Origin of the sequence: Pseudoalteromonas sp. T1lg23B (assembly GCF_002964665.1) — a bacterium.
GTDB lineage: Bacteria > Pseudomonadota > Gammaproteobacteria > Enterobacterales > Alteromonadaceae > Pseudoalteromonas.
Genome location: NZ_PQBZ01000034.1, coordinates 1,442,215 through 1,536,961, shown reverse-complemented (window position 1 = coordinate 1,536,961; position 94,747 = coordinate 1,442,215). Strand labels below are relative to the sequence as shown.

84 protein-coding genes, 2 tRNA genes, 1 other RNA gene and 2 pseudogenes (1 of these 89 cut by a window edge) are annotated in these 94,747 nt (G+C 43.2%); 57 read left to right on the top strand and 32 right to left on the bottom strand.

Annotation, left to right across the window (positions count from 1 at the left end; genetic code table 11):
• The 8 genes from ftsY to C2M32_RS15425 form a co-directional block, all read left to right on the top strand.
• The coding region (gene ftsY, locus C2M32_RS15460) for a signal recognition particle-docking protein FtsY (protein WP_234401308.1) at positions 1-1,210 on the top strand (1,210 nt) is incomplete at its 5' end.
• Positions 1,211-1,276: 66 nt separating this feature from the next.
• Positions 1,277-1,954 carry a cell division ATP-binding protein FtsE gene (gene ftsE / locus C2M32_RS15455; RefSeq protein ID WP_070993420.1) on the top strand — a complete coding sequence of 226 codons (678 nt, stop codon included), beginning with the start codon at positions 1,277-1,279 and terminating at the stop codon, positions 1,952-1,954.
• Positions 1,951-2,937: a permease-like cell division protein FtsX gene (ftsX, locus tag C2M32_RS15450; protein WP_105169189.1), complete on the top strand. Its 987-nt coding sequence runs from the start codon at positions 1,951-1,953 to the stop codon at positions 2,935-2,937. Before ftsE ends, ftsX begins: the two co-directional genes overlap by 4 nt.
• A 277-nt stretch (positions 2,938-3,214) precedes the next feature.
• Positions 3,215-4,078 carry an RNA polymerase sigma factor RpoH gene (rpoH, locus tag C2M32_RS15445; protein ID WP_105169188.1) on the top strand — a complete coding sequence of 288 codons (864 nt, stop codon included), beginning with the start codon at positions 3,215-3,217 and terminating at the stop codon, positions 4,076-4,078.
• A gap of 138 nt (positions 4,079-4,216) precedes the next feature.
• The gene (locus C2M32_RS15440; RefSeq protein WP_199886163.1) at positions 4,217-4,954 is read left to right on the top strand and encodes a 1-acylglycerol-3-phosphate O-acyltransferase; all 738 of its coding nucleotides are present in this window, start codon (positions 4,217-4,219) and stop codon (positions 4,952-4,954) included.
• Complete coding sequence (rraB, locus tag C2M32_RS15435; RefSeq protein ID WP_070993416.1) at positions 4,929-5,264, top strand: ribonuclease E inhibitor RraB; 336 nt, start codon at positions 4,929-4,931, stop codon at positions 5,262-5,264. The genes C2M32_RS15440 and rraB overlap by 26 nt, the downstream gene beginning before the upstream one ends.
• Positions 5,265-5,455: 191 nt before the next feature.
• On the top strand, positions 5,456-6,745 hold the full coding sequence (locus C2M32_RS15430) for an HD-GYP domain-containing protein (RefSeq protein WP_105169187.1): 1,290 nt from the start codon (positions 5,456-5,458) through the stop codon (positions 6,743-6,745).
• A 523-nt stretch (positions 6,746-7,268) separates the two neighbouring features.
• On the top strand, positions 7,269-8,534 hold the full coding sequence (locus C2M32_RS15425) for an outer membrane protein transport protein (RefSeq protein ID WP_105169186.1): 1,266 nt from the start codon (positions 7,269-7,271) through the stop codon (positions 8,532-8,534).
• Positions 8,535-8,578: 44 nt separating this feature from the next.
• On the opposite strand, the gene C2M32_RS15420 is transcribed toward C2M32_RS15425, so the two are convergent.
• The 4 genes from C2M32_RS15420 to pepA all read right to left on the bottom strand — a co-directional run bounded on the left by C2M32_RS15420 (position 8,579) and on the right by pepA (position 14,059).
• Positions 8,579-9,016 carry a hypothetical protein gene (locus tag C2M32_RS15420; protein WP_105169185.1) on the bottom strand — a complete coding sequence of 146 codons (438 nt, stop codon included), beginning with the start codon at positions 9,014-9,016 and terminating at the stop codon, positions 8,579-8,581.
• 103 nt (positions 9,017-9,119) lie between these two features.
• Positions 9,120-11,966, bottom strand: a complete 2,847-nt coding sequence (locus C2M32_RS15415; RefSeq protein WP_105169184.1) for a valine--tRNA ligase — start codon at positions 11,964-11,966, stop codon at positions 9,120-9,122.
• Between the two features lie 23 nt (positions 11,967-11,989).
• The gene (locus C2M32_RS15410) at positions 11,990-12,436 is read right to left on the bottom strand and encodes a DNA polymerase III subunit chi (protein ID WP_105169183.1); all 447 of its coding nucleotides are present in this window, start codon (positions 12,434-12,436) and stop codon (positions 11,990-11,992) included.
• A 114-nt stretch (positions 12,437-12,550) separates the two neighbouring features.
• Positions 12,551-14,059: a leucyl aminopeptidase gene (gene pepA, locus C2M32_RS15405; protein WP_105169182.1), complete on the bottom strand. Its 1,509-nt coding sequence runs from the start codon at positions 14,057-14,059 to the stop codon at positions 12,551-12,553.
• A 197-nt stretch (positions 14,060-14,256) separates the two neighbouring features.
• On the opposite strand from pepA, the gene lptF reads away from it, so the two are divergent.
• On the top strand, positions 14,257-15,369 hold the full coding sequence (gene lptF, locus C2M32_RS15400) for an LPS export ABC transporter permease LptF (RefSeq protein WP_105169181.1): 1,113 nt from the start codon (positions 14,257-14,259) through the stop codon (positions 15,367-15,369).
• Positions 15,366-16,433, top strand: coding sequence for an LPS export ABC transporter permease LptG (gene lptG, locus C2M32_RS15395; protein ID WP_105169180.1), 1,068 nt, complete (start codon positions 15,366-15,368; stop codon positions 16,431-16,433). Before lptF ends, lptG begins: the two co-directional genes overlap by 4 nt.
• A 36-nt stretch (positions 16,434-16,469) precedes the next feature.
• On the opposite strand, the gene C2M32_RS15390 is transcribed toward lptG, so the two are convergent.
• Positions 16,470-16,967 (bottom strand): RDD family protein, encoded by a 498-nt coding sequence (locus C2M32_RS15390; RefSeq protein WP_105169179.1) that lies wholly within the window; start codon positions 16,965-16,967, stop codon positions 16,470-16,472.
• A gap of 270 nt (positions 16,968-17,237) precedes the next feature.
• On the opposite strand from C2M32_RS15390, the gene C2M32_RS15385 reads away from it, so the two are divergent.
• Positions 17,238-17,322: transfer RNA gene (locus tag C2M32_RS15385), tRNA-Leu, on the top strand.
• Positions 17,323-17,479: 157 nt separating this feature from the next.
• The gene (locus C2M32_RS15380; protein WP_105169178.1) at positions 17,480-18,172 is read left to right on the top strand and encodes a zeta toxin family protein; all 693 of its coding nucleotides are present in this window, start codon (positions 17,480-17,482) and stop codon (positions 18,170-18,172) included.
• Between the two features lie 9 nt (positions 18,173-18,181).
• On the opposite strand, the gene C2M32_RS15375 is transcribed toward C2M32_RS15380, so the two are convergent.
• Entirely contained in the window at positions 18,182-18,541 is a 360-nt protein-coding gene (locus tag C2M32_RS15375) for a hypothetical protein (protein ID WP_105169177.1), read from the bottom strand.
• 302 nt (positions 18,542-18,843) lie between these two features.
• Between C2M32_RS15375 and C2M32_RS15370 the strand changes: the two genes are divergently transcribed.
• Complete coding sequence (locus C2M32_RS15370) at positions 18,844-19,404, top strand: phosphoribosyltransferase (protein ID WP_105169176.1); 561 nt, start codon at positions 18,844-18,846, stop codon at positions 19,402-19,404.
• Between the two features lie 44 nt (positions 19,405-19,448).
• On the opposite strand, the gene C2M32_RS15365 is transcribed toward C2M32_RS15370, so the two are convergent.
• Positions 19,449-20,105, bottom strand: coding sequence for a Crp/Fnr family transcriptional regulator (locus C2M32_RS15365; protein WP_105169175.1), 657 nt, complete (start codon positions 20,103-20,105; stop codon positions 19,449-19,451).
• 246 nt (positions 20,106-20,351) lie between these two features.
• On the opposite strand from C2M32_RS15365, the gene C2M32_RS15360 reads away from it, so the two are divergent.
• A complete protein-coding gene (locus tag C2M32_RS15360) occupies positions 20,352-20,567 on the top strand; it encodes a YgjV family protein (protein ID WP_105169174.1) in 216 nt (71 codons plus the stop codon).
• Positions 20,568-20,586: 19 nt separating this feature from the next.
• Here C2M32_RS15360 and C2M32_RS15355 read toward each other — a convergent pair whose 3' ends face one another.
• Entirely contained in the window at positions 20,587-22,227 is a 1,641-nt protein-coding gene (locus C2M32_RS15355; protein WP_105169173.1) for an amidohydrolase, read from the bottom strand.
• 108 nt (positions 22,228-22,335) lie between these two features.
• Here C2M32_RS15355 and C2M32_RS15350 point away from each other — a divergent pair, with 108 nt between their 5' ends.
• A complete protein-coding gene (locus tag C2M32_RS15350; RefSeq protein ID WP_105169172.1) occupies positions 22,336-22,836 on the top strand; it encodes a DUF1543 domain-containing protein in 501 nt (166 codons plus the stop codon).
• 3 nt (positions 22,837-22,839) lie between these two features.
• On the opposite strand, the gene C2M32_RS15345 is transcribed toward C2M32_RS15350, so the two are convergent.
• A complete protein-coding gene (locus C2M32_RS15345; protein WP_105169171.1) occupies positions 22,840-23,055 on the bottom strand; it encodes a hypothetical protein in 216 nt (71 codons plus the stop codon).
• A gap of 208 nt (positions 23,056-23,263) precedes the next feature.
• Between C2M32_RS15345 and proB the strand changes: the two genes are divergently transcribed.
• From proB to C2M32_RS15315, 6 genes are all read left to right on the top strand, one after another.
• Positions 23,264-24,367, top strand: coding sequence for a glutamate 5-kinase (gene proB, locus C2M32_RS15340; RefSeq protein WP_199886175.1), 1,104 nt, complete (start codon positions 23,264-23,266; stop codon positions 24,365-24,367).
• Positions 24,368-24,444: 77 nt separating this feature from the next.
• Complete coding sequence (locus C2M32_RS15335; protein ID WP_105169169.1) at positions 24,445-25,440, top strand: GGDEF domain-containing protein; 996 nt, start codon at positions 24,445-24,447, stop codon at positions 25,438-25,440.
• A gap of 46 nt (positions 25,441-25,486) precedes the next feature.
• A complete protein-coding gene (locus tag C2M32_RS15330) occupies positions 25,487-25,852 on the top strand; it encodes a glutaredoxin family protein (protein ID WP_105169168.1) in 366 nt (121 codons plus the stop codon).
• A 97-nt stretch (positions 25,853-25,949) separates the two neighbouring features.
• Positions 25,950-27,434: a glutamate--tRNA ligase gene (gene gltX, locus C2M32_RS15325; RefSeq protein ID WP_105169167.1), complete on the top strand. Its 1,485-nt coding sequence runs from the start codon at positions 25,950-25,952 to the stop codon at positions 27,432-27,434.
• A gap of 143 nt (positions 27,435-27,577) precedes the next feature.
• Positions 27,578-28,270, top strand: a complete 693-nt coding sequence (locus C2M32_RS15320) for a DUF3581 family protein (protein ID WP_105169166.1) — start codon at positions 27,578-27,580, stop codon at positions 28,268-28,270.
• Positions 28,271-28,347: 77 nt separating this feature from the next.
• Positions 28,348-29,577: a DEAD/DEAH box helicase gene (locus C2M32_RS15315; RefSeq protein ID WP_105169322.1), complete on the top strand. Its 1,230-nt coding sequence runs from the start codon at positions 28,348-28,350 to the stop codon at positions 29,575-29,577.
• 53 nt (positions 29,578-29,630) lie between these two features.
• Here C2M32_RS15315 and C2M32_RS15310 read toward each other — a convergent pair.
• A pseudogene (locus tag C2M32_RS15310) lies at positions 29,631-30,586 on the bottom strand (methylenetetrahydrofolate reductase).
• Between the two features lie 268 nt (positions 30,587-30,854).
• Here C2M32_RS15310 and C2M32_RS15305 point away from each other — a divergent pair.
• The 3 genes from C2M32_RS15305 to C2M32_RS15295 all read left to right on the top strand — a co-directional run bounded on the left by C2M32_RS15305 (position 30,855) and on the right by C2M32_RS15295 (position 35,402).
• Positions 30,855-33,722 (top strand): M16 family metallopeptidase, encoded by a 2,868-nt coding sequence (locus C2M32_RS15305; RefSeq protein ID WP_105169165.1) that lies wholly within the window; start codon positions 30,855-30,857, stop codon positions 33,720-33,722.
• A gap of 194 nt (positions 33,723-33,916) precedes the next feature.
• Entirely contained in the window at positions 33,917-34,738 is an 822-nt protein-coding gene (cysE, locus tag C2M32_RS15300; RefSeq protein WP_105169164.1) for a serine O-acetyltransferase, read from the top strand.
• A 10-nt stretch (positions 34,739-34,748) separates the two neighbouring features.
• Entirely contained in the window at positions 34,749-35,402 is a 654-nt protein-coding gene (locus C2M32_RS15295; protein WP_105169163.1) for a hypothetical protein, read from the top strand.
• On the opposite strand, the gene xseA is transcribed toward C2M32_RS15295, so the two are convergent.
• Positions 35,399-36,754 (bottom strand): exodeoxyribonuclease VII large subunit, encoded by a 1,356-nt coding sequence (gene xseA, locus C2M32_RS15290; RefSeq protein ID WP_105169162.1) that lies wholly within the window; start codon positions 36,752-36,754, stop codon positions 35,399-35,401. The genes C2M32_RS15295 and xseA overlap by 4 nt on opposite strands.
• Before the next feature lie 132 nt (positions 36,755-36,886).
• Here xseA and guaB point away from each other — a divergent pair, with 132 nt between their 5' ends.
• The 5 genes from guaB (at position 36,887) to rimI (ending at position 41,074) form a co-directional block, all read left to right on the top strand.
• A complete protein-coding gene (gene guaB / locus C2M32_RS15285) occupies positions 36,887-38,356 on the top strand; it encodes an IMP dehydrogenase (RefSeq protein ID WP_105169161.1) in 1,470 nt (489 codons plus the stop codon).
• A 104-nt stretch (positions 38,357-38,460) separates the two neighbouring features.
• Positions 38,461-40,035 (top strand): glutamine-hydrolyzing GMP synthase, encoded by a 1,575-nt coding sequence (gene guaA, locus C2M32_RS15280; protein WP_105169160.1) that lies wholly within the window; start codon positions 38,461-38,463, stop codon positions 40,033-40,035.
• A gap of 143 nt (positions 40,036-40,178) precedes the next feature.
• Positions 40,179-40,255: transfer RNA gene (locus C2M32_RS15275), tRNA-Trp, on the top strand.
• Positions 40,256-40,332: 77 nt separating this feature from the next.
• Entirely contained in the window at positions 40,333-40,608 is a 276-nt protein-coding gene (locus tag C2M32_RS15270) for a hypothetical protein (RefSeq protein ID WP_105169159.1), read from the top strand.
• Between the two features lie 46 nt (positions 40,609-40,654).
• Entirely contained in the window at positions 40,655-41,074 is a 420-nt protein-coding gene (gene rimI, locus C2M32_RS15265; protein ID WP_105169321.1) for a ribosomal protein S18-alanine N-acetyltransferase, read from the top strand.
• Here the strand turns inward: rimI and C2M32_RS15260 are convergent.
• Entirely contained in the window at positions 41,046-43,736 is a 2,691-nt protein-coding gene (locus C2M32_RS15260; RefSeq protein WP_105169158.1) for a hybrid sensor histidine kinase/response regulator, read from the bottom strand. The genes rimI and C2M32_RS15260 overlap by 29 nt on opposite strands.
• Before the next feature lie 468 nt (positions 43,737-44,204).
• On the opposite strand from C2M32_RS15260, the gene prfC reads away from it, so the two are divergent.
• From prfC to C2M32_RS15245, 3 genes are all read left to right on the top strand, one after another.
• Positions 44,205-45,788, top strand: coding sequence for a peptide chain release factor 3 (gene prfC, locus C2M32_RS15255; protein WP_105169157.1), 1,584 nt, complete (start codon positions 44,205-44,207; stop codon positions 45,786-45,788).
• Positions 45,789-45,968: 180 nt separating this feature from the next.
• Positions 45,969-46,610 carry a pyridoxamine 5'-phosphate oxidase gene (gene pdxH, locus C2M32_RS15250; RefSeq protein WP_199886174.1) on the top strand — a complete coding sequence of 214 codons (642 nt, stop codon included), beginning with the start codon at positions 45,969-45,971 and terminating at the stop codon, positions 46,608-46,610.
• 85 nt (positions 46,611-46,695) lie between these two features.
• Positions 46,696-47,460: a TatD family hydrolase gene (locus C2M32_RS15245; protein ID WP_105169155.1), complete on the top strand. Its 765-nt coding sequence runs from the start codon at positions 46,696-46,698 to the stop codon at positions 47,458-47,460.
• Here C2M32_RS15245 and C2M32_RS15240 read toward each other — a convergent pair.
• On the bottom strand, positions 47,427-48,044 hold the full coding sequence (locus C2M32_RS15240) for an AhpA/YtjB family protein (protein ID WP_105169154.1): 618 nt from the start codon (positions 48,042-48,044) through the stop codon (positions 47,427-47,429). The two genes, C2M32_RS15245 and C2M32_RS15240, sit on opposite strands and share 34 nt — an antisense overlap.
• A 75-nt stretch (positions 48,045-48,119) precedes the next feature.
• Between C2M32_RS15240 and serB the strand changes: the two genes are divergently transcribed.
• Positions 48,120-49,142 carry a phosphoserine phosphatase SerB gene (gene serB / locus C2M32_RS15235; protein ID WP_105169153.1) on the top strand — a complete coding sequence of 341 codons (1,023 nt, stop codon included), beginning with the start codon at positions 48,120-48,122 and terminating at the stop codon, positions 49,140-49,142.
• A 140-nt stretch (positions 49,143-49,282) separates the two neighbouring features.
• A complete protein-coding gene (locus tag C2M32_RS15230; RefSeq protein ID WP_105169152.1) occupies positions 49,283-50,020 on the top strand; it encodes a hypothetical protein in 738 nt (245 codons plus the stop codon).
• A gap of 30 nt (positions 50,021-50,050) precedes the next feature.
• Here the strand turns inward: C2M32_RS15230 and C2M32_RS15225 are convergent, their stop codons facing one another.
• The gene (locus tag C2M32_RS15225) at positions 50,051-51,409 is read right to left on the bottom strand and encodes a hypothetical protein (RefSeq protein ID WP_105169151.1); all 1,359 of its coding nucleotides are present in this window, start codon (positions 51,407-51,409) and stop codon (positions 50,051-50,053) included.
• 560 nt (positions 51,410-51,969) lie between these two features.
• Here C2M32_RS15225 and pdhR point away from each other — a divergent pair.
• From pdhR to C2M32_RS15195, 6 genes are all read left to right on the top strand, one after another.
• On the top strand, positions 51,970-52,719 hold the full coding sequence (gene pdhR, locus C2M32_RS15220; protein WP_105169150.1) for a pyruvate dehydrogenase complex transcriptional repressor PdhR: 750 nt from the start codon (positions 51,970-51,972) through the stop codon (positions 52,717-52,719).
• A 62-nt stretch (positions 52,720-52,781) separates the two neighbouring features.
• Entirely contained in the window at positions 52,782-55,448 is a 2,667-nt protein-coding gene (aceE, locus tag C2M32_RS15215; protein ID WP_105169149.1) for a pyruvate dehydrogenase (acetyl-transferring), homodimeric type, read from the top strand.
• 12 nt (positions 55,449-55,460) lie between these two features.
• Positions 55,461-57,347: a pyruvate dehydrogenase complex dihydrolipoyllysine-residue acetyltransferase gene (aceF, locus tag C2M32_RS15210; RefSeq protein WP_105169148.1), complete on the top strand. Its 1,887-nt coding sequence runs from the start codon at positions 55,461-55,463 to the stop codon at positions 57,345-57,347.
• Between the two features lie 173 nt (positions 57,348-57,520).
• The gene (lpdA, locus tag C2M32_RS15205) at positions 57,521-58,945 is read left to right on the top strand and encodes a dihydrolipoyl dehydrogenase (RefSeq protein WP_105169147.1); all 1,425 of its coding nucleotides are present in this window, start codon (positions 57,521-57,523) and stop codon (positions 58,943-58,945) included.
• 200 nt (positions 58,946-59,145) lie between these two features.
• Positions 59,146-60,555 (top strand): mannose-1-phosphate guanylyltransferase/mannose-6-phosphate isomerase, encoded by a 1,410-nt coding sequence (locus C2M32_RS15200; RefSeq protein ID WP_105169146.1) that lies wholly within the window; start codon positions 59,146-59,148, stop codon positions 60,553-60,555.
• Positions 60,533-61,969: a phosphomannomutase gene (locus C2M32_RS15195; protein ID WP_325047876.1), complete on the top strand. Its 1,437-nt coding sequence runs from the start codon at positions 60,533-60,535 to the stop codon at positions 61,967-61,969. Before C2M32_RS15200 ends, C2M32_RS15195 begins: the two co-directional genes overlap by 23 nt.
• A 30-nt stretch (positions 61,970-61,999) precedes the next feature.
• Here the strand turns inward: C2M32_RS15195 and C2M32_RS15190 are convergent.
• Positions 62,000-62,928 (bottom strand): annotated as a pseudogene (locus C2M32_RS15190) (sodium-dependent bicarbonate transport family permease).
• 130 nt (positions 62,929-63,058) lie between these two features.
• Here C2M32_RS15190 and C2M32_RS15185 point away from each other — a divergent pair.
• Complete coding sequence (locus C2M32_RS15185; RefSeq protein ID WP_105169145.1) at positions 63,059-64,015, top strand: LysR family transcriptional regulator; 957 nt, start codon at positions 63,059-63,061, stop codon at positions 64,013-64,015.
• Between the two features lie 24 nt (positions 64,016-64,039).
• Here C2M32_RS15185 and C2M32_RS15180 read toward each other — a convergent pair whose 3' ends face one another.
• Entirely contained in the window at positions 64,040-64,429 is a 390-nt protein-coding gene (locus tag C2M32_RS15180; protein WP_105169144.1) for a DUF2750 domain-containing protein, read from the bottom strand.
• 45 nt (positions 64,430-64,474) lie between these two features.
• The gene (locus tag C2M32_RS15175; protein ID WP_105169143.1) at positions 64,475-65,014 is read right to left on the bottom strand and encodes a GNAT family N-acetyltransferase; all 540 of its coding nucleotides are present in this window, start codon (positions 65,012-65,014) and stop codon (positions 64,475-64,477) included.
• Positions 65,015-65,082: 68 nt separating this feature from the next.
• On the opposite strand from C2M32_RS15175, the gene C2M32_RS15170 reads away from it, so the two are divergent.
• From C2M32_RS15170 to C2M32_RS15150, 5 genes are all read left to right on the top strand, one after another.
• Positions 65,083-65,751: a tRNA-uridine aminocarboxypropyltransferase gene (locus C2M32_RS15170; protein WP_105169142.1), complete on the top strand. Its 669-nt coding sequence runs from the start codon at positions 65,083-65,085 to the stop codon at positions 65,749-65,751.
• Between the two features lie 904 nt (positions 65,752-66,655).
• Entirely contained in the window at positions 66,656-67,660 is a 1,005-nt protein-coding gene (locus C2M32_RS15165) for a Fe(3+) ABC transporter substrate-binding protein (protein WP_105169141.1), read from the top strand.
• Positions 67,661-67,676: 16 nt separating this feature from the next.
• A complete protein-coding gene (locus tag C2M32_RS15160; protein WP_105169140.1) occupies positions 67,677-69,293 on the top strand; it encodes an ABC transporter permease in 1,617 nt (538 codons plus the stop codon).
• Positions 69,290-70,321, top strand: coding sequence for an ABC transporter ATP-binding protein (locus C2M32_RS15155; protein ID WP_105169139.1), 1,032 nt, complete (start codon positions 69,290-69,292; stop codon positions 70,319-70,321). Before C2M32_RS15160 ends, C2M32_RS15155 begins: the two co-directional genes overlap by 4 nt.
• A gap of 25 nt (positions 70,322-70,346) precedes the next feature.
• Positions 70,347-71,264 carry a Dyp-type peroxidase gene (locus C2M32_RS15150; RefSeq protein WP_105169138.1) on the top strand — a complete coding sequence of 306 codons (918 nt, stop codon included), beginning with the start codon at positions 70,347-70,349 and terminating at the stop codon, positions 71,262-71,264.
• A 32-nt stretch (positions 71,265-71,296) separates the two neighbouring features.
• On the opposite strand, the gene argR is transcribed toward C2M32_RS15150, so the two are convergent.
• Positions 71,297-71,764: a transcriptional regulator ArgR gene (argR, locus tag C2M32_RS15145; protein WP_070985708.1), complete on the bottom strand. Its 468-nt coding sequence runs from the start codon at positions 71,762-71,764 to the stop codon at positions 71,297-71,299.
• 254 nt (positions 71,765-72,018) lie between these two features.
• Between argR and mdh the strand changes: the two genes are divergently transcribed.
• Positions 72,019-72,957 (top strand): malate dehydrogenase, encoded by a 939-nt coding sequence (gene mdh, locus C2M32_RS15140; protein WP_105169137.1) that lies wholly within the window; start codon positions 72,019-72,021, stop codon positions 72,955-72,957.
• A gap of 81 nt (positions 72,958-73,038) precedes the next feature.
• On the opposite strand, the gene C2M32_RS15135 is transcribed toward mdh, so the two are convergent.
• From C2M32_RS15135 to C2M32_RS15125, 3 genes are all read right to left on the bottom strand, one after another.
• Positions 73,039-73,539 carry a DinB family protein gene (locus tag C2M32_RS15135; protein ID WP_199886162.1) on the bottom strand — a complete coding sequence of 167 codons (501 nt, stop codon included), beginning with the start codon at positions 73,537-73,539 and terminating at the stop codon, positions 73,039-73,041.
• Between the two features lie 33 nt (positions 73,540-73,572).
• Positions 73,573-74,178, bottom strand: coding sequence for a class I SAM-dependent DNA methyltransferase (locus C2M32_RS15130; RefSeq protein ID WP_105169135.1), 606 nt, complete (start codon positions 74,176-74,178; stop codon positions 73,573-73,575).
• Between the two features lie 329 nt (positions 74,179-74,507).
• Positions 74,508-75,833, bottom strand: a complete 1,326-nt coding sequence (locus C2M32_RS15125) for a peptidoglycan DD-metalloendopeptidase family protein (RefSeq protein ID WP_105169134.1) — start codon at positions 75,831-75,833, stop codon at positions 74,508-74,510.
• A 148-nt stretch (positions 75,834-75,981) separates the two neighbouring features.
• On the opposite strand from C2M32_RS15125, the gene tyrS reads away from it, so the two are divergent.
• Positions 75,982-77,181: a tyrosine--tRNA ligase gene (tyrS, locus tag C2M32_RS15120; RefSeq protein WP_105169319.1), complete on the top strand. Its 1,200-nt coding sequence runs from the start codon at positions 75,982-75,984 to the stop codon at positions 77,179-77,181.
• Positions 77,182-77,251: 70 nt separating this feature from the next.
• On the opposite strand, the gene C2M32_RS15115 is transcribed toward tyrS, so the two are convergent.
• From C2M32_RS15115 to folE2, 4 genes are all read right to left on the bottom strand, one after another.
• Positions 77,252-78,214 (bottom strand): cobalamin biosynthesis protein CobD/CbiB, encoded by a 963-nt coding sequence (locus C2M32_RS15115; RefSeq protein WP_105169133.1) that lies wholly within the window; start codon positions 78,212-78,214, stop codon positions 77,252-77,254.
• A 1-nt stretch (position 78,215) separates the two neighbouring features.
• Entirely contained in the window at positions 78,216-78,923 is a 708-nt protein-coding gene (gene mtnN, locus C2M32_RS15110) for a 5'-methylthioadenosine/S-adenosylhomocysteine nucleosidase (protein WP_105169132.1), read from the bottom strand.
• Between the two features lie 125 nt (positions 78,924-79,048).
• A complete protein-coding gene (locus tag C2M32_RS15105) occupies positions 79,049-79,639 on the bottom strand; it encodes a DUF2726 domain-containing protein (protein WP_105169131.1) in 591 nt (196 codons plus the stop codon).
• 86 nt (positions 79,640-79,725) lie between these two features.
• On the bottom strand, positions 79,726-80,646 hold the full coding sequence (gene folE2, locus C2M32_RS15100) for a GTP cyclohydrolase FolE2 (protein ID WP_105169130.1): 921 nt from the start codon (positions 80,644-80,646) through the stop codon (positions 79,726-79,728).
• Positions 80,647-80,857: 211 nt separating this feature from the next.
• On the opposite strand from folE2, the gene arcB reads away from it, so the two are divergent.
• Entirely contained in the window at positions 80,858-83,191 is a 2,334-nt protein-coding gene (arcB, locus tag C2M32_RS15095) for an aerobic respiration two-component sensor histidine kinase ArcB (RefSeq protein WP_105169318.1), read from the top strand.
• Between the two features lie 62 nt (positions 83,192-83,253).
• Here arcB and arcA read toward each other — a convergent pair whose 3' ends face one another.
• From arcA to trmB, 5 genes are all read right to left on the bottom strand, one after another.
• Positions 83,254-83,970 carry a two-component system response regulator ArcA gene (arcA, locus tag C2M32_RS15090; RefSeq protein WP_105169129.1) on the bottom strand — a complete coding sequence of 239 codons (717 nt, stop codon included), beginning with the start codon at positions 83,968-83,970 and terminating at the stop codon, positions 83,254-83,256.
• A gap of 107 nt (positions 83,971-84,077) precedes the next feature.
• Positions 84,078-84,593: a YfiR family protein gene (locus C2M32_RS15085; protein WP_105169128.1), complete on the bottom strand. Its 516-nt coding sequence runs from the start codon at positions 84,591-84,593 to the stop codon at positions 84,078-84,080.
• Positions 84,593-86,212, bottom strand: a complete 1,620-nt coding sequence (locus tag C2M32_RS15080; protein WP_105169127.1) for an ATP-binding protein — start codon at positions 86,210-86,212, stop codon at positions 84,593-84,595. The genes C2M32_RS15085 and C2M32_RS15080 overlap by 1 nt, the downstream gene beginning before the upstream one ends.
• A gap of 242 nt (positions 86,213-86,454) precedes the next feature.
• The gene (locus C2M32_RS15075) at positions 86,455-87,489 is read right to left on the bottom strand and encodes a methyltransferase (protein WP_105169126.1); all 1,035 of its coding nucleotides are present in this window, start codon (positions 87,487-87,489) and stop codon (positions 86,455-86,457) included.
• A gap of 57 nt (positions 87,490-87,546) precedes the next feature.
• Positions 87,547-88,272 carry a tRNA (guanosine(46)-N7)-methyltransferase TrmB gene (trmB, locus tag C2M32_RS15070; protein WP_105169317.1) on the bottom strand — a complete coding sequence of 242 codons (726 nt, stop codon included), beginning with the start codon at positions 88,270-88,272 and terminating at the stop codon, positions 87,547-87,549.
• Positions 88,273-88,401: 129 nt separating this feature from the next.
• Between trmB and mutY the strand changes: the two genes are divergently transcribed.
• Together mutY and C2M32_RS15060 are read left to right on the top strand one after the other, a co-directional pair.
• Positions 88,402-89,460, top strand: a complete 1,059-nt coding sequence (gene mutY / locus C2M32_RS15065) for an A/G-specific adenine glycosylase (protein ID WP_105169125.1) — start codon at positions 88,402-88,404, stop codon at positions 89,458-89,460.
• Positions 89,461-89,498: 38 nt separating this feature from the next.
• Positions 89,499-89,774: an oxidative damage protection protein gene (locus tag C2M32_RS15060; RefSeq protein WP_070985695.1), complete on the top strand. Its 276-nt coding sequence runs from the start codon at positions 89,499-89,501 to the stop codon at positions 89,772-89,774.
• A 68-nt stretch (positions 89,775-89,842) separates the two neighbouring features.
• Here C2M32_RS15060 and ispB read toward each other — a convergent pair whose 3' ends face one another.
• Entirely contained in the window at positions 89,843-90,814 is a 972-nt protein-coding gene (gene ispB / locus C2M32_RS15055; protein WP_105169124.1) for an octaprenyl diphosphate synthase, read from the bottom strand.
• Between the two features lie 367 nt (positions 90,815-91,181).
• On the opposite strand from ispB, the gene rplU reads away from it, so the two are divergent.
• The 5 genes from rplU (at position 91,182) to C2M32_RS15030 (ending at position 94,112) form a co-directional block, all read left to right on the top strand.
• On the top strand, positions 91,182-91,493 hold the full coding sequence (gene rplU / locus C2M32_RS15050; RefSeq protein ID WP_070985693.1) for a 50S ribosomal protein L21: 312 nt from the start codon (positions 91,182-91,184) through the stop codon (positions 91,491-91,493).
• Between the two features lie 17 nt (positions 91,494-91,510).
• Complete coding sequence (gene rpmA, locus C2M32_RS15045; protein ID WP_105169123.1) at positions 91,511-91,768, top strand: 50S ribosomal protein L27; 258 nt, start codon at positions 91,511-91,513, stop codon at positions 91,766-91,768.
• A gap of 170 nt (positions 91,769-91,938) precedes the next feature.
• Complete coding sequence (gene cgtA / locus C2M32_RS15040; protein ID WP_105169122.1) at positions 91,939-93,096, top strand: Obg family GTPase CgtA; 1,158 nt, start codon at positions 91,939-91,941, stop codon at positions 93,094-93,096.
• A gap of 70 nt (positions 93,097-93,166) precedes the next feature.
• Positions 93,167-93,658 (top strand): type 3 dihydrofolate reductase, encoded by a 492-nt coding sequence (gene folA, locus C2M32_RS15035; RefSeq protein WP_105169121.1) that lies wholly within the window; start codon positions 93,167-93,169, stop codon positions 93,656-93,658.
• 79 nt (positions 93,659-93,737) lie between these two features.
• Complete coding sequence (locus C2M32_RS15030; RefSeq protein WP_105169120.1) at positions 93,738-94,112, top strand: DUF3718 domain-containing protein; 375 nt, start codon at positions 93,738-93,740, stop codon at positions 94,110-94,112.
• A gap of 143 nt (positions 94,113-94,255) precedes the next feature.
• On the opposite strand, the gene ssrS is transcribed toward C2M32_RS15030, so the two are convergent.
• A non-coding RNA gene (ssrS, locus tag C2M32_RS15025) (6S RNA) lies at positions 94,256-94,438 on the bottom strand.
• Between the two features lie 185 nt (positions 94,439-94,623).
• Here ssrS and C2M32_RS15020 point away from each other — a divergent pair.
• Positions 94,624-94,747: the beginning of a UPF0149 family protein gene (locus tag C2M32_RS15020; protein WP_105169316.1), read on the top strand. It continues 434 nt past the right edge of the window; 124 of the gene's 558 nt are visible here — the first part of the coding sequence; its start codon is at positions 94,624-94,626; the stop codon falls past the right edge of the window.

The following is a 94,747-nucleotide window of genomic DNA, read 5'->3' as shown; positions in this document are numbered from 1 at the left end:
AGAAGCCGAGGCGAAAGCACAAGCGGAGCAAGCCGCCGCAGAAGAGGCCGAGCGTCAACGTTTAGCTGCAGAAGCCGAGGCGAAAGCACAGGCAGAGCAAGCCGCTGCAGAAGAGGCCGAGCGTCAACGTTTAGCTGCAGAAGCCGAGGCGAAAGCACAGGCAGAGCAAGCCGTCGCAGAAGAGGCCGAGCGTCAACGATTAGCCGCAGAAGCCGAGGCGAAAGCACAAGCAGAGCAAGCCGCAGCAGAAGCCCAAGCCAAAGATGCCGAAGATAAACCGAAGAAAGAAGGCTTCTTCACCAGATTGAAAAAAGGCTTGCTTAAAACCAAAGTAAATTTAGGTTCTGGCATAGCGTCAATCTTTAAGGGCAAAAAGATTGATGATGAGTTATTCGAAGAGCTTGAAACTCAGCTATTAACAGCCGATTTAGGCGTTGATACCACCATGAAGTTAATTGATAGCTTGACAGATGCGGCGGATCGTAAGCAGTTAAAAGATGGTGATGCACTTTACGAGCTAATGAAGCAAGAAATGGCTGAGATGCTCAAAGAAGCAGAACAGCCACTTGAGATCCCAAAAGACAAAAAGCCATTTGTGATCCTGATGGTTGGCGTTAATGGAGTAGGTAAAACTACCACCATAGGTAAAATGGCCAAGCAATTTCAACAGCAAGGGAAGTCTGTTATGTTGGCGGCGGGTGACACTTTCCGAGCAGCAGCCGTGGAGCAGTTACAGGTTTGGGGAGAGCGTAACGATATCCCCGTGGTTGCACAACATACCGGTGCTGACAGTGCGTCGGTAGTTTTTGATGCATTTCAAGCTGCGAAAGCGCGTAATATCGATGTATTGATAGCCGATACAGCTGGTCGCTTACAGAACAAAGATAATCTGATGCAAGAGCTGGAAAAAATCGCTCGTGTTATGAAAAAACTGGACCCAGATGCACCTCATGAAGTCATGCTGACAATCGATGCAGGAACGGGTCAAAATGCTATCAGCCAAGTTAACCTATTCAATCAGGCCGTTGGCCTAACGGGTATTTCTTTGACTAAGCTAGATGGTACAGCAAAAGGTGGCGTCATCTTTGCTGTCGCAGATAAATTCCAGATACCAATTCGTTATATCGGTGTAGGTGAAGGGATTGACGATTTACGCACCTTTAAAAGTGATGATTTTATCGAAGCGTTATTTAGCAACGATGACGCGTAAAATAATAAGTGGGAGACAAAGTGCTCCCTTTCTTTGGTCTAAAACACAATTATAAGCAGGCCTAACATGATCAAATTTGACCAAGTCAGTAAAACGTATCCGGGTGGCCACCGAGCTTTAGAAAAAGTCAGTTTTGAGCTAGGTAATGGTGAATTGGCTTTTTTGACAGGTCACAGTGGTGCGGGTAAGAGTACCTTATTAAAGTTGATCAGCGTTATGGAACGCCCCTCAGCAGGGCGTGTATTTATTAATGGTGTCGATTTAAACGGGGTAAGTAATCGCCAGATCCCCTTTGTACGTCGGGATATTGGTATCATTTTTCAAAACCATCGTTTACTTGAACGCTACAATGTATTTGATAATGTTGCGCTGCCGCTAGTCATAGAAGGCATGCATCACAAGCATATTGCCAAACGGGTCCATGCTGCATTAGATAAGGTAGGACTGTTAGATAAAGTACGATGTCAGCCAAGCACTTTGTCTGGTGGTGAGCAACAACGTGTTGGTATTGCTCGCGCTATCGTAAATTCTCCACCATTGCTTTTGGCAGATGAACCGACTGGTAACTTAGACCCTGAGCTATCAATGGAGATCCTGCGTTTATTCGAAGACTTTAATCGTCATGGTACTGCAGTGTTAATTGCCACTCATGATTTAGGTCTGATTGCGCGTATGAAATACCGTAGTCTGACTCTAAATCATGGTCGCTTAAGCCAAGACCCATTGATGGAGGGACAGCTATGAGTTTACTTTTCAAAGGCCGTGACGCACAAACTAGCAGTCTTGATAAATCTTGGATTATGGGGTGCTACTTTTTCGTATTGACGGTATTTCGCCAAGGAGTTAATTCTCTAGGAGAAATGTGGCGTACACCGATGGCTTCATTGATGACTATTTTAGTACTAGGGTTAAGCCTCACACTGCCAGCAACTTTGTATATCGTGGTTAAAAATGTGCAGCAGGTCAGCAGTGGCTTTAGTGATGCCGCTGAGATTTCTTTATTTGTAAAAGACTCCATGACAGAGCAACAAACTCAGACCTTAGTTAAACGCTTGGCATTGTATCCGGAGGTTGAAGACGTCAAGCTGATCTCCAAAACAAAAGCATTGGAAGAGTTTAAGCGAGTGTCGGGGTTTGGGCAGGCGTTGGATTATCTTGAGGAAAACCCCTTGCCTAATGTGGTTCTGGTCACACCAACCAGCAGATATCGAAAACCACAAGCAGCGCAGCAACTACTGGATAAACTAGAAGATGAAAGAGAAGTTGAATTTGGTAAGCTGGATATAGAGTGGTTAGAGCGTCTAAATGCCTTATTGAGCCTACTGAAAGAAAGTGTTGTAACAATTGCGCTATTGTTACTGAGCGCCGTGATCCTAATTATTGGTAATACGATACGCCTCTCTATCATGGATAAGAAAGAAGAGATCCAAGTACTGAAACTTGTTGGAGCAACCAATACCTTTATTCATACACCATTTATATGGACTGGGATATGGTATGGCATTGTAGGTGGCTTAGTTGCTTTTATGAGTGTAGCCATGATGCTATGGTGGTTGGAATCTGCTGTCTCTATGGTCGCTGGTGTATACCAAAGTTCATTTGTTCTGCAAGGACTCAATGGCAATGAGCTAATCACCTTACTATTGTTGGCGGTAATGTTAGGCTTTGGTGGGTCATTTCTGTCGGTGCACCGCTATATTAAAGATATTGAGCCTGACAAGGTATAGAGTGCTAAATTAAGCACTTGGGCGTTGCTATAATGTCGTTTAAGTGCTTGTGTTTAGTCATAATTAGTTCACAAAAGGTAGGTACGCTGCTAGTAGGTAAGCGAACCTATCGTCCTAGCACGATTCTTTTATCCTATTTAAATCAATTGTTTATTTGCTTTTTAAAAAGAAGAAAGAAAACACTTGCATTTTCTTTGGAAAAAGTATTATATACGCATTAGCACTCTTGCTCAAAGAGTGCTAAAATGGACTGAAATATTTATCACTGAGGTGAAAAATGAGTAAAGATATATATGCATTAGCACTAACAGCTGGACAACAAAGCGCAAGCTTAGACGGTTACTTACAAACTGTGAGTGCCATTCCTATGCTTGATGCTGAGCAAGAAAAAGCGTTGGCCACTCGCCTTCAACAAGAAGGTGATCTGGAAGCTGCTAAAAAGCTTATCGTTTCTCACCTTCGCTTTGTTGCCCATATTGCAAAAAGCTACGCGGGTTATGGCCTGCCTCAAGCAGACCTTATCCAAGAAGGTAACATAGGTCTGATGAAGGCTGTTAAACGTTTTAATCCTGATGTTGGCGTAAGACTTGTTTCATTTGCAGTGCATTGGATCAAAGCTGAAATTCATGAGTATGTGCTGAAAAACTGGCGCATAGTTAAAGTTGCTACGACCAAAGCACAACGTAAATTGTTTTTCAATCTTCGCAAGAACAAAAAACGTCTAGGTTGGTTTAACCAAGACGAGGTGACGACAGTGGCCAATGAGTTAGGAGTCAGTGAAAAAGAAGTCCGTGAAATGGAATCTCGCATGAGTGGGCAAGATATGGGCTTTGACCTAACTCAAGATGATAATGATGATTCTCCAGCAAGTAGTTACTCTCCTGTTCAGTATCTAACGGATGCAAACAGTGACTTAGCTGAAGTCATTGAGCAAGAGCAATGGCAGGAGCAATCAGAGAATCGTTTGTTCTCAGCGTTGAAGACCTTGGATGAGCGCTCTCAGGATATTGTCAGTGCACGTTGGTTAGCTGATGAAAAAGCCACATTGCAAGACTTGGCTGAGAAGTACAACGTATCTGCTGAGCGTGTACGTCAGCTAGAAAAATCGGCAATGAAAAAGCTGCAACTTGCGATGAGCTGATAATTTATTGAATTTAAAAAGAAGCCGCTACATGTTAGCGGCTTTTTTGTTTTTGTGGATAAAGTAATGGGATATTTGAGCTTACAAGTGTTCGCTATTTTGATTATAATGCGCCTTCGAAAATGAGGAGACATAATTTTGTTGGCAGTATTACGTATCGCAGCGATGGCGTTGTTTATTATTTTTAGCTGTATACTTGGGCTATTACTATGCACCGTACGTCCATTTCATCCCAATAACGTGCACACGATAGCTAGTTGGTTCGGCAAAATGTCAAAGGTGATAGGGGTTAAGTTGGCCGTATCTCGTCACCCTGACAGTGTAAACTTAGGGCCTGCGGTATATGTAGCTAACCATCAAAATAACTATGATCTTTTTACTTTAACAGCCGTGGTTCCAGAAAAAACCGTGAGTATGGGTAAGAAGAGTTTAAAGTGGATCCCATTCTTCGGCCAACTATATTGGTTATCTGGCAATATTCTTATCAATCGTAGCAACCGCTCTAAAGCGGTAGGTACTTTGGGTAAGTCAGCCGCCAAGATAAAAAGTAAGGGTCTGTCTCTGTGGATGTTTCCAGAAGGAACAAGAAGTTATGGACGAGGCTTGTTGCCATTTAAAACCGGAGCATTTCATACCGCGTTAAATGCTCAGGTGCCGGTTGTGCCTGTGTGTATGAACAGTACACACAATAGTATTAAGCTAAATCGTTGGGACAATGGTACAATCTATATCGATATTTTAGCGCCGGTTTATTTAGATGAACAAATCAGCGCTCGTGAACATGCTCAGGCAGTACATGCACTAATGGCACAGCGTATTGCCTTGCTTGATGAAAAAGTGAGAGAGAATAATGGAAAACTGGCGCGAAATAAGTGAAGACATTGTTGATTCGCTTTTAGAAGATGGTTCCGCGACTGATAAGTTGTATGAAGTAGAGCATCACTTTGTATGTGAAGACTTCAAAAAACTGGAAAATGCTGCGTTGGCTGCATTTAGACTTGGGTATGATGTTGAAGACCCCGCTGAGCTTGAGTTAGAAGATGGCAGTAAAATCTGGGGATTCGATATTGTAGTCGAGGTTGAGCTAGACGCAGACGTGATTATGGAAGATGTAGACAAGCTGGTTGCGCTCGCTCAAGAACACAATGTTGAATATGACGGTTGGGGAACTTATTTTCAAGAGTAAGTAACTTTATGAGCTGTTCTTAAGCGATTTAGGTGCCAAACGCAGTTGGCACCTACCAAACTTCTGTTTTACCACCTTTCTGTTGCCAAATTCTAATAGTTAATTCTTATTTAACGAATGTAATATAGACTCTTTATACCGAAAAGTGCTATTAATCGTACTTGATGTCTTTATCTTGATTGAATCCAGCTATGCGAGTCACACTGCCAATTTCGGAACTCAAACCAGGCATGTTTGTGGATAGTGTTCACAAACAGCGTGCTGATGCGGGTGTGAAAATCAAATCGCGGGGCTTAGTTCGGGATCAAGGGATCATCAGTCGCTTGCATGATGAAGGTGTGTTAGAGCTGAATATCGACTTTGCACTGAGTGAGATAGCAATCCCACAAAAATACCAAGTGAGTGAAGAAACACTTGAGCGTAATACACCTGAATCTGAGTTTATAGAAGCTAAGCAAAGAAGAAGGCGTAGAGGACAACAACAGGAAGAGTCACAAACACGTTCTCGTAAAAAGCAAGAACAGGACAGCACCGCAAACTCTCTCGAAAAAGAGTTCTTGATCGCAAGTCAGGCCTTTGAGATGCATAACCGTAAGATACAAGTTCTATACGGTGATATTACCTCAGGTATGAAGGCTGACGTCAGTTTAATCAACCAAATTAGCAAAGAGATTGTTGAGTCAGTACTGCGTAACAGCAATGCAATGGCAATATTGACACGTCTACAAGATAGAGAAGGGTATAATTGGCGTCATATGATTAACTGCGCCATTTTGATCAGTGTATTTGCAAAGTACTTGGGGGTTAAGCAGCCGACGATCGAGCAATTGGCGATGGGCGCAATGCTACACGATGTGGGTCACGCACGATTGCCACAGGGTCTAGTTAATAAACGAGACAAACTCAACGAGATGGAGTTCAAAGCGGTTAAAAAGCATGTGGTACACTCGTTGGGTCTGGTCAAGGGCGAGCAAGGGATCACACCGCTTATTATGGATATGATAGTGAACCATCACGAGCGAGCGGACGGTTCAGGATATCCACGAGGTTTACAGGGCGATAAAATAAGCAAAGCAGCGCGCATGATGGCCATTGTTGACGTTTATGATGCAATGACCTCGGAACGACCCTACCAACAGGGAGAAGAGCCTGTCCATGCGCTCAGATATTTACTGTCGAACAAAGAGCAATTTGACCCTGAGTTAGTCCAACGTTTTATCAAATGTTTAGGCGTTCATCCTGTGGGTTCAATTGTAAAACTTACCAATGAGCGTTTGGCTTTAGTGTTGGAAGGTAATCAGCATGCCCCTACAGCACCCATAGTGAGAGTGTTTTACAACACTAAGCATATGCATCATATCACCGCTAAGGAACTGGATTTAAGCTCGCCAGATCACGATATTAAAGTTATTGCCAGTATTAGACCGTTAGACTATCAAATCAACTTATCTCGTTTGTTAAAAGATCACCTCCTAGCTTAGTGTTATTATAGCGCGCTGGCTTTGATAACTTTTCAAACAGTGCCGCACCCATGAGCCAACCCGTCGTTAATATCAACCACAACATTGTTCCTTTGTTGCTATGTAGAGCTGAGCAGCAAAATACTAAAGAGCATGCTGAAAGAGTGATACAGCCAAGCCAATAGAGGCTAATGGGATTGTTGCACTGTCCAGCGTGGTGACAAGCGCAATAACTTGCTCTACACCAACAATAAACACTTACCCCTGAAAAAATCAACGCGCATAGAATGAGTAGCAGCATACCCTTTATTCCTTAATTTACAGCACAGAGATGAGTGTAAGTAATTTTATTAATTACGTCAATGTAAATAGGAATCAATATCATTTACTGGGTGAGGGGGGAAAGAGTAGCGGCTGAAAAGTGAACGTTGATGTAAAATTGTTCGTTTGATTAGAGTATTGTCTCGAAAATGCAGCTTTTTTTCTGAGATTTAGGTAGTGTGTCAGCGTTTTAAAAATGTGAATGTACACGTGGGATTTAAAAATGTCTTTATTTAAAAAAACCGTATTAGCATCAAGTTTGATGTGTATTTCTTCTGGGGCGTTTGCTGCTGCATTTCAACTTGCTGAGCAGAGTGTATCGGGTCTTGGTCGCGCATATGCTGGTGAAGCTTCTGTGGCTGACGATGCATCGGTGGTGGCGCGTAACCCAGCGTTAATGAGTCAGTTTGATAGTGCGCAACTTTCAGTCGCTGCAATGTTTGTCGAGCCAGATGTTAGCCTCACAGGAACTTTTACCAATAATGGTACAGACGCGGCGCTGCTAGATGAGAGCAGTATCGCGCCAAGTGCGGTCGTGCCAGCAGCTTACTACCTACAACCTATTACTCAAGACTGGTTTGTAGGGATGGGAGTGTACTCTCAGTTTGGACTTGCAACCGAATTTGCGGCGGACTATGCCGCGGGGCAGTTAGCGGGTGAAACTGAGATTGTCACCGTTAATACTAATGTGAGTGCAGCTTACAAGGTATCTCCTGAGCTCACTTTGGCATTTGGGATTAATCATGTATATGCCGATGCAAAGGTCATTCGTCATTTCGGTACATCAATGTTACCCGTTCCAGCACAAACACAAGCTGTTCATTTAGAGGGTGATGATCAGGGTTATGGCTGGAATGTTGGACTGAGCTATCAGCTTGATGCTAATAGTCGATTTGGTTTTAACTATCGTAGTGAAACCGAGATTGTATTTGATGGCGAATTTAGCAATCAGCTTCCTGCTGGAGCGCCTTTCTATGGCACGGCTGGCGCTTCACTGCCTGGCGCATTAGAGTTAACATTACCTGCTGTTGCCGAATTTTCTGGTAGTCACCAGATAAGCGAACAAAGTGCGCTTCATTACAGTGTATTGTGGACTGGTTGGAATAGTTTTAAAACGCTAGAGGCTCAGGTAGAAGGGCGTGGCGTGGTATTTAGCAAAGATGAGAACTTCTCAAATTCATTGCGTTACTCGGTCGGTGCACAGCATCAGTATAGTGAAATGTTAAAGCTGCGCGTGGGTATCGCTTACGATGAATCACCGGCAGATCCGTACCATATGTCGATCTCAATTCCAGACACGGATAGACTTTGGTACTCATTTGGTGCTGAATATCAGCTATCAAAAACCAGCTCAGTTGACGTTGGAGTGAGTATCTTACGCGGTAAAACACAGAACTTCGTAGAGATGGATAACTTAGGGCAGGCGTGGGGTTTTGAATCTAAAGGCCATGCGACAGTCGTTGGTGTGCAGTACAACAGGGGCTTCTAAGTTAAGGCTCCAAACGGATAGGGCATATAATGCCCTATCTAACACTAGAATTTATAGCCGATATGAATTCCCGCAGCTCCTTCGAGAGAGTTGGTATCTTCTTTTGGACATAGTACTAAACAGTCACCATCATCTTCTTTCATGCCGATACTCGCGCCTATGACTAAACCAGAGTTGTCGAAGCCGTTGAAATGGTAGTTCAACTTTGTGGCAAAATATCCATCTTCAGCATATCCAACTTGTTGGCCAAGTGTTGCGCCTATACTAAGTTTTTCGCTGAGTTTGTACTCATAACCTAATGCATAACCTATTACACCAAACGAAGCTGAAGCAAAGTGGTTACCACTTAATTGCACCTGATATTTGGCGCCAATGTGGCCTCCGTATTCAAATAAACCAGCTCCCGCTGACCAGTTATTTTGTGCAGCAGCGTTGTGTGAAGCAAACAACAATGCAGCTAAGAGAACATAACGAGTATTCATATGATTTCGATTTCCTTTGAAAATCAGAATGCTATCAAGTTTACCCTGTTTTAGAAACAAAAAACGCGGGCAATGCCCGCGTTTTAAATCTCTGCAAAGGGTATTAAAGACTTTCGATCTTCGCTTTTTGCTCTAGCAATTTGGCTTTTGCATCTGAGAATTCAGCTAACTTTTCTTTCTCTTTTGCTAATACGGCCTCAGGCGCATTATTGACAAACTTTTCGTTAGCGAGTTTTTTCTCAACTTGCTCTAGACCTTTCTGGGCTTTGTCAAGTTGCTTGGCGATACGTGCAAGCTCAGCGTCAACATCAATTAGCCCCGCCATTGGGATTAAGATTTCTAAGTTCCCGATAAACGCAGTTGCTGATGCTGGTGCTTCATCAGCATTTTTAAGCACGGTGAACGTTTCCAACTTAGCTAATGAACTTAAGAACGCTTTGTTGTCTTCTAGACGACGTAAGTCTTGCTCGCTGGCTTTTGCTAGCAATACATTCAGTGGTTTGTTTGGACTAATATCCATCTCACCACGAATGTTTCGGATTGCTAGGATAAACTGTTTTACCCATTCAAGATCAGCCATCGCAGTTTCATCAACCTGACTTTGATCAAAAGTTGGGAAACTCTCTAGCATGATAGTTTTTGCATCAATCCCCGCCAGTGGCGCAACACGACGCCAGATGGTTTCTGTGATGTATGGCATTAATGGGTGCATTAGACGTAATAAGCCTTCCAACACCGTGATGAGCGTGTGGCGAGTACCACGTTGTTGTGCGTCATTGCCTTTAAACAGAATCGGTTTAGTCAGCTCCAAGTACCAATCACAGAATTGGTTCCAAGTGAATTCATAAATCGTATTGGCAGCAAGATCAAAACGATAGTTATCAAGGTGCTCTGTAAATACTTTAACGGTATTTTGGAATTGTCCTAAAATCCAGCGATCAGCGAGTGAATAGACTTTTTCTGCGTCATTGAAGCCACAGTCTTGTTCTTCTGTGTTCATTAACACATAGCGACTTGCGTTCCAAAGCTTGTTACAGAAGTTGCGATAGCCTTCTAGGCGATTCATATCCCAGTTAATATCACGACCAGTGGAAGCCATGGCTGCAAGGGTAAATCGCGACGCATCTGTACCGTGAGGTTCAATACCTTCAGCAAATGTTTTACGGGTGTTCTTTTCAATCTTCTTTGCAAGCTGAGGTTGCATCATATTGCCGGTACGTTTTTCAACTAGACTCTCAAGGTCGATACCATCGATCATATCAAGAGGGTCTAGTACGTTACCTTTGGACTTTGACATTTTATCGCCGTTTTCGTCACGGATTAGGCCAGTAACATAAACGGTTTTAAATGGTACTTGTGGTTTACCATTCTCATCTTTTATGAAGTGCATAGTCATCATGATCATACGCGCTACCCAGAAGAAAATGATATCAAAACCCGTAACCAGCGTATCAGAAGGGTGGAATACGCGTAAATCATCGGTGTTTTGTGGCCAACCTTGTGTCGAGAAAGTCCATAGTGCCGATGAGAACCAAGTATCAAGCACATCTTCATCTTGCGTAAGCGGTACGTCCTCAGCAATATTGTTTTCGCGGCGTACTTCAGCTTCATCACGGCCAACAAACACGTTACCTTGTTCGTCGTACCATGCTGGAATACGGTGTCCCCACCAAAGCTGGCGAGAAATACACCAATCTTGCACGTCGCGCATCCAAGAGAAATACATGTTTTCGTATTGCTTAGGAACGAATTGAATTTCACCGTTTTCAACCGCTTCGGTCGCAACTTTGGCCAGTGGCGCTACACGAACATACCATTGATCAGTAAGTAATGGTTCAATCACAACGCCCGAACGGTCGCCATAAGGAACGGTTAGGCTATGATCGTCAATCTTTTCTAGTAAGCCAGCTTGTTCGAATTCATCCACTACCAACTTGCGCGCATCAAAACGATCCAAACCGTGGAAACGCTCTGGAATTGGGGCGTCTAACTCAAGCTCTTTGCCGTCAAAGCTATAGGTTTCACCAGTTGCTAATATTGCCGCGTCTTTGTTAAACACATTGATCATCGGTAACTGGTGGCGTTTACCAACTTCGTTATCGTTAAAGTCGTGGGCCGGTGTTATTTTCACACAACCAGTCCCTTTTTCCATGTCTGCGTGTTCATCTGCAACGATAGGAATACGGCGATTAACGATTGGTAAAATAATTTCTTTACCTACTAAGTTTTTGTAGCGCTCATCTTCTGGGTTTACCGCAACGCCGGTGTCTCCAAGCATCGTTTCAGGACGAGTTGTAGCAACAACAATATAATCTTTACCATCATGTGTTTTCACACCATCCGCAAGCGGGTAGCGCAGATTCCACATATGGCCTTGTTTGTCTTTATTTTCTACTTCAAGATCTGAGATGGCAGTGTGTAGCTTAGGATCCCAGTTAACTAGTCGCTTACCGCGATAAATGAGGTCTTCTTTGTGCAGACGGACAAACACTTCTTTTACCGCCTCAGAAAGGCCTTCATCCATAGTAAAACGTTCACGGTCCCAATCTACTGACGCACCTAAACGGCGAAGCTGTTTTGTGATCGTGCCGCCAGATTGAGCTTTCCACTGCCAAATCTTGTCGATAAAGGCATCACGGCCCAAGTCATGACGTGTTTTGCCTTCTTCTGCAGCGAGCTTTCGCTCAACAACCATTTGTGTTGCTATACCGGCGTGGTCTGTACCTACTTGCCATAAGGTATTGTTACCTTGCATACGTTTATAGCGAGTCAAAGTATCCATGATGGTATCTTGGAAAGCATGGCCCATATGCAGGCTACCTGTGACATTGGGCGGCGGGATCATTATCGAATATGCATCGCCTTTACCTGATGGCTTAAAATAGCCATTTTCTTCCCAGTCTTGATATAAAGACTGTTCTATATCTTGTGGATTATAGGTTTTATCCATTTCACAGAACCTTAATAAATACTTTAATTTTCAATTTCTTTGGTTGAAATACTGGCGCCAAGTTGACGTAAGTGCTTAAACCGTTCTCGTGCCGCTTGTGTTGCTTGTGGTTCAGCAGGTACAAAATCATATACCTGAGCAAAGCGACGAATAAAGTCGGGTAACTTTGTTGCCAGATTGATCAATACAGTACGGCGTCCAACCGGCGGTGTTTGCCCAATCTCAACGGGGGCGCCCCCTTTTGGGCCTTCCCCTTGCAAATTGTGAGGCACAAAGCTGTCAGCTTCGAAACACCACAGGTGTTCATCGATCGCATGGGCATCTTCAACAGAATCAACATAAATAAATATGCGTTGACCCGCTCTATATTGTTTGGCTGCCGCGCGAGCGGCTAGATCAAAATGAGCCGGTAGATTAGCGTCCGGCTCATTATCATGCTTTAACACATAAAAGCGTGCATTGATGGTCATGGCATCGACTTCATTATGGGCGGTTATTCTGTATTTCTACAGGCAAAACTCAGCGTTCAAAATAAAGCCGCATTTTGACACAGAAACCCCATGCCATCAATCGCTGAGGTAGGGTTAATCTTGCTGTATGTCGGTAGCGTTTACTCGGTTTAGCAAGTATTGCATTAACATTGGAACGGGTCTGCCTGTTGCTCCTTTGTTTTTGCCACTACGCCAAGCGGTACCTGCGATATCTAAATGTGCCCAGTTATACTTCTTAGTAAACTTAGATAAGAAGCAAGCAGCCGTAATTGTGCCTGCTGAGCGGCCCCCTAAATTGCTAAAATCCGCAAACGGACTTTCAAGTTGCTCTTGGTAATCATCCCATAATGGCAATTGCCATGCGCGATCGCCACTTTGTTCGCCGGCTTTTAACAGATCGTGAGCTAGCGGATTGTGAGTGGACAATAAACCGGTGGCGTGTGCTCCAAGAGCGATTATACAAGCGCCTGTTAATGTCGCTACATCAATCACAGTCTCTGGATCGAATGCTTCTACGTAAGTGAGCGCGTCACATAAAACCAGACGGCCTTCTGCATCGGTATTAAGTACTTCAACCGTTTGACCTGACATGGTAGTTAGAATATCGCCGGGACGATAGGCATTTGAACCTGGCATATTTTCACAGCCAGCTAGTACACCTATGACATTGATTGGTAGTTGCATCTCAACTAGAGCGCGCATTAAGCCCAGTACGCCAGCAGCACCACCCATGTCATATTTCATTTCATCCATGCCTTCGCCGGGTTTCAGCGAAATACCGCCCGAATCAAACGTTAGGCCTTTGCCCACAAATACGATAGGCGCCTGATCTTCTGCGCCACCGTTATAGTGAATAACCGACATCATAGATTCATTTGCACTACCTCGGCCAACGGCGAGATAGGAATGCATACCCAGTTCTTCCATTTCTTGCTCACCAACTAAATTCACAGAGACGTTGGCAAATTCTTCTAGAGATTTGGCTTGTTCACCCAAGTATCGAGGGTTGCAAATATTTGGTGGCATATTCGCCACGTCTTTACATAGTTTGGCACCAGAGGCTATTGCTAAGCCATGCTCGATAGCGGTTTCGCCGATAGTAAGTTCACGTCTTGTGGGGACGTTGAAAACGATTTTACGCAGTGGACGACGAGGATCGACCTTTTTGCTTTTAAGCTGATTAAATGTGTATAAACAGTCTTGAGTGGTTTCAACGGCTTGGCGCACTTTCCAATAAGTGTCGCGCCCTTTCACATGTTGTTCAGTGAGGAAACATACAGCTTCCATTGAGCCGGTATCATTTAATGTGTTGATTGTTTTTGAAATAATTTGTTTATATTGCTTGTCGTCCAGCTCTCGCTCTTTACCACAGCCGACTAATAATACGCGCTCACTGAGTACGTTTGGTACATGATGCAATAGTAATACTTGCCCGGGCTTGCCTTCTAAATCACCACGACGCAATAAATTTGAGATGTAACCATCACTGATTTTATCCAGCTGTTCACCGATTGGAGATAAACGACGAGGTTCGTATACACCAACGACGATGCAGGCACTGCGCTGTTTCTCTGGGCTGCCACTTTTTACGCTGAATTCCATTGCGACTCCTGAGTCTAAAGTTATGTCTTTTTGAACTTTATGCCAATGTTATTATCCATACCATAAATGCGTGATTATCTCTGGCGTGTTGGTATGATAATTTAATTTGATGGCATATAATAAACTGACTAAAATAACCAGTTTACTCAAAATCTCCCACTATTCCAGTGAAACACGAAGTTTTATAGGGGCAAACATTGCTAATTTTTCGTTATTTAACTGCTGAGGTATTAAAATCGCAGATCGCCGTGTTTCTCACGTTGATGACGATTTTCCTGTCACAAAAGTTTGTTCGGATCTTAAGTGACGCATCAGACGGCGACCTTCCAGCAAAATTAGTGGCTTCCGTATTAATGCTCAAATTGCCTCAGTTGGCGGTCTACATTCTACCTTTGAGTTTGTTTTTAGGCATTATTTTGGCTTACAGCCGAGTGTATGCTGATAGCGAAATGACCGTACTCAGGGCCTGCGGGGTCAGTGAGTGGTATGTGGTAAGAGTAACGTTAGTCTCAAGCGTGTGTTTTGCGATTTTGGCAGGGGTAGTGAGTCTTTACATTTCGCCTTGGGCGTCGGAAAAAGAGTATCAACTTAAAGAACAGGCCGAAGCCGAATCGGGACTGTCAACGCTCAGAGCGGGACGATTCCAACAAACCGGCAATGAAAAGGCGGTGGTGTTTGTGCATAACATTGTTGATCAGGGTAAAGAGTTGGATAAAGTGTTTGTCGCCCAGCTACCGAATAAAGATTCTAATCAAGCCGCACGTATTGTTTATGCGCAAAAAGGGCGCGTGTTGGAACAAGAAAGCGGTGAACAACAGCTCGTACTTAACGATGGTAAGCGCTATGAAACAGATGGTCTGAGTCAGGCTTTGAACAAGACCGAATTTGCGAGCTATCAGGTACAAATTCGTGAACAAGTGATCGAGCATCAGCGTCGCAAATTAGAAGCGATTCCAACATTACAGCTGTTGGAAATGGATACACCGCAAGCCGCAGCGCAGTTTCAATTACGTTTGTCGGTACCTATCTCAATTATACTGCTCACCTTATTGGCGGTACCGCTCAGTGTGGTCAATCCGCGACAAGGCAAATTTGCCAAATTAGTGCCCGCCATTAGTTTGTATTTGGGATATTTTATCTTATTGAATGCCGGTAAATTTTTGGTAGCCGAAGGTAAGATTCCAGCAGCGGTTGGCTTGTGGTGGATCCACTTAAGTGTATTATTTATTGGCGCATATTTAATTGCTAAAGGGCGTCCATTTGGTGTTTGGGTGCGCTCAATCTTAACTAAGCGAGCGTCAGTTGCATGATGAAAACATTAGATTGGTATTTGGGTCGCAGTATTATGCAAACCACGGGGTTTGCCCTGTTGGTGTTCGTGGGCATCAACACGCTTATTAAATACATTGAGCAGTTAAAGTCCGTTGGCCGCGGTAGCTACGATATGCTGGATGCGATGCTGTATACCGTTTACAGCATGCCAGGAGACATTGTGGTATTTTTCCCAATGGCTGCGCTGATTGGTGGCTTAACTGGATTGGGTGCTTTGGCCTCAAGTAGTGAATTAGTCGTGATGCAGGCCGCGGGTATGTCACGCTTGCAAATAATTGGTTCGGTAATGAAAACGGCCATTGTGCTGGCGTTATGTATGATGGCGCTGGGAGAGTGGGGCGTGCCACAAGCTGAAAAGGCTGCCAAACAGTTGCGCAATAACGCCATTTTTGGTGGTGAGGTGTTCAATGCGCAAAAGGGCGTGTGGGCCAAAGATGGCAATAATTTTATTAATATCGGCAATATCGAGCAGTCGGGTGATCTCAAAGATGTAAATATTTACTATTTCAATGATGCCCTAGAATTAGAGAAAGTGATGCGTGTTGAACGCGGACGAAGTGTACCCCAAGGTTGGATATTTAGTGGTATTGAAGAAGTAACTATTAGCGAAGACAAAATCAATACATACTATCGCGAATCGCAAATTTATAATTCTCAATTAACAGCAGAAAAACTGGATGTGGTGTCTATTGACCCAGAGTCTTTATCATTCCGAGGCATATGGTCATATTTGTCGTATTTAGAACAAAATGATCAAGACACCAGCAGTTACGATTTAGCTCTGTGGCGTAAAGTCATGCAGCCATTAACCATAGCGGTGATGTTACTGGTTGCATTGTCATTTATTTTTGGTCCATTACGATCTGTGAGTATGGGGGCAAGAATAATCATGGGAGTAATAACGGGGTTAGCCTTTCATCTAAGTAATGAGATATTTGGCCCTATCGTGATGGTCTATGATGTGCCCGCCGTGATGGGGGCGATGATGCCAAGCGTATTATTTATTGGTATCGCCAGTTATCTTCTGAAACGCCAGCAGTAGAGATTAACAGCCCAGAGGGCTCTGGGCTGTATGCTATTAATCTAGGCTGTTATACACCTTTTTGTTTTCTTCTTTGCTCAATACCACGACCTGTGTTTTACAGATAAGGTCCTGTAAGGCGCGTTTGTGTTTAAAATCCACTAATACCAGTAAGTTTCCTAAACCACACAAGGCACATAGACTACGGGATATTGCTACCGGCCAAGACAGGAGTTTTCCAGCAGGAGTTTCTACACGTAAACGCCAAGCTCTCATACCAATTGTCTGTCCGCTTTTAGTCCAAAAATAAGCAAAAAATAGCACACTAACTAGGATCAGCAGCGCAGCTCTGATGCCGTATAACAAAGGTGAAGCTTGAATATATGCCGACACATCGGGGTGTTCTCCTAAAGAAAGTAAATCGGCCGATATAAATCCTTGCACAATGAGCAAGTAAACAACCGTTGTTAGCATCGCAAATGCAATCACCACCAAACCATCATAAATTAAGGACGCCAATCGACGAAAAAAACCAGCTTTGGGGAACTCAGACATGGGCAGACTCTTAGTTAAGTTAAATACAATTACTTGTGCTGTATTTTACACAAAGGCAGCAGTAATGGCGAAATCATTATAAATGCTAGTTTTCTATCCGCTTTGTACAAATACCAAGCAGTTAACATAGGTAAATAAAAAAACTACTTGCCGAGTTAAGCGATGTTTGTATAATGCAATGCATAGAGACGAGGGCAATATAAACAAAGCCTAAGCTCAAAGTGGTTTTTCTTTATTTTCTCTTGTTTTAGAAGATGAAAGAAAAATTATGCCAGTGTGATGGAATTGGTAGACATGACGGATTCAAAATCCGTTGCCTTCGGGCGTGGCGGTTCAAGTCCGCCCACTGGTACCACTTTTTATAACCCCAGCCGTTTGGTTGGGGTTTTTTTATGCCTGAAATTTAGAGTGACGCTTGGGGCAATATTGCTCGCTAGTTCTAGCACCGTGCTGTTTCAACCATATTGTTTGTGCTACATTGGCAAACAGTAATTAAAGGATAGAGGCATAAAATGCTTGAGATCAACGATGTTGTTTATAGTGTCACTGGCTATCAATATAACGAGATGGCGAAGGTATTTACACACCTTGCTATTGACGAATTAGACTGGTCACATGCACAAGCTCAAGCGGAGTTTGAGACGCTCATTACGGCAAAGCTAGCTAACCAAAGTAGACAAATATCGCCTGTATTCGAGGTTGTGTCTGGCATTCCTTTTTCAGGAAAAAGTTCGTTTATTAAAAGCAAAAAACGTGAGTTTGAGGGCTACTTGTTTATCTCGTTTGATGCCCTAATGAAAGAACTCTCTTTTTACCAGCGGCTGATGGAACTAGATAGTAAGCTGGCCTTCAACAAGTGTGAACTGGTGGCAAGGATCATTGGCTATGAATTACTACAAAGAGCCGTAGATTTAGGTTGTCATATTGTTTTTGAACATAGTTCAACACCAAAGCAACACTTAGCACTTTACGAGGTTATTGAGAAGGAATATGGATATAAATTGGTTATTAACTATATTCAATGTCCCTTGGCGTTGGCAAAGCAGCGAGCTGAGCAAAACAACTCCTCACTCAGAGATGGTGGCAGATACACGCCGGTTACATACATTGATGAGCGGTTTCATGCATTGCAGGCGATGATGGGCCACTACAAACAGCACTTTCTAGTAAAGGAAGTGGAACAAAGTGAATTCGCTCCACATTAAGGATGAGGGTTAGCTGCACAGCAAATAGAGCCAAGCGATTGATAGAATGATAGGTAAACCAAACGCATTGAGTCTACCTAAATACTTAGCCCAGCCACTGGCTCCAAAATCGATTACTTGCTGAGGTTGCTGCTTTTTACGTTCAATACCAATGCTCAGATATGCGGCTGAGACGCCTGATAAAGTCAGCAGAGCACTTGCAAGGCCGACAGCAGGCAAGACCATTGCAAGCTTAGCGTCCAAAGCTAAACTTCCAGCAAACACTTTAGAATAAGAAGCAAATAAAAAGCCTTGGAAAGCAAGCATCCAACCAAGCCGTCTATGGATCAATTCTTCTTCATGTACGATCCTATCCTTTAATTCAGCCATATTAGTTCCTTAAATAACAATAAAATAATCAGAAAATGCTGCTGTGTCACGCTGATTACAGTCATATGTTTGTACTCAAACACTTTGTTTAACTCACAGAGCAATCTTTATACTTTACTAAGGCTAGGAATAAAGCTAAATAGATCTTTTTATTTGCTCACACATCAGCGCAAGCATTTTCTATTTAACTGCGCTAAAATATGCGGTTATTACTTAAGCTGCGTTAGTTAATTTTACTTTCGGTTGAATCACTAACAGCAGATAACACACGATTTTTATTCGGTTCTCACGGGGTTTTTTGTATGTCAGATAAGTGCTACATCACCGCACAGCAACTACTGGAAGATTCATTTCGCGTTGCAGCGCAAGTCTATGAAGATGGTTTTCGTCCTGATTTTATTATTGGTATTTGGCGTGGTGGTGCCCCCATTGGCATAGCGGTACAAGAGTATTACGATTACAAAGGCATAGAAACCGATCATATTGCGGTACGTACCTCGTCTTACTATGGTATTGGCAAACAGTCGAAAGAAATCAAGGTACATGGACTGCATTACATCATTGAAAACGCCAATGCGGGTGATTCCTTGTTGATTGTGGATGATGTTTTTGACTCTGGCCGCAGCATCTACGCGCTAAAAGAAAAGCTGGCGGAGTTGATGCGTCTTAATTTACCAAAAGATATTCGCGTTGCTTGTCCATACTACAAGCCAAAAAACACTAAGGTACCAATGAAACCAGATTACTTTATCCATGAGTCGGATGAGTGGTTGGTGTTTCCACACGAGCTCTCTGGTCTGACACCTGATGAGATCATTGCAGGCAAGTCAGACTTAAGCAAAATTCAAGATTTGTTTAAATAAGCTTGAGAAAGGCTGGTCTAAAAGGCCAGCCACTGGGTAGCCCCTTAAATTTGTGCAAAGCTATCCACAAACTCTTCCAACGCATCCAAGTCTACGGGCTTTAGGCCTTCACTGCTTCGAACTATTAGCCCTTTATCTACTAATTCAGTCACCACTCGTCGATAGGCCCGCTCCGTGGTAGCAAAACGTTCCGCTTCAGCATTGACCGTTGGATATGCACGAAGTAATGTCGGGTTGTTATTTTCTGCGCGTAATAAACAGTCTTTAGCAATGTTGTAGCTAAGCGGAAGCAGTAATTTGTCGAGATTGATTTTTTGGTTCTCAGCAAATTTAGCTGCAATGGTTTGTGCGGTATATAAACTTAATTCGGGTTTATCAAGTAACAGTTGGCGCCAATGTTTAAGTTCAATAAGATTATATTGCACATCGCTCAAACACGTGACCGTATAGATACAAGGCTGGTTGTTTAGCGCTTCAATTTCACCGATCAACGTATTATTACAATCTAGCTGCCCCAATAGCAACCGACGACCATTTCCCACATCATAACTAAATGATACGGTGCCACTTCTAACTAGAATGAGCTTAGTTAAAGGTTCGTCTTGATGGATTAATACGTCTTTTTTATTGTGTACAAAAGCGTTGCCCGCAAAGCTAAGCAATTGTTCCACTAAGTTCGTTGAAAAATGATATTGAAACATCTAGATGGCTCTTCGGACATTTGTCCTATTTATTAATATTGAATAAAGATAGCATGAAGATATTGCTTTTACGCTAACTCACACTTGCTATTGAGGTTTTCCTCGTTTAGCCCCCATCCCGTGTTAGAGCTTACTAGGGTACTAATTCAAGGGGTTTGTGGGTTAGCTTTTTTCTTCTAGGCTTAATCTTACACACATTGTTACTACGCGACCCACTATGCTAACTCAACTGACCGGAGAGAACAAATGACTTGGGAATATTTAGGCTATATTGCTTCGGTTTTTTTGGTTATCTCGTTGATGATGAGTAACGTGGTTAAACTACGTTGGTTCAACCTAACCGGCTGCGTGTGTTTTACCATTTATGGTGTGATGATTGAGGCATGGCCCGTTGCGTTTACAAATGGTCTACTCGCTTTGGTAAATCTATATCACTTGTATAAGTTGCATCGGGCGCGTTAGCCCGATGCCATGTTTTTGCTTAGTTTTGGTAGACTAGATTACCAGCAAGCCAAGTCTGCTGAACCTTAATATCGTCTATTTGTGATACAGGTACTTGAAAATAATCTTGATCAAGTATGATAAAATCTGCCCACTTACCGTGCTCTAAGCTCCCCAGTTTATGTTCTTGAAATGCTGAGTAAGCCGCATCAAGTGTGAAGGCCCGCAGTGCCTGCTCTCTATTTAGCCGCTCTTGAGCACGCCATCCACCTTCGGGTTGATCATTGCGAGACATGCGCGTGATTGCCGCATGAAGGCCATGAAATGGATTGGCAAGTTCGACCGGAAAATCTGACCCTGCAGCTATTTTACTGCCTTGCTTTATAAATGTTTGCCACGCATAAGCACCGCGCAATTGCTGTTTATCCAAACGTTGCTCAGCCATATGCATATCGGAGGTGGCGTGAATAGGCTGCATTGAAGGAATAATGGCGAGACTTTTAAAACGAGGAATGTCGTCAGGGTGAACAATCTGAGCGTGTTCGATGCGATTACGCAACAATTTACCGCCAACCTGTTTGAATATTTTCTCATAACTATCCAACACGATGCGGTTGGCACGGTCGCCAATGGCATGGGTGTGTGCACTGTAGCCACTAGAGAAACTTTGCTTAAGTAAGCTTTCAAGTTGCTGTTGAGTTTCCAGCATTAGGCCTTGATATCCGGCTCTATCATGGTAGTCATCAAGTAGTGCTGCGCCTCGGCTGCCTAACGCGCCATCGGCGTATATTTTCACACTGCGAATAGACAAAAAGTCGTCTTTATCTTTAATGACGCCTTGCTCTAACATACGTGATAAGTGCTGATCAGCGGCACTTAACATGGCATAGATACGAATGGGAAGCGTGTGCTGCTGGGCACGCTGTTGATAAAGCTGCCAAGTACCATACTCTATTCCGGCATCATGTGCCGAGGTGATCCCGAGACTCAGCAAATGTTCACCGGCTTTGTTCAGTGCAAGCTGCCTTTGTTCTCCACTTAATGGTGGAATATGTGTATTGATCAACTGCTCTGCTTTGTCGATAAATACACCGCTAGGCTGGTTATTAGTCAGTCGTAAAATCTCCCCACCGGCGGGTGTTTGGCTTTGTGCATTGATCCCCGCAAGCTGCATTGCTTTACTATTTGCCCAGATGGCATGGCCATCAACGCGAGTGAGCACTACGGGGCGGTCTTTTACATAGCGGTCTAGATCTGCTGCGGTTGGAAACTCTTTCTCTGGCCACAGTGTTTGATCCCAACCTCTACCAAGGATCCAACCTTTGGGTGCTTGTTTTGCGTACTCACTGAGTCGTTCACCTACCTCAGAGATAGATTTGCTGCCTCGCACATCAAGTCGCATCAGGTTATTACCAAGACCGATAATATGGCCGTGTGCATCTATGAGCCCCGGTAGCAGTGTCTTTCCTTTACCGTCAATTCGAACAGCATTTGGAAACTGCTTAAGCGTCTTGTCATCTCCTGTTTTTATGACTTTTCCGTCTTTAAACACCAATACCGAAAATGACTCTATCGCCCCTTGTTTGGTGGGCGTATAACCGTGGATATTGTGGATCATTGTTGTTTTGGCTTGTACCATGAGGCTACAAAGCAGAACACACAAGCTTGCTATAAGTTTCATATGGTTAGTCCATGTTGATTGCTATTTTTGTAACTCACCTTAGCCTAGTTTTAGCTTTGACTCAAAATAATGATATTATTGGTTTTTGTGTATTAATAAGGGACTAAAATGAAGTTGTTTATGGTGTACCTTGGTGGTCGCGTTGCGGGATGCCATATAGAAATGCACGATGTACGTTTTGTGGTTGGCGAGAAAATCGAAGATTGTTATCAAAAATTAAAAGCGCAGTGGGTTGGAGATAAAGCTGCGGTCCATATGGACTCATATACTGTCATCGATCATGTTGATGGTTATGAGGTTAGTCTCGTAACTGAGCAGCCAATAGATAAGCAAAAATTGTACTTTGTTAACATGGGTGCCTATGTGCCAGAATCATTGGCGGAGCAGCACGACTTTGCTTTGTTTGTGGCGCACAACGAAGGTGAAGCGAAAGAAAAGGCCAAAGCAACGTTACTCGGTGGTATGAGCCACCTACATAAAGATAACTTGCATGATGTAGATGATTGTTTCGCGATAGACTTAATTGACCAACAGTATTTTATTGCACTCACACCGAGCGGTAAGAGCCAGCCCATTAAACCAGACTGGTTTGGCTATCACATCTTATAATCATCATTCGTCTTCTTGCTTGTCGGCCTTAATCGCCAGTTTAATGGCCACAAGCACCACCGCAAACATTAAAAATGGCAGAGCAGCCAGTGCATATTCGGCGATAGAACTGTCTTGATAATTCGGTTGCAAAATATAGTGCCCACCTATGCATAACACTATGGTGATCAGTAACAGTGGCATCATGATGAGTTCTTTTCGTTTCGAGTGTGTTTTCATTATCCATTCTCCTAATAGCCACTATGACGGTGCTGCCGATTTACGTTGTTGATGTTGATCATGATTAACCGCAATGGTTGAACAAAAATATCTCAACCTGAAACTGCCATTTGGCGCGCGATTTTAGCACTTTCTGTCGTTATGAACAAAATTTGCTTGTGCCTTGACGCCGCTCTGATATAACTGACTTTTTATTTCTGAGACTGGGATTATGGGGCAGCAAACAATTGTCATAAAGTTGGGAACTAGTGTGCTTACAGCAGGAGATATTCACCTTAATAAACCACGTATGGTGGAACTGGTTCGACAATGTGCCGCACTCAAGCTGCAAGGCCATCAAATCGTGCTGGTATCAAGTGGCGCGGTTGCTGCAGGTCGTTCTCAACTAGCTCAGAATGTTGGCGATTCGATTTCTGAGAAACAAATGCTGGCAGCTATTGGTCAAGGCCAGCTAATCCACTTATGGCAAACCTTGTTTGCGCTTTATGATATCCCTGTGGCACAAATGTTGTTGACTCGCGCAGATGTAGAGCATCGAGAGCGTTATTTAACTGCTAGAGATACGCTGACGCAATTGTTGAAACATCAAGTCATTCCAATCATCAATGAGAATGATGCTGTTGCGACTACTGAAATTAAAGTCGGTGACAACGACAATCTATCTGCAATGGTGGCTATTTTAGCCAATGCGAACAAGTTGGTGTTGCTGACCGATCAGGTCGGCTTGTTTACCGCAGATCCACGCACTAACCCTCAGGCTGAGTTGATTGCGCAGGTACATAAAATTGATGATGAGCTAAGAGCCCTAGCAGGCGATAGCGGCACATCACTTGGTACAGGCGGGATGGCGACGAAACTTCAAGCCGCGGATATCGCGCAACGTGCGGGCATCGAGACGGTAATAGCCAAAGGCAGTGAAGCAGACATTATTCTGAAAATTATGAATAAAGAAGCGCTCAGCACCACGTTTATGCGCTTTGATGCCCCCGTTGAGGGGCGCAAAAAATGGTTACTGTCAGCGCCTAAATCTACGGGGACAGTGATTGTTGATAACGGCGCTTGTCTTGCTATTGCACAACAAGGGGCAAGTTTGTTAGCCAAGGGAGTGATAGGCGTATCTGGGTGTTTTGTGCGGGGCGATTTAATTACTGTGACGAATGCTCAAGGGCAAGCGATTGCTAAAGGGCTATGTGGATTTTCGGAGCGAGAACTCGATACCATCAAAGGCTGTCATAGCTTAGATATCGCCTCGGCATTAGGTTACAAAGCATCAAGTGTTGTGATCCATCGAGATGATATGGTTTTACTGTAAAAGTGTGTTGTTAATCACATGCAAAATTAGCAGCTTACGCTAAGCTTAAGCTATTGTGCACAACAACAAGATTGCAGATGGAAAAAATATCATCGTGTGGTTATGAGTGGACTATTGGGCTCATTTCGCAAAATAGTGAACACACTTTAGATAGCTGCTTAGCCAAAATATTAACTCAACTCCTTGGTGAATCCTGCGTATATGCTTTTTACTTCAGTAAAAGCCTGTCTGTGCGGCAAACGCCTTGCTTGACCTTTGCGTCAACGGGGGAGTTGCATGAACAATACAAAATGGCGGTGGAAGAGATTGACGTGCCACCGTTGTTAGAGCGATTGAAAAAATTAAATCAGGATGTTCAGCTGCTCAGTTTGGCGCAACTACAAATTCTACCCGTGCGTTATCAGGGACTGGTGCTTGGCTTTTTAGCGGTGCACGACCAATCAATAATTCCTTCTTCTGGGCATACCGTACTTAATCATGTCCTCAATGTGTATGTGCACCAACTAGCAACACTACAATACGCGCGCGTAGACCCACTCACTCAATTGTTAAATCGACAAACATTTGATGAGAAAATTATCGACATTGTGGCAGGCAAAGAGGCTTGGTTGGTTCGTGGCAATGAGCAACAAAAGAACTGGTACATGGCTATCGCAGACATCGATTTATTCAAGCATGTTAACGACAATTATGGTCACGTGATTGGTGATGAAGTGATATTGCTGGTGGCGCAACTGTTGAAAAGTAACTTTCGTGTTGGTGATTATGTTTTTCGTTACGGTGGGGAAGAGTTTGCTATTGTTTTTCCGTGTCGACATGAAGGCGAAGCAATGCAAAAACTCGACAGTGTACGCGCGCTTATTGCTGATACACGATTTCCTCAGGTTGGTAATGTGACAATTAGTATGGGGTTTGTGGAATTAAAAGATGCCGGACAAGTCGCAGAGTTAGTGAACAGGGCCGATCAAGCGCTTTATCAGTCCAAGCAAGATGGGCGAAATAGAGTAACGGCTTTTTCGAGCTTAAAAGATAAAGGTTGTAACCACTCATCCGGTGATATTGAATTATTTTAGCCTGTGATAATATAGTGCCCATTAATATCGTTGAATGGGAGCGAGCATGAAATTTGTACGTTGGTTTTTGGGTCGAGTTATTTTGCTTTTGGATTTTATTTTTACACCACGCAGTAAAAAGCGTCCTGCGGATGAGCAACAAAAGCTGGATGCACAAACAGCACAGTTAAAGCTATATCAGTTTAAAGCCTGTCCATTTTGCGTCAAAGTACGTCGTGCGATTAAGCGTGAGGGATTGAAAATAGAGACGCGTGACGCGAAGAACAATGCCCAATTTCGCCAAGAACTGGCGGAACAAGGGGGCAAAATCAAAGTACCTTGTCTACGCATCGAGCAAGACAACAATGTACAGTGGTTGTATGAATCAAGCGACATTGTTAGCTACTTAGAAAAGCTTGAAAAAGCCGCATAATTTACAGTTGTAAACGTCGTAGGGCGTTTGAGATACCCCGCGGTTATGCTAGCATAGCCGCCCATAATCTATTGTCTGACATTTAAAGAGAAACACCATGACTATCCGTACTCGTGTTGCCCCGTCACCGACAGGTGATCCGCATTTAGGTACCGCTTATATTGCCCTTTTTAACTACTGTTTTGCTAAGCAGCAAGGCGGCGAGTTTGTTTTACGTATCGAAGATACTGATCAGGTACGCAGTACGAAAGAGTCTGAGCAGGCGATAATGGATAGCCTACGTTGGTTAGGGTTGAATTGGGATCATGGTCCAGATGTGGGCGGAGAGTTTGGCCCTTATCGTCAATCAGAGCGTAGCGAACTTTACAAGAAATATGCGCATCAATTGGTTGAACAAGGCAAAGCATTCTATTGTTTTGCCACCGCTGAAGAACTTGATGAGATGCGCGAGCAGCAAATGGCTGAAGGCTTACGTCCTAAATATGACGGTCGAGGCTTATTGCTGAGCGAAGAGCAAGTGAAAGAAAATCTAGCGGCTGGCAAGCCGTATGTTATTCGTATGAAGATCCCCAGTGAGGGCACGTTCAAGTTCAATGATTATCTACGTGGCGAGATTGAAATCCCATGGGAAAACGTTGATATGCAGGTATTGCTAAAAGCGGACGGTTTCCCGACCTATTTCTTAGCCAACGTAGTGGATGATCACCACATGCAGATCAGCCATATTTTCCGTGGTGAAGAGTGGATCAACTCAGCGCCTAAGCTATTAAAGCTATACGAAGATTTTGGCTGGACACCACCTGTACTGGGTCATTTGCCGCTATTACGTAACCCTGATAAGTCAAAGTTATCTAAGCGTAAAAACCCTACGTCGATCAACTATTACAAAGAGATGGGTTTCTTACCTGAGGCGGTATTAAATTATCTTGGTCGTATGGGTTGGTCTATGCCCGATGAGCGTGAAAAATTCACACTTGCTGAGATGATCGAACACTTTGATATGAAACGAGTCTCTCTTGGTGGTCCGGTATTTGATGTTGATAAGCTCAGTTGGCTAAATGGATTATGGATCCGCGAAAACCTTTCCGATGAAGAGCTGATCCAACGTTTTGTTGATTGGAAGTTTAACGCTCAGACCTTGGCGCGCATTCTGCCAGAAGCGAAAGCACGTATTAATACTCTGTCTGATTTAGTCGACTTGGCTGGGCACTTCGTTTCTGGGCAACCAGAGTATGATGCTGCGCTTCTCACCGCGGGTAAAACGGACGAAGAGACAGTTCGCCAAGCATTACAATTCTTCATTTGGCAGTTAGAAGGATTACGTAGCTGGAATAAATCAGAAATTTTCGCTACGGCTAAAGCTGTTGCTAACTTCCACGAGTTGAAGATTAAAGATTTCTTGGAACCAATCTTTGTTGCTATTACTGGTAAGCAGTCATCAACATCGGTGATTGATGCGATGGAGATTTTGGGCTCAGATCTGTCTCGTGCTCGCTTGCGAGTTGCATTGGCACACATTGGGGTCTCTAAAAAGCAAGCGAAGAAGCTTGAGAAAGCTTATCGAGATTTCCCACAAGACTAATATAACGTTCTGATATTATTTAAAAAAGCCACAATACTATTATTGTGGCTTTTTTTATTATGCAGAAAATTAAACAGATATGACCTCTAGCAAGCCATATTCTGTTAACATAGCGCGGTTTTTAGTCGTGAAAGAAAAGGTCTATGTTAAGTCAATTTTTCCAGCAAGATGGTGAGCAAGTTGTGATCAGCCGTGAGCAAGGTAGTGAGTTTGCCAAACGTGTAGCTGATGATTTTAACCCTTTGCATGATGTGGATGCGAAAAAATTCTGTGTGCCTGGAGACTTATTATTTGCACTGGTGTTAGCAAAATATGGTGTCAGTGAGAACATGCATTTTACGTTTGCAGGAATGGTTGATGAAACATCCAAGTTAGATTTCCCTGCGGGAAGTGAGGCATTTGATATCACTTCTAATGACAAAGTGATGCTCTCAGTAAAAAGAGATGGGGCTAATAATCAGTGCCAAACGTTGATTGATAGTTTGACGAAGAATTATGTTGAATTCTCAGGTACTACCTTCCCGCACGTCATTATTCCACTGATGGCACAAAAGCAGGTTATGATTAACCCTGCGCGCCCTATGGTTATTTATGAATCGATGGCTATCCATTTGGATAAATTGGATGTAACCACCTTAGAGCTCGAAGCGTCGACACCCGAGTTTAACTACGAAGGCAAACGCGGCAAAATCATCTTGCGCTTTAATTTACTCAGCGAAGGGCTGAAGGTCGGCTATGGCGAAAAGCACATGTTGGTTTCGGGCATTCGAGACTATTGCCAAGAGATGGTTGATGACTTGATAGAGTACTATAACGATAGAAAAGCCACACTTTAATCGTCAATATCTAAAGCGCGCATCCTATGCGCGCTTTTGCTATACTGCCACCAACTTCGTTTATATCTGGTTTATCCATGTCATTCCAAGCGTTATCTCTTTCTGATGAACTCGTTCAAGCCCTTAATAAACTTAATTTCACCACACCTACACCGGTACAAACACAGTGTATTCCGGTGCTCTTAGCTGGGCATGATTTAGTTGCAACGGCACAAACTGGAACGGGTAAAACAGCGGCTTTTATGCTGCCAATTTTACATCGGTTGTTGGCGAGCGCCGAACAGCAGGGGAGTGTCAGAGCACTGGTCGTGACACCGACCAGAGAGCTTGCACAGCAAGTTGCCCAAAGCGCGCAAAGTTATGCTCAATGTACGACGCTCAAAACAGTGTGCCTATATGGTGGGGCGAATATTGGTCCTCAGGAAAAAGCGCTAAGGGCAGGTGCGGATGTGGTTGTGGCTACACCTGGTCGATTACTCGATCATTTGATCAAAGGGACTTTATCACTGGCGCAGGTTGAGTATCTGGTGTTTGATGAAGCCGATAGAATTTTGGATATGGGGTTTATTGGTGAAATAAAACGTGTCATGCGTCATTTACCGCCACAGCGACAAACGTTATTATTTTCTGCCACCATTGATGAACAGGTGCAAAGCCTAGTAAAACAATGGTTACAAAATCCTAAACGGATCAGCATAGATAAAGAAAACAGTGCTGCACAAAAGGTAGAACAAGTATTTTATGCGGTGGATGAAGACAGAAAGCGGGAGCTGATGTCTCATTTGATAGGTAAAAATAACTGGCAGCAGGTGTTGGTATTTACTCGCACTAAAAATATGGCGGATAGTTTAGCCAAAGAGTTGAATAAAGATGGCTTAGCAACGCTTGCTATTCATGGCGATAAGTCTCAAGGAGCCAGAGACAAAGCGCTTGAGCAGTTTAAAAGTGGTAAAACGCGAGTGCTGGTAGCGACGGATGTTGCTGCTAGAGGCTTGGATATAGTTGACTTGGATTATGTGATCAATGCCGAGCTTCCTTATGTTGCAGAGGATTATGTTCACCGCATTGGTCGTACAGGGCGAGCCGGTAATGCTGGGCATGCTATCTCTTTGGTTAGCATTGATGAGCAATGGCTGCTCGAGGAGATTGAGGTGTTGCTGGATGAGCGACTAACGCCACAATGGTTACCAGGTTATGAGCCAGATTTAACCAAAGAGCCCAAAGATAACCGCAAAAATTCGACAAAGTCTCGTAAGCAAAGAGATAAAAAACGCATATTAAACAAACGTTCAACGCGGCGTCGTTAATTTATTAACTAACAGCCATAAACAAAAAGAGCACTGTGTTGTGCTTTTTTTGTTTATGCTATTTGCTTTTCAGCAAGCGTTAGTTCCATCGTCGCTTTGAGTAGGCGATACAAGTTAATAGATGCGTCAATTTCCTCTTTGCGGTTTGTTAAGCTCTCAATATTTAAACCCAACGGCACATCTAAATGAGCACAGCTTCTTAAGATTTGATCTAGGTTTTCACGGCAAATACGAATAGATTCGCTTAAAGAATTATCGGCATCTAATATGCGCCACTTGGTCGCTTCCGGTACAGAGATCCCCAACCACTGCATAAAGTCGAGTGTCTTCTCTCCGCCACACGGCGTAAACGTCAAAATGATACGTTTAGGCGTAAGCCCCTGTTGTTTGCATGAGCGTGCATAGCTGGTGATCAAGTCTATGGTGGCCTGTGCATTATAAACTGCCTGAGAAATGAAAAACTCACATCCTGGGTGACTTTCTCCAGCAACCTTTCATGCTCGTTTCGTTTGCTTGCGTGACGCTCAGCAATGGTCACCCCCCCTAAGAAAAACTTTTCTTGGTGCGCCGCGAGTGTTGCATAGGCTTCAGATAAACTAAGTTTGATATCACCTGTAGATGATGGACTGCCAACCAAGACCAAATTTTTCAGACCATATTGCTTTTTGGTGTCATCTAGCCAGTCGCTAAATTCACTGGCTTCACGCTGTGCCACACTTTTATAAGTGATGACGTCCAATTGCGACAGTTCACTGATCAACTGAGAATACTCACAAGGATCGACGGTGTGCTTAAACGGAAAAGGGCGCGGTACTTGCGTGCGGCTGCTTTCATCTTGGATGTCATAAACCACCACTCCGTCATATTCAATTTCGTGTAGGCGACCGAGCAGTTTTTTGGCGATGCTTTTTAGTTTCGTGCTATCGGTATCTACTTTTGGTGGAGTAGTTCCGATCAAGTATACCCCTTGGTTTGGGTCTAATATTTTCTCTTGCAGTGATAACGCCATGATCCTCATCCCAGCTCAATGTGTGTCGATAGAGGATAATATAGCAGCCATTTAGACGTCTAGATAGATTTTTTTATTGAAAGTTATTCAATGAATATGAATTTAATTCAAGTTCGAATGCGCCTTTATTGGTCTGTTAACATATTTGTTTACAGAATTTTTGCTCATAAATGGCAACGAAATAAAAAATTATTGCATAATGGTCTTTGAAATAAGCACTTAACAACCGTGACAGTGCAGACAATAGATAACAAATTCAGGGAACACTATGAAATTTAAACTTTTGGCAACAAGTCTTGCCGTAACACTGGCCTTGGCAGGCTGCGTTAGCAATGCTGGTAACCAGGCGGCAAATACCGTACAAGCACAAGCAAATAACAAAGTATTCTCTCAAGACTACGTATTAGAAGAATTAGAAAATGGTTTGCGCGTGATGGTGGTTAAAACAGACTATCCGGACGTTGTTTCAGTACATATTCCTGTATCGGTTGGTTCACGAGATGAAGTTGAACAGGGGCGCACGGGCTTTGCGCACTTCTTTGAGCACATGATGTTTAAAGGTTCAAAGAAATATCCTAAAGATGTTTATGCCGATATTTTGAAAAACTCAGGGGTGGACAACCGTGCTTATACCACCAACGACTACACCAATTATTACCTGAGCTTTTCTAAACAACATTTAGATAAAGTACTAGAGATAGAAGCCGACATTTTTCAAAATCTGACTTACACCGAAGCGCAATTTCGCACCGAGGCGTTGACCGTAAAAGGGGAGTATTTAAAGAACAATGCCAACCCACTGCGTCAGTTGTTGTCAGCGGTGCGTAAAGAAGCTTTTGATAAGCATACATACAAGCACACCACAATGGGCTTTTTTGAAGACATCGAAGCCATGCCAGATCAAATGGCCTATGGTCAAACTTTCTTTGAGCGTTTTTATAACCCAGAGTACGTTTCCTTAGTGATTGTCGGCGATGTTGACCCTCAAGAGACCATTGCTATGGTGAAGAAGCACTGGGGTGGTTGGGAGCGTGGAGACTATGTTTCAAAGGTGCCACAGGAGCCAAAGCAGAATGCACCTAAATATGTACATAAACAAAGTGAAGGCCTGCCAGGTCATTGGCTACTTGTATCTTACAAAGGCTCTGCATGGCAAAGTGAAACGAAAGACAGAGCGGCTCTTGATCTCATCTCCGATCTTTATTTCTCAGAAACTTCTGAGCTATATCAACAACTAGTGGTAGAGAAGCAAATTGCTAGTCAAATGCTCACTTATAACCCAGAGACGAAAGACCCTGGTTTGCGACATGTGTTTGTTAAAGTCGAAAATGCTGAGGATTTAGTCACAGTGCGTGACGCCATTAACCAAACTTATGCCAAGGCGCGCACAGAGCTTGTTAATGAAGACAAGCTAAATGCCCTCAAATCGAACAGAAAATACAGTTTTATTAATGGATTGGACTCATCTGGAGCCATCGCTTCAAGGTTAGCCGAATATATGCACTTTGAACGCGACCCTGAAGTGATTAATCAGCTTTATGCGACAGCAGATGCCATCACCGCTGAGGATATCAAAGCGATAGCCAACAAATATTTTGTGGACTCTAACCGCACAACTGTGACTATGTCTGCCCTTGACTCAATTGACGGGTTTGATAGTGAGGTGTCACTTCAAGCACTTGTTGAGCAAGCAAATCAACCCGTCACACGTCATTTTAATGTGGTAGATAAAAGTAATAGCTCACCACTTGTTGATGTTAATTTACTCTTCTACACAGGGGCGGCAGCAGATCCTCAAGGGAAGAAAGGACTGGCGGCAATGACTGCGGCTATGATTGCCAATGGCGGCTCACAAAATAAAGCATATAAAGAAATCCAAAAGGCAATGTATCCAATTGCTGGTTCTTTCAACTATCAAATTGATAAAGAAATGCTGTCATTACGTGGTCGCGTTCATAAAGATAATATTGAACAATGGTATAGCTTGGTCAGTGAGCAGTTGCTTAATCCAGGGTTTAGAGCCGATGACTTCAGTCGTTTGAAAAAAGAGATACTGGATAACATCAAGGCGGGTTTGAAATCGTCAAATGACGAAGAACTAGGCAAAGAAGTGCTTTATCACAAATTATATCAAGGACACCCTTATGAAAGTTATAACTTCGGTGACTTGTCTGATCTCGAAGCCTTAACATTAGAAGACGTCAAAGCCTTTTATAATCAGCAGTTAACTCAGGCTAAACTGAATGTTGGTATCACAGGTGATATGCCAGAGGATATTAAAGCGAAGTTATTTGCGGACTTGGCTAAGTTACCGAAAGGCGATGAGACACGTTTAGACATTCCTGATGCGCCTGCTTTGCAAGGGCGTCATGCCACCATTGTTGAGAAAAGTGCTAAATCAACCGCAGTATCGTTTGGTTTTCCAATTGATACCATTCGCAGTCATAAAGACTGGACTGCACTTTGGTTAGTTCGCTCTTATTTTGGAGAGCATAGAAACTCAAACAGCTTCCTATATCAGCGAATTAGAGAAACGCGCGGCATGAACTATGGCGATTACGCCTACATTGAGTATTTCCCGCGTGGTATGTTCCAAACTGTACCTGATGCAAACTTGGGCCGTTCTGAGCAAATATTTCAGGTTTGGTTACGTCCATTACGCTCGAACAATGACGCGCATTTTGCAACTCGAGTGGCCTTATTCGAGCTAGATAAACTCATTAAGGAAGGGATGAACGAAGCAGACTTTGTTGCAACTCGAAACTTCCTCACCAACTATGTGGCCCAACTGGTTTCAAGTCAGGACCGTCAACTTGGTTACGCGATGGACAGTCAATTTTATAATATTGAAGGGTTTGTTGATTATGTACGCAAGCAATTGGCAAGCTTGAGTGTTGAAGATGTGAACCGTGTGATCCGAGAAAACTTGCAAACGGAACATATTCAATACGTATTCGTAACGGGAGATGGTAAAGACATGGCACAGCGCTTAGCACAAGAAACACCTTCGCCGTTGAGCTACAATTCTGAAAAGCCAGATCAATTGTTACAAGAAGACAAGCACATAGCATCATACAAGTTAGATATTCCTAAGCAGAATATTGAAGTACTTGAAGTTAGCTCTGTGTTCGAATAAGCAAAACCTTTGATTGATTAATAAAAGCCGCACATTATGTGCGGCTTTTTTAATTGTCAAGCTGTCATAAGCGTACGTTGCGTGGCAAATAGCACTTTGTTATAACTAATTACTATATAGTTTTTTATTACGGTAACACCTCTAGGTGTTTTGTCGTTAGAATCTCTGGTGTTAAATTGAATAAAGGTATCGCTATGCGTCATGAAATATGGCAACAACTTCGCGCCGAAGCAAAAGAGCTTGTTAGCCACGAGCCATTGCTAGCCAGTCATGTATATTCAAGTATTTTGAATCATGAATGTTTGGGCGCTGCCCTAAGTTTTATCGTGGCTAATAAATTGGCCGATGCGGTGGTATCAGCATTTACAATTCGTGAGTTATTCGATCAAGCCTTTGTTGATTGTGACAATATGCTTACTCATGTTGCCTATGACATTAAAGCGGTTAAAGACCGTGACCCAGCCGCGGACAGTTATCTTACGGTGATGTTAAACCTAAAAGGCTTTCACGCCATTCAAGCACATAGATTGGCGCATTGTTTATGGCGACAAAACCGCAAAGAACTAGCACGATTTATCCAAAGCCGCACGTCTGAAGTATTTGGTGTGGACATTCACCCCGCGTGTAAAGTGGGTCACGGCATCATGTTTGACCACGCAACCGGTATCGTAATTGGAGAGACTGCACTGATTGAAGATAATGTCTCGATATTACAATCAGTGACGCTTGGTGGTACGGGTAATGAACAAGGGGATCGACATCCTAAGATCAGAGCTGGTGTACTAATTGGCGCTGGTGCAAAAGTATTAGGGAATATTGAAGTCGGTGAAGGTGCGCGCATTGGCGCAGGTTCCGTGGTGCTAAGCCCAGTAGCGCCCCACACAACTGTGGTTGGCGTACCTGCTAAAGTGGTTGGTAAGCCTTGTAGTCCTTGCCCAGCAGAGAGTATGAATCAAAACTTCTTAGAAGATAGTGACGACCCGAAGAATGAGTCGCAAACCAGTGCCATGATCTAATGGATGCATCATGCGAGGGTTGATAGGTATTGTTTTATTCTTGATAGCCTTCGCATTGGGGATCATGGTGGAGCGGTTGTGGTTGGCCGCTCCCCCTGTGAGCATTCACACAGCAGCTGAGAAACAGAGTGTTATTGCGCCAGATGTACAGACGCGGGATAACCCTCAACCACAGCCCCTACAAACTACTTCTGAGCAGCCTGAAATCGCGCTACAAATAGAGGCTCTAAACAGCACCATTGCGCAATTAAATGAGCAGAACTTCGAGCTCCAACAACAACTGTCATTTATGCGGCAACAAAAAGATAGCGCGGCAGTGCAGGTACCCAATAGCGACTTGAATACGCAGTTATCACAGCAGTATCAGCAGGAAAGTCGTGATGCATTGTGGGCTGATGACCAAGAATTGCAGATCAACGACTTTCTTTATCAAAATGATTTAAGCCATATGGTGGCACTACAGAGCTACGGGTGTAAGTCGACAGTGTGCCAAATTGAACTGGTACCTGCTGGCAATATTCAAGAGTTTGATGCGTCATATTGGCGTGAGGTGAGCGAAAAGCTATTTGCTCAACCTTGGTTTAAACGTTTCACCATAAGCACCTCTACCTCTACAGATCAACGAATGCAGATCTTTCTAAGCACTCAAGAAGTCAAAGACTAATAAGATTTTATATCGATGACTTGAGCGTGGATCTCGCCATCGTACAGTCGCGTGACCAGTGGCTGTTGTGCGTTAACTTGTGTAACGGACTTAACAACTAACCCTTGTTGTTTGGTAATGCTATAACCACGGGCAAGTACACTCAAAGGACTCACGCTATCAAGCCTAGCAGCATAAAGAGCCAATTGATTTTGACGCTGCTGGTGTTGCTTTTGCATTGCTTGAACAAGCGCGTTTGTTAGCTGTTGTAGTCGCCCAGCACTGTCATGTAGTTGTCGCTTAGGGTGCTGGTGGCTTAACCGCTGTTTTGCCATATCGAGTTGAGCGTTGCGTCGATTTTGCATTTGTAAAAATGCTCGACTCAAGCGGCTCGACAACTCATCGATTCTTTGTTGCTGTTGTAGTAATTGGTTTTCTGGATGTTGTAGCTTGAGTCGTTGTTCGAGCGTAGCGCAATAGTGTTTAGCTTGCTTGATAGCTTGTAGTGCCTGCATGTGTAGCGCACGCTTATACTGCATAAGTTGTTGCTGTAAGGCTGTTTGGTCAGGGCTGACAAGCTCGGCGGCAGCAGATGGCGTGGCGGCCCTAAGATCTGCAACATAATCGCTAATGGTTGTGTCTATCTCATGGCCAACGGCACTGATAACTGGCAATCGACTGGCGAAAATCGCGCGTGCTAGCGGCTCTTCATTAAAGCACCACATATCTTCCAGTGAGCCACCGCCTCGGCCAATGATAAGCACATCTACCTCGGCACGTTGATTTGCTACATGCAATTTTTCAATTAACTGTACATGTGCTTCTTTCCCTTGAACTTGAGCAGGATAGATGATGACCTCTAGTTGTGGTGCGCGGCGTTTGAGTACGGTTAAAATATCTTTAATTGCAGCGCCAGTGGCTGAGGTGATCACCCCAACTTTATTGATCTGAGTTGGTATTGGCTTTTTATGATCGCTGCTAAATAAGCCTTCGGCGGCTAAACGCATTTTCAGCTCATCAAATTGTTGTTTCAGTAACCCTTCACCCGCGGGCTCCATTTTTTCTACAATTAGCTGGTAATCACCTCTTGGCTCATACACAGAAACCCGAGCATGTACTTCTACTTGTGCGCCATTGGTCGGTTTGTACTGGCAGTAACGATTATTACCGCGCCACATTGCTGCTTTAATTTGCGCTTTGTCATCTTTTAAAGAAAAATACCAATGTCCGGAAGCGGGGGCCACAAAGTTAGAAATTTCACCGCTTAGACGAATTGCAGCAAAACCTTGCTCCAAAATGCTTCTAATTTCTCTATTTAGCCGAGAAACGGTGTAAGTTGATGAGGCACCAGAATGAAAGCCTGACAATGACATAGAACGCTCCATAAAAAATTCACCGCTACTTTATCATATTTTTTGCGAAATTTTATTTACTCCACCAAGGAACGCTGATAAAATTTCGCCGCAATTCCTTGTACTCAGTTCCACGTGAGAGAAACCGCAACCATGCTAAGAATTGCAAAAGAAGCCCTAACCTTTGATGATGTGCTATTAGTTCCTGCACATTCTACTGTTTTACCTCATACAGCAAATCTATCAACGCGATTGACGCGTGGTATTAAACTAAACCTGCCTCTTGTTTCTGCATCTATGGATACAGTGACAGAAGCTCGCCTTGCTATTGCCCTAGCGCAAGAAGGCGGTATTGGTTTTATTCACAAGAACATGACCATAGAAGAGCAAGCTCGCAACGTACGTAAAGTTAAAGCTTACGAAGCGGGGATTGTATCTTTTCCGGTGACCGTTTCTGCTGATTTAACGATTGCTCAAGCAAACGCATTAGCAGAAGAAAAAGGTTTTTCAGGATTTCCAGTAACTGGCAAAGACAACCAGTTAGAGGGCATTGTTACTAGCCGTGATATGCGTTTTGAAACCAAACTTGATCAACCCGTTTCAACCGTTATGACCACCAAAGAGAACTTGGTAACGGTAAAAGAAGGTGCTTCTCGCGAAGAAATCTTAGGTTTAATGCATGAGCATCGTATTGAAAAAATCCTAGTGGTTGATGATGCGTTTAAACTCAGAGGCATGATCACGGTTAAAGACTACCAAAAAGCCCAAGACAAACCTAACGCTTGTAAAGATGAGCAAGGCCGTTTACGCGTGGGTGCGGCAGTGGGAGTGGGCGCTGGAACCGACGAACGCATTGCTGCGCTAGTTGAAGCGGGTGTTGACGTATTGCTAATTGATACTTCACACGGACACTCTCAAGGTGTAATCGACCGAGTTAAAGCAACGCGTGAGGCGTACCCAGACTTGCAAATCGTAGCAGGTAACGTTGCAACCGCAGAAGGTGCAATTGCGTTGGCTGATGCCGGTGCTGATGCCGTAAAAGTGGGGATTGGCCCAGGTTCTATCTGTACAACACGTATCGTAACAGGCTGTGGTGTACCGCAGATCACTGCAATTTCGGATGCTGTTGAAGGCTTAAAAGGTCGCGATATTCCGGTTATCGCCGATGGTGGTATTCGCTTTTCTGGTGATATCGTAAAAGCGCTGGTAGCTGGTGCATCATGTGTCATGGTGGGTTCAATGTTAGCGGGAACTGAAGAGTCTCCAGGTGAAGTTGAGCTTTATCAAGGTCGTTACTACAAATCTTACCGTGGAATGGGGTCGTTAGGTGCGATGAATCAAAAAGAAGGTTCATCAGATCGCTACTTCCAAAAATCAAATGAAGCGGACAAGTTAGTGCCAGAAGGCATTGAAGGGCGTGTTGCCTATAAAGGTCCTATCGCCACAATTATTCACCAGCAGGTGGGTGGTATTCGCAGTGCTATGGGTCTAACCGGTTGCGCAACGATTACCGAACTAAATACTAAACCGCAGTTTGTACGTGTCACATCTGCCGGTATGGGTGAGTCTCATGTACACGATGTACAGATCACCAAAGAAGCCCCTAACTATCGTCTGGGCTAACACTCAAAAGTGGGCTAGCGATTGCTAGCCCTTCTTAATTTCAAGTAAAGCACGGTATTTGTGCTTTACTGAATTTAGTCGTTTACTAACTAACGAGATTATCAATGAGCAAAGACATCCACGATTCCCGCATTTTGATCTTAGACTTTGGTTCGCAATACACTCAGCTAATTGCACGTCGTATACGTGAAATCGGCGTATATTGTGAGCTATGGGCTTGGGACGTTACCGAAGAGCAGATCCGTGAGTTTAATCCTCAGGGCATTATTTTATCAGGCGGGCCTGAGTCAACGACGTTAGAAAATAGCCCGCGTGCACCTGAATACGTATTTAACGCAGGTGTGCCTGTATTGGGTGTTTGTTACGGCATGCAAACGATGGCGATGCAGTTGGGTGGCCAAGTACATAGCTCAGACAAAAAAGAGTTTGGTTACGCACGTGTTGAAAAGGTCGGTAACTGTAAGCTATTTGATCAAATCCAAGATCATATCGAAGATGGTTTGGATTATCTTGATGTGTGGATGAGCCATGGCGATAAAGTTATTGAAATTCCAGATACTTTTGTAACTACTGCAAAAACAGAAACCTGTCCTCACGCGGCAATGTCATGGGAAGAGAAGCGTTTCTACGGTGTGCAGTTCCACCCAGAAGTTACTCATACTCAACAAGGGCAGCGTCTTTTAGAGCGATTTGTGATTGATATTTGTGCGTGTGAGAAATTATGGACACCGGCGCAGATCATCGAAGATGCAATTGAGCGTATCAAAGAGCAAGTCGGGGATGACGAAGTGATCCTTGGCCTGTCAGGTGGTGTGGATTCATCTGTTGTTGCGATGCTTATTCACCGTGCAATTGGCGAGAAGCTTACCTGCGTATTTGTTGATAACGGCTTACTTCGTTTAAACGAAGGCGAGCAGGTTATGGATATGTTCGGTGACAAGTTTGGTCTAAATATCATTAAAGTTGATGCAGAAGAGCGATTCTTAAAAGCGCTTGAAGGTATTGATGAGCCAGAAGCTAAGCGTAAATCTATCGGTCATACCTTTATTGAGGTCTTTGATGAGCAAGCGAGCAAGCTTAAAAATGCTAAATGGTTAGCACAAGGTACCATTTACCCTGATGTAATAGAATCAGCTGCATCAGCGACAGGCAAAGCGCACGTGATCAAGTCACACCACAACGTAGGCGGTCTACCAGAAGACATGGAAATGGGCTTAGTAGAGCCATTACGTGAATTGTTCAAAGACGAAGTGCGTAAGATTGGTCTAGAGCTAGGCTTGCCTTACGACATGCTATACCGTCATCCTTTCCCAGGTCCTGGTTTGGGTGTTCGCGTATTGGGCGAGATCAAAAAAGAGTACTGTGACCTATTGCGCCGTGCCGATGCAATCTTCATTGAAGAGCTACACAAAGCGGATCTATACCATAAAGTTTCACAAGCATTTACGGTATTTTTGCCGGTTCGCTCTGTAGGTGTTATGGGTGATGCGCGTAAATATGATTGGGTTGTGTCACTACGTTGCGTTGAAACAATCGACTTTATGACGGCGCGTTGGTCACACTTACCTTATGAGTTCTTAGGTCAGGTGTCTAACCGTATTATCAATGAAATCGATGGTATTTCTCGTGTGGTATACGATATTTCAGGTAAACCACCAGCGACGATAGAGTGGGAATAATCATTCCAGCACTCAATTTAGTCTAAATCTAAGGGCGAATTATGTAATATTCGCCCTTTTGTTTATTTTAGAAGCAGTTAAACGGGTTTTTGATAATTTTTCTTTACCTTTAGGAAAACCTCTTTATAATGCGTCGACATTGCAGGGGCGTAGTTCCAATTGGTAGAACAGCGGTCTCCAAAACCGATGGTTGCGGGTTCGAGTCCTGCCGCCCCTGCCACTTCTTCTTTATTTTTGCTTTATATTCTTTAAAGCAGTATATTCCAAACTTATTAATACTCAGTACAACAGGCAATTATGCACTCTTTGTATGCTGAAATCTTAGATATCACACCGCTTGTTTTGAATAATCGTTATAGTGCAAGTGACGGTGAACTTAATGGGGGCGAAACACAGCAGCCCTGTCATCTTAACTCTGTATTGTGGGAAGATATCAAACTTGCGACAACGCGCGAATTGAACAATGTGTTTATAGCACAGCACATTGAGATTCAAGATGCTTCGCTGTACTTACCCTCAGAGCAATTATCTAGTGCGCAAAAGCGTCAGTTATGGGCCTTACTCAGTGAATAAATCAGTACAACGCAACGTATTATCAGATGTGCCATTTGAGCATTTGATGGCTGTCGAAAGCGCATGTCATGAATTCCCATGGTCTGCAAATACGATGCGCTCTTGCCTAGCCGGACGATATTTTAATGGCGCAATATTCGAACAACAGCAACTTGTTGGCTTTTATATCGGAGAGGTTGCAGGACCCGACCATACCTTGATGGACATTTGCGTCGCGCCCGCTTATCAAAGAAAAGGGTTTGCTAAAGCACTGTTAACGGACTTTATCGCCAGCAGTGAAGAGGCCGGCGCAGAAAATTTGTTTTTAGAAGTTAGAGCTTCTAATCAAGGTGCAATTGCTTTATACGAATGGGCTGGGTTTAGTGAGGTAGGCATTCGTAAAAATTACTACCCAAGTGCCAACGGCAATGAGGACGCTATTCTAATGGCGATGACACTTAGCTTCGGCTCTCAGAGTAGTCTATAGCCTCGCTTGTTTGTTGCTTAAGTGTGTATTTGATGGCCTCAGTTAACGAAAGCATTGCGTAGTGCCATTGGTTCTCGTCACTGGTGCGCAGCATTTGCTCTAGTTGATCTGCTGCGCTGTGAATATTCAAAAATCCAAAGCATCCAGCACTGCCTTTTAGGCTGTGTGCTAAAGCCCTCAGAGATTCCCAATCACCATGTTGGTAATGTTGTTGCAATTGTGTGAGATAGTCGGGGAGTTTTTGGTTGTAGTTTTGCGCAATCTGCGCAAATTTCTCGCTCTTAAGTAATGAATCCCACTTTGAGTCGCTAGCTGCTTGGATCTGCAAGTGTTTTAGTAATACCTTTCCTAATTGCTCTCTATCAATTGGCTTAGCAAGTGTGGCGTCGCAGCCAGCCTGCAAGTAGTCCTCAATATCATGCTTCATAACGTTGGCGGTCAAAGCGATTATAGGGCCATCGTAAGCGGCGTGACGTAACATTTGGGTCGCCTCTAGACCTCCCATAACAGGCATTTGCATATCCATCAAGATAAGTTGATAGTCGTTGACCAGTGCTTTTTCGACGGCTTTCGCACCATTGTCTACGATATCAGGGGTGATCCCCCAAGCATTCAGTAACAGCCGGATCAGCTCTTGGTTATCAGGGTTGTCTTCGGCTAATAAAATACGGGCATTAACGTGAATATCAGCAAATTCTTGAGAAATATTAGTTTTGCTTTGTAGCTCCGCGAGGGCGTATTGCATTTGCACAGGGCTAGCTTGGTAATTGCCGGCAATTGTCACAATAAACTGGCTGCCTACACCTTGCTCGCTTTTGACGTTCACATCCCCTCCGAGCAATTGCGCCAAATTTTTTGCAATACATAGCCCCAAACCAGTACCACCAAAGCGACGTGTAATCGTACTATCAGCTTGTTCGAATGGCTTAAACACTCTGCTTATTTCACCCTGTGACATACCAATACCCGTATCTTCAACAATAAACTGGAAGTGCTCGGTAGACTCATCGTACGACACTTCAATGGTAACATTACCATACTCTGTAAATTTGACCGCGTTGCTACAGATATCTATCAAGATTTGCTTCAGTCTAGTCGCATCGCTATATAGCACTTTGGGTATTGGAAATTGGTATTTGATAGCAAAGGATAGCTGCTTTTGCTCGCTCATTGGCATGATTATATCGGCGACGTCCTCCATAAGCGGCTGAATTTCAACTTCACTACATTCCACCGCAAGCTTTTCGGCTTCAATCTTTGATAGATCCAAAATGTTATTAATTAGTTCAAGTAAATGCTTTGAGTTACGTAACATGGTCTCTAGATGTTTCTGATTACATTTTGTATCACGATTACTGAGCAGTTGCTCAGTAAAGCCAATAATGGCAGTAAGCGGAGTACGGATTTCATGACTCATATTTGCTAAAAATCGGCTTTTCAATTCGTTGGCCTGTTCGGCCTGTGTGAACGCAGTTTCTAATTGCTGGTTCATGCGTTCAAGTGCAAATGTTCGATTATCTACCTTTTCTTCTAAGTGCAGCTTATAGTCTTCGAGCTCTCCTTGAAAGTCCCTGATTTGCTTAACCATGTGGTTAAAGTCTTTAAATAGTTTTCCAACTTCATCTTTATTGTCATTGGGTAAGTAAACACTCAGGTCGCCATCACCAACGCGATGGCTAGCCTCGCCAAGCAGCTCAATGGGGTCGATGAGAAATCGTTTGACCACAATCAGCACCAAGATGGGCAAAGCGATGATCGACAACAACACGATAAGCGCCGTGAGGTTTTTTATTGCTTGTCCCGATTCATATAGCAAGTTCTTGGGAATTGCTGATAAATAGTAGTAATCATCACTCAATTGTACTGCGTAGCTGATCATGTCTAACTGATTAATGCTTGGCAAGTTAATACTTGTTAACTCTTCTTGATCTACAAGGCTATGAACCTGTTCCACATCTTGAGGCTGTAAGATTTGCGTGTTTAAAAGCGGTGCGGAGCTGAACAGAATTTTGCCTTCACCTGTGAGTAGTAAGTTGAGGGCATTGTCATAAGGCGACTCTAAAATAGAGTAATTGATGATTGATGGGTCTACACGCACAACGACATAACCAGCCAACGCAGCCTGATTAGTGGAACTACTGCCTTCATATACCTGTTGCACAAAGTACAAGTTTGTCGTGCCATTATCCGTGGGGATCATAAAATACTGTTGGCGTAAGTTACTGGAGAGTACCTGATTGAAAAATGAGTAACCCTTTGGCGGTTCATTCAAGTTATTGGCTAAATAAGCATTACTTTGGCCTTGTCGATCAACCAGATTAATACTAAAAATATCGGGATAGGCTTCAGTGTAGCTTGCAAATACGTTCAGCAGGGCTGTGCGGCGCAGTTCAGCTTCTTCTGAGTTAAGATGGCGTAGAGCGAGATACTCATTGAGCACCGGAGAGGTTGACAGTAATTTCGTTGTTGATTGATATATATCGATATAGTTGAGTATTTTTTGTTGTTGTTGCTCTACAAAGCGGCTGACCGTGAGCTTGGCTTGTTTTTGCGTTGAACTGGTTACATTCGTCAATGTAAAGCCACCGAGAAATAGTGAAGGTAACACCACTAAGGGAGTGATATAGCGTAGCAATTTTATGCTTAACTTGCTTATTTTCATGGCGTTACGATAATGTCCCTATGAAAATCATATCGATATATTTAGGCTCAAGATTACCGTTAGTCTCAAGCCGTTATGTTTTTACCTTCACTAAGTCAGTCGGTCTAAAAATAGAAGAGTTTATTATGAGCCTTAGGGTATCAATGTAGACCAAATTACGAGTAACTGACAATACAATTTCTAAACACTGGAATTGAAAACAATCATTTATGTTTGATGTTTGCATCGATTTTTTATACACCTGTGAGAGAAAGTTGTTCTTTTAGCTTAGATCCGTTATTGAGTTTCTCCATGAATTGTTGGGCAGATGAAAGTTTGTTCTGACATGCATGGCTTGATAAAGCTCATATTCTCACCGAATAACTTAATTTGGCGGCTTTTTTGCCCCGTGTAAAACAGGTATAATCGGTAAAATTTTAACTTGTTTCGCAAACAGAACTGCGAGCACACAGGGCAAAAGCTGCTTACATGTCAAATATCGTTAATGAAATTCAAAAGCGACGTACGTTCGCTATCATCTCGCACCCAGATGCGGGTAAAACCACCATCACTGAAAAAGTTCTATTATTCGGAAAGGCGTTACAAAAAGCGGGGACCGTTAAAGGTCGCGGCTCGAATCAACATGCTAAGTCTGACTGGATGGAAATGGAGAAAGAGCGTGGTATCTCAGTAACGACATCTGTGATGCAGTTTCCTTACAATGAAGCTTTGGTTAACTTGCTAGATACCCCTGGACACGAAGACTTCTCGGAAGATACCTACCGTACGCTGACAGCAGTTGACTCTTGCTTGATGGTGATTGATGCTGCCAAGGGTGTTGAGGATCGTACCCGTAAATTGATGGAAGTAACGCGTCTGCGTGATACGCCAATCATTACCTTTATGAATAAGCTTGACCGTGATATCCGTGACCCAATGGAGTTATTGGACGAAGTTGAAACTGAGTTAAACATTGCCTGTGCACCAGTATCATGGCCTATTGGTTGTGGTAAGGAATTTAAAGGGGTGTACCACATTCATCGTGATGAGACGATTTTGTATCAAACGGGACAAGGCCACACTATTCAAGAAAAACGCGTGGTGAAAGGGTTGGATAACCCCGAACTTGATCAGGCTGTAGGCGCTGAACTTGCGGCACAGCTACGTGAAGAGCTGGAGCTGGTGATTGGCGCATCACATGAGTTTGACCAAGAGTTGTTTTTAAAAGGTGAGCTGACGCCAGTATTCTTTGGTACAGCATTGGGTAACTTTGGTGTTGATCACATGCTGGATGGTTTGACCGAGTGGGCACCAGCCCCGATGCCTCGCCAGACAGAAGAGCGTGAAGTTAAAGCTGAGGAAGATAATTTCACTGGCTTTGTTTTCAAAATTCAGGCGAATATGGATCCTAAACACCGTGACCGCATCGCGTTTATGCGTATCGTATCTGGCAAATACAGCCAAGGTATGAAGATGAATCACGTCCGTATCGGTAAGCAAGTGAGTATTTCTGATGCGGTAACTTTCATGGCTGGAGACCGTGAGCGTGCAAATGATGCTTTTGCAGGCGATATTATCGGTTTGCATAACCATGGCACCATTCAAATAGGTGATACGTTTACGCAAGGTGAAAAGTTAAAGTTCAGTGGTATTCCTAACTTTGCTCCTGAGTTGTTCCGCCGTATTCGTTTAAAAGATCCATTAAAGCAAAAGCAGTTGCTAAAGGGTTTAGTACAACTTTCAGAAGAAGGTGCGGTACAAGTATTCAGACCATTAATCAATAACGATTTGATTGTTGGTGCTGTGGGTGTCCTACAGTTTGATGTGGTTGTGGCTCGCTTAAAAGCAGAATACAACGTTGATGCTATTTATGAGAGTGTCAATGTACAGACCGCACGTTGGGTAAGCTGTTCAGATGAAAAGAAAATGGCGGAGTTTAGGCGCAAGTGTGAGTCAAACTTAGCTTTGGATGGGGGAGATAATCTAACCTATATCGCTCCGAGTCGTGTAAATCTTAATTTATCTATGGAACGTTACCCAGATGTTGAGTTCCATCATACACGTGAACACTAAGGCGCTTGGCTAGAAATAACAGCTCTGAGTTTTTTCGGCCCGTTTAGCCGTTGCTAATCAAGCTGAAGTGGGCGACTCACCGCAGGTAAATTCGCATTCGCTTAGTTACTTAGCACCGCATAGGTGCTAATCTAAAAGCCGCATAGAACCTTGTTTAGTGCGGCTTTTTTGTAAGGAAAAATCATGAAGCTTGAAGATATTCGTCGCGAATACAGCAAAGGTGGCCTGCGTCGAGACATGCTGGCACAGACCCCTATTTTGCAGTTTGAATCTTGGTTGCAACAAGCCGTTGAGGCAAAATTTGCTGATCCAACGGCTATGGTGGTGGCTACGGTAGATGAGCATGGCCAGCCATCACAACGCATCGTATTATTGAAACACTTAGATGACAATGGCTTTGTCTTCTTTACTAATACGGGCTCTCGCAAAGCGCAAGAGATAAAAGGTAACAATAAGGTCTGCCTACATTTTCCTTGGCATGAAATTGAGCGTCAGGTTATTGTGTATGGCGAAGCTAAACCGCTATCAACGGCCGCAGTTGCTAAGTACTTTTTGTCCCGCCCAGCGGAGAGCCAACTTGCTGCTTGGGCATCACAGCAATCGCGTCCTGTTTCTTCACGTAAGGCGCTAATGGAAACCTTTCTCAGTATGAAGGCCAAATTCTCAAAAGGTGAGATCCCGTTACCAGACTTTTGGGGAGGGTATTGTGTTGAGCCCTCTAAAGTTGAATTTTGGCAAGGTGGTGAACATCGTTTACATGATCGCTTTATGTATACCAAACAAAGCGATGGTAGTTGGGATATCAGCAGACTCAATCCTTAGGTAACTTAAGGCAGCCAGCGTGTGCTGCCTTACAACTCAAAGCCATTTATACTTATCTTCATAATGCGCAGCCATTAAGGTGACTATGGAATTCATCGACAGTCATTGCCACTTAGACTTTGCAGAGTTTAAGTCTGATCTTGAGCGCCAAATGGCCCATGCACAGGTGTTAGGCGTCAGATATTTTATTGTGCCGGGCATAACTGTGAGCCAGAGTGAATCCTTATTGGCATTCTCAAAGCGTTACCCCCAGTGTAGAATCTCAGCAGGGTTACATCCGTATTTTATCGACCAACACACTGATGAAGCGGTACGTCGATTTATGACATTCGCCAGAGAAAATAAACAGCATTTGGTCGCCATCGGGGAGTGCGGCATAGATGGCACATGTCCACAACTACACTGGCAACAAGCAATTTTTGCTGAACATATAAAGCTCAGTAATGCGCTGCAGTTGCCCTTGATTGTGCACCATCGACAAAGTCATCACTTAATTGCACAAGCTTTCAAGCAAACACCGCCAGAGTTTGGAGGGGTGATCCATGCTTTTTCAGGGTCTTTACAACAAGCAGAATATTACCTTAAACAAGGTTTTAAGCTTGGGGTTGGCGGTACTATAAGTTATGAACGGGCAAGCAAAACCAGACAGGTATGCAGTCAGGTGCCTTTGGATAGCTTACTACTTGAAACTGACGCACCTTCTATGCCGTTGTCAGGCCATCAAGGCAAGGTCAATGAACCAAAACGTTTGCTGGATGTATTTGCGTGTTTATGTCAACTTCGTAGTGAGAGCCCAAAAGAAATTGCACAGCAGCTTTATTTATCATCTCGTACGCTTTTTCGAATTTGACGTTTTACTTCCCATCCTTTCAAAGCACGACCAATTTGCCACGTAAATACGCCAGTGATAAGCAACATAAGCAGTACCATCCGGCCTAGTTCGTGAAAATGATAGTGGCTTTGACTCATCGCAGATTGGGTTAAGTAGACCATGGTAACAAATCCCAGCGGCCTGTCATTGTCAGTGATTGGCTCTACTACCGACGTTTTGAGTTTACTGATGCCTGGAAGCTCTTGTGGTAAACCGTAAATATTATCGCTTTGTGTAAAGCCTTTACCTGCTACAACCAGCTCTCCGGTGTTGTTATAAATGGCGATACTGAGTACATTCGTATCACTTTCTAGATGTTGACATAGCTGTTCCAATAAAGGTAAGTCATCGTTCAAAAGTGGCTTGGCGGCATTAAGAGCCAGTTGATGAGCCAGACTTCGCGCGTTCATATCAGCTTGTTTGTATAATAACTGGTGTGATTGAAAGCTGGTGTTAAAGGCAAGCCAGGTTAGAGTAATAAAGCAAGCCGCAGCAACCATCAAACGTATTAATCGGCGGCCACGTGAAGACTTTAATAAATCAATTGCTTGTGTATTTTTCATATTACCTATGTTGGTTGCTGACAGTATCATTGATAGATGTTAAAAAGGGCGAGTCTGTTACTTAGGAGCTTATGTATGCCAACCTCTAGCCTTGTGCAATTACCTGATCATGATTTATCTCATATCTTCACTTTAGCAAAATGGTACCGAATTGAAAGTGCGCAGTGCTTACTAAGCGAAATGGCTCCTGACAGTGAGCAAGGCGTGTTTATCACCTTGTTTGGCGAACAGCTGACGACGGCTAAATTACAAAACTTCTTGGCATTTTTACACGACTCGGATTTACCGGTGAGTGCTATCTGCCAATATCACCCACATCCTGCATTACCAGAAGCAATGGTCATGTACGTTGCAAGCCACTATGTACCTGAGGTAACCGAGCAACTAAAACAACAACTCAGAGAGGCGGCCCATTCATTGTCGCTACAAACCGCTATTTTGGCCAAACCAGCAACTTTGTCACAAGCAGGGTTACTGGTAATGGATATGGACTCTACCGCTATTGAGATTGAGTGTATCGATGAAATTGCTCGTTTAGCAAATGTGTATGATGACGTCGCAAAAGTAACGGCTCAGGCCATGGCTGGGCAGTTAGCATTTAGCGATAGTTTGCATCAACGCGTGAGTAAGCTTGCGGGTGTAGAGCTAAGCTTAATCAAGGAGTTAAAGAATAACTTGCCCCTGATGGATGGCATAGAAGCTTTATGTGCTCATTTAAAACAGCATGGCTGGCATTTATACATAGCGTCAGGTGGTTTTACCTGGTTTGCAGAGGCGTTGTTAGCGCCATTACAGTTAGATGGCTGCTACGCGAATGAACTTGAAATCGCTGATGAACGTTTAACAGGCAAGGTGCTAGGTGAGGTGGTTGATGCTCAGAAAAAGGCTGACATCTTAAGTATGCTGACGCAAAAATATGGTTTAGACCAATCACAAACAGTGGCGATGGGCGATGGCGCGAATGACCTGCTTATGATGGCGCAAGCGGGGACAGGGATAGCCGTACACGGAAAACCTAAGGTTGTTGCTCAAGCAGATGCGGCGGTTTGTAAAGGTTCATTGCTGCAAGTGCTATATTTGTTGTCTATTCCGCTTTAAATGGGTAATAGGAGTTGAGAAGATAGAACATATATTAGGTAAATTAAGTGAATATTTTATGTAAATAAGAGTTTAAGCTAAACTTCAAGACAGTCTGACCGATAACTTATATAAGTTCATTAAGAAAAGGATATTTTTTTATGAAAGTTAATGCCAATCAACTGATTGAGATGGGGGCTTTAGCGAATAAGGGCCCCTCAAAATCGATTAAGCAGGAAAATACGGCCACTGTGCAAAACAGTGATCTTAAATTAGCCGCTGATACTTACCACGGTGCAAAAGAGCAGATTCCAGACCCCACTTATAGTCGTCCTATTGTTCTTGGAGAAGCTCAGCAACTTATAGAAGAACCAGAGCAGACAAGTGCGAGACTCAATGAGGCCTATCACCAGCTCTACTTCAATGGTGATATGTATAAAGCAGCGGATGAATTGGCAGGGGAATACAACCAGTTTATGAGTGAGCTGGCCAGCAGTAACCCGCAACTTGCTGAAAAAGACTGGGCATTCTCAGTTGATGAAGAAGGAGCGATTAAGGTCTCTGGTCAGCTAAGTGCGGATGAAGTCAGCTATTTGGAAGACAAGTTGAATGCAAACGAAAAGCTCGTACAGCTAGCAAATGACGTTAAAGATAACTTCTTGAAGTATACAGAACTTGAACGTGGACCAAGCGAGCAAGGAACCAGTCAATACTGGGGAAAGTATGATGTGAATAACGAGAATTTTGCAGAAATAATCGACATGAGATCCTTGATGAAAGAGCAAACCAAAGAAGATGAAGTCAGCGCGCGTATCGGCAATAACTTAAATATGTTTGGCTTCATTGATAATATGTCTAAACAGTTAAGCGGCAAAGCTCAAGCAACATACGCAGCGTAAAAAGTCAGGCCTAGGCCTGACTTCACTTAGTTAAGATTTCTCACTGGAAACTAGGTCTTGGTCGCAAATATGGCCTAGATAGACCCATGGTACGTTTTCTCCACCAATACCAATTTTGTCAATGATCCCATCGTTATCACTGTCCAAGTTGGTCTCTATTTCAAGCCTCCAGCCTTTGACTTCCACATCAGAATGCCAAGTATTTTTGTATCCTAAGCTATACTGGGTGTGCTCTATATTAGTCACCTGTGGTGAACAGGTTCCTAAGTTGATGCTATTTGATATTCTGCCATTGGCATCAGATGTTTGTACATAATCAGTCGTGCCGTCGGTATCAGCTAGCACTAATTTAGCGCTGGCACTTTCGATAGGTGCGCCAGTTGAGTCATTCAACGTCAATGACCAGTTAAGGTTTCTGTACGCTTGAGTTGTTAGATAAGGGTCGCTAAAAGCAGAATATGGAATGCGTATCACATTTGCCTCACCAGAGATTTTGTGACTGGTGAATGACGCGACAACAGACTGTACGGATAAAGTGTACTGGTTATTGGTATTTACCGGCAACGCAGTGTTGGCCCTAACTCTAAGGGTAATAGTGTGGTTTTCTTGTAAACCAGAAATTGGATGTATTTTGTTTGCTGCTAAAGGTACCCAACCATTATTGTATACTTCAAAAATATATTCATCTGAGCTGTTATCCTTTAAACGTAAGGCAAGGTTTTGGCCATTAACAGCTGTGAATTGATACATATCGATATCAGTTGCACTGTCCATATTACCTTGGATAACGTTTTGACCTGTCGATAACATCGTCGCGGTTGCAACTGTATCATTAAATTCATATTCATCCAGTTGTGTAGCTACCGCTGCACCAAAGTTAAATGCAGAACCATCTGACTCTTTTACTTCCATATACCAGTAATAATGGCCTGGTTCAGTTAGTGCGACGACGACTTCGTCATCGGTGCCTGGGTTGGCACTGGTGCCAAGTAAAGCAAACGTATCGTCTGAATTATGTTTGAGTACACTCAAGTCAATATTTGAGGCACCTGTCTGTCCAACCAACAGAGCGGTTGTTTTACTTCGTTCTGTTATCTCGAAATGGTAACAAATCGTATTGCCAGCAGATGCACCACTAAGTGTATACAGATTACCTGTTGAAAGCGTTGGGCATACAGGTGTAATACTTTCAGTGGTGGTTTCTTGTGAGGAAAAGTCAAGTTGGCGATGTGTGTTTTGGGCGAGCTTTGGTTGAGTGGGATTGAGCATGTTTTGTTTAGCTGAATGTAACTTAACTTTTCCAGCTTCGGTTAAATTATGTTCCAGAGCATGTGCACTAGATAGAAACGCGAATGGAACAATAGATAGAGCTATTGTAGATAATTTCATATAAATATCCTTTTATATTGTTGGTTTATCCACCACTATAAAAGCACGTTGGTTAATACAAATCAATGCACTAAATGTAGGTAAGTTTCATATCCCTTATTAGTGAAAAAAGCTTTTAGGGCTATTAACGTTTGTAGAACAAGCCTTGATGAAGGAGTAGCGGGAAAGCTAAAAGTACTCAGCGAGTTTAGTCTTATCATTAGGCATGGAACACATTTCAAACAAGTATTGAAAACAGGTTCGGTGCTGTTGTACATGTTTAAAGTTGCTAATTGATTTATTTCGTTGCAACTGAAGCGTACTTGTTGGAAAAGATTTTAATCCACATTCAACTGGTCAGACCTTTTTTATAAACCTATGCAATTCGATATTTTTGTATAAAGTTTAGACTTCAACTGCGCACTTTCAGTGGTATTTATACGCAGATTTTTGACAGTGTTCATTGATTTTGGTAACGTATTGTGCAAATTTGGTATGACCAATTTACCTTTTGGTTTTAATGGATCGGCTAATCACATTCAGTTGAGGTTAGCTGTACACTGAAATTCGGCGTTAGATCAATGTCTTTAAAGATAAAAGCAGCGAAGTTATCCGATGTTATTTTAGAGCAGCTCGAGAATATGATCCTTGAGGGCTCTTTGATGCCAGGAGAAAAGTTGCCACCTGAGCGCGAGCTTGCTAAGCAATTTGAAGTCTCAAGACCCTCATTGCGCGAGGCAATACAAAAACTTGAAGCAAAGGGTTTAGTAACACGCCGTCAAGGTGGGGGAACTTACGTTAAAAATCAATTGGAAGAGGGGCTGACTGATCCATTATTTGACTTGATCAGCAAGCACCCAGAATCACAGTTTGATTTACTAGAGTTTCGTCATGCGCTTGAAGGTATCGCCGCTTATTACGCAGCGCTACGTGGTACCGATACAGATTTTGAGAAGGTACAAAATAGCTTTGATAATATCGCGCAGGTGCAAGGGGATCTAGCCCAAACCGCCGCAGCTATCAATGCGTTTCACTTTGCGGTGGCGGAAGCCTCGCATAACGTGGTGTTGTTGCATTTAGTACGTGGTATGCAATCGTTACTCGAACAGAACGTATTGCAGAACTTAACGGTATTGGTGCAAAAGTCGGAAGTAAGTGAGCAACTGGCTGAACATAGAAGAGTGTTGTTGGAGGCTGTTATTAATGGCAATCCAGAGCAAGCTCGGCTAGCCAGTAACGCGCACTTAGCGTTTATTGAAGAAGCATTACTTGAAGCGGGCAAAGAGCGTTCGCGCATTGAGCGTAGCTTGAGACGAACAAAGCAGCAGTAAGCGTGCTGATCACATTAAGACTGAATAATAAATTCGTATTTTAAACATAAGGAAAATTCCATATGTCTGAAGTCAATAAATTTGACGTAGACGCGTTAGAAACCCAAGAGTGGTTACAAGCGCTTGAGTCGGTAGTAAAAGAAGAAGGTGTTGAGCGCGCGCAGTTCTTGTTAGAGCAAGTTCTTGAGCAAGCACGTCTTGAAGGCGTAGATATGCCAACTGGCACAACTACTAACTATGTGAATACTATTCCAGCGAACCAAGAGCCTGCTTATCCAGGTGATGTAAACATTGAACGTCGTATTCGTTCAATTATTCGTTGGAATGCCATCATGATCGTATTACGTGCGTCAAAAAAAGATTTAGAACTTGGCGGACATATGGCGTCTTACCAGTCGTCAGCAGCGTTCTATGAAATGTGTTTCAATCACTTTTTCCGTGCACCTAACGAGGTTGACGGTGGTGACTTAGTGTATTACCAAGGTCATATTTCACCGGGTATTTATGCTCGCGCATTTTTAGAAGGCCGTCTAACTGAAGAGCAGTTAGATAACTTCCGTCAGGAAGTAGATGGCAATGGTATCTCATCTTACCCACACCCTAAATTAATGCCTGAATTCTGGCAGTTCCCGACCGTATCTATGGGCTTAGGTCCAATCGCCTCTATTTACCAAGCGCGTTTCTTAAAGTATTTAGACGGACGTGGCTTAAAAGACACTAAGAACCAGCGTGTATACGCGTTCTTAGGTGACGGTGAAATGGACGAGCCAGAATCACGCGGCGCAATTTCATTTGCTGCACGTGAGAAGCTAGACAACTTATGTTACTTGATAAACTGTAACTTACAGCGCTTGGATGGCCCAGTAATGGGTAACGGTAAAATCATTCAAGAGCTAGAAGGTCTGTTCAGAGGCGCTGGCTGGAACGTGATCAAGGTAGTTTGGGGCTCTGGTTGGGATAAGCTTTTGGCGAAAGACACCACAGGCAAGCTACTTCAGTTGATGAACGAAACCATCGATGGTGACTATCAAACTTACAAAGCAAAAGATGGTGCGTACGTACGTGAGCATTTCTTTGGTCGTTATCCTGAGACCGCAGCGTTAGTTGCAGATATGACCGACGAAGAAATCTTCGCACTTAAGCGCGGTGGTCACGAACCTTCTAAGCTCTATGCGGCATTTAAAGCGGCGCAAGAAACTAAAGACCGTCCAACTGTGATCTTAGCTAAAACCGTAAAAGGTTATGGCATGGGTGAAGCGGCGGAAGGTAAGAACATTGCTCACCAAGTTAAGAAAATGGACATGACACACGTAGAACACCTACGTTCACGTCTTGGCCTGCAAGACTTGGTTGCTGACGACGAACTAGTTAATCTACCTTATTTGAAGCTTGAAGAAGGTTCAAAAGAGTACGAATACTTGCATGCTCGCCGTAAGGCGCTACACGGTTATACACCGCAGCGTTTACCGAATTTCACTCGAGAACTTACACTGCCTGAAGTGGATGCGTTTGAGCCACTATTGCAAGAGCAAAAGCGTGATATCTCAACCACTATGGCGTTTGTACGTGCATTGAACGTGTTACTTAAAGACAAGAACATTGGTCAAAACATTGTGCCAATCATTGCAGATGAAGCACGTACGTTTGGTATGGAAGGTTTATTCCGTCAAATCGGTATTTACAACCCGCACGGCCAAAACTATACACCACAAGACCGTGACATCGTTTCTTACTACAAAGAAGCAACCTCAGGTCAGGTACTGCAAGAAGGTATCAACGAGTTAGGTGCAATGTCGTCATGGGTTGCTGCGGCAACGTCATACAGCACCAATGATTTACCGATGATCCCGTTCTACATCTACTATTCAATGTTTGGTTTCCAACGTGTTGGTGACATGGCTTGGATGGCGGGCGATCAACAGGCGCGTGGTTTCTTACTTGGTGCAACTGCTGGTCGTACAACGCTCAATGGTGAAGGTCTACAGCACGAAGATGGTCACTCACACATTCAAGCGGGTACCGTACCTAACTGTATCTCTTACGACCCAACATTCGGTTATGAAGTGGCTGTGATCATGCAAGACGGTATTCGTCGCATGTATGGTCCAGAACAAGAGAACGTGTTCTATTACCTGACGCTCATGAACGAAAACTATCATCAGCCAGCTATGCCAGAAGGCGCTGAAGAAGGTATTCGTAAGGGTATCTACAAGCTAGAAAGTAATGCTGGAGACAAAGCACACGTTCAGCTATTAGGTTCAGGCACTATCCTAAATGAAGTGCGCAAAGCGGGTGTTATCCTAAGCGAAGAATACGGTGTTGGTTCTGATGTATTCTCAGTGACGTCATTCAACGAATTAACGCGTGATGGTCAAGATGCTGATCGTTTCAACATGCTAAATCCTGAGTCGGAAGCGAAAGTACCTTACATAACTTCTGTACTTGGTGAGTCTCCAGCCATTGCCGCGACAGACTACATGAAGAATTATGCTGAGCAAGTACGCGCTTTCATGCCAAGCGTATCTTACAGAGTACTTGGTACGGATGGTTATGGTCGTTCAGACAGCCGTGAAAACTTACGTCGTCACTTTGAAGTTAATGCTGGATACGTTGTGGTTGCAGCACTAACAGAGCTTGTTAAGCAAGGCAAAGTTGAGAAGTCAGTGGTGGTAGAAGCTATCAAAAAGTTTGATATTGATACGACCAAAACTAACCCACTTTACGCATAAGGGGCGTTACTAATGACAATCGAAATTCATGTTCCAGATATTGGTGCTGATGAAGTTGAAGTTACAGAGATCCTCGTAAAAGTCGGGGACTCGGTGAGTGAAGAACAATCGCTTATCACGGTTGAAGGTGATAAGGCATCAATGGAAGTACCTGCTGCACAAGCAGGTACTGTTAAAGAAATCAAAATCAGCGAAGGTGACACGGTATCTACGGGTTCACTTATCATGATCTTTGAAGCTGCCGATGACGCACAACAGAGCGAAACTACTGTACAAGAAAAGTCGCAACCTGCATCAGACTCATCAAGCGCGACTGAATTACAGGAAGTACATGTACCAGATATCGGTGGCGATGAAGTTGAAGTTACCGAGATCATGGTTTCTGTTGGCGACACCGTTGAAGCCGACCAATCAATTTTGAATGTTGAAGGTGACAAAGCGTCAATGGAAGTACCTGCACCATTTGCAGGTACTGTTAAAGAAATCAAAGTGGAAGTTGGCGGTAAAGTATCAACGGGTTCTTTGGTATTTGTATTTGAAACAGGTGCACCTAGCGGTGCTTCAGATGCGCCACAGTCAAAATCTGAGCCAGCCGATACCGCAACATCGTCTGAATTAAAAGAAGTTCACGTACCAGATATTGGCGGCGATGAAGTTGAAGTCACTGAAGTGATGGTATCGGTAGGTGACAGCGTAGAAGCTGATCAATCAATATTAAACGTTGAAGGCGACAAAGCTGCAATGGAAGTTCCGGCACCATTTGCAGGAACTGTTAAAGAAGTGAAGGTTGAAGTAGGTTCTAAAGTGTCTACAGGTTCACTTATATTTGTCTTTGAAGTGGCTGGTAGTGCACCACAAAAAGTAGCAGACAAGCCAGCAGAGTCGAAACCAGCGCCAGCTTCAAGCCCTGCGCCGAAGTCATCAGCATCAGCGGCATCAAGTGTAAAAGAAGACTTTGAAGCAAACTCATCTTATGCGCATGCCTCACCTGTAGTTCGTCGTTTAGCACGCGAGTTTGGTGTAAACCTAGCACGTGTTAAAGGCACAGGCCGTAAAGGTCGTGTGATCAAAGAGGACGTACAAAACTACGTTAAAGAGCTGGTTAAACAAGTTGAGTCTGGCAAATCAGCAAGCACTAACGCTGGTGGTGGTGAACTTGGCTTGATCCCTTGGCCAAAAGTTGATTTCAGCAAGTTTGGTGAAATCGAAGAGAAGAAACTTTCTCGTATCCAAAAACTATCTGGCGCGAACTTACACCGTAATTGGGTTCAAATTCCACATGTTACACAGTTCGATGAAGCTGACATCACCGCTCTAGAAGCATTCCGCAAAGAGCAGAATGTACTGGCTGAGAAGAAGAAAATGGGTGTGAAGATCACGCCATTAGTATTCGTGATGAAAGCGGCGGCAAAAGCGCTTGAAGACTTCCCAACGTTTAACTCGTCACTGTCTGAAGATGGTGAAAGCCTTATTTTGAAAAAGTATGTACACATCGGTATTGCGGTAGATACACCAAACGGCTTGGTCGTACCGGTAGTTCGTGATGTAAACAAAAAAGGCATTATTGAGTTATCTCGCGAGTTGATGGAAATTTCGGCCAAGGCACGTGACGGAAAGTTAACCTCATCTGATATGCAAGGTGGTTGTTTCACTATCTCAAGCCTCGGTGGTATTGGTGGTACGGCATTTACGCCGATTGTGAATGCGCCGGAAGTGGCTATCTTAGGTGTATCTAAATCTGAGATGAAGCCTAAGTGGAATGGTAAAGAGTTTGAGCCGCGCTTAATGGTGCCGCTAAGCTGTTCATACGATCACCGCGTAATAGACGGTGCGTTGGCAGCCAAGTTTACTGTAACGCTTGCAAGCTACTTGAGCGATATTCGCCAGTTAGTGATGTAATTTGTTGTCCCGCCTACTATTTAGGCGGGACATCTTTTTGTGCGGATGATACACTTTCGCACACTTAAAAACTCTCTCTGCCATGTACCTCAATTTTTGTATGCGGCAGGCATTTTTGGGTGCGGATACTCAAAAGAGTACAGTCCCGTTCGAATAATAGTTAAGGTAATAACATGAGCAACGAAATCAAAACTCAAGTTGTTGTACTAGGCGGTGGTCCTGGTGGTTACTCAGCAGCATTCCGTGCTGCGGATTTAGGTTTAGAAGTTACACTAATCGAATCTCGCAATACCCTTGGTGGTGTGTGCTTGAATGTTGGTTGTATTCCTTCAAAAGCATTATTACACGTTGCTAAAGTCATCGATGATGCGGCAGAAATGTCATCTCACGGTGTAACGTTTGGTGCGCCACAAATTGACTTAGACAAAATCCGTTCGTGGAAAGAGTCTGTTATTGGCCAACTAACTGGTGGCCTAGACGGTATGGCTAAGATGCGTAAAGTAAAAGTAGTTAATGGCTACGGTAAATTTACAGGCGCAAACACCATTGCTGTTGAAGGCGACGCAGGCACAACAACCGTTACTTTCGATAACGCTATTATCGCAGCGGGCTCACAACCAGTTAGCCTACCTTTCATCCCAGAAGATGAGCGTGTGATTGACTCTACTGGCGCACTTGAACTTAAAGACGTTCCAGAAAAGTTACTAGTCTTAGGTGGTGGTATCATCGGTCTTGAGATGGGGACTGTTTACCGTGCACTAGGTTCGCAAATCGACGTAGTTGAGTTTGCTGATCAACTAGTACCTGCGGCTGACAAAGACGTTATCAAAATTTATCAGCGTTACGTTAAAGACAAGTTTAACGTTATGCTTTCTACCAAAGTTGTGGCTGTTGATGCAAAAGATGATGGCCTATATGTTACTTTTGAAGGTAAGAATGCACCTGCTGAGCCAGTACGTTACGACAAAGTACTAGTGGCTGTAGGTCGTACACCAAACGGTAAGCTGCTTGATGCTGACAAAGCTGGTATCAACGTTGATGAGCGTGGCTTCATTAACACAGATAAGCAAATGAAAACGAACGTTGACCACATCTTCGCAATCGGTGACATCGTAGGTCAGCCTATGTTGGCACACAAAGCCGTTCACGAAGGTCACGTTGCAGCGGAAGTAATCTCGGGCAAGAAACATTTCTTCGATCCTAAGTGTATTCCTTCAATCGCTTACACAGATCCAGAAATCGCTTGGGTAGGTGTGACTGAGAAAGAAGCTAAAGAGCAAGGTCTGAGCATTGAAACTGCGGTATTCCCGTGGGCTGCTTCTGGTCGTGCAATCGCTTCAGCACGTACTGAAGGTCAAACTAAGCTTATCTTTGATAAAGAGTCTGGTCGTGTGATCGGTGGTGCAATGGTTGGTATCAATGCAGGTGAAATGCTTGGTGAAATCGGCCTTGCAGTAGAAATGGGCGCTGACGGTGAAGACTTAGCACTGACCATTCACGCACACCCAACATTGAACGAATCAATCGGTCTAGCGGCCGAGATTTTTGAAGGTTCAATCACTGACTTACCAAATAAAAAAGCAGTTAAGAAAAAGTAATTTGATTACTGTTACTTAATACTTTAAAAACCCAGCTTATGCTGGGTTTTTTTATACCTTAACGACTATAAAAAGAAGTTGCGCAGTGAGGATACACTATCATCAACTAAGCTCGCTGGTTTACAATGCACGGCTGAGCAGCACTGCGCGGGCTTTGTGTTCTTACAAGATCGCCAATTAGATGTAGAGTGAGGTAAAAAATGTTTCAACCAGTCATTATTGCCGGTGGTGTCGGTACGCGCCTTTGGCCGTTATCCCGAGAAAAATACCCAAAGCAATTCCTCGCTCTCACCGACTCACAACATTCCCTGTTCCAGGAGACCGTTTTGCGTTTGCAAGGATTGGCATACTCCAGTCCATTGGTTATTTGTAATGAAGAGCACCGCTTTATTACTGCCGAACAGCTTAGGCAAATCGATCACACACATGCACAAATCATACTTGAACCCGAGGGGCGTAATACTGCCCCAGCCATTGCACTGGCTGCTTTGAAAGCGCTTGAAAAGGGGAATGACCCTATTTTACTGGTGCAGGCCGCGGACCATGTGATAGCAGATAAAAAGGCATTTCAGCAAGCCGTTGCGCAAGCATTGGTATTGGCCGAGCATAATCACTTAGTCACGTTTGGCATTGTGCCTACACACCCACATACTGGTTATGGCTATATTAAAAGTGGTCAAGTACAGTCTCCCAATGGCTATCGAGTTGAGAGCTTTGTTGAAAAGCCCAGCTTAGAGCTTGCCGAGCATTATCTCAATACAGGTCAATATTACTGGAACAGTGGTATGTTTATGTTCAAAGCAAGCCGTTACCTTGAAGAATTAAAGCTGTATCAACAGGATATTTATACTGCGTGTAAGGCGGCGATGAACGAACAAAAGCCTGATTTAGATTTTATACGTATCAAGCAGGAAGCTTTTTGTGCATGCCCAAGTGATTCAATCGATTATGCTCTGATGGAGCACACGCAACATGCGGTGGTTGTGCCTCTGGATGCTAACTGGAGTGATGTTGGAGAGTTTTCAGCATTGTGGGATGTATCGCAAAGAGATAGCAATGGTAACGCAATCAAAGGTGATGTTAAGGCTCTTGATACACACAACACTTTAATACACAGTGAAGATAAGCTTGTAGCCACTCTTGGTGTGCAAGATCTAGTGATCATCAATACCAAGGATGCGTTGCTGGTTGCACATAAAGAGCACACCCAAAAGGTCAAACAAATTGCTCAACAGTTACAAACTGAAAACCGACCCGAAGTGAGTGTTCATCGTGAGGTATATCGTCCTTGGGGCAAGTATGATGCCTTTGATCGTGGCGAGAGATTCTTAGTCAAACGTATTACCGTTAAACCCGGTGCTAGGTTATCTAAGCAGATGCATCATCATCGCTCAGAGCATTGGGTTGTTGTTGCGGGTACAGCCAAAGTGCTTATTGGTGAGAAAGAACAATATGTCGCTGAAAATGAGTCAGTGTATATCCCAATCGCACAGGTTCACGCTTTGGAAAACCCAGGCAAGGTCGATTTAGAGCTAATAGAAGTGCAGTCGGGCGCCTACTTAGCTGAGGATGATATAGTCCGTTTTGATGACCAATATGGTCGCAACTAACATGTATAGCAACGAAGTGATTGCGCAAAGTGGTGTATGCTTTGGAACGAGTGGCGCTAGAGGTAAAGTAAGTCAGTTTACACCCTCTGTAAGCATGGCGTTCACGCTGGCATTTTTAGCCATTCAAAAACGCCCCAAACGCGTTGCGCTAGCCATTGACAATCGTCCAAGTAGCCCGCAGATGGCTCAGGCATGTATCAGTGCGCTCAAGCTTTATGGCTGTGATGTCGAATATTATGGCGTTATTCCCACTCCGGCATTAGCCTATGCCGCACAGTTACAACGTATTCCCGCGATGATGATCACAGGGAGTCATATTCCTTTTGACCGTAACGGTATCAAATTCTATTTAGCTAATGGAGAGGTCAGTAAAGCGGATGAGTTAGCGATTATGAATGTGGTTGTTGATGTGCCACAACGACCGTTAGCTGACTTACCCAAAGTAAACGATTACGCGAAGCTGCAATATATAAAGCGTTATGTTGATTACTTTCCAGCTGATCTGCTCATGGGCAAGCATATTGGTATCTACCAACATAGTAGTGCGGGCAGAGACATATACCCGCCGATACTGAAAGCATTGGGCGCACAAGTAACTTTACTTGGGCGCAGTGAGCAATTTGTGCCTATTGATACGGAAGCGGTCACGCAATCAGATCGTGTGCAAGCTCAACAGTGGGTGTCATTACACAAGCTTGACGCGTTATTTACCACAGATGGTGATGGCGATAGAGCCCTGTTGGCTGATGAGCAAGGGAATTTTTTAGCTGGGGATATATTATCGCTATTGGCCGCTAAACATTTAATGATAGAAGCGCTGGCAATTCCAGTTAACTGTAATACGTCCATTGAGGCGACAGGCGCTTTTAAGCAAGTAAAAAGGACAAAAATTGGTTCACCCTATGTGATAGCTGGGATTGTCGATTTAAAAAATGATTATTGCCGAGTTGCAGGCTTTGAAGCCAATGGTGGATTTATACTTGGCTGTGCTGTTACTGACAATGACAGAGTACTACAGCAGTTACCAACACGTGATGCTGTGCTACCTGTATTAAGCGCTTTAGCACATTTACCTCGTCACCCGCTGAGCCAAGTTGTGGCGGATACAATACATAGGTATACCCACAGTGACCGATTGCAAAACTTTGCAGCCCATCGAAGTGCTGATGTTATTGAGTTAGCGACCACAAATCCACAGTTGTTACTTGAGCGCTTGCATATCGCGTATCAAGGAGAACTTGAGTTGGATACCACCGATGGTGTGCGCATCAGGCTCATAGATATGGGGTATATTATTCATATTCGACCATCGGGTAATGCACCAGAGCTAAGGTGTTATGGCGAAGCAAATGAAAGGGGTGTTGCAAAAAAATTGGTTTCAGAAGTGTTGTCTGGTATTGCGGCAATATTTTGAAAAGCCCAGATTTAACTGGGCTGTTACGCTTTAGTGAACGCTCAATGCCAGTTGATGGTACACGCCAATTCCAATGATCACGTTAAACGGAAATGTCAGCCCTAATGAACTGAGCATCGCCAGACCAATATCCGCATCAGGAATGGCCGCTTTGATAGCGGCAGGCGCAGCAATGTAGGATGCGCTTGCAACAAGGCTTGCCAATATGACCACTGAGCCCAATTCAAGTCCTAACAAAGTACCGACCCCCACACCAACACTGCCAAGCGCCATTGGGGTGAGTAGCGCGAAGCTTGCGAGTTTCCAATGATGCCAAGGCGTCGGTCGCAGCGTTTGCGCTGCGGTAAGCCCCATCTCTAATAAAAACAGTGCTAATACAACCTTAAAACTATTGGTCAGTAGGCTGGTGACTTGGCTACCTTGTTGAGTGCCATACATCATGCCAATGATGACGCCGCCGACAAGCAATATAACGCTTTTATTAGTGAGCGTTTCATGCCACACATGTTTAAGTGACAAAGTACTGCGAGTGTCGGTGCCATCGCCAAAGCGACGATATAGCAAAAGGCCGACAATAATGGCTGGCAACTCGAGTAAAACTAGATATAGGGTCACTTCTGCGCCCACCTGAAGTTGCTGCGACTCGGCATAGGCTAGGGCAACAGCAAAGGTGCCTGCGCTTACCGAACCATAGTGAGCGGCAATACTGGCGCTGTTTGCAGTAGACAGCTGAATGAGGTGTTTAAGTACAGGGTAAAGGGTTAAGGGGATCAATGCTCCAAGCAACATCACTGTGGCCATCTCCGGGAGCAAGGTCCAGCTGAGATTACCATGAAGACCATACCGCCCTTTAAACCTATGGTCAGCATGAGCAATAGGCTCAGCGTTTCGTATGTTGCTTTAGGGATTGCCAGATCGGAACGCAATATTCCAGCAGTGAGACCCAAAATAAAAAACATAACCACAATATCAGGCATGGTGTATCCCTCGTTCATTTCAATATGTGGACAAGATCTTAGAGCGAATTTATGATAGATAAAAATAAAATAATTGCTTATTAAATATAGATAAATATCTATAGGTGGTGAAATGGATTTAAGGCATGTGTCATTCCGGCTACTAGAAGTGTTCATGAGTGTGGTGAAAAGTGGCTCGATCAGTGAAACTGCTCGACGTTTACACCTGACGCAACCGACGGTGTCTTTGCAGATCAAACGCTTGCAAGAAGCCGTTGCGGAACCGCTTTTTTATACCTATCAACAACGTTTGCATCCCACCGATGCGGGATTAAGGTTATTTCAAACTTGTCAGCAAGTGTTTGGTCACTTTGAAGATTATCAAGGGTATCTCGAAGAGCTGCGTGGTGGAGAGCGAGGACATTGCCGTATCGCGATGGTTAACACCGCACAGTATATTTTACCGAAGCTGTATGGGCCATTTAGCGCCACACATCCAAATGTTGAGATGCATGTTGAGGTTGGAAATCGGGAGCATGTGTTGAGTCGTTTTGAGCGCGGTGAAGATGATCTTTATGTTTTTAGCCATCCACCGACGCTAGAACATGCACAGGCTGCGAGGTTTCTGAAGAATCCGCTAGTATTTATCGCGCCGAAAAATCACTCGTTGTCACACAGGGTAGGGCTTACGCTTGCAGATGTTGTTAAACACCGTTTCTTGTTGCGTGAGTCAGGTTCTGCGACACGAATGTTGTTTGAAAGTGAACTACAAAGTCGAGGTTTGGTGCTGTCCAATAGCGTAAAAATGGCCAGTAATGAAGCTATTCGTGAAGCGGTGAGCGCTGGAATGGGCGTTGCAGTGCTCTCAGAGCACGTTTTGGGACTAGACCAATCAAATATTGCAAAGCTAGACGTATGTGATACCAACCTAGCAAGTCACTGGTATTTTGTTGTGCGAACCGATAGGCATATTTCTCACTCGGCTAAGTCTTTTTTACGCTTCGCTGCATCACATTTAGAGCGTTATCTACAGAGCCCTTGGACTGAAAACGAATTACATCTATTGAATGTGACAGAGCAACAGTCTTAACGATTTGCTCCGTCACGACATTGTCTATAGCCGTTTTCTAAATTGTTCTAACTCGAAATCAAATTCATCTGGGTCAACAATTAAACCTTCCTGATCTGGGAGCGGAAATACCGCAATTGATAGCTCATCGTCGGCCAGTCCATCGGTCCATTTTGCATGCCACTTTTTGAGGCTAATGGCCTGAGGTTCACAATCTTTCCAATCACCCGTTGCCCATAATTCGGCAAATTCCTTGTTGGGCCAAATAGGCACACAGTCTTCGCTATCACTGTTGAGCATCACACAGCCATGTTCATCGGTCAAAATCCAAATCTGTTCACTTTGGGTGACTTCTTTGATTAAGTATTTATAACGTTGCGCGTTATCATTATTTAACATCGCTTTAATACGATCTGAGTTAATGGGCGTATTCATATTTTTATCCATTATTAGTAGCGGCCGACGGTGAATAAGTTAATCTTAGCCTAAGTTTTTCCGATATAGCACAGCTTCCATATCACCGAGTGGGTCACGATGGATGTATTCTTTAACAAAAGACATACCCAGTTTTTTCATTATGTTGATTGAAGCTTCGTTATCAGCAAGCGCTGTCGCTGAGAATGAGTCAATCTCTGGGTTAGAGCTCAGTGCTTGTGCAATATGTGAAGCGGCTTCAGTGGCATAGCCTTTACCCCAAGTGCATTGCTTAAAACGCCAACCTAGTTCTAAATCACTATCATCACGCTCACCATTAAAGAATCCCATGGGGCGTACTAAGACCCAACCGATAAATTGTTGTGTCTCGGACACGTTTACTTGCCATAGACCCCAGCCTTGTTCTGGATTACTAAAAGCGTTTAGACGGGGAATGAAGATGTTCTCGATGTCTTCCATAGAATTGGGAGTACCGCCATTGATGTATTTCATCACAGCTGGGTCTTGATCGAGTTCAAATAGCAATGGTGCGTCATTTGCGTCCATGAGGCGATAGCTCAAGCGTTCTGAGTTGGTAATATTCATCTTATCTCCTACTGCTTTTATATGTGAATTTGATTACAATACGCGCCCAATCTACATGAGGGTGTTCAGTGAACAATTCTGTATTGGCTTTACGCCAACAGCAAATAGCCGCGGCAAAACGTGAATATAAGGCCAGAGGTTCAAAACTAAGTCGTTGTGAAACTTGCTTATTAGCACAAAGTTTGTGTATATGCAGCGGCATTCGTGTAGCACACAACTGCCATAGCGCAGTGTGCTTGCTAATGTACCATAACGAAAGCTTCAAGCCATCAAATACAGGTCGCTTAATTGCGGATATTATTCCTGACAATCATGCTTTTAGGTGGGATAGAACAGAGCCGGACCCAGCCTTGTTAGCCTTGTTAGCTGATCCTAAATATCAACCTGTGGTGGTGTTTCCTGCTGACAATGTAGAAGCTGAGCGAGTCATTGAACATGTGGTACGAGAGGCCAATAAAACACCTTTATATATCTTTTTGGATGGCACTTGGCGCGAAGCCAAAAAAATGTTTCGTAAAAGCCCGTATCTAGAAGGGATGCCCGTACTGTCTATTTCCCCTCAATCTTTGTCTGATTATAAGCTACGTGTGGCACCTCATGCGCATCAACTTGGTACCGCAGAGGTCGCCTGTGTGGTGTTGGAGCAAAATGGTGAAGTTGAGGCAGCGAACTTACTCACCGAGCATTTTATTGACTTTCGAGATGCTTACCTAAAGGGAAAACGCCAAAAGGGCTAAAAACTTACACCGTAAATATACTTAGCCAGCGCTTTTATTTATTACCGAAGGTGTGATTAGCGCTCAAAGTCAATTGGAAAGCGCTTAAAGAACGAAATATTAAGGCCCAGAAACAAAGAAGCGCGACTCAATGAGTCGCGCTGACGGAATCTTTTATAGCGTCCTGCTATGTTGAAATTTTCAACTCCTAATTTCGTCCAGTTCCTTGGTTTCGCTTGGCGTTATGTTTCTGCGAAATCTAGCATCCTGCTAATGTCCTCATCTTCCTTGTGCTCCATGCGTTCCTTCCATTGATAACAGCTTCCTGCTGTATGTCCTTGACCAACGTCCTTTTGAGTCCCTGTTATGAGCCAATGGCTCTAATCCTGCTAACTTAATCCTCGGACTTCCAATTTCCAAATGAGAAGCTTGTTACCTCTCAACGCCACTCCTGTAGCGGGTCCTTTTTGCTTCACTGCAACGACGGGAACTTCCTGTTCACATCAATTCGACACTACACGCATCCATCGTGTTTCTTCCATTATGCCTACCTTCCTAGTAAGCTGGGTATCCAACCCGAGCATTCAGCTTGCTAATCAACTGACGTTCTCCTGAACTTGTTATTAAGTATAAGTGATTCAGCTTTGGACTCTAGGTAGCTATCGCTTATTAAATTTAGACTTAATTACCAATAAACTATAAAGTCTTATATTTATCAGTATGTTATGGGTTTTTTGGTGATATAAACAACAGCCGCTTCCTTGATCGCCTAGTACTCAGTGAGATATATCTCACATGTAAATTCCAATCTGGCCGCAATCGTTCAGCGTGATGCAGGTGAATAGTCGGGCTGAACGGGTGTACAATACTTCGATACAGGTTAGAATTGCCTGAATAAGAATAAACATTATATTGGAGCTTGATTATGAAGCGACTGCTCGCTGTTCTTTTTACCACGTTAGTATGCACGCCAGTTATGGCTGATGAAGAAGTGAATATTTACTCTTTTCGCCAACCTTTTCTGATCCAACCTATTTTAGATAAATTCACGGCACAAACGGGTATTAAAACCAATGTGGTTTTTGCTAAAAAGGGGTTAATTGAACGTGTAAAGCGAGAAGGCCAGCATAGCCGAGCGGATCTGGTGCTAACGTCGAATTTTAGTGCATTGATCCAACTAGAAGAGCTGGGTTTAACCCAACCAATAGAAAGTAAATTAGTTTCTGAAAGTATTCCTGCTGCATTTCGAGACCCACAAGGCGATTGGGTTGCATTGACCAAACGTGTACGTAATGTGTATTCATCTAAAGAGCGTTTGGGTGAGTTAAAGTCGCTCACATACGAATCGTTAGCAGATCCTAAATATCGCGGTAAAATCTGTACGCGTTCAGGTAAGCATCCATACAATCTGGGCTTAGTTGCTTCTATGGTCGCACACCATGGTGAAGCATATACTAAGCAGTGGTTGCTTGATGTAAAAGCTAACTTAGCGCGTAAGCCACAGGGCAACGATAGGGCTCAAGTAAAAGCAGTTAAAGAAGGGTTATGTGATTTAGCGCTGGGTAATAGTTACTACTTCGGAAAAATGCTGACGGATGAAAAACAAAAGGCTTGGGCGGATTCTGTATTTATCAACTTTCCTAATCAAGAAAACCGTGGTTCACATCTGAATGTTTCGGGTGTGGTCATGACCAAATACGCAAAAAACGCTGCCAATGCACTAAAACTTATCGAGTTTATGACCAGCGATGAAGCGCAAAGCATGTATGCTTCGGTTAATATGGAATATCCAGTAAAACCGGGTGTTAAATTATCTCCGCTCGTTGAGTCATGGGGCACATTTAAAGAGGACGCTTTGGCGTTATCCGAGATTGCAAAATATCGTCCAGTTGCACTTAGACTGATTGATGAAGTTAAGTTCGATCTGTAAAACAAGGGGTTAATGTTTGTCTAGGTGGCAAGTCATTGCTTGGTCGATAGGCGTGTGCTTATCGACCCCATTGGCGTTTTTAATTTTTGAATCATTACAAGGTGACTCGGAGGTGTTTTCTCACCTGTGGGATACCGTCCTGTGGGATTACATCAGTAATACCGTATTGCTTATCTTAGGTGTGATCGCATTAAGTTGTATTATTGCACTGCCTTTGGGATGGCTTGCCGCATATTGCCAGTTTCCTGGGCGACGTTTTTTTGAATGGGCTATGATGCTACCTCTAGCGATGCCGACGTATATTATCGCCTATATTTACACAGACTTACTCGACTATGCAGGTCCCGTGCAAGTAACACTGCGGAACTGGTTTGGTTGGCAGTCGCCTGCAGATTACTGGTTTTTTGATATTCGCACCTTGCCAGGCGCTATTGTGATGATAGCGCTGGTGTTGTATCCATACTTATACTTGATTTTTAAAACAGCATTACGAGAGCAGTCTTTTAAATTAGTTCAGGCCAGTCAATTGATGGGGCTCAATCCTATACAGAGTTTTTTCAAAGTGAGCTTACCACTTGCGCGCGGTGCTGTGGTGGCGGCGCTGGCGTTGATCAGTATGGAAACCATGGCTGATTTTGCTACGGTCCACTATTTTGCAGTGAGTACTTTAACGACGGCTGTATATGACACTTGGTTGGGATATTATTCGTTAACGGCTGCGGCGAAAATTTCAGGGATCATGCTGCTGTTTTTGTTTATTTCATTACTGTTAGAGCGCTTTAGTAGAAAAAGTAACACCGTTCATGAACGTCAGGTAAGTATGAATGAAGAAGCGCTGTATTGCCTAACTGGCAAGCGAGCATGGTTAGCAACGGCATATTGTGCCATCATCTTACTCATTGCGTTTGTTTTACCTGTTACCATATTAGTTGGCTATGCCATTGATTATTTTGAACAAGCTTGGAGCAGTGAGTTTTTTGTTTATGCATGGCAAAGTTTGCAAATCGCAATTTGGGTCAGTGCTGTGGCGGTATTGCTCAGCTTGTTGGTGGTGTTTTACCAGCGCATAGGCACTAATGTCAGTAAAACTGTGCCCGGTCGATTTGCAAGTACTGGGTATGCACTGCCGGGGACTGTTTTGGCAATTGCCGTACTGCTTCCTCTTACACTGTTAGATGATAAGTTGAATCAGTGGTTCGCAAATACAAGCTTCGAGCCTGGCCTGCTGCTCAGTGGCAGTATTTTTGCCATGATCTTCGCTTATATAGTACGCTTTTATGCCATTGCACACGGCGCGGTTGAATCCAGTTATGTGCGTATCAGTCCATCGCTTGATATGGCAAGCCAAAGTATGGGTAAGAATTTGCTACAAACATTGAGTTTGGTGCATTTTCCGCTATTGCGTCGCGGCATACTTACAGCAGCCTTACTGGTTTTCATCGAGTGTATGAAAGAGTTGCCTGCTGCTTTATTGTTGAGGCCATTTAATTATGAAACGCTCGCAACTCATGTGTTTCAATATGTGAGTGATGAGCAATTGGAACTGGCCTCAATTTCAGCCTTATTTATTGTATTAGTGGGTTTGGTACCGCTGTATATCGTTAATCGTTCAATGGAACAACACCGCTCATGAGTAGTCTTGTATTAGAAAAGGTATCGTATCAATATCAACAGCAAGCTGTGATTTCTCAGTTAGATCTGAATGTGGCGCACAATGAAATTGTGTGTTTGCTGGGCGCGAGCGGATGCGGTAAAACAACCACCTTAAAAGCAATCGCGGGGCTTATTAAGCCGCAACAAGGGCGTATCGCTATTAATGGCCAATGTATGAGCCATAAGCAACTTTTTGTTGCGCCTCAACATCGTAATATCGGCATGATGTTTCAAGACTATGCGCTTTTTCCTCATCTCAATGTGGCACAGAATGTTGCCTTTGGTTTATCTAAATTAAGCAAACCTGAACGACATAGTCGAGTGGCCCAAATGATGGAGTTGGTGCGTTTAGAAGGGTTAGAAAAGCGTTATCCGCACGAGCTGTCGGGTGGCCAACAACAGCGTGTTGCGATTGCAAGGGCACTTGCTTATCGCCCGAATTTATTACTGTTGGATGAGCCATTTTCAAATATCGATACGCAAGTGCGCTTCCAGTTAATCAATGACATTCGTAGCATCATTAAAGACCAACAAGTTTCGGCTATTTTTGTGAGTCACTCAAAGGATGAAGCGTTTGCCTTTGCAGATAAACTCGCGATTATGCATGAAGGCAGAATTGCGCAATTGGATAGTGCCAAATCTCTGTTTCAAAAGCCAAAAACCAAAGCTGTTGCTGAATTTTTGGGACGCGGTATCTATCTCGATGCGACCCGTTACAACGGACAAAGTGTGACCACTCGGTTTGGTGAGGTGAGCTCATCAATCGCTCTGTCCGAGTCTGAACAACAAGGGCAAATTTATGTACGCCCACAGCATATTGAATTGGTCAATGCGCCGCAAGGAGAGGTCGAAATATTACAACAACGGTTCATTGGCACAGAATACGTCTATCATATAAAGGTAGCTGATCAACAACTTGAAGTTCCGGCACCCGCAGAGCAATTATTAGATACAAATCAACCTGTCTCTTTAAAAATTAAAGCACATGCGGTAAATTTCTTTTCTTAACACTAGATGAACAAAAGGAAAAAGCATGGCGCAAGCACAATCTGGGGTCTGTGCTGAGGCAAACCTACATGGGCTGCATTTATTTTTCAATGTACTGGAGGGCCAAGATGAGGTCGTCCGTGCTGCGCTAGCTAACTGCGAACGGTTACAAAATGAATTGAGTGACAGATTCTCAGAGTCTATGGTTTCGAGCTTTGTTGCGATTGGAGCTCAATACTGGCCGCATATCTATCCGGAGTTCATACCTGAGCAATTGAAGAGCTTTCCTAACGTGACCAGCTCTGAACATGTGGTGCATTCACAGCCATTTGATTTACTTTATGTTATCCGCTCGGACCGAGAAGATGTGAACCACCTATTTGCGCAAAGTGTGCTGCATATGTTGGCACCAAGTGTGGAGCTGGTGGCCCATGTTCGTGGTTTTCGTTTTTTAGATGGTAGAGATTTTAACGGCTTTGTATACGGTGGTCATGCGCCACATGGCCGTTTTAAGCGTCAGGTGGCCTTGGTTAATAGCCCTCAAAGTCGCGATGATCAGGGAAGTTATATTCATGTGATGCGGGTGAAGTTTGATATTGATGCTTGGCAACGTTTACCTCTGGAAGAACAAGAGCAGCTAATGGGTCGTACGCGGCTAGATAATATTTTGCTGGAGCCTGTACAACCTGATAGCCATGCGACTTTGACTGAGTTAAAAGGTGAAGATGGACTGGCTTTGGTCCTTGATCAAAGTATGCCGTTTGGTGATGTGTTTGAGCAGGGAAGTTTGTGGTTAAGTTGTTCTGGCAACGGCTCGGGGTTTGAGCAAATTTTAACATCTAGGCTAGGTAATGCACAGTGTTATGACCCGTTATTGGATTACAGCCAAGCCGATATGGGAGCCGCTTTCTTTGCGCCGTCTATTCAGTTTTTGAATGAAATGGCCAAGCTGTGTGAGCAGTAAAAGCTGTGGTGGTCACAGCTTTTAAATCATGACTAAACGTTATCAAACAGTGTTTTCACACGGTCGAGTGTTTCATCGATTTCAGATATTTTAGCAGGGGCGATAAAAATCGTGTCATCACCCGCTATCGTACCTAGCACGCCATCAGCAGTGCCTAAAGAGTCAAGTAGTCTCGCAATCAGTTGTGCCGCCCCTGGGCTGGTACGGATGATGATCATCATTTCGTTATGCATAATATCAATAACAAGCTGACGTAAAGGGCTTTTTGCGGTAGGTACGCCCATCTCAGCGGGCAAACAGTACACCATTTCTTGTTTAGCATTACGTGTGCGGACCGCACCAAATTTACTCAGCATGCGAGATACTTTACTTTGGCTAACATTATCAAAGCCTTGGTCTTTTAAGGCGTCGACAATCTCGCCTTGGGAACCGAAGTTTTCTTCTTTTAATAGAGCCTTAAAGGCTTTAATCAAGGCTTCTTGCTTTTCTTGTGGTTGCATAATGTTTCATTTCTTCTAAAGCGGTCTTGGGATTTTACACAAAACTGCAGTGTTACCCAAATTTTCACAATGAAATATGCGCTGATCGCATTGTTGAGATTGTATACAGCCATGCGTAAAGGGCAAAGTGCCAAAAGCTTTACAACTATAGTCGAAAAAATCATGAAAATAACTCGGATTAATTTGTCTTTAGCGACGCTTTTCATTATCTTTACAGCTCATTCAATTCCACCTTCAAATTATGGAGAATTCACATGAAAGTTGCTGTATTAGGTGCCGCTGGCGGTATCGGTCAAGCTTTATCGCTTTTACTAAAAAATGGCTTGCCTGCAGGCTCTGAGCTAGCACTATACGATGTTGCACCAGTTGTTCCTGGTGTAGCGGTTGACCTTTCTCACATTCCAACTGCAGTTAAAGTTGCAGGTTTTGGTGCTGATGATTTAGACGCTGCGTTAGTTGACGCTGATATCGTACTTATCCCAGCGGGTATGCCTCGTAAGCCTGGTATGGACCGTGCGGACTTATTCAACGTAAACGCGGGTATCATCAAAACTTTGGCTGAAGGTATTGTTAAAAACTGTCCTAAAGCACTCGTTGGTGTTATCACAAACCCAGTAAACGGCACGGTTCCAATCGTTGCTGAAGTATTCAAAAAAGCGGGTACTTATGAAGCATCGCGCGTATTCGGTGTAACAACACTTGACGTGATTCGTTCAGAAGCATTTGTTGCTGAGCTAAAAGGTGTTGATGTATCAGAAGTGAAAGTACCAGTTATTGGTGGTCACTCAGGTACAACGATTCTACCTCTACTTTCTCAGGTTGAAGGTGTAACGTTCACTGATGAAGAAGTTGCTGCGCTTACACCACGTATCCAAAACGCAGGTACTGAAGTCGTTAATGCTAAAGCGGGTGGCGGTTCTGCGACACTTTCAATGGGTGCTGCTGCGGCACGTTTTTGTTTCTCACTTGTAAAAGGCTTACAAGGCGAGAGCAATGTTGTTGATTACGCTTATGTTGCGGTTGAAAATGGTGATGCACCTTACTTTGCTCACCCAGTACGTCTTGGTAAGAACGGTGTTGAAGAAATCCTGTCTTACGGCGAGCTGAGCGCTTTTGAGCAAAAAGCTAAAGAAGACATGCTTGAAACATTAAATAAAGACATCCAAGAGGGTGTTGACTTCATGGCTAAGTAAGCCTGACAAGTTGTCAAAAAGCCCGCTGTAGCGGGCTTTTTTGTTTTCCTTTTGAGCTTAGCTGATAAAGCAGCCCGCGAGTTATATTCTAGTCCTTCTTGAAGGCTCGACTTGGTGCAGGTATCGCGTAAAGGTGTCTTTTGGGCGAACAAGGTTATTTTGCGCCAGTGTTTTAGAGGCCATCCCTCTGTGGTTACTCCCATGCGTGAGTAAGTGGAGTAATATCTCTGCGACCGAAAGTTGCCCTGCATCACCATCGACAAACTTAAAAGAAATAACTCTGTTTAGCTCTTCCTCGGAGACTGACTGCGCATAATCCACTAGCCAAGCGTCATTTTGAGCCATTGTCTCGCGTAGCTCTGATAATATTGGTGTCTCGACAGTGTTATCTGCACTATATTTTTCAGGTTCACCTAAAATTCGGCTAATAAAAAGGCTATCAACCACCGTGGTATGATTTAAGATCCTAATGAAAAATGCACCATCACTTTCTGGAAGTTGTGAGAATTGTTGTTCGCCAAGATTAAGTAGCTCAGTATTTGCCCATTTTTTATATTGAAACGCTTTAGCAAACTGCATCATTTCTCCACTTTTTGTTATTTAGGCTGCGCGAAATTAGCCTGTAACAGCGGTCTGTTCGACATTGTTTGCAATGCCCATCAATACTTGCATCTCGCCTTTGTCACTTGTCAGCGAAAATGCCTCACAAACACGTACAACTGAAAGGCCGACATTCGCATAGGTATTGGTAATGATTTCATTGGTAAAACCAAAATCATCTTCTGAATTGCTCCGTTTCCAATCCCACTGGATAAATGTACCACCGTCTTTTAAAAGCAGCTTAAGTGTGGATAAGGTGTTCTCATAATCAGGCACAAATGCACATACTGATGATGCCACAATTAAATCGAAGCGGGGCTCAAAAATAGCATGGTTATTGATAGAGTCTTTTGAGATTTCGCAGGCTAGTGACTCTACATTATGTATATTTTTACGCTGGAAGACTTCAATCATTTTCGCTGAAGCATCAACCGCAACGACCGACGAAGCAACATGCACGATTTTTTCAGTGAGTAGCCCCGTTCCACAGCCAAAGTCTAAAACACGCAAACCTTTGAGATCCATAAATTCACACAGTGAATCAAATGCCTTTTCACTGTAGTTGATGACATCGGAATTAGTATCCCACTCACCCGCGTAATCGTCCCAACTATCACTCATTTTTCTTTCCTGTCTTTGAAATAATGCGCTACGGTATAAAATCCACAAAGGGTTGATAACGCTTTGCTAAAATATGGTTCACCATCACAGCTAAGTGTTTTTATCCTTAGCCGTTAACGTCTACCTTAACCACAAGTTAGATGAAAGACAATTCGCCAGTAGATTGGAGAAGGTGCGAAGCAGCGCCATCCAACATGAGTAAAAAGCGGTTACTGCGAATATTTGCCTTACAGATTTACGATGGCTTAGCCAAACACGCTTTGAGTAGCATTTATCTAAGTGCAACAAAAAAGGCCTCAATTGAGGCCTTTTGTAGTGCATCGAAGTGCTTATTTGTTCAATGCTAGCTGTAGCGTTCTGTTACGCTCAAGCTTGGCTAACATCTCTTTGGCAATTGGTTTAAATGCAGCCATCTCAGCTGCCGGTAATGGCTGTGACTTTGGCAGCTCAACTGTTTTTGGATTACGGTGTACGCCGTTTACCAAGAATTCATAGTGTAAGTGCGCACCCGTTACACGGCCTGTCGCGCCCACTGTACCAATTTTCTGGCCCTGTTTTACTTTCTGACCCGTTTTTACCATGCGTTTGTTAAGGTGTAGGTATTTAGTAACGTACTTGTTTCCATGCTCAATAAATACGTAGTTACCGTTTAAGTTGTTACGGCCTGATTTAATGACTTTACCATCACCTGATGATACTACAGGGGTACCGGTGCGAGCCGCGTAGTCAATACCTCTGTGAGCAGAAACTCTGCCTGTGACAGGGTGCTTACGACGAGGGTTAAAGCTTGAGCTAATATATTTAAAGTTAACTGGCGCACGAAGGAAGGCTTTTTTCATGCTGCGGCCTTCAGGTGTATAGAAGTTACCATCGCTATGACGTATGGCGCTGTAGCGCTCACCTTGGTTGATGAACTCAGCTGCAATGATTTTGCCTGTGCCAATTTCTTCGCCATCTACAAAATGTGATTCGAAGATGATAGAAAACTCATCGCCTTTTCTAATATCGTTGGCAAAGTCTACATCCCAGCCAAAGATATCAGCAAAATTCATGATCTGACGCTCAGACAACCCTGATGTAATACCCGCAGTCCAAAAACTTGAGGTGATCTCACCGCCTGCAGATTTCGCCACAGTTTCAATTTCTTTACTTTGGATGGCGGTTTCGTACTGACCTTCATCATTAAGGGTGACGAATAAGGTATCAGTTTTTGATAACACATACTTAAGCTGCGCTAATTGACCATTGTTGTCTGTTGCAAAACTTAACACTTCACCCGGATGAATCTTAGTTAACTTACGAGTTTCTTCGTTGGTGTTAACTATCTGGTGTAGGGTTTGTGCAGAAAAGCCAGCACGCTTAAAAATAACCGCTAGGCTATCACCTGACTTAACTTCATGATCAGTGTAGGTATATTCTACTTTCTTGGTGTTAACCGGCGCATCAGCAGAGTTAAGCTCAGTAAGCTGTTCGGTTACTTCGCTGACCTTTACAGGTAGCTCATAACGCTTTCCGACTTCGAGTGCTTTTTTATCATGATCTTTGGAAGCCGTTGCTTTTTCTGAAGGCCATAGAGCAACAATCAACATTAGGGAGATGAGACCAATAATAAGCAGTTTGTGTTTTTTAGGGAGCTTATACACCACGTGAACCATAACGCGCCTTTTCTGCTGTCAAGAAATTTTGTTGATAATATTGCAGGATATACGCAATAAAGCGGCAATACCAGTATTTTGTGCATTTAAACTCATGCAAATATAGGCTAGAATCGGGCGATAAACTGAATATTTGGAGCGATGAATGGTGGACTTAGAAACTGCATTTGCCGAGATAAAACGTGGTGCAGAAGAAATTCTTATTGAAGACGACTTAAAAGAAAAGCTTAAGTCAGGTAAAAAACTAAAGATCAAAGCGGGTTTTGATCCAACTGCGCCTGATTTGCATTTAGGTCACACTGTTCTCATTAATAAGCTAAAGACATTTCAAGACTTAGGTCATGAGGTCATTTTCTTAATTGGTGATTTTACCGGCATGATAGGTGACCCAACGGGCAAAAGTGTTACCCGTAAACCGCTTACCAAAGAAGATGTATTAGCAAACGCAGAAACCTATAAAGAACAAGTTTTTAAGATTCTAGACCCCGCTAAAACGACCGTTGCGTTCAATTCAACTTGGATGGAAAAACTAGGCAGTGCGGGCATGATCAAACTTGCAGCGCGCCAAACTGTTGCTCGTATGCTTGAACGTGATGATTTTAAAAAGCGTTATTCAGGTGGTCAGCCAATTGCGATTCATGAATTCTTATATCCTTTAGTACAGGGTTGGGATTCGGTCGCGTTAGAGGCGGATGTTGAGCTTGGTGGTACTGACCAACGCTTCAACTTATTGATGGGTCGTGAGCTGCAAAAAGAGGAAGGGCAAACACCGCAAACTGTGTTAATGATGCCATTACTTGAAGGCACAGACGGCGTGCAGAAGATGTCAAAATCTTTGGGCAACTATATCGGTATTACTGACGCGCCAAATGATATGTTTGGTAAAGTGATGTCTATTTCTGATGAGTTGATGTGGCGTTATTACGAATTACTAAGCGCCTTATCGTTGGAAGAAATTGCTGGCTTAAAAGCACAGGTTGCGGATGGTCGTAACCCAAGAGATATTAAGATTGAGTTCGCAAAAGAGATGATTGCGCGTTTCCACAGCGTTGAAGATGCTGAAGCGGCGCACCAAGACTTTATCAAACGCTTCCAAAAAAATGCTTTGCCAGATGATATCCCGCAAGTGAGCATTTCGATTGACGAGCCAGCGACTTTTGTAACTAACCTGCTAAAAGAAGCGGGTTTGGTGGCAAGTACGTCAGAGGCGATGCGTATGATCAAACAAGGTGCGGTCAAGCTCAATGGCGAAGATAAGATAACCGACAGCAAACTTCTGATTGAAAAAGGTAGTACCGCTATCTACCAAGTGGGTAAACGTAAGTTTGCTAAAGTGACTGTTAACTAAGCACTTATCATATTTCATAATCAGGCCAGCCATTCGCTGGCCTTTTTTATTCTAGCGAGAAAGTTTTGTGTTAAAACGCTAGGGCTGCACCGTACAATGTATACGCTAGCCATGACAGCGCAATCAACAATAAAAAGAAGGTTTGAATACGTTTTAATAAGCCAAGTAATGCATCTATGTCTTCGGGTTCTGGGTGACGTTCAATTCCGAGGCGCATTTTTTCAAAGCGTTGTTCTAGATAAAAACAGGGGCCACCCAATTGAACTTTCAAATTGGCAGCAAATAAGGCTAAAACCCAACCGCTATTTCGTTGGTAAAAGTACCTTGCATAATGTTTGATGTAGTGCGCGACTTTTTTACCATTAAGGGTGAGTGCCATCAGCAAGATAAAGGCTCTGAGCGGTAGCCACTCGGCGTAATAAATCGTGTGTTTTAATGGCGCGAGAAATCGGCTATTTGGTTTGATAGTGTCACGCCAAGCGTGATCGCATAGTAGCAATAGCTTGTAACTTAACGCCGCAATGGGACCAAGCAATAGATAGAATATGATGATCACATAGTAGTGCCTCACTGTACGCAGGCTGGTGCTATCAATACAGGCTTTAGCGATCCCGACCTTTGACAGTTGAGAAACATCGCGTGCTACGACGCCTTGCAAAAGTTGCCTCGCGGTAGACTTTTGGCCCTGCTTAAGCAAGGTTGCAATGCGCTTGGCTCGCGTGTTGATACTGGTATCTAAGCATAAATACAGTACTAAACCCCCCAGCCAGTTTGGGTAATAGGCAAACTGGGCCAGTAAAAAGCACAACACAATAATGGTGAGGATTGGCAGTACGAATGCGAGCGTGCCACTCAAAGCAAGGTAACTAGTTGAAGCATGGCTTTGGTAGGTTCTTTGAGCAATACCTCTAAAAACCAACAATAAAATGGTATTGGGGTGATAACTTCGTTGCAGTGGTAACAGGTGCGCTGCACTGAGCGAAAGAGCGAATATCAGCAAGCCCTGATGGGCTTGCATGAGTTCTAGCATCATCTTAAAGCGTGACGTTAGTTAACTTTTCAAGTAAAGCTGTCACCAGCTTTGAAGAGTTAATTGAGGCAACCTCAAGATATTCTTCGAATGACTGTGGTGATTCTTTACCCGCGATATCAGACAAAGAGCGGATCACCACAAATGGTGTATCCAGCACATGACATGCTTGTGCAATCGCAGCTCCTTCCATTTCTACTGCAAGCATAGTTGGGAAGTCAGCGCGTGCTTTGTCAATTCGTACCGGATCACACATGAATGAGTCACCAGTACAGATCAAACCTGTCATGGTTTGAGTATCAGTAAGGCTCGCCACACTTTGCTTAGCGGCTTCAATAAGAGCAGGGTGTGCTTTGAATCCAGCTGGCATTTGCGGAACCTGACCCATTTCATAGCCGAATGCCGTTACGTCAACATCGTGGTGTTTAACTTCATCGGAGATAACCACATCGCCCACGTTTAGACTAGGCTCAAAACCACCCGCAGAACCAGTATTGATAACACAATCAGGTTTGAAATTGTCAATCAGAAGCGTAGTAGCAACAGTGGCCGCAACCTTACCAATGCCTGATTGCACCAATGTCACAGTGTGGCCAGCAAGATCACCTGTGTAAAAAGTGAAGCCACCTTTGCTCATTTGCTGTTTGTTTTGAATGGCTTCTCTTAGGATTGCAACTTCAGGCTCCATCGCGCCAATAATACCGATATTCATGATAAATATTCCTCAAAAAATTTGCGTCATAGTATACCTGAGCGCGCTACAAATGCGAATTTCATCGTCAATCTAGGATATGAAAAAGCGAGCCCGAGGCTCGCTTTTGAAATGTGTTTGAAGCTTTATATTTCAGCCAATTGGGTTGATTGTGCTTTCGCCTGTGAAGGTGATAACACCGCTGGCTTTTCTGTTCGGTTACGAAGTGGCTTAGGTGTTTGAGCATTTTTGCCCAGTTTGAACAAGATGGCACTGCGCACTTCAGAAGATTTATAACCTGCTTTGACCTTCATACGAATATGAGGAATGCCTGCTGATTCTAACGCGCCACTGACAAACCAGTCGCGTTGTGCTTTGTGTCCGCCTTTATTAGCGTTGTTGACCAAGTCCACCGCGGCCATAATTTTAAGAGTATCTTTATCAACCAGAACATAATCAAGCTGCTTATTTTTCGCTTTGATCAGTGCTGCACGACGTGCTTTATCAGAAAGGCCAGGTTTACACTCGATTAAGTCAATTAACTTAACTCGACTCACAATCTTAAAACGATCACCTACGGCTCTTTCCAGCAAAGTTAGAAAAGAAGCTTCAACGGTGCTAAAAACAGAATCTTTTTTATTAAATGGGTAAGGATTACCACCTGCATCGGTATACTTCGCAGCAACGACAGAAGCAACAACTACAAGTGCTAATATTGATAATAAAGCAAATTCCATAAAACACTCCACAACGACAATTTGACAATTTACAGTTAATAAGCAAATGTCGTGCCTGTTTAGGAGTGTTTTATGTATTTATTCTTTTAAACTTGATAGCCGTGAGGTAAGCCTTTAACTGCGTATGCCACTGCATCGTGTGCATGCAAAGACTCATAGTGATTAATCTTGATGTAATAGTCCAGATAATGAGACGCTTCAAATAATGCTTTTAGCTTTCTGGCGGCATCTTCACAGAACATCAAGTTTTGACCATTAAGGCGCGCAAACTCTTGTTCATCTTCTCTTTTAACAGCAGCTTGAACAGGTGTTTTCAATTCATGTTCGACGCTATTGATCACGGCGAGAATGTCAAACTCTTGACTTTCTGTCGCTAATTTTACCTTTATATTTGCGATACTACGCTGTGAATGAGGCGTTGCAACGATCCCTTCTGTGCTACCAAGCCATTGGTGAACTTGATCAAAGCTAAGCGATTGTTGTGAAAACTGTTCGCTGAATGCTTGCTGGATCAACTGTCTAGCCAGTGCCGCTGAACATGGGCAGGTAGATGAATAGGTCACATCAACAGCGAGCTCTAATTGAAATACGCCATCCTGTAATGTGCCAGTAATGGTTACAGGGTAGCTTTTCCAGCCCTGCTTTTGACTAAGCAAAGATGTGCGACGCAAAGGCAACTCAAAAGTCAGTACGACTTTTGCAGCGTTGCTCAACCCTTGATGGCTATTCACAAAACTATCCAGTACTTGCTTCAAAGTCTTAGGTGTTAAAGTCTGTTCACAAGATAAGGTATCTAAAGCTAAGAATAAGCGAGACATATGAATGCCTTTTGCTTGCTCGTTTTGTAAGTTTACAAATGCATCAGCTTTAGCAGTGACAGTGATATCGTTTAATCCTTTGCTAGCAAATAATAAAGGTAGTTCGATATTACCCATACCGACCCAATTTAAGGTGCCGGTTTGCAAGGCTTCGGCGGTATCTGCAATATCTGGCATTATGGTTTGCATCTAAACCCTCATAGTCACGACGATTAAAAGCGTGCATATTACACTATAATCGAACGGGTTGCCCCTATAAGAATTGCTCTTAAGCGGTAGAAAAAATGAAATTGTGCAAAAGATATTACAGTTCATATTGCACAGATTTTAACAAAAAGGATAGTTCGCATCTTGGTGTCGCTTGCGTATAATGTGCGGGTGAATGGGGTATATGGTGACTATGATAGATTCTTCTTTTGGCCCTTGGGCCCGCGTGTTAGCTAACTTAGTTAATAAATATGGTGCAAAGCCTGCGAGCTTTTTGTGCTATATATTCATCTTATTGATAGCGTTGATCTTGTCCTGTATGTTTTATTACGTTGCATTAGGCGAGATAAAAATTGTCGATGTTTTGGCGGTCATGTTTTTTTCAGCTGTTACATCACCGGTGCTGATCTCAATATTGATCCATGCAATGAGACAATTGGAAGACTCAAAAAGCTATCTTGAATCCGCAACCAAACAAGAAAAACTACTCAACCAAACCCTAAAAGACAATATCAATCGCTTAAACAATGAGATCGATGAACGTAAAATGGCGTTACATGCAAAGCATCGAGCGATTGAAGAACTTCGTAAAGAAATAGCCGAGCGCAAGAAAACACAGCAAGAACTTGCGCAACAAGGCATGTTGTTACGCTCCATCGTCGACTCCTCACCTGACTTATTCTATTACCGAGATGAAAATGGCGTATTTGCGGGTTGTAATAAGATGTTTGAGCTGGTGATAGGTAAACCCAGTGAAGAGTTGATAGGCCGCTCTGTTGAACAAATTTATCCACAAAGCTTTCTGCCTGAAGTATTGCGAACCGATACGGAAGTTTCGACAACTCATAAGCCAATTACCTTGGATGTTGAGTATCCAGTTAATGACGAAAATCGTTGGTTCGAAATGCGCAAGTTGCCTTTTATAAATGATGATGGACAATACATTGGTTTACTGGCGTTTGGTCGTGACATCACCAGTCGTAAAGAAGCAGAGCAAGCCCTTGAAACTGCCTATAAGGATAAAGGTAAGTTTATCGCTACATTAAGCCATGAGTTACGCACCCCATTAAATGGAATTGTTGGCTTAACACGTATGTTACTGGATACCGAGTTGTCTCAGCAGCAAAAGAGCTGGTGTAATACCATATTTTCGAGCGCTGAAACGCTTGGTAATATTTTTAACGATATTATAGATTTAGATAAGATTGATAGGGAGCAGCTAGACATAGCAACCGATAGTATCAATGTATCTGATTTTATAAACGATGTCGTTAATTTTGCAGGCTTGATAGCTGATCAAAAGGGGCTCGATTTCACGATTAATCGTTCGGGTATGTTGGATGTCTATGCGTTACTTGACCCTACGCGTTTGCGGCAAGTGTTATGGAACCTTATCAATAACGCGGTTAAATTTACGCACAAGGGTGGCGTAACACTAGAGTGTCGACGTGAAAACAGAGAAACGGGGCCATGGCTAACAATTAGTGTTATAGATACAGGTTTGGGGATCCCAAGTGATCAACAAGAACGTATTTTTGACATGTATTACAAAGCACCAGATTTAACAGGAGCGAATGCGATTGGCTCAGGCATTGGTTTGGCGGTTACTAAAGCACTGGTATTAGCGATGAAAGGCCAAATTAGAGTCAGCAGCATAGAAGGGCAGGGAAGTCGTTTTGATGTAGATATTCCATTGACCCTGTGTAGTGCTCCCAAACAACAAAGCTACGCAGGTAGAAGTCTCTATATTCTCCTTGTTGAAGATGTACCGCTTAACGCTGAAATTGCTACTAACCTCTTAGAACAGCGTGGTCATGAAGTTATTTGGGCAGAAACTGGTGAAGACGCCTTGTCTTTGGTAGCGACAGAAGATGACTTGGACCTGATTTTGCTGGATATGCAGTTGCCTGACATTAACGGAGACCAAGTTGCTAAGGAAATACGTGCTGATAGCCATTACGATGACCTTCCTATTGTTGCATTAACAGCGAATGTTCGTAGCGCCGAGCAAGAGCTAGAAGGTATAAGCATACAAGGAGCGCTAGCAAAACCTATCAATACAACGCGTTTAGATCGAATGCTAGCGGACTTGTTTGGTATTGATGCTAAACAAAACAGCGCCAAAGAGCACTCAGGGAAAGTCACTTTTAGCGAACAGCAACAGCATGAACTCGATATTGAAACCATTACAGATTTTATGGACTCAATGGGGGTTGATGCATTCAAACGCAGTGCACGATTATTTAAAACACTTAACCCTAAATATTGTACTGAACTACGCCAAGCGCTCGATAACCAAGATATTGATGAATACGCATCTGTTGCGCATAAATTAAAAGGTGCAGCGGGCTCTGTTGGGTTAAATCAAGTGCAGTTACATGCTAAGAAAATGGAGCTGGACGCAGAGCAAGTCGACGCGGACGTGCTGAGCATGTGGATCGAGCAACTAGAAGATAAAATTGAGTTAGGACAATCGTTGTTAGAGCAAGTGATAGAAAAGTTGGCGTTGAACCGAAACGAAGCATAAAAATAAGGGGCTGTTACGCCCCTTACTCAATAATTGCAAAACTCCCTGAAACCAATGTTCTATTAGCTATCAATCTTTCCAATAAAGCGATAGCCTTCACCATGAATGGTGCTGATCAGTTCAGAAGTATTACTGTCGCTTTCAAAGTGTTTTCTGATACGACGAATTGTTACATCTACAGTACGGTCATTGGCACGCAGCTCACGGCCAGTCATATGTTTAATTAACTGTTCGCGACTGAAAATGCGACCTGGTGAGTCGAGCATTAAACGTAATGCACGGTATTCACCTTTAGGTAAGCGCTTAGCTTCACCTGCTGGAGAGGTTAGACAACGACTATTCTCGTCTAGCTCCCATCCGTTGAACGTAATAACACCATTGCTGTCAAGAGAAGACTCTTCATTAGAAGACCCTGTTCTTGAAATCAGGTTACGTGCACGAATAGTCAGCTCACGAGGGTTAAATGGTTTTGTGATATAGTCATCAGCACCAATTTCTAAGCCAAGAATACGATCGACATCGTTGTCACGGCCTGTTAAGAAAATTAGGCCAATGTTTCTCTTTTGACGTAATTCACGAGCGAGAATCAGGCCGTTTTTACCCGGAAGATTGATGTCCATAACAACAAGGTTGACGTCGTCATGCGCTGTCAGTTTGTCATGCATGTCATCGCCATCTATGGCTTCAATTACTTTGTAACCTTCCGCTTCAAATAAACTAACGAGGTTCAGGCGAGTTACGTCTTCATCCTCTACAATCAGAATGACTGGCGTTTGCATTATTAATTAACCTTTTCGGAATATATTATTTACATGAAATTCGGTACTATCTAATAAAACCGAATATTTACGATTATAGGAGTATATCTAATTGTTAACAAGTAAAATTAATTAGGATGAAACTTAGAAACTGCAAGCAGTCTTGATAACACTTTAAAATTATGTTGCGAAACTTGTTGCTTATTAATATACAGCCGTATTTTACTCCCTTCTTGGACCAAAGATGCGACTCCGCCACCTTCGAGAAAGTCTATGCTCTCCCCCACAAACACCGTATCAAGCGGGGTTGTATCGGTCCAAGCGGTAAGTATATCATCTTCATTACTTTCATCAATGTATGTGATATCACACTGCTGAGAAAGTTCCCCTAAATTGGTCGGCTTTTTAATTTGTATTATTTCTATTGGCAAGTTTCTAATTTTTAAACTACGGTTTCCCGCCAGAATTAACCCCGGCCCGTTATCTATATTTAGAAAACAAAATCGGGTAGACATTTTTGTTTGCTGATTAGGGAATTCAATAAATTTTGCCATCTGATACAAAAACGCCGAACGCACCTGATCAGGTGATTTTGCACTAGATAAAAATGGAATTATTAATAAAATCGATATCAGCAAGCGCATTAGTTCACCTCACCTAACGGAAGAGTGAGAATAAATCTAGCGCCTGTTTTATAACTTTCATCAAGCGAGATGTTACCGTGTAAAGCTTGGGTAATGAGGTTGTATACTAAATGCATACCTAACCCACTACCGCCTTCACCGCGTCGCGTAGTCACAAATGGATCAAAGATACGTTTTTTGATGGAACTGGATACACCGCTACCATTATCACTGTATTCGATAGTCAACTGGTTTTGGTCTTTGGCTATTTTTATGTCGATGACATTGCCCTCAGCGCTACTAAAGCCATGTAGCAACGAGTTGGATATCAGTTGTTCAAATATTTGTTGTAGGGGACCTGCCTTACTACTAATGACCAAATCTTCTTGGCAATCTACATTAATCGTGGGGTTCTTGCTCACTAAGTCAGGCTTCATTGCCTTAATAATATTATCTAACAGAGTTGCTAGATTAACATCGGAGCTTAATTCCAAGTCTTGACTCACAGCAACGCGTTTGAAACTAGAAATTAGGTCTGCTGCTCGGTTTAAATTTCTATAGATTAAATCGAGGTTTTCAATGCCATCACTAATGAAACGTTCCAGCTGTTTGGAGGTGAGGTGCTTTTGTTCAAAGGCGATTTTGATGTCTGCCAGTTTATCTCGTAACAGAGTTGAGCCTGTGACCCCTAAGCCAATAGGGGTATTAACTTCATGTGCGACACCCGCTACCATCTGCCCCAAAGACGCCATTTTCTCGTTTTCGACAATTTGGTTCTGATACTGGTGCATACGCTCTAATGTATTTAGCAGTTCTTGGTTTGCTTCGCGCAGTGCAATAGTTCGTTGGTTGACTTTTTCTTCTAGGCTTTGGTTTAATTTTTTTATTTCTAACTTGTCTGCTTGATGTCTCTCTAATTGATTCTGGGTTCGAGTTAACATCACGTTTAAACTGCTTGCTAATATATTGATTTCTTCGATGTGACTGCTTGAAGCTCGGGTGCTGTAATTGTGATTTTTTGATACATCTTGCAGCAAAATTGAAAGCTCTTCTATTGGTCGGGCGATGCGTCTTTGAATACCTCTAGCAACCAGTAGAACCAGTAGCAACACAAACAAAGTCAAAGTAATATCGACTAATATCTTAGTATTAATATACTCATTTAAACGCTCTAAACCACCGCGAATATAAACATAGCCTTCGATTTTATCTTCATAAATCACCGGCTTGATAAGCTCAATATAGTCTTCGGTTATTCTAGGCTCTTGAAGTTGCTCAATGCTATTAACCTTTAGTGGTACAGGTGGGGTTTTTGAAGCATTGTAGCTGGTAAAAAATACCGGCTTATTGGTTACATCATCGATGTCATATATGTGAATATTCTTAACGAGTTCGACTTTCTTAAACGACTTTAAACGTTTTTCTTCTGTTTTTCTGTCCTCAAAAATCAGTGTTATTTGTGCGTTAAATGAAATAATCTCAGCGATCATATCGAGTTTATTGATGATCAACTGCCGTTGTTCTTTGATATCTAAGTAAGTAGAAATAGAAATAGATAGAGACAGGCATAGAGCTGTAACGAGCATTACCGCACTAATTAAAACTTTCCTTATACTTGTTTTTGATGCCTGCTTTGTCATTATCAGCCTTAACTCAGCCTGTTACCAAATACTAATTCGCTATACTTTTGGCAACTCATAAAGCAACTTAGGGCGCACAAGTCACTCAAATTGGCTTTATTTGGCGCGAAAAAGAGTCGAACGGTATGAACTACATTCTAGTGTAGCAAAGAGATTGAATAAAATAACAAAAAAATCACTGACTGTGCATGTTATTTTATCCAATATCAGACCTTAAAACCGGTGCAGTTATGGTGATGAGATCACTTTGTCGCTTGATACACTGTGAATTTAGTGTTTTTAGCAAGAATAGTGTACTGGCCAAACTGTTGTTCTAGAATTGGCGGATACTTTAAAAAGTTATTGGCAACAATTTGTACTTGTCCGCTTGGTTTCATAAATCCTTTAGTTTGCTCTAAAAATCGCTCTGCAATACCATAATCTGTTGCAATTCCGGTATGAAAAGGAGGATTGCTAATAATGAGATTGAATTGACCGCTCACTTCTTGCAAACCATCGCTAAGTATACATTCTGCTGTTAGGTCGTTTAGAGCCAAAGTTTGCTGGGTAGCGTATATTGCGAGCGCGCTGACATCGGAACAAAAAAGCCTAAGCTCACTTTGCTGAGTGCCGAGAAAAGTAGCAATGATGCCTGCACCACAACCAAAATCCAGCACCTTACCTTTATATGGTAGTGGGATGTTTTCAAGCAGAAGTTTGGTTCCTACATCAAGCTTACCGTGATTAAAGACACCGGGGACACTAACCACATCGAAGGTTTTCTCTGCGACGCACACACTGAATGTCGTGTGGTACTGTGTTATATCGAAGTTAGGGTTGACTGTGAGATCGGAAAACTCATACAGCACACAATGTTTGGCACTTTCTAACTTATAAAATTGCCCAGCAAAAGGCTTAAGTTGCTTTTCAACTGACTTAACCCCGCCTTTATTATCACCAACAACCAATAAACGGGTATTTTTGTTTGCAACAGCTCTGATGTTATCAAGCATCATTAAAGCTTCGGGCTTTGACTTTGGATAGTAGTAAATAATTAAATCTACGTCGTCAAGAGTTGGCAAGCTGTGGGCTACATAACTATTAATGTTTGGATACTTACTCGAGTCATTATGATCAGCCACATTGTAGCTAAAGGCGTTAATTTGGGCATTCGGATTAAGCTTGGTCAGCTCAGCAAAAAAACCATCTCGGTTTGTATTGATGACCAAAATGTTGTTGCCAAGTAACTCGTCTTCGTTGCGAAGTAGCAACAGGCTGGGGTTTGTTAACTTACTCATAATCACTCATATTAAAGGGCCTAATAAGGCCCAAATAGTTTTTTAAAACCGAAACGGTTAGGCAACGCGCTTAAACATCAGATCCCAAACACCGTGACCAAGTCTATGACCACGTTGTTCAAACTTAGTTAGAGGGCGGTTTTCGGGACGAGGAACGTAATCATTTGTCTGTGAAATGTTTTCATAACCCGGCGCAGCTTGCATCACTTCTAGCATATGCTCCGCATAGTTTTCCCAATCGGTGGCCATGTGAAAAACACCACCAATTTTTAGCTTCTTCCTAAGGCTTTCAACAAACTCTGGTTGCACAATACGGCGTTTATGGTGACGTTTCTTGTGCCAAGGGTCAGGGAAGAAAAGCTGCATAGTTGTTAAACTTCCGTCGGCAATACAGTCAGCTAGAACCTCAACGGCATCGTGTTCGAATACACGTAAGTTTGTTACTTGCTGTTCATCGGCATCCATCAGACAAGCGCCTACGCCTGGGCGATGTACTTCAATGCCGATAAAATTAAGATGAGGGGCATTTTTGGCCATTTCTACCAGCGATTTACCCATACCGAAACCGATTTCTAGTACGACATCATTGTTATTACCAAAGACTTTTGTGAAATCGAGCATTCCTTGGCTGTGCTCTAAGCCCATGGTTGGCCAGCACTTTTCAATAGCCGCATCTTGTCCTTTGGTTAAACGACCTTCACGTTTTACAAAGCTGCGTACTTTGCGGATGTATTTACCTTCTTGCTGTGCTTGTTCCAGCGCGGTTTTGCTCGATTCACTCATAATCATTTCTGCGGTGTAAAAAACGGGCGCACATTATCCCTATTCATTGGCCCAAGTACAATAGCTTGACTGTTTTTAAAAGCACCATACACTGGCGCCCTAGAAATAAATTAATAAATAGTGTGGTTAATGCAGGTATCTAATGAGCAGGCGACATGGTTCGCCGATCAAGTGGTCAATTGGTATCACCTACATGGGCGTAAGACTTTGCCTTGGCAGTTAGGTAAAACACCTTACAAGGTATGGGTATCTGAGGTTATGCTACAACAAACTCAGGTTGTTACTGTCATTCCTTACTTCGAACGTTTTATGGCTCGCTTTCCTACAATCGAGGCATTGGCTGAGGCTCCAGAAGATGAAGTGCTCCATCATTGGACCGGTCTTGGCTATTACGCAAGGGCTCGAAATCTACACAAAACTGCAAAAATTGTGGCCAATGAGTTTAATGGTCAGTTTCCGCAAACCTTAGAACAGGTTATGGCATTACCCGGTATTGGACGCTCTACAGCAGGCGCAATTTTATCTTTGGCATTGGGTCAGCATCACCCGATTTTAGATGGTAATGTAAAACGAGTTTTAGCACGTTTTTTTATGGTTGAAGGTTGGTATGGTGTCAAAGGCGTAGAAAAGCAACTTTGGGCGCTAAGTGACGCACTCACACCCAAAAATAATGTTACTGAATTCAATCAGGCAATGATGGACTTAGGCGCGAGCCACTGTTCAAGAAGTAATTTTAATTGTGCTGCTTGTCCCTTAGTGCAGCAATGTTTAGCCCATAAGCATGACAAGGTTAAAGCTTTTCCGAATCCAAAGCCGAAAAAAGCAAAACCTAAAAAGCAGGCCTATCATTTAATCCTCAATGCCGAGAATAAGCTATTGATGGAGAAAAGGCCCAGCACGGGTATTTGGGGCGGGTTGTTTGGCTTTTTTGAGTTTCAGACTCTGGAACAAGTGGAGCAGTTTATTGCGCAACATGGATTGCGAGGGCAGTCACATTCATTGCAATCGTTTATCCATATCTTTACTCATTTCGAATTAACGATTCATCCACTGGTGTATAGGTTGGCAGCGATCCCTGATTTTGCACATGAGCAGCCAATTATTTGGTATGACTTAGACGAGCATGCTGAAGTTGGGTTGGCGGCACCTACGAAAAAGTTGGTTAAAGTCCTCAGCGCAATGAGTTAGACTAAGGCTATTAGATTCTAATTTGATGTGGAAAAATTATGGCACGTACTGTTTTTTGTCAAAAGCTACAAAAAGAAGCCCCAGGTTTAGATTTTCAACTGTATCCGGGCGAGATCGGCGAAAAGATTTTTAATAATATTTCAAAAGAAGCCTGGCAGCAGTGGCAGCATAAGCAAACAATGCTGATTAACGAAAAACATTTGAATATGATGGATCCAGAACATAGAGCACTACTGGAAGAACAAATGGTAGGTTTCTTATTTGAAAATAAAGAAGTAGAAATCGAAGGTTATCGCCCACCTGAACAAAAGTAGTTTTTGGACTATTAGCTATTAAAAAAGGCTGCAATTGCAGCCTTTTTTTAATACTTACGAGTAAGGTATTAATGGTCTCTGGCCACTGACAGTTCAGCCAGCGCTATCAAAGCTTGTTTGTATGGTGAATCAGGTAAAAAAGCCAGGTAGCTGATCGCTTTTTGCGCTTCATTTCTGGCTTTTTCCATCGCAAATTCGAGCGCTTTTGTTTGTTCAAGTGTAGCGAGAATATCTTCCAAATAGGCCATGCCATTCCCAGTTTCAATTGCTTCTCTGATTTGAGCGACTTGGTGCTCAGAACCATGCTGCATGGCATAAATCAGGGGTAAGGTTGGTTTTCCTTCGGCAAGATCGTCGCCAAGATTTTTACCCATTTGCTCTGCATTTGCGCTGTAATCAAGTACATCATCCACTAATTGAAACGCGGTGCCTAAATGCATACCGTATAATTTCAATGCTTCTTGTACGTCAGCTGAGCGTTCTAAAACTACAGCGGGTAGCATCGTCGCAGCTTCGAATAGCTTGGCTGTTTTGCTGTAGATAACCTGCATATAACTTTTTTCTGTGGTATCTGGATCGTTGCAATTCATTAACTGCAATACTTCTCCTTCAGCGATGACGTTAGTCGCGTCGGCAAGTATTTGCATGACCTGCATGTTGTTTAATCCGACCATTAACTGGAATGAGCGGGTATAGATAAAGTCGCCAACTAACACACTTGCTGCATTGCCAAACTCCGCATTAGCTGTAGGCTCGCCGCGGCGTAACGCTGATTCATCAACCACATCATCGTGAAGCAGTGTTGCGGTATGGATAAACTCGATAATGGTTGCCAGTGTTACGTGTGTATCGTTCGGACATTCTAAAGCTTTGGCTGTAAGCAACGTGAGCATGGGGCGAATGCGCTTGCCACCGCTGTTAACAATGTAGAGTCCTAGTTGGTTAACTAAAGCAACGTTGGACTGCATTTGTGCGTGAATAAGTTGATTGACGTTAAGCATGTCAGGTTCGATTAACGTCTGGATAGTTTTGATATCCATTGTGCTCCAAGCCAAAAATAAGTTACGAGATACAAAGCGAGTGTACTACAAAAATTTAACTAGCTCGATATTTTGTCCGAATCTGGCTAAAAAAATAACTTATTACTATATCTTGTTGATTATTTAGACAACTTAATGGCTGTTTTATGAGCTTTCTAAATCGTCTTAAAAGTGTAAAAAAGAACTTTGGTTTAGCGGCGTTTTTGGATAAACTAGCAAAAAATAATGATTCGCCCTCATTGCAGTTATTTTTTATTCATTTTATACAAAAATAGGCTTGCTTGTAGCTAAGCATTAGCGTAAACTTCGCGCCCTATTGAAGAATATTAAGTTGCGTCGATTTGAGGGCGCACAGACGGAGTTAATTATGTACGCGGTTTTCCAAAGTGGTGGTAAACAGCACCGTGTGACTGAAGGTCAAACAATTCGTCTAGAGAAATTAGACGTTGAAACTGGTGCAGCAGTTGAATTCGATTCAGTACTTTTAGTTGCTGATGGTGAGAAAATCGAGATCGGTGCACCGTTCGTAAACGGTGGCAAAGTGACAGCTGAGGTTGTTTCACACGGTCGCGGTGAGAAGATTAAGATCGTTAAATTTAGACGTCGTAAGCATTCTCGTAAGCAGATGGGCCACCGTCAGTGGTTCACTGAAGTTAAAATCACTGGCATTAGCGCTTAATTTAGAGGTACAGAAAGATGGCACATAAGAAGGCAGCTGGTAGTACTCGTAACGGTCGTGATTCAGAAAGTAAACGCTTAGGTGTTAAGCGTTTCGGTGGTGAATCAGTATTAGCGGGTAACATCATTGTTCGTCAACGTGGTACTAAGTTCCACGCTGGCACTAACGCAGGTATCGGTAAAGACCACACAATTTTTGCAAAAGCAGACGGTAAAGTTGTTTTTGAACAAAAAGGTCCTTTAAACCGTAAATACGTTAGCATCGTTGCTGAGTAATCGGTAAAAGATTGAAAAAACCCCGCTACGGCGGGGTTTTTTGTTTGTCAAAAGCATAGCTTTATCAACAAAGATTGGTTTTTAATGCACAAAGCAATAAGAACTAAAGCTTTAGCGGTAAAGGTATTATACTTCGATATTAGAATCCCCCCAGTCAAAAGAGAGTAACCATGAAGTTTGTCGATGAAGTTGAAATTCGAGCAGAAGCGGGCGATGGCGGCAGTGGCATAGTGTCATTTCGTCGCGAAAAATTTGTCCCTGATGGCGGCCCTGATGGCGGTGATGGTGGGGATGGTGGTAGCGTATATCTGCTCGCAGATGAGAGCTGGAATACCTTAGTTGACTATCAATTTGAACGTTTTCACAGAGCTGAGCGTGGCACAAATGGTCAGTCTCGTAATTGTACCGGTAAAAAAGGTAGCGATTTATTTCTGAAAGTGCCTGTTGGTACGCGAGTGACAGACGTTGATACTGAAGAGTCTTTGGGGGACTTAACACAGCACGGACAGAAACTATTGGTTGCAAAAGGTGGTTTCCACGGTCTGGGTAATACACGTTTTAAATCGAGTGTAAACAGAGCACCACGCCAGAAAACGCTGGGTACACCAGGTGAAGTTCGAAACTTAAAGTTGGAATTAATGCTACTGGCTGATGTGGGTCTATTAGGGTTACCTAATGCTGGTAAATCAACTTTTATCCGTAGCGTATCGGCCGCGAAACCAAAAGTAGCAGATTATCCATTTACAACATTGATCCCAAATTTAGGAGTGGTCAGGCCTGAATCGGGTAAATCTTTTGTGATTGCTGATATTCCGGGGCTCATTGAAGGTGCATCTGAGGGGGCGGGCTTAGGTATACGCTTCTTAAAACACTTAGAACGTTGTCGTGTATTGTTACATATTGTGGATGTCATGCCAGTGGATGGAACAGATCCGGTTGATAACGCATTTGCTATCATCAACGAGCTTCATCAATATAGTCCTAAATTGGCGGATAAACCTCGCTGGTTAGTGCTCAATAAGATTGATTTGGTTCCAGAAGATGAAGTTGAAGCGCTGTGTGAGCGCATTGCGACTGAACTGGATGCAGACACGGTCTATCGTATTTCTGCCATTAATAAGCAGAATACGCAAGCACTTTGCTATGACATCATGGACTTGCTTGAAAGTATGCCAAAAGATAAGTTTGAAGCTGAAACTGAACAAGAAGAAGTTGAATTTAAGTGGGATACTTATCACCGTAAGGCAACCAAAGACGTCAGCGATGATGATTGGGACGACGATTGGGATGACGATGACTATGATGTTGAAGTGATCTACGAAAGATAAGATACAATTATTTTTGTAATTAAGGGCTATTTGGCCCTTTTTTAATACTAAATTATTAATGAGGTTCAATGTGATAATTTCCATGATAGCGGCGATGGCGAACAACCGAGTGATAGGGCAAGACAATAAAATGCCATGGCATTTGCCCTCAGATCTTAAGCATTTTAAAAGGGTTACGCTGGACAAACCCGTTGTTATGGGCAGAAAAACATTTGAATCAATCGGGCGTCCATTACCCGGACGACGCAACATAGTGATCACACGAAGCGAGAACTATTCAGCACCAGGCATCGAGGTGGTCAGTTCACCTCAAGCTGCGCTTGAGCTTATTAGTGATGTGGAAGAGGTTATGATCATAGGAGGGGGTAATATCTATGAGCAGTTTCTACCTATGTGTGAGCGTTTATATTTGACCTTCATTGATTTAGATGTCGCTGGAGATACTTGCTTTCCTGACTATACCAAAGCAGGGCACTGGGAGGTCATCGAAGAGCAGTCTATAAGTGCAAATGAGAATAATCCACATAATCATAAGTTCGTAACTCTAAAGAAAAAACTATGAGTTTATTGCTAAAATTTGTGCAACTTGGTACAATTACTCTCCTTTTGGGGTACGAATAAAGTATTAGAGGGTGTTTGGAATGAAATTAACTACTGTGCTTGTGTCTGTTTCTTTATGTGCAGCTTCTTTAGCATTTAGTCAAAAAGCGAGTGCTGATGACCAGTTAGCAGTGTCTCTTTGTGAGTACGTTGCCGCGGATGATAAAAGTGCTCTACGTAAAAAACTGAAAAGTTCACGTGTTAAAATCCGTAACGTATTTGATGCGATACAGTGCAATGGCAATAATTTATTGCGCCACGCGATAGCGAGTAATGCAGCGGATACGGGTGAGTTTATTGTTAAAAACTTACCAAAAAGCGCGTTAGAAGATGGCGCGGATATCGCTTGGGCTGAAGGTAACGGTCACGGTGGTTCTCCAATCATTGCTGCAATTAAAGAACGCGCTGGACTTTAATTACAGCTCAGCTTGCGGTGTGCAAATCGCGAGTATAAGAGATATAGAAAAGCCTCACAATTGTGGGGTTTTTTGTTTTTTGGCAATAGGAAATTGAAAAGCTTGATTTGTTGGGAATAACACATTGAGTATAATTGAAAAGGATGTTCCCCGGCGACGCGGATGCGGATGTCAGCCCTTGAACCCTGAGGTTCAAGGCGGAACGCAACAGCTCACCGTAGGCTTCTCGGTACATGCCGAGCTTGCGCAAAAGCAAGCAAACTACATTCCTAAATAAAATTTATCGGCTCAGGGACTTAATCTGCTGTCCTACGAGCTAGGGAACACCTTCAGTATATAAAACATAACGCCCAGCCGAAACCATAAAACGCAAATAGTTGTGCGTTTGCTTGCTTTTTATTCTTCACAGTTGCACAGGTGGTTGATTTTTAGCCCAAAGCATACAATTGCTTGGAGTTGCTATACTTGCGGTGTTAGCATTAAGCGTAAACATGCCAAAAAAGTCGAACTGATGAGTGAACTAAACGATTACATCCAAGCGCAACTATTGCTTGAAAAACACGATATTTATATTGCCCCCGCAGAAGTACATGGTGCCATCAGTGGCTTGTTGGCATGCGGTTTAAATATTGAAG

Excerpts from the sequence above, each read along its gene's own strand:
- ftsE (WP_070993420.1), top strand. The coding sequence starts at position 1,277 with ATGATCAAATTTGACCAAGTCAGTAAAACGTATCCGGGTGGCCACCGA.
- ftsX (WP_105169189.1), top strand. The coding sequence starts at position 1,951 with ATGAGTTTACTTTTCAAAGGCCGTGACGCACAAACTAGCAGTCTTGAT.
- rpoH (WP_105169188.1), top strand. The coding sequence starts at position 3,215 with ATGAGTAAAGATATATATGCATTAGCACTAACAGCTGGACAACAAAGC.
- rraB (WP_070993416.1), top strand. The coding sequence starts at position 4,929 with ATGGAAAACTGGCGCGAAATAAGTGAAGACATTGTTGATTCGCTTTTA.
- C2M32_RS15430 (WP_105169187.1), top strand. The coding sequence starts at position 5,456 with ATGCGAGTCACACTGCCAATTTCGGAACTCAAACCAGGCATGTTTGTG.
- C2M32_RS15425 (WP_105169186.1), top strand. The coding sequence starts at position 7,269 with ATGTCTTTATTTAAAAAAACCGTATTAGCATCAAGTTTGATGTGTATT.
- C2M32_RS15420 (WP_105169185.1), bottom strand. The coding sequence starts at position 9,016 with ATGAATACTCGTTATGTTCTCTTAGCTGCATTGTTGTTTGCTTCACAC.
- C2M32_RS15415 (WP_105169184.1), bottom strand. The coding sequence starts at position 11,966 with ATGGATAAAACCTATAATCCACAAGATATAGAACAGTCTTTATATCAA.
- C2M32_RS15410 (WP_105169183.1), bottom strand. The coding sequence starts at position 12,436 with ATGACCATCAATGCACGCTTTTATGTGTTAAAGCATGATAATGAGCCG.
- pepA (WP_105169182.1), bottom strand. The coding sequence starts at position 14,059 with ATGGAATTCAGCGTAAAAAGTGGCAGCCCAGAGAAACAGCGCAGTGCC.
- lptG (WP_105169180.1), top strand. The coding sequence starts at position 15,366 with ATGATGAAAACATTAGATTGGTATTTGGGTCGCAGTATTATGCAAACC.
- C2M32_RS15390 (WP_105169179.1), bottom strand. The coding sequence starts at position 16,967 with ATGTCTGAGTTCCCCAAAGCTGGTTTTTTTCGTCGATTGGCGTCCTTA.
- C2M32_RS15380 (WP_105169178.1), top strand. The coding sequence starts at position 17,480 with ATGCTTGAGATCAACGATGTTGTTTATAGTGTCACTGGCTATCAATAT.
- C2M32_RS15375 (WP_105169177.1), bottom strand. The coding sequence starts at position 18,541 with ATGGCTGAATTAAAGGATAGGATCGTACATGAAGAAGAATTGATCCAT.
- C2M32_RS15370 (WP_105169176.1), top strand. The coding sequence starts at position 18,844 with ATGTCAGATAAGTGCTACATCACCGCACAGCAACTACTGGAAGATTCA.
- C2M32_RS15365 (WP_105169175.1), bottom strand. The coding sequence starts at position 20,105 with ATGTTTCAATATCATTTTTCAACGAACTTAGTGGAACAATTGCTTAGC.
- C2M32_RS15360 (WP_105169174.1), top strand. The coding sequence starts at position 20,352 with ATGACTTGGGAATATTTAGGCTATATTGCTTCGGTTTTTTTGGTTATC.
- C2M32_RS15355 (WP_105169173.1), bottom strand. The coding sequence starts at position 22,227 with ATGAAACTTATAGCAAGCTTGTGTGTTCTGCTTTGTAGCCTCATGGTA.
- C2M32_RS15350 (WP_105169172.1), top strand. The coding sequence starts at position 22,336 with ATGAAGTTGTTTATGGTGTACCTTGGTGGTCGCGTTGCGGGATGCCAT.
- C2M32_RS15345 (WP_105169171.1), bottom strand. The coding sequence starts at position 23,055 with ATGAAAACACACTCGAAACGAAAAGAACTCATCATGATGCCACTGTTA.
- C2M32_RS15335 (WP_105169169.1), top strand. The coding sequence starts at position 24,445 with ATGGAAAAAATATCATCGTGTGGTTATGAGTGGACTATTGGGCTCATT.
- C2M32_RS15330 (WP_105169168.1), top strand. The coding sequence starts at position 25,487 with ATGAAATTTGTACGTTGGTTTTTGGGTCGAGTTATTTTGCTTTTGGAT.
- gltX (WP_105169167.1), top strand. The coding sequence starts at position 25,950 with ATGACTATCCGTACTCGTGTTGCCCCGTCACCGACAGGTGATCCGCAT.
- C2M32_RS15320 (WP_105169166.1), top strand. The coding sequence starts at position 27,578 with ATGTTAAGTCAATTTTTCCAGCAAGATGGTGAGCAAGTTGTGATCAGC.
- C2M32_RS15315 (WP_105169322.1), top strand. The coding sequence starts at position 28,348 with ATGTCATTCCAAGCGTTATCTCTTTCTGATGAACTCGTTCAAGCCCTT.
- C2M32_RS15305 (WP_105169165.1), top strand. The coding sequence starts at position 30,855 with ATGAAATTTAAACTTTTGGCAACAAGTCTTGCCGTAACACTGGCCTTG.
- cysE (WP_105169164.1), top strand. The coding sequence starts at position 33,917 with ATGCGTCATGAAATATGGCAACAACTTCGCGCCGAAGCAAAAGAGCTT.
- C2M32_RS15295 (WP_105169163.1), top strand. The coding sequence starts at position 34,749 with ATGCGAGGGTTGATAGGTATTGTTTTATTCTTGATAGCCTTCGCATTG.
- xseA (WP_105169162.1), bottom strand. The coding sequence starts at position 36,754 with ATGTCATTGTCAGGCTTTCATTCTGGTGCCTCATCAACTTACACCGTT.
- guaB (WP_105169161.1), top strand. The coding sequence starts at position 36,887 with ATGCTAAGAATTGCAAAAGAAGCCCTAACCTTTGATGATGTGCTATTA.
- guaA (WP_105169160.1), top strand. The coding sequence starts at position 38,461 with ATGAGCAAAGACATCCACGATTCCCGCATTTTGATCTTAGACTTTGGT.
- C2M32_RS15270 (WP_105169159.1), top strand. The coding sequence starts at position 40,333 with ATGCACTCTTTGTATGCTGAAATCTTAGATATCACACCGCTTGTTTTG.
- rimI (WP_105169321.1), top strand. The coding sequence starts at position 40,655 with ATGGCTGTCGAAAGCGCATGTCATGAATTCCCATGGTCTGCAAATACG.
- C2M32_RS15260 (WP_105169158.1), bottom strand. The coding sequence starts at position 43,736 with ATGAAAATAAGCAAGTTAAGCATAAAATTGCTACGCTATATCACTCCC.
- prfC (WP_105169157.1), top strand. The coding sequence starts at position 44,205 with ATGTCAAATATCGTTAATGAAATTCAAAAGCGACGTACGTTCGCTATC.
- C2M32_RS15245 (WP_105169155.1), top strand. The coding sequence starts at position 46,696 with ATGGAATTCATCGACAGTCATTGCCACTTAGACTTTGCAGAGTTTAAG.
- C2M32_RS15240 (WP_105169154.1), bottom strand. The coding sequence starts at position 48,044 with ATGAAAAATACACAAGCAATTGATTTATTAAAGTCTTCACGTGGCCGC.
- serB (WP_105169153.1), top strand. The coding sequence starts at position 48,120 with ATGCCAACCTCTAGCCTTGTGCAATTACCTGATCATGATTTATCTCAT.
- C2M32_RS15230 (WP_105169152.1), top strand. The coding sequence starts at position 49,283 with ATGAAAGTTAATGCCAATCAACTGATTGAGATGGGGGCTTTAGCGAAT.
- C2M32_RS15225 (WP_105169151.1), bottom strand. The coding sequence starts at position 51,409 with ATGAAATTATCTACAATAGCTCTATCTATTGTTCCATTCGCGTTTCTA.
- pdhR (WP_105169150.1), top strand. The coding sequence starts at position 51,970 with ATGTCTTTAAAGATAAAAGCAGCGAAGTTATCCGATGTTATTTTAGAG.
- aceE (WP_105169149.1), top strand. The coding sequence starts at position 52,782 with ATGTCTGAAGTCAATAAATTTGACGTAGACGCGTTAGAAACCCAAGAG.
- aceF (WP_105169148.1), top strand. The coding sequence starts at position 55,461 with ATGACAATCGAAATTCATGTTCCAGATATTGGTGCTGATGAAGTTGAA.
- lpdA (WP_105169147.1), top strand. The coding sequence starts at position 57,521 with ATGAGCAACGAAATCAAAACTCAAGTTGTTGTACTAGGCGGTGGTCCT.
- C2M32_RS15200 (WP_105169146.1), top strand. The coding sequence starts at position 59,146 with ATGTTTCAACCAGTCATTATTGCCGGTGGTGTCGGTACGCGCCTTTGG.
- C2M32_RS15195 (WP_325047876.1), top strand. The coding sequence starts at position 60,533 with ATGACCAATATGGTCGCAACTAACATGTATAGCAACGAAGTGATTGCG.
- C2M32_RS15185 (WP_105169145.1), top strand. The coding sequence starts at position 63,059 with ATGGATTTAAGGCATGTGTCATTCCGGCTACTAGAAGTGTTCATGAGT.
- C2M32_RS15180 (WP_105169144.1), bottom strand. The coding sequence starts at position 64,429 with ATGAATACGCCCATTAACTCAGATCGTATTAAAGCGATGTTAAATAAT.
- C2M32_RS15175 (WP_105169143.1), bottom strand. The coding sequence starts at position 65,014 with ATGAATATTACCAACTCAGAACGCTTGAGCTATCGCCTCATGGACGCA.
- C2M32_RS15165 (WP_105169141.1), top strand. The coding sequence starts at position 66,656 with ATGAAGCGACTGCTCGCTGTTCTTTTTACCACGTTAGTATGCACGCCA.
- C2M32_RS15155 (WP_105169139.1), top strand. The coding sequence starts at position 69,290 with ATGAGTAGTCTTGTATTAGAAAAGGTATCGTATCAATATCAACAGCAA.
- C2M32_RS15150 (WP_105169138.1), top strand. The coding sequence starts at position 70,347 with ATGGCGCAAGCACAATCTGGGGTCTGTGCTGAGGCAAACCTACATGGG.
- argR (WP_070985708.1), bottom strand. The coding sequence starts at position 71,764 with ATGCAACCACAAGAAAAGCAAGAAGCCTTGATTAAAGCCTTTAAGGCT.
- mdh (WP_105169137.1), top strand. The coding sequence starts at position 72,019 with ATGAAAGTTGCTGTATTAGGTGCCGCTGGCGGTATCGGTCAAGCTTTA.
- C2M32_RS15135 (WP_199886162.1), bottom strand. The coding sequence starts at position 73,539 with ATGATGCAGTTTGCTAAAGCGTTTCAATATAAAAAATGGGCAAATACT.
- C2M32_RS15130 (WP_105169135.1), bottom strand. The coding sequence starts at position 74,178 with ATGAGTGATAGTTGGGACGATTACGCGGGTGAGTGGGATACTAATTCC.
- C2M32_RS15125 (WP_105169134.1), bottom strand. The coding sequence starts at position 75,833 with ATGGTTCACGTGGTGTATAAGCTCCCTAAAAAACACAAACTGCTTATT.
- C2M32_RS15115 (WP_105169133.1), bottom strand. The coding sequence starts at position 78,214 with ATGATGCTAGAACTCATGCAAGCCCATCAGGGCTTGCTGATATTCGCT.
- mtnN (WP_105169132.1), bottom strand. The coding sequence starts at position 78,923 with ATGAATATCGGTATTATTGGCGCGATGGAGCCTGAAGTTGCAATCCTA.
- C2M32_RS15105 (WP_105169131.1), bottom strand. The coding sequence starts at position 79,639 with ATGGAATTTGCTTTATTATCAATATTAGCACTTGTAGTTGTTGCTTCT.
- folE2 (WP_105169130.1), bottom strand. The coding sequence starts at position 80,646 with ATGCAAACCATAATGCCAGATATTGCAGATACCGCCGAAGCCTTGCAA.
- arcB (WP_105169318.1), top strand. The coding sequence starts at position 80,858 with ATGATAGATTCTTCTTTTGGCCCTTGGGCCCGCGTGTTAGCTAACTTA.
- arcA (WP_105169129.1), bottom strand. The coding sequence starts at position 83,970 with ATGCAAACGCCAGTCATTCTGATTGTAGAGGATGAAGACGTAACTCGC.
- C2M32_RS15085 (WP_105169128.1), bottom strand. The coding sequence starts at position 84,593 with ATGCGCTTGCTGATATCGATTTTATTAATAATTCCATTTTTATCTAGT.
- C2M32_RS15080 (WP_105169127.1), bottom strand. The coding sequence starts at position 86,212 with ATGACAAAGCAGGCATCAAAAACAAGTATAAGGAAAGTTTTAATTAGT.
- C2M32_RS15075 (WP_105169126.1), bottom strand. The coding sequence starts at position 87,489 with ATGAGTAAGTTAACAAACCCCAGCCTGTTGCTACTTCGCAACGAAGAC.
- trmB (WP_105169317.1), bottom strand. The coding sequence starts at position 88,272 with ATGAGTGAATCGAGCAAAACCGCGCTGGAACAAGCACAGCAAGAAGGT.
- mutY (WP_105169125.1), top strand. The coding sequence starts at position 88,402 with ATGCAGGTATCTAATGAGCAGGCGACATGGTTCGCCGATCAAGTGGTC.
- C2M32_RS15060 (WP_070985695.1), top strand. The coding sequence starts at position 89,499 with ATGGCACGTACTGTTTTTTGTCAAAAGCTACAAAAAGAAGCCCCAGGT.
- ispB (WP_105169124.1), bottom strand. The coding sequence starts at position 90,814 with ATGGATATCAAAACTATCCAGACGTTAATCGAACCTGACATGCTTAAC.
- rplU (WP_070985693.1), top strand. The coding sequence starts at position 91,182 with ATGTACGCGGTTTTCCAAAGTGGTGGTAAACAGCACCGTGTGACTGAA.
- rpmA (WP_105169123.1), top strand. The coding sequence starts at position 91,511 with ATGGCACATAAGAAGGCAGCTGGTAGTACTCGTAACGGTCGTGATTCA.
- cgtA (WP_105169122.1), top strand. The coding sequence starts at position 91,939 with ATGAAGTTTGTCGATGAAGTTGAAATTCGAGCAGAAGCGGGCGATGGC.
- C2M32_RS15030 (WP_105169120.1), top strand. The coding sequence starts at position 93,738 with ATGAAATTAACTACTGTGCTTGTGTCTGTTTCTTTATGTGCAGCTTCT.